Origin of the sequence: Amycolatopsis sp. MEPSY49 (assembly GCF_051337345.1) — a bacterium.
GTDB lineage: Bacteria > Actinomycetota > Actinomycetes > Mycobacteriales > Pseudonocardiaceae > Amycolatopsis.
In genome coordinates this window covers 117,304-232,646 of the sequence record NZ_JBDLYJ010000006.1, presented here as the reverse complement: position 1 = coordinate 232,646, position 115,343 = coordinate 117,304, and the positions used below count along the sequence as shown (strand labels likewise).

The 115,343-nt window shown below is 71.7% G+C and carries 99 protein-coding genes and 2 tRNA genes (2 of these 101 only partly in view); 44 read left to right on the top strand and 57 right to left on the bottom strand.

The genetic code is table 11. The features are described 5' to 3' along the window. The 7 genes in view from ABFJ78_RS27190 to ABFJ78_RS27160 are tightly spaced (at most 42 nt apart) and all read left to right on the top strand, a layout consistent with a single transcriptional unit that may run on beyond the window. On the top strand, positions 1–752 hold the 3' portion of the coding sequence (locus ABFJ78_RS27190) for an MCE family protein (protein ID WP_436389441.1). The gene continues 241 nt to the left of window position 1, outside the view; the window shows 752 of its 993 coding nt (coding positions 242–993); its start codon lies beyond the left edge, outside the window; it ends in the stop codon at positions 750–752. Beyond that, positions 749–1,753 (top strand): MCE family protein, encoded by a 1,005-nt coding sequence (locus tag ABFJ78_RS27185; RefSeq protein ID WP_436389438.1) that lies wholly within the window; start codon positions 749–751, stop codon positions 1,751–1,753. The genes ABFJ78_RS27190 and ABFJ78_RS27185 overlap by 4 nt, the downstream gene beginning before the upstream one ends. Continuing rightward, complete coding sequence (locus ABFJ78_RS27180; protein ID WP_436389435.1) at positions 1,750–2,811, top strand: MCE family protein; 1,062 nt, start codon at positions 1,750–1,752, stop codon at positions 2,809–2,811. Before ABFJ78_RS27185 ends, ABFJ78_RS27180 begins: the two co-directional genes overlap by 4 nt. Then, the gene (locus ABFJ78_RS27175) at positions 2,811–4,016 is read left to right on the top strand and encodes an MCE family protein (RefSeq protein WP_436389432.1); all 1,206 of its coding nucleotides are present in this window, start codon (positions 2,811–2,813) and stop codon (positions 4,014–4,016) included. Before ABFJ78_RS27180 ends, ABFJ78_RS27175 begins: the two co-directional genes overlap by 1 nt. Then, positions 4,001–4,516, top strand: coding sequence for a hypothetical protein (locus ABFJ78_RS27170; RefSeq protein ID WP_436389429.1), 516 nt, complete (start codon positions 4,001–4,003; stop codon positions 4,514–4,516). Before ABFJ78_RS27175 ends, ABFJ78_RS27170 begins: the two co-directional genes overlap by 16 nt. Further along, positions 4,513–5,082, top strand: a complete 570-nt coding sequence (locus ABFJ78_RS27165) for a hypothetical protein (RefSeq protein ID WP_436389426.1) — start codon at positions 4,513–4,515, stop codon at positions 5,080–5,082. The genes ABFJ78_RS27170 and ABFJ78_RS27165 overlap by 4 nt, the downstream gene beginning before the upstream one ends. A gap of 42 nt (positions 5,083–5,124) precedes the next feature. Next, positions 5,125–5,790 (top strand): hypothetical protein, encoded by a 666-nt coding sequence (locus tag ABFJ78_RS27160; RefSeq protein ID WP_436389424.1) that lies wholly within the window; start codon positions 5,125–5,127, stop codon positions 5,788–5,790. 55 nt (positions 5,791–5,845) lie between these two features. On the opposite strand, the gene ABFJ78_RS27155 is transcribed toward ABFJ78_RS27160, so the two are convergent. Then, on the bottom strand, positions 5,846–6,748 hold the full coding sequence (locus ABFJ78_RS27155; protein WP_436389701.1) for an RCC1 domain-containing protein: 903 nt from the start codon (positions 6,746–6,748) through the stop codon (positions 5,846–5,848). Between the two features lie 391 nt (positions 6,749–7,139). Between ABFJ78_RS27155 and ABFJ78_RS27150 the strand changes: the two genes are divergently transcribed. Beyond that, positions 7,140–7,760 carry a DUF6801 domain-containing protein gene (locus ABFJ78_RS27150; protein WP_436389421.1) on the top strand — a complete coding sequence of 207 codons (621 nt, stop codon included), beginning with the start codon at positions 7,140–7,142 and terminating at the stop codon, positions 7,758–7,760. 88 nt (positions 7,761–7,848) lie between these two features. Then, entirely contained in the window at positions 7,849–9,282 is a 1,434-nt protein-coding gene (locus ABFJ78_RS27145) for a DUF6801 domain-containing protein (RefSeq protein ID WP_436389419.1), read from the top strand. Between the two features lie 9 nt (positions 9,283–9,291). Here ABFJ78_RS27145 and ABFJ78_RS27140 read toward each other — a convergent pair whose 3' ends face one another. Then, a complete protein-coding gene (locus ABFJ78_RS27140) occupies positions 9,292–9,858 on the bottom strand; it encodes a hypothetical protein (RefSeq protein ID WP_436389417.1) in 567 nt (188 codons plus the stop codon). Here ABFJ78_RS27140 and ABFJ78_RS27135 point away from each other — a divergent pair. Beyond that, positions 9,839–11,020 (top strand): AbfB domain-containing protein, encoded by a 1,182-nt coding sequence (locus ABFJ78_RS27135; protein WP_436389414.1) that lies wholly within the window; start codon positions 9,839–9,841, stop codon positions 11,018–11,020. The two genes, ABFJ78_RS27140 and ABFJ78_RS27135, sit on opposite strands and share 20 nt — an antisense overlap. A 4-nt stretch (positions 11,021–11,024) precedes the next feature. Here the strand turns inward: ABFJ78_RS27135 and ABFJ78_RS27130 are convergent, their stop codons facing one another. Then, complete coding sequence (locus tag ABFJ78_RS27130) at positions 11,025–12,305, bottom strand: PucR family transcriptional regulator (RefSeq protein WP_436389412.1); 1,281 nt, start codon at positions 12,303–12,305, stop codon at positions 11,025–11,027. A gap of 309 nt (positions 12,306–12,614) precedes the next feature. Between ABFJ78_RS27130 and ABFJ78_RS27125 the strand changes: the two genes are divergently transcribed. Together ABFJ78_RS27125 and ABFJ78_RS27120 are read left to right on the top strand one after the other, a co-directional pair. Then, on the top strand, positions 12,615–13,310 hold the full coding sequence (locus tag ABFJ78_RS27125; protein WP_436389410.1) for a hypothetical protein: 696 nt from the start codon (positions 12,615–12,617) through the stop codon (positions 13,308–13,310). Continuing rightward, a complete protein-coding gene (locus tag ABFJ78_RS27120; RefSeq protein WP_436389407.1) occupies positions 13,307–13,666 on the top strand; it encodes a GntR family transcriptional regulator in 360 nt (119 codons plus the stop codon). The genes ABFJ78_RS27125 and ABFJ78_RS27120 overlap by 4 nt, the downstream gene beginning before the upstream one ends. Here the strand turns inward: ABFJ78_RS27120 and ABFJ78_RS27115 are convergent. From ABFJ78_RS27115 to ABFJ78_RS27095, 5 genes are all read right to left on the bottom strand, one after another. After that, complete coding sequence (locus ABFJ78_RS27115; protein ID WP_436389405.1) at positions 13,638–14,444, bottom strand: arginase family protein; 807 nt, start codon at positions 14,442–14,444, stop codon at positions 13,638–13,640. The two genes, ABFJ78_RS27120 and ABFJ78_RS27115, sit on opposite strands and share 29 nt — an antisense overlap. Then, a complete protein-coding gene (locus tag ABFJ78_RS27110) occupies positions 14,441–17,818 on the bottom strand; it encodes a pyruvate carboxylase (RefSeq protein WP_436389403.1) in 3,378 nt (1,125 codons plus the stop codon). The genes ABFJ78_RS27115 and ABFJ78_RS27110 overlap by 4 nt, the downstream gene beginning before the upstream one ends. Before the next feature lie 133 nt (positions 17,819–17,951). After that, a complete protein-coding gene (locus ABFJ78_RS27105; RefSeq protein ID WP_436389400.1) occupies positions 17,952–18,860 on the bottom strand; it encodes a S8 family peptidase in 909 nt (302 codons plus the stop codon). A 37-nt stretch (positions 18,861–18,897) separates the two neighbouring features. Next, positions 18,898–21,162: a caspase family protein gene (locus ABFJ78_RS27100; protein ID WP_436389397.1), complete on the bottom strand. Its 2,265-nt coding sequence runs from the start codon at positions 21,160–21,162 to the stop codon at positions 18,898–18,900. A 62-nt stretch (positions 21,163–21,224) separates the two neighbouring features. Then, complete coding sequence (locus ABFJ78_RS27095) at positions 21,225–22,343, bottom strand: erythromycin esterase family protein (protein WP_436389394.1); 1,119 nt, start codon at positions 22,341–22,343, stop codon at positions 21,225–21,227. A 31-nt stretch (positions 22,344–22,374) separates the two neighbouring features. Between ABFJ78_RS27095 and ABFJ78_RS27090 the strand changes: the two genes are divergently transcribed. Then, entirely contained in the window at positions 22,375–22,989 is a 615-nt protein-coding gene (locus tag ABFJ78_RS27090; RefSeq protein ID WP_436389392.1) for a TetR/AcrR family transcriptional regulator, read from the top strand. Here the strand turns inward: ABFJ78_RS27090 and ABFJ78_RS27085 are convergent. Genes ABFJ78_RS27085 through ABFJ78_RS27075 form a run of 3 tightly spaced genes read right to left on the bottom strand, consistent with a single transcriptional unit; the run spans position 22,970 to position 27,166 of the window. Next, positions 22,970–23,437 (bottom strand): N-acetyltransferase family protein, encoded by a 468-nt coding sequence (locus tag ABFJ78_RS27085; protein WP_436389389.1) that lies wholly within the window; start codon positions 23,435–23,437, stop codon positions 22,970–22,972. The genes ABFJ78_RS27090 and ABFJ78_RS27085 overlap by 20 nt on opposite strands. Further along, positions 23,434–25,587, bottom strand: a complete 2,154-nt coding sequence (gene recG / locus ABFJ78_RS27080; protein WP_436389387.1) for an ATP-dependent DNA helicase RecG — start codon at positions 25,585–25,587, stop codon at positions 23,434–23,436. The genes ABFJ78_RS27085 and recG overlap by 4 nt, the downstream gene beginning before the upstream one ends. A 4-nt stretch (positions 25,588–25,591) precedes the next feature. After that, a complete protein-coding gene (locus ABFJ78_RS27075; RefSeq protein WP_436389385.1) occupies positions 25,592–27,166 on the bottom strand; it encodes a DAK2 domain-containing protein in 1,575 nt (524 codons plus the stop codon). 133 nt (positions 27,167–27,299) lie between these two features. Here ABFJ78_RS27075 and rpmB point away from each other — a divergent pair, with 133 nt between their 5' ends. Next, positions 27,300–27,491: a 50S ribosomal protein L28 gene (gene rpmB, locus ABFJ78_RS27070; protein ID WP_003091970.1), complete on the top strand. Its 192-nt coding sequence runs from the start codon at positions 27,300–27,302 to the stop codon at positions 27,489–27,491. A gap of 129 nt (positions 27,492–27,620) precedes the next feature. Here the strand turns inward: rpmB and ABFJ78_RS27065 are convergent, their stop codons facing one another. From ABFJ78_RS27065 to ABFJ78_RS27055, 3 genes are read right to left on the bottom strand one after another with little or no spacing between them, the layout of a single operon-like run. Next, positions 27,621–28,391 carry an alpha/beta fold hydrolase gene (locus tag ABFJ78_RS27065; RefSeq protein ID WP_436389381.1) on the bottom strand — a complete coding sequence of 257 codons (771 nt, stop codon included), beginning with the start codon at positions 28,389–28,391 and terminating at the stop codon, positions 27,621–27,623. 59 nt (positions 28,392–28,450) lie between these two features. Further along, positions 28,451–29,128 (bottom strand): uracil-DNA glycosylase, encoded by a 678-nt coding sequence (locus ABFJ78_RS27060; protein ID WP_436389379.1) that lies wholly within the window; start codon positions 29,126–29,128, stop codon positions 28,451–28,453. 30 nt (positions 29,129–29,158) lie between these two features. Further along, entirely contained in the window at positions 29,159–29,689 is a 531-nt protein-coding gene (locus tag ABFJ78_RS27055) for a gamma carbonic anhydrase family protein (protein WP_436389377.1), read from the bottom strand. Positions 29,690–29,783: 94 nt separating this feature from the next. Here ABFJ78_RS27055 and ABFJ78_RS27050 point away from each other — a divergent pair, with 94 nt between their 5' ends. Beyond that, positions 29,784–30,938 carry a glycoside hydrolase family 27 protein gene (locus ABFJ78_RS27050; RefSeq protein WP_436389375.1) on the top strand — a complete coding sequence of 385 codons (1,155 nt, stop codon included), beginning with the start codon at positions 29,784–29,786 and terminating at the stop codon, positions 30,936–30,938. On the opposite strand, the gene ABFJ78_RS27045 is transcribed toward ABFJ78_RS27050, so the two are convergent. Continuing rightward, the gene (locus ABFJ78_RS27045; protein ID WP_436389372.1) at positions 30,925–31,404 is read right to left on the bottom strand and encodes a GNAT family N-acetyltransferase; all 480 of its coding nucleotides are present in this window, start codon (positions 31,402–31,404) and stop codon (positions 30,925–30,927) included. The genes ABFJ78_RS27050 and ABFJ78_RS27045 overlap by 14 nt on opposite strands. Before the next feature lie 16 nt (positions 31,405–31,420). Further along, complete coding sequence (locus tag ABFJ78_RS27040; protein ID WP_436389370.1) at positions 31,421–32,377, bottom strand: thiamine-phosphate kinase; 957 nt, start codon at positions 32,375–32,377, stop codon at positions 31,421–31,423. A 137-nt stretch (positions 32,378–32,514) separates the two neighbouring features. Here ABFJ78_RS27040 and ABFJ78_RS27035 point away from each other — a divergent pair, with 137 nt between their 5' ends. Then, positions 32,515–32,748: an Lrp/AsnC family transcriptional regulator gene (locus tag ABFJ78_RS27035; RefSeq protein ID WP_003091994.1), complete on the top strand. Its 234-nt coding sequence runs from the start codon at positions 32,515–32,517 to the stop codon at positions 32,746–32,748. A gap of 19 nt (positions 32,749–32,767) precedes the next feature. Further along, complete coding sequence (locus ABFJ78_RS27030) at positions 32,768–33,310, top strand: DUF3515 domain-containing protein (RefSeq protein ID WP_436389367.1); 543 nt, start codon at positions 32,768–32,770, stop codon at positions 33,308–33,310. A gap of 7 nt (positions 33,311–33,317) precedes the next feature. Here ABFJ78_RS27030 and ABFJ78_RS27025 read toward each other — a convergent pair whose 3' ends face one another. Next, on the bottom strand, positions 33,318–34,412 hold the full coding sequence (locus ABFJ78_RS27025; protein ID WP_436389364.1) for a D-alanine--D-alanine ligase family protein: 1,095 nt from the start codon (positions 34,410–34,412) through the stop codon (positions 33,318–33,320). 844 nt (positions 34,413–35,256) lie between these two features. Further along, positions 35,257–36,627 carry a PLP-dependent aminotransferase family protein gene (locus tag ABFJ78_RS27020; RefSeq protein WP_436389362.1) on the bottom strand — a complete coding sequence of 457 codons (1,371 nt, stop codon included), beginning with the start codon at positions 36,625–36,627 and terminating at the stop codon, positions 35,257–35,259. A gap of 80 nt (positions 36,628–36,707) precedes the next feature. Between ABFJ78_RS27020 and ABFJ78_RS27015 the strand changes: the two genes are divergently transcribed. Then, positions 36,708–37,358 (top strand): pyridoxamine 5'-phosphate oxidase family protein, encoded by a 651-nt coding sequence (locus tag ABFJ78_RS27015; protein ID WP_436389359.1) that lies wholly within the window; start codon positions 36,708–36,710, stop codon positions 37,356–37,358. On the opposite strand, the gene ABFJ78_RS27010 is transcribed toward ABFJ78_RS27015, so the two are convergent. After that, complete coding sequence (locus tag ABFJ78_RS27010) at positions 37,336–38,757, bottom strand: sensor histidine kinase (RefSeq protein ID WP_436389357.1); 1,422 nt, start codon at positions 38,755–38,757, stop codon at positions 37,336–37,338. The two genes, ABFJ78_RS27015 and ABFJ78_RS27010, sit on opposite strands and share 23 nt — an antisense overlap. Continuing rightward, positions 38,754–39,464 (bottom strand): response regulator transcription factor, encoded by a 711-nt coding sequence (locus ABFJ78_RS27005; RefSeq protein WP_436389354.1) that lies wholly within the window; start codon positions 39,462–39,464, stop codon positions 38,754–38,756. The genes ABFJ78_RS27010 and ABFJ78_RS27005 overlap by 4 nt, the downstream gene beginning before the upstream one ends. A gap of 147 nt (positions 39,465–39,611) precedes the next feature. On the opposite strand from ABFJ78_RS27005, the gene ABFJ78_RS27000 reads away from it, so the two are divergent. From ABFJ78_RS27000 to ABFJ78_RS26975, 6 genes are all read left to right on the top strand, one after another. Beyond that, entirely contained in the window at positions 39,612–40,958 is a 1,347-nt protein-coding gene (locus tag ABFJ78_RS27000; RefSeq protein ID WP_436389700.1) for a ferredoxin reductase family protein, read from the top strand. 12 nt (positions 40,959–40,970) lie between these two features. Further along, positions 40,971–41,444 carry an FMN-binding protein gene (locus tag ABFJ78_RS26995; protein ID WP_436389352.1) on the top strand — a complete coding sequence of 158 codons (474 nt, stop codon included), beginning with the start codon at positions 40,971–40,973 and terminating at the stop codon, positions 41,442–41,444. Beyond that, the gene (locus tag ABFJ78_RS26990; RefSeq protein ID WP_436389349.1) at positions 41,441–42,181 is read left to right on the top strand and encodes an FAD:protein FMN transferase; all 741 of its coding nucleotides are present in this window, start codon (positions 41,441–41,443) and stop codon (positions 42,179–42,181) included. Before ABFJ78_RS26995 ends, ABFJ78_RS26990 begins: the two co-directional genes overlap by 4 nt. Before the next feature lie 65 nt (positions 42,182–42,246). Further along, positions 42,247–42,627, top strand: a complete 381-nt coding sequence (locus tag ABFJ78_RS26985) for a VOC family protein (protein ID WP_436389347.1) — start codon at positions 42,247–42,249, stop codon at positions 42,625–42,627. Then, on the top strand, positions 42,624–43,448 hold the full coding sequence (locus tag ABFJ78_RS26980; protein ID WP_436389346.1) for a class I SAM-dependent methyltransferase: 825 nt from the start codon (positions 42,624–42,626) through the stop codon (positions 43,446–43,448). The genes ABFJ78_RS26985 and ABFJ78_RS26980 overlap by 4 nt, the downstream gene beginning before the upstream one ends. Positions 43,449–43,461: 13 nt before the next feature. Beyond that, a complete protein-coding gene (locus tag ABFJ78_RS26975) occupies positions 43,462–44,439 on the top strand; it encodes an asparaginase (RefSeq protein ID WP_436389344.1) in 978 nt (325 codons plus the stop codon). 91 nt (positions 44,440–44,530) lie between these two features. Here the strand turns inward: ABFJ78_RS26975 and ABFJ78_RS26970 are convergent, their stop codons facing one another. The 3 genes from ABFJ78_RS26970 to ABFJ78_RS26960 form a co-directional block, all read right to left on the bottom strand. Then, positions 44,531–45,010 carry a cysteine dioxygenase gene (locus ABFJ78_RS26970; RefSeq protein WP_436389699.1) on the bottom strand — a complete coding sequence of 160 codons (480 nt, stop codon included), beginning with the start codon at positions 45,008–45,010 and terminating at the stop codon, positions 44,531–44,533. A 185-nt stretch (positions 45,011–45,195) separates the two neighbouring features. Beyond that, entirely contained in the window at positions 45,196–46,212 is a 1,017-nt protein-coding gene (locus ABFJ78_RS26965; protein ID WP_436389343.1) for an NAD(P)H-dependent glycerol-3-phosphate dehydrogenase, read from the bottom strand. Beyond that, entirely contained in the window at positions 46,212–46,931 is a 720-nt protein-coding gene (locus tag ABFJ78_RS26960) for a lysophospholipid acyltransferase family protein (protein WP_436389341.1), read from the bottom strand. Before ABFJ78_RS26960 ends, ABFJ78_RS26965 begins: the two co-directional genes overlap by 1 nt. Positions 46,932–47,396: 465 nt before the next feature. Between ABFJ78_RS26960 and cofC the strand changes: the two genes are divergently transcribed. From cofC to ABFJ78_RS26945, 3 genes are read left to right on the top strand one after another with little or no spacing between them, the layout of a single operon-like run. Further along, on the top strand, positions 47,397–48,017 hold the full coding sequence (gene cofC, locus ABFJ78_RS26955; protein ID WP_436389339.1) for a 2-phospho-L-lactate guanylyltransferase: 621 nt from the start codon (positions 47,397–47,399) through the stop codon (positions 48,015–48,017). Between the two features lie 42 nt (positions 48,018–48,059). Then, on the top strand, positions 48,060–50,441 hold the full coding sequence (locus tag ABFJ78_RS26950) for an RNA degradosome polyphosphate kinase (RefSeq protein WP_436389336.1): 2,382 nt from the start codon (positions 48,060–48,062) through the stop codon (positions 50,439–50,441). Further along, positions 50,438–51,391: an NUDIX hydrolase gene (locus ABFJ78_RS26945; RefSeq protein ID WP_436389334.1), complete on the top strand. Its 954-nt coding sequence runs from the start codon at positions 50,438–50,440 to the stop codon at positions 51,389–51,391. Before ABFJ78_RS26950 ends, ABFJ78_RS26945 begins: the two co-directional genes overlap by 4 nt. A 386-nt stretch (positions 51,392–51,777) precedes the next feature. On the opposite strand, the gene ABFJ78_RS26940 is transcribed toward ABFJ78_RS26945, so the two are convergent. From ABFJ78_RS26940 to leuC, 4 genes are all read right to left on the bottom strand, one after another. Continuing rightward, positions 51,778–54,513: a BTAD domain-containing putative transcriptional regulator gene (locus ABFJ78_RS26940; protein WP_436389333.1), complete on the bottom strand. Its 2,736-nt coding sequence runs from the start codon at positions 54,511–54,513 to the stop codon at positions 51,778–51,780. 661 nt (positions 54,514–55,174) lie between these two features. Beyond that, on the bottom strand, positions 55,175–55,834 hold the full coding sequence (locus ABFJ78_RS26935) for an HU family DNA-binding protein (protein WP_436389331.1): 660 nt from the start codon (positions 55,832–55,834) through the stop codon (positions 55,175–55,177). 229 nt (positions 55,835–56,063) lie between these two features. Beyond that, entirely contained in the window at positions 56,064–56,666 is a 603-nt protein-coding gene (leuD, locus tag ABFJ78_RS26930) for a 3-isopropylmalate dehydratase small subunit (protein ID WP_436389329.1), read from the bottom strand. A 21-nt stretch (positions 56,667–56,687) separates the two neighbouring features. Continuing rightward, positions 56,688–58,121 (bottom strand): 3-isopropylmalate dehydratase large subunit, encoded by a 1,434-nt coding sequence (gene leuC, locus ABFJ78_RS26925; RefSeq protein WP_436389326.1) that lies wholly within the window; start codon positions 58,119–58,121, stop codon positions 56,688–56,690. A 143-nt stretch (positions 58,122–58,264) separates the two neighbouring features. On the opposite strand from leuC, the gene ABFJ78_RS26920 reads away from it, so the two are divergent. Continuing rightward, the gene (locus ABFJ78_RS26920; protein ID WP_051183801.1) at positions 58,265–58,966 is read left to right on the top strand and encodes an IclR family transcriptional regulator; all 702 of its coding nucleotides are present in this window, start codon (positions 58,265–58,267) and stop codon (positions 58,964–58,966) included. A 13-nt stretch (positions 58,967–58,979) separates the two neighbouring features. Here ABFJ78_RS26920 and ABFJ78_RS26915 read toward each other — a convergent pair whose 3' ends face one another. Then, positions 58,980–59,294: a nuclear transport factor 2 family protein gene (locus ABFJ78_RS26915; RefSeq protein WP_436389323.1), complete on the bottom strand. Its 315-nt coding sequence runs from the start codon at positions 59,292–59,294 to the stop codon at positions 58,980–58,982. 100 nt (positions 59,295–59,394) lie between these two features. Between ABFJ78_RS26915 and ABFJ78_RS26910 the strand changes: the two genes are divergently transcribed. Together ABFJ78_RS26910 and ABFJ78_RS26905 are read left to right on the top strand one after the other, a co-directional pair. Continuing rightward, positions 59,395–59,640, top strand: a complete 246-nt coding sequence (locus tag ABFJ78_RS26910; RefSeq protein WP_436389320.1) for a hypothetical protein — start codon at positions 59,395–59,397, stop codon at positions 59,638–59,640. A 52-nt stretch (positions 59,641–59,692) separates the two neighbouring features. Then, positions 59,693–60,274 (top strand): hypothetical protein, encoded by a 582-nt coding sequence (locus ABFJ78_RS26905; protein ID WP_436389318.1) that lies wholly within the window; start codon positions 59,693–59,695, stop codon positions 60,272–60,274. 326 nt (positions 60,275–60,600) lie between these two features. On the opposite strand, the gene ABFJ78_RS26900 is transcribed toward ABFJ78_RS26905, so the two are convergent. Continuing rightward, complete coding sequence (locus ABFJ78_RS26900; RefSeq protein ID WP_436389316.1) at positions 60,601–62,658, bottom strand: glycoside hydrolase family 3 C-terminal domain-containing protein; 2,058 nt, start codon at positions 62,656–62,658, stop codon at positions 60,601–60,603. A 163-nt stretch (positions 62,659–62,821) separates the two neighbouring features. On the opposite strand from ABFJ78_RS26900, the gene ABFJ78_RS26895 reads away from it, so the two are divergent. Further along, positions 62,822–63,322, top strand: coding sequence for a hypothetical protein (locus tag ABFJ78_RS26895; RefSeq protein ID WP_436389313.1), 501 nt, complete (start codon positions 62,822–62,824; stop codon positions 63,320–63,322). Positions 63,323–63,921: 599 nt separating this feature from the next. Here the strand turns inward: ABFJ78_RS26895 and ABFJ78_RS26890 are convergent. The 4 genes from ABFJ78_RS26890 to ABFJ78_RS26875 are packed head-to-tail and all read right to left on the bottom strand — an operon-like array spanning position 63,922 to position 71,245. Then, positions 63,922–64,899: a hypothetical protein gene (locus ABFJ78_RS26890; protein WP_436389312.1), complete on the bottom strand. Its 978-nt coding sequence runs from the start codon at positions 64,897–64,899 to the stop codon at positions 63,922–63,924. Then, the gene (locus tag ABFJ78_RS26885; protein WP_436389309.1) at positions 64,896–68,297 is read right to left on the bottom strand and encodes an AAA family ATPase; all 3,402 of its coding nucleotides are present in this window, start codon (positions 68,295–68,297) and stop codon (positions 64,896–64,898) included. Before ABFJ78_RS26885 ends, ABFJ78_RS26890 begins: the two co-directional genes overlap by 4 nt. 1 nt (position 68,298) lies before the next feature. Next, the gene (locus ABFJ78_RS26880; protein WP_436389306.1) at positions 68,299–69,459 is read right to left on the bottom strand and encodes an exonuclease SbcCD subunit D; all 1,161 of its coding nucleotides are present in this window, start codon (positions 69,457–69,459) and stop codon (positions 68,299–68,301) included. A 43-nt stretch (positions 69,460–69,502) separates the two neighbouring features. After that, a complete protein-coding gene (locus ABFJ78_RS26875; RefSeq protein WP_436389304.1) occupies positions 69,503–71,245 on the bottom strand; it encodes an ATP-binding protein in 1,743 nt (580 codons plus the stop codon). Positions 71,246–71,754: 509 nt separating this feature from the next. On the opposite strand from ABFJ78_RS26875, the gene ABFJ78_RS26870 reads away from it, so the two are divergent. The 6 genes from ABFJ78_RS26870 to ABFJ78_RS26845 all read left to right on the top strand — a co-directional run bounded on the left by ABFJ78_RS26870 (position 71,755) and on the right by ABFJ78_RS26845 (position 76,392). Further along, on the top strand, positions 71,755–71,982 hold the full coding sequence (locus ABFJ78_RS26870; protein WP_436389301.1) for an RNA polymerase sigma factor: 228 nt from the start codon (positions 71,755–71,757) through the stop codon (positions 71,980–71,982). 143 nt (positions 71,983–72,125) lie between these two features. Continuing rightward, positions 72,126–72,746 carry a sigma-70 family RNA polymerase sigma factor gene (locus ABFJ78_RS26865; protein WP_436389698.1) on the top strand — a complete coding sequence of 207 codons (621 nt, stop codon included), beginning with the start codon at positions 72,126–72,128 and terminating at the stop codon, positions 72,744–72,746. A 968-nt stretch (positions 72,747–73,714) separates the two neighbouring features. Further along, a complete protein-coding gene (locus ABFJ78_RS26860; RefSeq protein ID WP_436389299.1) occupies positions 73,715–74,545 on the top strand; it encodes an HU family DNA-binding protein in 831 nt (276 codons plus the stop codon). 681 nt (positions 74,546–75,226) lie between these two features. Further along, on the top strand, positions 75,227–75,418 hold the full coding sequence (locus ABFJ78_RS26855; RefSeq protein WP_436389296.1) for a hypothetical protein: 192 nt from the start codon (positions 75,227–75,229) through the stop codon (positions 75,416–75,418). Between the two features lie 154 nt (positions 75,419–75,572). Then, complete coding sequence (locus tag ABFJ78_RS26850; RefSeq protein WP_436389294.1) at positions 75,573–75,983, top strand: histone-like nucleoid-structuring protein Lsr2; 411 nt, start codon at positions 75,573–75,575, stop codon at positions 75,981–75,983. A gap of 160 nt (positions 75,984–76,143) precedes the next feature. After that, the gene (locus ABFJ78_RS26845; protein ID WP_436389292.1) at positions 76,144–76,392 is read left to right on the top strand and encodes a hypothetical protein; all 249 of its coding nucleotides are present in this window, start codon (positions 76,144–76,146) and stop codon (positions 76,390–76,392) included. A 157-nt stretch (positions 76,393–76,549) separates the two neighbouring features. Here ABFJ78_RS26845 and ABFJ78_RS26840 read toward each other — a convergent pair whose 3' ends face one another. The 8 genes from ABFJ78_RS26840 to ABFJ78_RS26805 form a co-directional block, all read right to left on the bottom strand. Continuing rightward, the gene (locus ABFJ78_RS26840; RefSeq protein ID WP_436389291.1) at positions 76,550–77,218 is read right to left on the bottom strand and encodes an HU family DNA-binding protein; all 669 of its coding nucleotides are present in this window, start codon (positions 77,216–77,218) and stop codon (positions 76,550–76,552) included. 313 nt (positions 77,219–77,531) lie between these two features. Then, on the bottom strand, positions 77,532–78,434 hold the full coding sequence (locus ABFJ78_RS26835) for a hypothetical protein (protein WP_436389289.1): 903 nt from the start codon (positions 78,432–78,434) through the stop codon (positions 77,532–77,534). A gap of 17 nt (positions 78,435–78,451) precedes the next feature. After that, positions 78,452–79,264: a DUF3592 domain-containing protein gene (locus tag ABFJ78_RS26830; protein WP_436389286.1), complete on the bottom strand. Its 813-nt coding sequence runs from the start codon at positions 79,262–79,264 to the stop codon at positions 78,452–78,454. A gap of 10 nt (positions 79,265–79,274) precedes the next feature. Then, positions 79,275–79,802: a hypothetical protein gene (locus ABFJ78_RS26825; RefSeq protein WP_436389283.1), complete on the bottom strand. Its 528-nt coding sequence runs from the start codon at positions 79,800–79,802 to the stop codon at positions 79,275–79,277. Positions 79,803–79,854: 52 nt separating this feature from the next. After that, a complete protein-coding gene (locus ABFJ78_RS26820) occupies positions 79,855–82,869 on the bottom strand; it encodes a hypothetical protein (protein ID WP_436389281.1) in 3,015 nt (1,004 codons plus the stop codon). A 1-nt stretch (position 82,870) separates the two neighbouring features. After that, positions 82,871–83,905, bottom strand: coding sequence for a hypothetical protein (locus ABFJ78_RS26815; RefSeq protein WP_436389279.1), 1,035 nt, complete (start codon positions 83,903–83,905; stop codon positions 82,871–82,873). Next, the gene (locus ABFJ78_RS26810) at positions 83,902–85,194 is read right to left on the bottom strand and encodes a hypothetical protein (protein WP_436389276.1); all 1,293 of its coding nucleotides are present in this window, start codon (positions 85,192–85,194) and stop codon (positions 83,902–83,904) included. The genes ABFJ78_RS26815 and ABFJ78_RS26810 overlap by 4 nt, the downstream gene beginning before the upstream one ends. Positions 85,195–85,224: 30 nt before the next feature. Further along, positions 85,225–86,508, bottom strand: a complete 1,284-nt coding sequence (locus ABFJ78_RS26805) for a glycosyltransferase 87 family protein (RefSeq protein WP_436389275.1) — start codon at positions 86,506–86,508, stop codon at positions 85,225–85,227. A 263-nt stretch (positions 86,509–86,771) separates the two neighbouring features. Between ABFJ78_RS26805 and ABFJ78_RS26800 the strand changes: the two genes are divergently transcribed. Then, positions 86,772–87,893 carry an acyl-CoA dehydrogenase family protein gene (locus ABFJ78_RS26800; protein ID WP_436389272.1) on the top strand — a complete coding sequence of 374 codons (1,122 nt, stop codon included), beginning with the start codon at positions 86,772–86,774 and terminating at the stop codon, positions 87,891–87,893. Positions 87,894–87,962: 69 nt separating this feature from the next. On the opposite strand, the gene ABFJ78_RS26795 is transcribed toward ABFJ78_RS26800, so the two are convergent. Beyond that, the gene (locus ABFJ78_RS26795; protein ID WP_436389269.1) at positions 87,963–89,120 is read right to left on the bottom strand and encodes an epoxide hydrolase family protein; all 1,158 of its coding nucleotides are present in this window, start codon (positions 89,118–89,120) and stop codon (positions 87,963–87,965) included. Positions 89,121–89,180: 60 nt separating this feature from the next. On the opposite strand from ABFJ78_RS26795, the gene ABFJ78_RS26790 reads away from it, so the two are divergent. From ABFJ78_RS26790 to ABFJ78_RS26780, 3 genes are read left to right on the top strand one after another with little or no spacing between them, the layout of a single operon-like run. Then, positions 89,181–90,605: an FAD-dependent oxidoreductase gene (locus ABFJ78_RS26790; RefSeq protein ID WP_436389267.1), complete on the top strand. Its 1,425-nt coding sequence runs from the start codon at positions 89,181–89,183 to the stop codon at positions 90,603–90,605. 32 nt (positions 90,606–90,637) lie between these two features. After that, positions 90,638–91,855: a DUF6271 family protein gene (locus ABFJ78_RS26785; RefSeq protein ID WP_436389264.1), complete on the top strand. Its 1,218-nt coding sequence runs from the start codon at positions 90,638–90,640 to the stop codon at positions 91,853–91,855. Further along, positions 91,848–93,494 (top strand): GNAT family N-acetyltransferase, encoded by a 1,647-nt coding sequence (locus ABFJ78_RS26780; RefSeq protein WP_436389261.1) that lies wholly within the window; start codon positions 91,848–91,850, stop codon positions 93,492–93,494. The genes ABFJ78_RS26785 and ABFJ78_RS26780 overlap by 8 nt, the downstream gene beginning before the upstream one ends. A 7-nt stretch (positions 93,495–93,501) precedes the next feature. Here the strand turns inward: ABFJ78_RS26780 and ABFJ78_RS26775 are convergent, their stop codons facing one another. The 5 genes from ABFJ78_RS26775 to ABFJ78_RS26755 are packed head-to-tail and all read right to left on the bottom strand — an operon-like array spanning position 93,502 to position 98,735. After that, the gene (locus tag ABFJ78_RS26775; protein WP_436389258.1) at positions 93,502–94,308 is read right to left on the bottom strand and encodes an NAD-dependent epimerase/dehydratase family protein; all 807 of its coding nucleotides are present in this window, start codon (positions 94,306–94,308) and stop codon (positions 93,502–93,504) included. 15 nt (positions 94,309–94,323) lie between these two features. Beyond that, entirely contained in the window at positions 94,324–95,520 is a 1,197-nt protein-coding gene (locus tag ABFJ78_RS26770) for an MFS transporter (protein WP_436389255.1), read from the bottom strand. Continuing rightward, positions 95,517–96,728, bottom strand: a complete 1,212-nt coding sequence (locus ABFJ78_RS26765) for a glycosyltransferase family 2 protein (protein ID WP_436389253.1) — start codon at positions 96,726–96,728, stop codon at positions 95,517–95,519. The genes ABFJ78_RS26770 and ABFJ78_RS26765 overlap by 4 nt, the downstream gene beginning before the upstream one ends. 32 nt (positions 96,729–96,760) lie before the next feature. Then, a complete protein-coding gene (locus tag ABFJ78_RS26760; protein ID WP_436389250.1) occupies positions 96,761–97,471 on the bottom strand; it encodes a DUF899 domain-containing protein in 711 nt (236 codons plus the stop codon). A gap of 34 nt (positions 97,472–97,505) precedes the next feature. After that, entirely contained in the window at positions 97,506–98,735 is a 1,230-nt protein-coding gene (locus ABFJ78_RS26755; protein WP_436389248.1) for a cytochrome P450 family protein, read from the bottom strand. 162 nt (positions 98,736–98,897) lie between these two features. On the opposite strand from ABFJ78_RS26755, the gene ABFJ78_RS26750 reads away from it, so the two are divergent. Further along, on the top strand, positions 98,898–100,025 hold the full coding sequence (locus tag ABFJ78_RS26750) for an epoxide hydrolase family protein (protein ID WP_436389245.1): 1,128 nt from the start codon (positions 98,898–98,900) through the stop codon (positions 100,023–100,025). 76 nt (positions 100,026–100,101) lie between these two features. On the opposite strand, the gene ABFJ78_RS26745 is transcribed toward ABFJ78_RS26750, so the two are convergent. The 4 genes from ABFJ78_RS26745 to gltX all read right to left on the bottom strand — a co-directional run bounded on the left by ABFJ78_RS26745 (position 100,102) and on the right by gltX (position 102,814). Continuing rightward, positions 100,102–100,174 (bottom strand) — tRNA-Glu (locus ABFJ78_RS26745). 102 nt (positions 100,175–100,276) lie between these two features. Then, positions 100,277–100,348, bottom strand: a tRNA-Gln gene (locus tag ABFJ78_RS26740). A gap of 50 nt (positions 100,349–100,398) precedes the next feature. Next, positions 100,399–101,223, bottom strand: a complete 825-nt coding sequence (locus ABFJ78_RS26735; protein WP_436389243.1) for an HAD family hydrolase — start codon at positions 101,221–101,223, stop codon at positions 100,399–100,401. Between the two features lie 112 nt (positions 101,224–101,335). Next, a complete protein-coding gene (gene gltX, locus ABFJ78_RS26730; protein WP_436389241.1) occupies positions 101,336–102,814 on the bottom strand; it encodes a glutamate--tRNA ligase in 1,479 nt (492 codons plus the stop codon). 95 nt (positions 102,815–102,909) lie between these two features. On the opposite strand from gltX, the gene ABFJ78_RS26725 reads away from it, so the two are divergent. Next, positions 102,910–104,160 carry an FAD-dependent oxidoreductase gene (locus tag ABFJ78_RS26725; protein WP_436389238.1) on the top strand — a complete coding sequence of 417 codons (1,251 nt, stop codon included), beginning with the start codon at positions 102,910–102,912 and terminating at the stop codon, positions 104,158–104,160. Here the strand turns inward: ABFJ78_RS26725 and ABFJ78_RS26720 are convergent. From ABFJ78_RS26720 to ABFJ78_RS26695, 6 genes are all read right to left on the bottom strand, one after another. After that, a complete protein-coding gene (locus ABFJ78_RS26720; protein WP_436389236.1) occupies positions 104,157–104,927 on the bottom strand; it encodes a fumarylacetoacetate hydrolase family protein in 771 nt (256 codons plus the stop codon). The genes ABFJ78_RS26725 and ABFJ78_RS26720 overlap by 4 nt on opposite strands. A gap of 4 nt (positions 104,928–104,931) precedes the next feature. Further along, positions 104,932–106,563, bottom strand: a complete 1,632-nt coding sequence (cimA, locus tag ABFJ78_RS26715; protein ID WP_436389234.1) for a citramalate synthase — start codon at positions 106,561–106,563, stop codon at positions 104,932–104,934. A gap of 883 nt (positions 106,564–107,446) precedes the next feature. Continuing rightward, positions 107,447–108,487: a 3-isopropylmalate dehydrogenase gene (locus ABFJ78_RS26710; protein ID WP_436389232.1), complete on the bottom strand. Its 1,041-nt coding sequence runs from the start codon at positions 108,485–108,487 to the stop codon at positions 107,447–107,449. A 229-nt stretch (positions 108,488–108,716) separates the two neighbouring features. After that, positions 108,717–112,079 (bottom strand): S8 family peptidase, encoded by a 3,363-nt coding sequence (locus ABFJ78_RS26705; RefSeq protein ID WP_436389229.1) that lies wholly within the window; start codon positions 112,077–112,079, stop codon positions 108,717–108,719. 230 nt (positions 112,080–112,309) lie between these two features. Continuing rightward, positions 112,310–113,908 (bottom strand): phosphoglycerate dehydrogenase, encoded by a 1,599-nt coding sequence (gene serA, locus ABFJ78_RS26700; protein WP_436389227.1) that lies wholly within the window; start codon positions 113,906–113,908, stop codon positions 112,310–112,312. Between the two features lie 125 nt (positions 113,909–114,033). Then, positions 114,034–114,597, bottom strand: coding sequence for a TetR/AcrR family transcriptional regulator (locus tag ABFJ78_RS26695; RefSeq protein ID WP_436389224.1), 564 nt, complete (start codon positions 114,595–114,597; stop codon positions 114,034–114,036). 87 nt (positions 114,598–114,684) lie between these two features. On the opposite strand from ABFJ78_RS26695, the gene ABFJ78_RS26690 reads away from it, so the two are divergent. Beyond that, positions 114,685–115,343: the 5' portion of a TIGR03620 family F420-dependent LLM class oxidoreductase gene (locus tag ABFJ78_RS26690; protein ID WP_436389221.1), read on the top strand. Its footprint extends 241 nt past the window's final position; the window shows 659 of its 900 coding nt (coding positions 1–659); it begins with the start codon at positions 114,685–114,687; its stop codon lies beyond the right edge, outside the window.

Below are 115,343 nucleotides of genomic sequence, written 5' to 3'. Positions count from 1 at the left end.
CCTTCCGCGTCAAGAACGCGTGGGTCGGCGACCGGACGTCGGCGGAGATCCGGATCAAGACGTTGCTGGGCCGCAAGTTCCTCGCGCTCAAGCCGACCGGGGACGCCGTGCAGGACCCGGACCAGGCGATCCCGCGCACCCGGACCGTCACGCCCTACGACGTCACCGAGGCGTTCAACGGCCTCGCGAACACCGCCGGCTCGATCGACACCACGCAGCTGGCCGACAGCTTCACCGCGATCAGCGACACCTTCCGCAACGCCCCGGCCCACGTGCGCACCGCGCTCGACGGCCTGTCCGCGCTGTCGAAGACCGTGTCCTCGCGCGACGACCAGCTCGCCGACCTGCTGGCCAACGCCCGCAAGATCACCACGACGCTGGCGAACTCCAACGAGGACTTCGAGCAGCTGCTCTCCGACGGCAACCTGCTCCTGGGCGAGCTCGACCGGCGCCGCCAGGCCATCCACGACCTGCTGACCGGCGCGCAGGCACTGGCCACCCAGCTCTCCGGCCTCGTCGCCGACAACACCGCCGCGCTGAAGCCCGCGCTGAGCCAGCTGAACACGGTCACCGACCTGCTGTCGCGCCAGAACGGCAACCTGGAGAAGAGCCTGGCCGCCGCCGGCCCGGTGTTCCGGCTGGCGAACAACGCGCTGGGCAACGGCCGGTGGCTCGACGCCTACCTCTGCGGCCTGCTGCCGGAGAACCGCGACCCGTGCACGCCGCCGAAGCAGTTCGGAGCCCCGAAGTGAACGCCACCCGCACCTACCGGTTCCTCGCCGCGGCGGTCGTCACGGCGCTCGTCGTCGTGGCCGGGCTGTGGTGGATCTTCTCCGGCACCGGCCTCGACCGCGCCACCGTGCTGTTCTCCCGCGCGGTCGGCGTCTACAGCGGGTCCGACGTCCGGCTGCTCGGCGTCCGGATCGGCCAGGTCGAGTCGGTGACCCCGCGCGGCGAGCAGGTCGAGGTGACGCTGACCTACGACGGCTCGGCGCCGATCGCCGCCGACACCGACGTCGTCGTCATCGCCCCGAGCGTCGTCGCCGACCGGTACGTCCAGTTCTCCAAGCCCGCGCGCGGCGGCCCGCGGCTGGTCGACGGCGCGACCATCGGCGTCGACCGCAGCGCGACCCCGGTCGAGCTGGACGAGCTCTACGCCAGCCTCGACACGCTGACCAAGGCGCTCGGCCCGGACGGTGCCAACAAGAACGGCGCACTGTCGGACCTGCTCACCACCGGCGCGAACAACCTGCGGGGCAACGGAACCGCGTTCAACGACTCCGTGAAGCAGCTTTCCGAGCTGGCCCGGACGCTGGCCGGCAACTCCGGCGACCTGTTCACCACCGTCCGGGAGCTGCAGCGGTTCACATCGATGCTGGCCGCCAACGACGACCAGGTGGCCAAGGTCAACCAGCAGCTCTCGTCGGTGTCCGGCACCCTCTCGGCCAACCGCGACGAGCTGGCTTCGGCCCTGCGGTCGCTCGGCACCGCGCTCGGGGACATCCAGGGGTTCCTCAAGGACAACCGGGCGCTGATCAAGTCCAATGTGGACAAGCTGGCGGTGACCACGCAGACCCTGGTCGACCAGCGCGCGTCGCTGGCCGAGTACCTCGAGACCGCGCCGCTGGCCGCCACCAACCTGGTCCAGACGATCGACCCCGCCACCGGGGCGCTGCAGAGCCGCACCGACCTGCTCGACTACCTGCCGCTGCCGGTGACCGGGTCCGTCTACACGAACGAGGGCGGGCGATGAGACCACTGCGACGCGTAACCGCCTTGGCCGCCGGGTGTTGCCTGGTGCTGACGGCTTGTTCCGGCGAGTTCAAGGGCGTCTACGACCTGCCGCTGCCCGGCGGCGCCGACGTCGGCGACCACCCGTACCACGTCACCGTCCAGTTCGCCGACGTCCTCGACCTGGTGCCGCAGGCCGCGGTCAAGGTCGGCGACGTCCCGGTCGGCCGGGTCCAGACCATCCGGCTCGGCGCGGACGGCTGGACCGCGGAGGCCGTCGTCGAGGTCAACGGCGACGTCGTGCTGCCCGCCGACGCCGTCGCGCGGCTGCGGCAGTCCAGCCTGCTCGGCGAGAAGTTCGTCGAACTGGCCGCCCCGGAAGGGGAGCCGAAGGCGAGCGCGCGGCTGGCCGACAACGCCGTGATCCCGGTGTCGCGGACCAACCGCAACCCCGAGTTCGAAGAGGTCTTCGGCGCGCTTTCCCTGCTGCTCAACGGCGGCGGCATCGGGCAGCTGCAGACCATCAACCGCGAACTGTCCAAGGTGATGACCGGCAACGAGACGCAGATCCGCTCGTTCCTCTCCGGCGTCAACACCCTCGCCACCGACCTCGACGCGCACCGCCAGGACATCACCGCCGCCCTCGAAGGCGTCAACCAGCTCGCGACGACGCTCGCCGACCGCGACAAGCAGGTGTCCGGCGCGCTCACCGACCTGACGCCGGGCCTGCGCACGCTGACCGACCAGCGCACCCAGCTCGTGGCGATGCTGCAGTCGCTCGACGACCTCTCCGGCGTCGCGACCGACGTCATCCACAAGAGCAAGGACGACCTCGTCGCCGACCTGCGGGCGCTCGCCCCGGTCCTGCACCGCCTCGCCGACGCCGGCGCGTCGCTGCCGAAGGCCCTCGAGATCCTGCCGTCCTTCCCGTACACCGACGCGGTCATCCCGGCGATCAAGGGCGACTACCTCAACGTCTACCTGTCGGTCATCCCGGCGCCGGGGATGCCGCTGCCCCCGCCGGGAGAGGGCACCCCGCCCGGCCTGCCGGTCCTGCCGCTGCCCACGGGAGGCCGGTGATGCTGACCACCCGGGTCCGGATCCAGGTCGTCGCGTTCGTGGTGATCTCGCTCGTCACGGTCGCGTTCGTCGGCGCCAACTACGCCGGGATCGACCGGCTCTTCGGCGGCAGCGGCTACACCGTGAAGCTCGAACTCGCCGAGGGCGGCGGCATCTTCACGAACGGCGAAGTGACCTACCGCGGCGTCGCCGTCGGGCGGATCGGCGAGCTGCGGCTGACGCCGTCCGGCATGGAGGCCGACCTCGTCATCGACGGCTCGGCGCCGCCGATCCCGTCGAACGCCCAAGCCGTGGTGGCCAACCGGTCCGCGGTCGGCGAGCAGTACGTCGACCTGCAGCCGCGGACGTCCGACGGCCCGTACCTGGCCGGCGGCTCGGTCATCCCGCGCGAGAAGACCACGCTGCCGATGCCGGTGCAGCACCTGCTCGGCGACCTCGACTCGCTGACCGCGTCGGTGCCGACCGGCGACCTGCGCACGGTCGTCGACGAACTGGACGACGCACTGCGCGGCACCGGCCCCGACCTGCAGGTGCTGCTGGACACCGCGACGTCGTTCACCCGGGACGCGGCGGCCAACCTGCCGCAGACGACGAAGCTCATCGACGACGGCTCGACCGTGCTGCGCACCCAGCTGGACTCCTCGGCCGAGTGGCGCTCGTTCACGAGCAACGCCAAGCTGTTCGCCGCGCAACTGTCCTCTTCGGACGGTGACCTGCGCCGGCTGATCGCCACGGCGCCGCCCGCCGCGTCCGAGCTGGGAACCCTGCTGCGGGAGACCGACCCCGGCCTGCCGATCCTGCTGGCCAACCTGCTCACCACCGCGCAGGTGGTCCAGGCCCGCACCGGCGATCTGGAGCAGTTGCTGGTCGCGACGCCGAAGATGGTCGCGGCGACGTCGACGGCCTTCAACGGCGACGACGGCAACCTCGGCATGGCGCTGACGTTCTACGATCCGGTCCCCTGCCGGGCCGGGTACGAGGGCACGCGGTTCCGGCCCAGCACCGACACCTCGCCGCTGCCGTTCAACACCGGCGCGTCGTGCACGCTCGAGAAGGGCGACGCGACGTCGGTGCGCGGCTCGCAGAACGTGCCGCACCTGCCGGTGCCCGCGCCCGCGGTGCCCGGCTCCGGCGCTCCGCTCACCGCATCGAACGGCCTGGCGGTGTCCCCGACCCTCGAGGAGATGCTGTGGCTGGGAAAGTGAAGTGGCCGGTGCGGGCCGCGGTGCTCGCCGTCGTCGTCACCGCCGCCTTCGCGGGCTGGTCGGGGTTCACCTGGTACCGCACCGCGCACAGCGCCGAGCTGACCTACGGCACCGCGCGCGACGAGGCGCTGACCGCCGGCCGCGAGCTGGTCGCGCGGCTGTGCACCCTCGACTACCACCAGCTCGACCAGGGGCTCGCGCACTGGCTCGACGCGTCGACGGGCCCGCTGCACGACCGGCTGGCCCACACCGACGAGGCCACGAAGAAAACGCTCACCCAGGACGCGACGGTGTCCACCGGCAAGGTGCTGGACGCGGCGCTGAGCGAGCTGGACGAGCACGCCGGCACCGCGAAGCTGATCGCGTCGGTGGAGATCACCGCGCAGAAGGCAGGCGTCGCGCCGGCGACCAAGCGCAACCGGTTCGCCGCGGGGCTGAGCCGGACCGAGGGCGGCTGGAAGCTCAGCGCGCTCGACGAGCTGCCCGTGGGGGCGAGATGAGCACCACCACCGACGAAGAAGTCGACGCGGCTGCCGAGGAGGTCGTCGTCGAGGAGCCGCGGCGCCGCCGGTTCCTGCTGCCGCTGCTGGTCGCCGTCTCGGTGCTGCTGGCCGGCGCCGGCGTGGCGTTCACGCTGGCGGCACGGTCGGCGGCGGACGACCCGGCCGCGGCCAACCACGCCCTGACCGACGTCGGGGCCACCGCGGAGGTCACCTCGGCGGTGACGCTCGCGCTCAACCGGATCTTCTCCTACTCCTACGACCGGACCGACGTCACCGAGCGGGCCGCGAAGGACGTCCTGCGCGGCGACGCCCGCACCACCTATGACCGGCTGTTCGCTCAGGTGAAGGAAAAAGCACCGGCCCAGAAACTGGTGCTGACGACGCGGGTGACGTCTTGCGCGGTGCAGGAGATCCGCGACGGCCGCGCCCGGCTGCTCGTGTTCCTCGACCAATCGGCGACCCGCGCCGACAACAATTCCAGCAGTTCCGCCGCGGCCCAGCTTTCGGTGGTCGCGGAACGCGAGGGCAATGCCTGGAAAATCATCGGGCTCACCCCGCGCTGACCCCGTTTTACGCACGGTTGAACAATGCGAAGGAGAGTTGGCATGCCTACTTTGTCGCGCACTCGGAAGAACGGCCGTAAATGGGCGCGCGCGGCCGCGATCACGGCCGCCGCGGGCCTCGCGATGGGCGTCGCCGCGGTGCCCGCTTCGGCCGACGTGATCGAGATCCCGGTCGGCTACACGGTCACCGGCAGCACGGTCGTCAAGAAGACCGGCAGCGCGATGGCCCTGGGCCCGGGCAACCTCGACGGCGCCCTGATCATCGACGATCAGACCGGCTCGGTCGGCCTGCGCGCCGACCTCACGCTGCCGCCGTCGCAGGCCAACATCTCGCTGGTCTCGGGCATCTTCAAGATCAAGGCGAAGGTCAAGATCACCCCGACGGGCCCGGCCACGGGCACCATCGCCGACGGCACCCTGACCACGCACGCCCAGGCGAACATGGAGATCTACGACATCTGGGCGGGCCTGCTGGTCCCGGTGATCCCGCTGCCGACGGTGCCGGGCAGCTGCAAGGCGAGCAAGCCGCTCGACCTCGACCTGAGCGCCAAGGACGTGGACATCTTCGGCCCGAAGATCACGGTGACGGGCACGTACACGATCCCGGACTTCAAGAACTGCTTCATCGCCGACCTGGCCCTGGGCGCGCTGGTGTCCGGCCCGGGCAACACGATTTCCCTGGACCTGGCGGCCAAGACCGAAGGCTGACCCGGAACGCGAAGAGGGGCTTCCCGGCCGGGAAGCCCCTCTTTCCCTTGCCCTGTCAGCAGGGCGCGGTGGGATCCGCCTTGAGCACGACGCTGTAGCGGTCGCCCGCCGACACGGCCAGCAGCGGTCCGCAGATCCCGTTGCCCAGCGGGTCGCCCTCCATCTGGTCGTTGGAGCCCCAGGCGACGACGTCACCGTTGCTCTTGAGCGCGAGGTTGAACGTCCAGCCCGCGTCGATGGCCACGACGTCGGACTGGACCGTGTCCGGAACCTCGGCCTGGTGGTTGTCGTCGCGGCCCCAGGCAATCACCCGGCCGTCCTTGAGCGCGAGACTGTGCTGGTGACCGGCGGAAATGGCGGTGACCCCCGATTTCGCGTCGGCGGGCACGTCGGCCTGACCGAAGCTGTCGCCGCCCCAAGCGATGACTCCGCCGTTCTTCAGCGCCAGGCTGTGGTCGCCACCGGCGGAAACAGCGGTGACGCCGGACATCGCGGCGGCCGGGACGTCCGTGCGCAGGCCCCAGCTGACGACGCGTCCGCCTTCCTTGAGCGCGAGGTTGTGCAGTTCACTGGTGGAGATGGCGACGACGCCCGACTTCGCGTCGGCGGGCACCTCGGCCTGGCCGTACCAGTTGTTCCCCCAGGCCAGGACGCCGCCGTTCTTGAGCGCGAGCTCGTGGGCCCAGCCGGCGGAAACCGCGCTCACGCCCGACATCGCCGCCTCGGGCACCTCCGTCTGGCCGAAGTTGTTGTCGCCCCAGACCAGGACCTGGCCCGCCTTGAGCCCGATCGCGTCCAGGCTGCCCATGGAGACCGCGCTCAGCCCTTCGGAGGCTTCCGGAGGCGGCCCCATGATGTAGTAAGTCAGCCCCCAGGCGAGGACGCCTCCGGTGTCCTCGGCCGAGGCGGACGCGGCCGGCACGAACGGGGTGACGACCAGCGCAGCGGCGGCCAGCACGGCGGCGCGCCGGAAACGGAAGACTGCGGCCACGGTATCTTCTTTCCTGAATCGGTCCCTGCGATCACGGCGCAGACGCGCACTCCGATACTAACCCGGACAATCGCCGGAGGATACCCGCGGATTCTTTGTCAAGTGCCGACCAAGGCCCGCCTCCGAATACTCCGTCGTTGACAAAAACTACCCACGGGAGGACCACTCCGGAAGCCGGTCCGGCACACGCTTGTTGCACTACCGACTGGCGAGTAACATAATTTCTCACAGCCACCTCGCGAGGGTCTGGGCTGCACCAGGGAAACACCGGGGGAATTCGCGGTACCGATCGGTCCGCGGGGCGCGTGGGCAGCGCCCGCCGAGACGTCAGCTGGATGATCAAAGGAGATTGGCAGTCATGACCCGACTCAGGAACCTGTCCCTCAAAGCAGTCACCACCGCCGCGGCCGTGAGCGCGCTCGGCATGGTCTTCACCGGCGTGGCTTCGGCCGACACGGCCTACAACGCGGGCGCCACCTACCGATGCACCTTCCCCGGCATCCCGCAGCAGGACGTGGGGATCACCGCCACCCTGACCGGGCCGGACTCGATCCCCGCCGGCACCACCGTCACGCCGACCAACGTCGGCGGCACCGCGACGATCTCCGCCGCGGTCCACTCCCTGCTGACCGCCGTCGGCTACGACGGCATCCGCGGTACGGCGACGGTCCCGGTGACCGCCGCGGGTGGCACGGTCTCCGGCCCGGCGAGCGGCCTGAACATCCCGGAGACGATCTACCCGGCCGGTGGCGCGATCACGGTGGTCATCAGCCAGGTGGCGTCGTCGTCGATCCCCACCTACACGGCTCCGGCGGCCGCGGGCAGCGACACGCTGTCGCTCGGCACACCGATCACCGCGGCCCTGCAGTTCCACAAGGCGTCCAACAACACGTGGGCGAACTGGAACATGAGCTGCACGCCGAAGACGACGAGCCCGGCGCAGAACCTGGCGTTCTCGCCGACCTTCGTCATCACGTGACAGCGCTGAACTAGCAGCACCGTAGGGATGGCCGGGGCCCCGGCCATCCCTACGGCTCGTTTCCCGGTGGCACGGACAGGAGCACGGCATGGCCCCCAGGCTGACCCGGCGGACGGCGACCCGCGGCGCGATCGCGCTTGCGTGCGTCGTGTCGGTCACCACCGGCGCGTTCACGGGTATCGGGTCGGCCGCACCGGGCGAACCCGCCGGAACCACGGCGTCCGGACGGCACGAGCTGGCCAAAACCGTGGCCGCGACGTGTCCGTTCGCCGCTCCGGTCGGACCGCTCAAGCTCGCCGTCGCCGCGACCGCGACCCTGCCCGCCTCGATGACTGTGGGCAAACCGGCGGCCATCGACGACCTGTCCGTGTCGTTCTCGCTGCCGCGGGCCGCCGCCCAGCAGCTGCTCGGCACCGGCGCCACCCTCGAAGGCGGGCTGACCTTCCAGCTGCTGCTGGAGCAGGGGAAGGTCAAGGACACCCTCGCCGTCCCGATGACCATCGCCGCGACCGCATTGCCCGCCGAAGGCGACCTCGCCCTGGTGGCCAAGGGGAAGCTGCCGTCGTTCTCCCCGTCCGCCGCCGGCGTGCTGCGAATCCGGCTGACCCCGCCGAAACTCGCCATCGGCCCGACGGGCGCGCCACCGGACCAGCCCGCCGAGCAGGTGACCTGCACCGCCGACGGCGGCCAGGACCTCTCCTTCGGCGCCGTCCCAGTACTGGCGGCCACCGCGCCACCGGCGAGCAAGCCCGCACCGGAGAAGAAGGCCGCACCCGGGCGGGCGCCGACCGTCCCGCAGAAGCACCCTTTGCTGGAGGAAGAACCGCCGCCGGACGAGACCTTCACCATGGTGCTGCCGCTGCAGTCGAACCAGGTCGACAACACGAGCACGATCGTCAAGACCGGCAGCAAGATCCACAGCAAGCCGGCCGTGCTGGCCAACGGCGTCTGGTTCCGGATCACCGACGTCGACGGGTTCCCGATCCGGAGCGAGATCACCGGCGAGCTGGCCTTCACCCCGGTGACGGTGTCGTACCTCGGCTACGGGTTCCTGCCGATCAGCGCGACCGTCGAGTTCCTGCCGGTCGACTACCGGGACAGCACCATGATCCACTCGTTCGGGACGCTGTTCGACGGCATCCTGCGCAACCACCTCGATGTGGTTTCGCGGCTGAGTGACGTCAAGGTGAACGGCGTCCCGCTGGACGCAGGCCCGGACTGCGTGTCGGCGACGCCGATGCCGATCGACATGATCGGCGAGTACGACCCGTTCGGCGCCGGCGGCCTCATCGGTACCGACCCGGCCAATCCCGACCCGAAGTACCGGGGCTTCACCCTACCGCCGTTCAAGAACTGCGGCGCGGCGGAGAAGCTGAGCTCGCTGTTCACCGGCCAGAACTCGGGACCGGGCAACCAGGCGTCGGCGCACCTGTCGCTCATCACCCTGTGCCAGGAGCCGGACCACCGCAACTGCCCGCCGGTCGCGCCGATCCCGGCGGAGGTCTTCCGCGCGAGCCGCTGAGCGGCTGGGTCACGGGACTTCCTCCACCACCGGAGCGGCCACCCAGGCGCCGACGGCGCCGAGCAGTCTCCGGGAGGCCGGGTCCGGGAGCCGGTCGCAGGCCTGCGCGAACTCCGCGAAGGCCTTTCGCGCTGCCTCGACGGCGGCAGGAAGGGCGTGCGGCGGAAGCACCTCGGCCTTGAGGCCCGGTACGGCGAGCAGCTCGGGCAGAGCCGAGATCCGGCCGTCGAGCAGATCGGTGAGCGTGGCGTCGAGCCGCGTCCGCTCGCCCCGCAGGGCCAGGACGTCCTCCGCGCGCAGGAACAGCTTGCCCAGTACCTCGCCGCAAGTCCGGAACACCTCCGCGTCGGCGCCACCGAGGGCCGCCCCGACGCGCAGCGGGAACTCGAAAAGCGACCCGAAGACCGCTTCCGCGCCGGCGCCGGTCGTCACGACGGTGGCCCGCAGCGCCGCCAGCTCGCCGAGCCAGTCCGAAAAGGACCACGACAGATCGGGCGCCGCCTCCGCGATCAGCCGGGACGCCTGGCCCAGCAGGTAGTCCCCGGCGAGCACGGTCGTGGCGGACTCCCAGTCCACACCGCGGACCTCCTTCGGCGTGCCGACCGGGCCGAGGAACGCGAGCGCGCCGAGCGTGGCGAGTTCGATCGCCGCGGCGACGGACGCGTCCCCGCGGGCCGGGCGTCCCCCGCCGGCCGTGAGGGCCGCGAAGAGCGACCGGGAGTTCGCGTTCGCGATGTGGGAGAACGCTTCCGGGCCGAAGCTGAAGGCCGCCGCGCTCGACGCCTACCAGGGCGACGCCGCCGCGCAGAAGGACTTCATCCTCACCGGGATCTTCACCGCCCGCGCGGCCGACCAGCAGGACCTGATCGACGCCGACACGGCGGCCACCGAAGAGGAGAAGAAGGCGCGCGCGGCGCGGGACGCGCGGATCCGCGCCGCCGCGGTGGTCGCCGTCGTGCCGACGGAAGGCCAGCTCGTCGAGCCGGACGTCAACTTCGTGCTCGACCTCTGGCAGGCGGCGAAGGCGGGCACCGAGGTGCGGGCGGCGGCCGAGCGTGCGCTGCGGACGATGGACGAGGCGCAGCTGAAGGCCTACATCGGCACGGGGATCCACAGCGCGAACCTGCAGGACTGGTTCACCTGGATCCGGAAGAAGGGCGAGGCGGACCGGCGGCTGCTGTTCGAGCTGCGGACGCGGGCCGAGCAGAGCCGCGTGCACCCCGCGCTGGTCGCCGGGGCGAACACCGCCATGGCGGGTACCGACGACGACGTCGACCGCTTCCTGCGGCTCGGCCAGTACGAGGACGCGGCGCTGGTCCAGTCCGTCCGCTCGCAGAGCCCCGGAACCGCAGGTTGGTACCTGCGCGGCCTGACCGACGCCGTCGTCGGCGCGGGATCCGGCCCGGACACGGCGTGGCGGATCGTGCCCGGCAAGGCGGACTCGACGTGCCACTCCTTCGAATCGGTGGCGCACCCCGAGTACTACCTGCGCCAGCAGGGGCTGCGCGTGGTGCTCGCCGCGTCCGACGGCACCGACCAGTTCCGCGCGGACGCGACCTGGTGCTCGAAAGCCGGGCTCTCCGGCACCGGCGTCACGCTGGAGTCGTTCGGCGCCCGAGGCAAGTTCGTCCGCCAGTACACCACCCAGGTGTGGGCGGCGGACTCGAGCGGCCAGCACCCCTACGACACCCCGACCGGCTACGCGGCGGACGCGTCCTGGCAGGTGGACGTGCCCTGACCGGCTACCGAGGTGTCCACTGTGGACGCGACCCGGCGCCCGACCGCGGCGAGGGCAGCAGCTCGCTCACCGGGTACCGCAACGGCAACGGCGCCGCACCGGCCCGCAACGCCAGCTCCATCTCGAACCGCGCCGCCGGGTCGCGGAGACTGTCGCCGAACGTGGCCTGCAGCTGTCTCATGCGGTAGCGGACCGTCTGGGGGTGGACCCCCAGGCGCTCCGCGATCTCCACCACGTTGCCCTGGCTGTCCAGCCACGCCCGCAGCGTCTCCAGGAGCCGCTCCTGCTGCTTGCCCGTCATGTCCGCCAGCGGCGCGAACAGGCGGTGGCGCAGCGTGCCGACCAGGCCCGTGTCGGAGTTGACCAGCAGCGTCGCCAGGTGCTCCTCCGCGCGCAACACCGGGCGGGGGGCCAGGACACCGCGCTCGGCCAGGTGCAGCGCGTTGCGGGCCCAGCGCAACGAATCCGCCACCGACGCCAGCGGGACGGACGGGCCGATCGACAGCCGGCAGTCCGGCAGCGCCACCTGCAGCGTCGCCAGGCGGGCGCCGCTCAGCTCGCCCGGGACCACCAGTTTCGGGTCCGGCGTGTCCAGCTCGGCGAGGATGTCGGCGTCGAGGCCCGCGTGGCGGCGGGCCGGGGCGACGCCGTCCGCCGGGCAGACCGCCACCGGGGTCGCGTCCGTCGGGACCGGCCAGCCGATCAGCTGGGCCAGCTCGGCGATCGCCTTCGGGGACGCCGGCGGCGTCTCCAGGATCAGGTGCAGCAGCTTGCGGCGCCACGTGTCGAGCGCGCCCGCCGTGCGCGCCTTCGCCTCCAGGTAGCCGTCGAGCGCGACGGAGGCGAGTTCGTCCATGAACGCCAGCATCGCGTCGGCCAGCTGGGACATCACCGCCGACGACAGCCCGCTTCGCCGCCCCACGCGCATGATCCGCCGCCACGACACGCGCGCGCCGACGCGGTACGCCGACTGCAGCGTGTCGAGGCTGCGACCCTCGCGCATTTCGTTCTGCCCCAGCCGGTGGTGGACCTCGTGGGACTGCTCCTTCGACACCGTCGGGTCGGCGATCTGCGCGACGAACAACGTGATCGCGTATTCGACGCCGGCGCGGATCGACTTGCCGTAGGGGCCGTCGAGCGGACGCGCGTAGGCCGGGATGGTCGCGCGGATCTCGTCGACGATCTCCGCCGCGAGGCTGGCCAGTTCGGGCCGCAGGATGTCGGCGAGCTTGCGAGGCAGTGCGGCGGGTGGCGCAGCGTGTTCGAATCCGCGCTCCACCGACATCGCAGCTCCTTCGCTCCGCCCCGCCGACCCCGGCTCACGCCCGCGTGGCCGGATACCCCGCACCTGAAGCGGGGTGACAACGGACACATCGGAAAGCTAGCGCCGAATGTGTCACCCGGATGAAGGGAAACCGATTTCTTGTCAGCTTCGTGACAAGTTCACCGGCCGCGGCTGCGGAATGCTGACAAGCAGCCCGCCGACTGCACGTTCGCCTGCATACGAACGGCCGAACCACCCAACGAGCGACCCGCGCTGCGGTTACCCGTCGTTCTTGTATCATGTGCTTGATACAAGCGAGGGAGGTCCGGCATGCCGTGGGACAACGTACTGGCGGTCGCGCTCTTCACCGGGCTGATCGGGCTGGCGATCCTGATCGCGCTCTGGCCGGGCGAGAAGCACGGAAAGCGCTTGCTCGTGCGCTGGGGCGTCCCCGACCCGGACGCGGCCGAGGTCGCGCTCGCCGTCCGCTACCTCAAGCGGCGCCGGCTCTGGTACCCGTGGCTGTTCCTGGCGCTCCCGCCGTTGCTCGGCGACGCCGGGCTGGGCTCGATCGTCGCCACCCTGCTGCTCGGCGGCTTGATCGCCGAGTTGTTCGCCCAGCGGCCGTCCCGGGGCGCACGGCGGGAGGCCGACCTCGCCCCGCGCCCGCTGGCGGTGATCACCCCGGCCTGGATGCTCGTGCTCGGCGCACTGGCGGCCGCCGGGTCGGTCGCGCACCTCGTCGTGACGGCCCAGTGGAAGCTCCTCGCGTTCGCGGCGGGCACGGTGGTGCTCTGCGCGGCGATCGCGGCGCTGGCGGTCCGCCGTCCGGCGGCCGGCGCGGCGCGCGCCGACCTGGCGCTGCGCTGCCGCAGCGCGCGGGTGGCGATCGGCCTGGGCATCGGCGCGGTGACGGCGATCGGCTGGCCGGGTGGCAACCTCGTGTCGCTGCTGCTGGTGGTCGTGGGCGTGGCCGCGTTCCTGGCCGTGACGGCCCCGGTGAAACGGCTCCCGGCCGCGGCGTGAAGATCGTCGTCGACACGGAGAACGGGCTGGCGCCGTGGCGGCAGGTGCACGACCAGGTGATCCACGCGGTCACCACGGGCGCGCTGGCGGAGGGCGCGCGCCTGCCGCCGATCCGCCAGCTGGCCCGGGACCTGGGACTGGCGTCCGGAACGGTGGCCCGCGCGTACCGCGAACTGGAGGCGGCGGGCTGGGTGACGACGGCCCGCGCCCGCGGCACGGTCGTGACGCTCCCGGAGGGTCGTCCAGCCCCCGCGGAGCTGCTCCTCGCCGCCGCGGCGACCTACGCGGCCCACGCCCAGGAGCTCGGCGCCGACCTGGACACGGCGCTCAACGCCCTCCGCGCGGCGTGGCCGTGAGCAGCCGGCCCACCGCGGCCAGGACCGGTTCCAGCACTTCGACTTCGCGCGAAGTCCCCACGCATTCGGTGATCCCCGCGCCGACGACCTCGTACCGCGCCAGGGCGTCCAGTTCGGACACCAGGCGGGCGATCGTCCAGCCGTCCGGTTCGGGGTAGTTCAGCCCCGCGAACTCCGCCGGGTCCAGCACGTCCAGATCCACGTGCACGTACAGCTTCTCCACACCGGTCAAGGCATCCAGTGACGTGACCGCGAGCCCCCGCGAAACCGCCGCCCGCTCCTCCGGGTCGAACACCCGCGTCCCGAGCAACGCCACGCGCCCCGGTTCCAGAGCCGGGTCGGCCGCGAACTCCGGGTCGCCCTCGCCGAACAGCGACCGCAGCACCATCCCGTGGAACGCCCCCGACGGCGACGTCGCAGCCGTGTTCAGGTCCGCGTGCGCGTCGAACCACGCGACGCCCAGGCCCGGCCCGTAGCGGAACCGCGCCACGCCGACCGGGACCAGCTCGACCCCGCAGTCGCCGCCGATCGTCAGGACCGGGCCGCCCGGTGCCTCCAAAGCCGCCAGCTGAGCCACGCGGTTCGCCCCCGTCAGCACCGCCCGCGACGCGATCCCACGGTCCACTTCGGACACTTCGCGGGTCTGCCGGACGTGGTGGACGGGCCGGCCGAGCACGTGCCCGGCCAGCTCCGCGAGCGCGAGGCACCCGTCCGGCAGCTCCGCCGCCCGCGGTCCCACGGCGCCTTGGCGCTGCGGGACCGCGTTGATCAGCGTCATTCCAGGACGAGGAGGAGATCGCCGCCCTCGACCTGCTGGACGGAGGTGATCGCCAGCCTGCCGACCTTGCCGCCGGCGGACGCGGTGATCGACGCCTCCATCTTCATGGCCTCGATCGTCGCGACCGTCGCGCCGGCCTCGACCGTGTCGCCCTCGGAAACCTGCAGCGTGACGACCCCGGCGAACGGCGCCGCGACCTGCTTCGGGTTGCCCTTCTCCGCCTTCTCGGTCGCCGGGATGTCCGAGGCGATCGAGCGGTCGCGAATCTGGATCGGGCGCAGCTGGCCGTTGAGCGTCGACATCACCGTGCGGACGCCGCGCTCGTCGGCCTCGCCGATCGCCTCCAGCTCGATGAGCAGCCGCACGCCCGGCTCGAGGTCGACCGAGTACTCCTCCCCCGGCCGCAGCCCGTAGAAGAAGTCCTTGCTGGGCAGCACGGACGTGTCGCCGTAGGCCTCGCGGTGCGCCTCGAACTCCTTGGTGGGCGCCGGGAACAGCAGCCGGTTGAGCGTCCGGCGCGGTTCCGAAGCGAGCGCGGCACGGTCCTCTTCGGACAGTTCCTGGATCGGCTTCGCCGCCGCGCGGCCTTCGAGGGCCTTGGTGCGGAACGGCTCCGGCCAGCCGCCGGGCGGGTCGCCCAGCTCGCCGCGCAGGAAGCCGATCACCGAGTCGGGGATGTCGAACTTGTTCGGCTCCGCCTCGAAGTCGGCCGGCGAGACGCCCGCGCCGACCAGGTGCAGCGCGAGGTCGCCGACGACCTTCGACGACGGCGTCACCTTCACCAGGTGGCCGAGGATCTTGTCGGCCGCGGCGTACATCGCCTCGATGTCCTCGAACCGGTCGCCCAGGCCGAGCGCGATGGCCTGCGTGCGCAGGTTCGACAGCTGCCCGCCGGGGATCTCGTGGTCGTACACGCGCCCGGTCGGCGAAGCCAGCCCGGCCTCGAACGGCGCGTAGATCTTGCGCACGCTCTCCCAGTACGGCTCCAGGTCCCCGATCGCCCGCAGGTCCAGCCCGGTGGTGCGCGCGGAGTGGTCGGTGGCCGCCACGATCGACGACAGCGACGGCTGCGACGTCGTGCCCGCCATCGACGAGACCGCGCCGTCGACGGCGTCCGCGCCCGCGTTGATCGCCGCGAGGTAGGTGGCCAGCTGGCCGCCCGCGGTGTCGTGGGTGTGGATGTGCACCGGCAGGTCGAACTCCTTGCGCAGCGCGGTGACCAGCTTGGTCGCCGCGGGCGCGCGCAGCAGCCCGGCCATGTCCTTGATCGCCAGGACGTGCGCCCCGGCGCCGACGATCTGCTCGGCCAGCTTGAGGTAGTAGTCGAGCGTGTAGAGCTTCTCGCCCGGGTCCGACAGGTCCGAGGTGTAGCAGAGCGCCACTTCGGCGACGGCGGAGCCGGTCTCGCGCACGGCTTCGATGGCCGGGCGCATCTGCTCGACGTCGTTGAGCGCGTCGAAGATCCGGAAGATGTCGATGCCGGTCTTCGTGGCCTCTTCGACGAAGGCGTTCGTCACCTCGGTCGGGTACGGCGTGTACCCGACGGTGTTGCGCCCGCGCAGCAGCATCTGGAGGCAGATGTTCGGCACGGCTTCGCGCAGCGCGGCCAGCCGCTCCCACGGGTCCTCGGCGAGGAACCGCAGCGCGACGTCGTAGGTCGCGCCGCCCCAGCACTCGAGCGACAGCAGTTCGGGCAGCGTGTTCGCGACGACCGGCGCCACCGCGAGCAGGTCCTTCGTGCGGACGCGGGTGGCGAGCAGCGACTGGTGCGCGTCGCGGAACGTCGTGTCGGTGACGCCGATGTGCGGCGACTCCCGCAGCCAGCGCGCGAACCCGGCCGGGCCCAGCTCGACGAGCTTCTGCTTCGACCCCGGCGCGGGCTGGGCGTCCTTCGGGAGCTTCGGCAGCTTGAGCGTGGCGTCCGGCGTCTTCGGGCGCTCGCCGTTCGGCTTGTTGACCGTCTGGTCGGCGAGGTAGGTCAGCAGCCGCGTGCCGCGGTCGGCGGACTGCCGCGCGGTGAGCAGCTGCGGCCGCTCCTCGATGAACGACGTCGTGACGCGGCCGGCGCGGAAGTCCGGGTCGTCGAGAACGGCCTGCAGGAACGGGATGTTCGTCGCGACCCCGCGGATCCGGAACTCGGCGACGGCGCGGCGCGCGCGGCCGACGGCGGTCTTGAAGTCGCGGCCGCGGCAGGTGAGCTTCACCAGCAGCGAGTCGAAGTGGGCGCTGATCTCGGTGCCGGAGAAGGCGGTGCCGCCGTCGAGCCGGATGCCCGAGCCGCCCGGCGAGCGGTAGGCGGAGATCATCCCGGTGTCCGGGCGGAAGCCGTTGGCCGGGTCCTCGGTGGTGATGCGGCACTGGAGAGCGGCGCCGCGCAGGTAGATCTTGTCCTGGGAGAGCCCCAGGTCGTCGAGGGTCTCGCCGGAGGCGATCCGCAGCTGCGACTGCACGAGGTCGACGTCGGTGACCTCTTCGGTGACCGTGTGCTCGACCTGGATGCGCGGGTTCATCTCGATGAAGACGTGGTTGCCCTGCTTGTCGAGCAGGAACTCGACGGTGCCGGCGTTGCGGTAGCCGATCTGCTTCGCGAACTTGACGGCGTCCGCGCAGATGCGATCACGCAGCTCGGGGTCGAGGTTCGGCGCCGGGGCCAGCTCGACGACCTTCTGGTGGCGCCGCTGCACCGAGCAGTCGCGCTCGTAGAGGTGGATGATGTTGCCCGCGCCGTCGGCGAGGATCTGCACCTCGATGTGCCGCGGCTCGACGACGGCCTTCTCCAGGAAGACGGTCGGGTCACCGAAGGCGGACTCGGCCTCGCGCGCGGCGGCCTCGATGGACTCGCGCAGCTGGGCGGGGTCCTCGACGCGGCGCATCCCGCGTCCACCACCACCGGCGACGGCCTTCACGAACACCGGGAAGCCCAGCTCCTCGGCCGCGGCGACCAGCGCGTCGACGTCGCTGGAGGGCTCGGACGACCCGAGCACCGGGACGCCGGCCTCGCGCGCGGCCTTGACCGCGCGGGCCTTGTTGCCGGTGAGTTCGAGGATGTCGGCGCTCGGCCCGACGAAGGTGATGCCCGCGTCTTCGCACGCGCGCGCGAGGTCGGGGTTCTCGGAGAGGAAGCCGTAACCGGGGTAGACGGCGTCGGCCCCCGCCTTCTTCGCGGCGGCGACGATCTCGTCGACCGAGAGGTAGGCGCGCACGGGGTGACCGGGTTCGCCGATCTCGTACGCCTCGTCGGCCTTCAGCCGGTGCAGGGAGTTGCGGTCTTCGTGCGGAAACACGGCGACGGTCCCCGCGCCCAGTTCGTAGCCGGCGCGGAACGCTCGGATCGCGATCTCCCCGCGGTTGGCCACCAGCACCTTGCGGAACATGCCCGGTCCTTCCCATTTGGATCGGTAAGTCAACGCACGTTACCCGGTTCTTCCCGCTCTGCGGGAGTTCTGTCCCGGGTGATGGACATCATGCGCCGCTGGAGGTTGGCCGGGTGAGCGTCTGGGCAGCTTGTCAGGATCCCGGGGGCGCGTAAAGCAGCCGGTTGGCCGTGCCGTCCGGGACGCCCCTCAGCGCGTTCTCCGTCGCGGCCTTCACCAGGGCGTCGTCCACCTGAGCAGGGGTGGCTCCGGGGTGCTGGGCGAGGTAGAGCGCCGCCACGCCGGCCGCGAAGGCCGCCGCCATCGACGTCCCCGACTCGGGCCCCGCGCCGGTGCCGCCCGCGACCGGGCCGGGGACGTCGACACCCGGGGCGTAGAGGTCGACGTCCTGGCCGAAGTTCGAAGCCTTGTCCGGCTGGTCCTGGGCGTCGATACCCCCGACGGTCAGCGCTTCGGCGACGCGGCCCGGGGAGAAGCCGCTCGCGTCGGCCGTCTCGCTGCCCGCCGGGACGGCGATCGGGACGACGGCCGCGAGGCGCTTGACGGCGGCGTCGAGCTGGTCGTTCGGCACCCCGCCGATGCCGAGGACGGCGACGGCGGGCTGCTGGGCGTTCTGCGCGACCCAGTCGATGCCGGCGATGATCTGGTCGGTGGCGCCACCGCCGTCCTTGTCCAGGACGCGCACGGGCACGATCTGCGCGCCCTTCGCGACGCCGTAGTCCTTGCCGGCGGCGATCCCGGCGAGGCGGGTGCCGTGGCCGTTGGTGTCGGAGGTGTCGGAGCCGCCGTTCAGGAAGTCCCGCCCCGGGGCGACGCGGCCCTGGAAGTCGGGGTGCCTCGGGTCGACGCCGCTGTCGATGACGTAGATGGAGACGCCTTCGGCCGCGGTGGCGTAGTGGTAGGCGTGGTCGAGCCCGGCGCGCTGGTCGATCCGGTCGAGGCCCCAGCTGGGCGGATCGGCCTGCACACCGCCATCGGCGAGGGCGGGCGCCTGCCCGGCGAGCACGACCGCCACGGCGGCTACCGCTGTCAGGGTCTTCATGATCGTCGTCGTACCCCGGCGATGCGGGGGCGACAACTCAGGACTGTCGCTCGATCGGCTGATTCCGCCGGGCCTGGAAGATCAGGACCACGGCGTCGACGGCCAGCAGGACCAAGCCGACCGCGGCTATCGACTGACCCGCATAGCTGAGCGAGGAGTGCTCCAGCACCGCGTCGAACGTCGGCGGCAGGATGCCGAGCAGCCCGGCGGTTCCGGTGGCCAGCACGGCAATGCCGACCGGACGTGGGTACAGAACCATGGCGACGACGGGAACGGACACCGCCAGCACCGCGCCGAGCACGAAGTAGGCCGCTGCACGGCCACCGTCGTCGGAGCTGTACCCCGCCAGCTCGCCGAGCTGGCTGATCCAGGCGCCCGCGACCATCACCCCGAGCACGATCGCTCCCCACGCCGCCCAGCCGCGCACCGCACCGGCGGCCAGCCCCACCGCGGGGTTCCGCCGCAGCGCGGCGAGCGCACACGCCCCTGCGACCAGCCACGCGATGTGCGCGACGAGCATGAACGTGTAGCCGACGTTCAGCTTGTCGTCCGAGTAATCGGCATAGGTGATTCCCTCGCCGAGGAAGCGCAACAGCCCGAACAGGGCGGCCAGCGCGGTGCCGAGCAGCAGCGCGGGCCCAGTGCGCGACCTGGTCCGCGGTACCAGGGTGAGCAGCCCGGCGAGCAACGCGCACCCGGCGACGATCCCGACGTACCACTCCATGCCGGGGCGGTGCTCAGTCAGGGTGTAGCTGTCGTCGCGGTAGTTCAGCGGCAGCCCGGCGACCGCGAACACCACGCCCGTGATCGCGAGGATCCCCGCGAACCCGCCGACGGGATCGATGGCGCCAGGCTGACGGGCCGGCTCGGGAGTGCGCCCCAAGGCGGCCTTGGTTGCGTCTGACGCACCCAATGTGGCCTTCGGTGCGTCTGACGCACCGAAGGCCACCTTGGGGCGCTTCGGCTCCGCTGCGGCGGCCTCCGGCTCGGGCTCGGGTTCCGAGGCCGGCGTGGGTACGGGTTCGGGTTCGGGTTCGGCGACAGCCACCGGCGCCGGCTCGGCCACCACCGGCGCCGGTTCCGTCTCGATCTCCACCGAGACCACCACGTCCCCCGTCGGCCCGGTGACCACCACCTTCCCGCGCCGCACTCCCGACTCCGCCGCCGTCACCGACAGCTCCGCTCCGCCCGGTACCTCGACCGCCCGGATCCACGCGTGCGACGGGTCGAACCGCACCTCCCGCGCCACCGGTGGCCCCGACACCCGCAACGAAGCCGTCGCCTGCCCACCCGCCGGTGCCGACAACCGCACCGCCGGCACGTCCACCCGGACCACCGCGAACGACAACGCGTCCGCGGCCGCCGCCGCCACGTGCTCGATGTCCGTCGAGGCCATCGTCCGAAGCGCCTCGAACGCCCCCACCGCCACCGGCAGGTTGTCGCTCGCCAGCCGCCGGCGCAGCTCGGCCACCGCGCCCAGCCGCGTGAACGGGTTCTCCGCCGCGATCGCCCCCGCCAGGTCCGGCGGGACCGGCGACGGCTTGATGCGCCGGCGCCGGCTCTTCGCCAGGTACAGCTCGCCCTGCATCTCGATGTCCCGGCTGGGCGTCTGCTTCGGGTTGCGCTCGCGGACGCGGTCGAACAGGTACTCGTACAGCTCGCCCAGCGCGATCCAGCCGTCCTCGTCGCGGTCGGCCTCGCCCGTCCGCAGCCCCTCCACCAGTGCCGCCGTGAACACCGACGGCCGGGCCGGCTCGTCCGAAGCCAGCGTCGCCCCCTCGAACGCGTACTCGATCGAGTTGGACGCCGTGATCACCGCTCGCCCGCGGCCGCCGCGGAAGCTGTCCAGGACGTTCGCGTCGCCCGACGCCCGGACCGCCACGCCCTGCCCGAACGCCCCGCCGTAGCAGCAGTCCAGCAGCAGCACCACACTGCGCGAGCGGGTCTGCCGGATGCACTGCTGGACGAACTGGGCGGGCACGGCCGTCGACCGCAACCGGTCCGGACGCGTGTTGCGGGCCGCGAAGTACAGGCCGCCCGCGTCGTCCTTCAAGCCGTGGCAGGAAAAGTGCAGCAGCAGGACGTCGTCGGGACGGCCCTCCGCGCAGAGGTCTTCGATCTCCGCCTGGACCACGTGCGCGGTCTCGTTGCGGACCACCCGCACGTCGAAGTCGCTGATCGCCCGGTCGGCCAGCACCCCGGCGAGGGCGTCGGCGTCCGCCGCGGGCGAGCCCAGCCGCTGCAGCCCCGCGTTGTCGTACTCGCCGTTGGCGACGATCAACGCCCGCCTCCGCCCGGCCATACCGGTAGGAAACGCCCACGAACCCGCTGCGGCAATCAGCCGAACGGGCACACCTGTCCGGTTCAGGCCCGGAAAATCGTTTCCTGCCCTTTCAGGCAGACCACCGCGTCGAACGCCGATGCGACGTCGACCGAAACAGTCATGTGCGCGTGCCGGATGCCCGACGCCGCCGGACGCGCGACCACGCACGGCGCCTCGGCGGCCAGCGCCGCCTCGACACTGCCTTCGGCGGGTGGGTCGAGGGCCTGCTCGAACATCCGGAACCCGAGCGGGAAAGCGTCGTCGGGAGCGAGCCCGGTCGTCGTCCCCGAAACCGCGGTCAACGCGAGCGCGAAATAGCGATCCCCCAGCTCCGCGGCCAGGTGGGTACCCGCGGACGGCGCCGTCATGCCGGGCATCGGCGAGAACGGCACGCGCTGGAGGTGTCCGTTGTGGATCATCAGCACGATCTTCTCGCCGGGGAACTGCCGGCGCAGCAACCGGACGGTCGCCGCCATGTACGTGTCCCGCGACGAACTCTGCGGCTCCGGCGCCTGCCCGGCCATCAGCGCGGCCAGCTCCCGCAGGTACAGGTCGACGCGCAGCGCGCCCTCCGCGTCGTGCACGGCTTCGGCCGCCAGGGACTCGACATGTCCTTTGAGGACGGTCAGCGCCGCGGTGGCCGCGTCCCGCGCCGCGACGCTCATCTCCTGGTACCGCCCCGGCGCGACCGCGCTGCTCACCGAGGCGTACGGCTCGACGGCCGCCACCGCCGTGTCCACAAGGGACACATTGGCGGGGTCCACTCGCGACAGGACTTCGCGGACCGCCCGCAGCGCGGGCACCGGCGAACCGGCCGAACTCGGCACGTCCAGCCCGAAGAACCGGACGTCACGACCGCGCAGCCAGGTCAGCATCGAGTGCACCTCGGCCGAGTCGCCGAGACCGAACGTGAAGCCGTCGCGGGCGATGTCGGCGACCTCGCCGGGACCACCCCGCAGCCACGTGTCGACCAGGCGCCCTTCGGGAAACCCGCCCTCGAACCCGAGGACCGTGAACCCGCGCTCGGTGACGAGGTGCCGCAGGAGCTGCTCGCGCAGCACGCCGAACTCGCGGATGTGATGGTTGTTCTCGCCGATGGCGACGACTTCGGCGGCGCCGATCAGCTCGGCGATCTCGGTGACGGCGACGGTTCCTGGCATACTGGGCACACTAACGCAACAGGAGTAGCAGTTGGCAACCGAGATTTCCGGGACCAAGCGCCCGGGCGGCCGCACCGAGCGGACCCGCCTCGCCGCGCTGAACGCCACCCTCGAGCTGCTCGGCGAACGCGGGTACGCCGAGCTGACCGTCGAGGCGGTCGCCGAGCGCTCCGGCGTCCACAAGACGACGCTGTACCGCCGCTGGGAGTCCGCCGAAGGTCTGGTCGCCGCCGCCCTGCTGATGGGCGCCGAGCAGGAGTGGGCCGTGCCGGACACCGGGTCGCTCGAAGGCGACCTGCGCGCGATCAACCTGGAGCTGGTGCGCTACTTCACCACCCCGGGCGAGCGCGAGCTGCCGATGGCGTCGATCTCGGCGGCGTTCCTCTCCCCGCGCGCGGCCGAGGCCCTGCGCGAGTTCTACGTCGACCGCCACGCCCGTTCGGCGGCCGCGGTGGAGCGCGCGATCGAGCGCGGCGAAGTCCCGCCCGGCACCGACCCGGTGGAGGTGGTCCGGGTGGCCTGTGGTCCGGTCTTCTACCGGTTGCTCATTTCCCGGGAGGGCGTCACCCCGGCGGACGCGGACATCGCCGCGAAGGCCGCCGCGGTGGCCGCGACGGCGGGCGTGTTCACGGCAACCGGCGGCTGAACCGCTTCTCCTCCAGCGTGACCCGGCCGTCGTCGATCGCCTCGGTCTGGGTGACGTCGTCGTCCACCCAGCCCTGCCGCAGGTAGAAGGCCTTCGCGCGTTCGTTCGTCGACAGCACCCACAGGACGGCGCTGTCCCCGGGTAGCTCTTCGACGACCCGGTCGTGCAGCGCCCGGCCGAGGCCGCGCCCCCAGTACTCCGGCAGCAGGTACAGCGCGTACAGCCGGCCGTCCCCGAACGCGGCGAACCCGGCGATGACGCCGTCTTCCTCGGCGACCAGCACCCGGCCGCCGTCCCCGATGAGCCGGGCCCACGACGCCGCCCGCGACTCGGCCGAGAGCCGCGACAGGAAGTCGTCCGGGATCAAGCCCGCGTACGCCGCTTGCCACGACCGCACGTGGACCTCGCCGATCGCGGGCGCGTCGGCCACCGTGGCGTCGCGGATCACGTCTTCTCCAGGTACTCCGCGCGCTCGACGTCGACGACGTCGGCGACCATCTGCGCCAGGCCGTGGTACTTCTTCAGGTCCGGGTCCTTCTCGACGATCTCCTGCGCACTGGCCCGCGACGCGGCGATCACGTCTTCGTCGCGCAGCAGCGAAAGCAGCTTCAGCGTCGACCGCTTGCCGGACTGCGCGGCGCCGAGGATGTCGCCTTCGCGCCGCAGTTCGAGGTCGAGGCGCGACAGTTCGAAGCCGTCGGTGGTCGACTCGACCGCCGCCAGCCGTTCGCGCGTCGCCGTGCCGTCGAGGGCCTCGGTGACCAGCAGGCACAGCCCCGGCACGCTGCCCCGGCCGACGCGGCCGCGCAGCTGGTGCAGCTGGCTGACGCCGAACCGGTCGGCGTCCATGATCACCATCGCGGTCGCGTTCGGCACGTTCACGCCGACCTCGATCACCGTCGTGGCCACGAGAACGTCCAACTGACCCGCCGAGAACGCGCGCATCACGGCGTCCTTCTCGTCGGGCGGCATCCGGCCGTGCAGCACGCCGATCTTCAAGCCCTGCAACGCGCCGTGCGCCAGGTCGGGCGCGACGTCGAGGACCGCGAGCGGCGGGCGCTTGTCGCTCTTGTCCGACGGCGGCTCGTCGCCGATCCGCGGGCACACGACGTACCCCTGGTGCCCCTTGCCGACCTCCTCGCGCACGCGCTGCCAGATCCGCTCGAACCACGCGGGCTTCTCGGCGACCGGCACGACCGTGGTCGAGATCGGCGACCGCCCGACCGGCATCTCGCGCAGCGCGGAGACCTCCAGGTCGCCGTACACGGTCATCGCGACCGTGCGCGGGATCGGCGTCGCGGTCATGACGAGCACGTGCGGGCTCGTGTCGCCCGACCCGCGCGTGCGCAGCGCGTCCCGCTGCTCGACGCCGAAGCGGTGCTGCTCGTCGACGACGGCGAGGCCGAGGTCGGCGAACTCGACGTGGTCCTGGATCAGCGCGTGCGTGCCGACGACGATGCCGGCCTCCCCGCTGACGATCTCCAGCAGCGACTTCTTGCGTTCCTTCGCGCCCATCGACCCGGTCAGCAGCGTGACCTTCGTGGCGTTCTCCGCCGCGCCCAGCTCGCCCGCCTGGCCGAGGTCGCCGAGCATCTCCCGCAGCGACCGCGCGTGCTGGGCGGCGAGGACCTCGGTCGGCGCGAGCATCGCGGCCTGCCGCCCGTTGTCGACGACCTGCAGCATCGCCCGCAGCGCGACGATCGTCTTGCCCGAGCCGACCTCGCCCTGCAGCAGCCGGTTCATCGGGTGCTCGGACGCCAGGTCCGCGGCGATCTCGTCGCCGATCCCGCGCTGGCCCGCGGTCAGATCGAAGGGCAGCCGCTTGTCGAAGGCGTCCATGAGCCCGCCGCTGACGTGCGGGTTCGCCTTCGCCGGCCGCGAAATGGCCGAGTGCCGCCGCTGCGCGAAGATCAGCTGGACGGCCATGGCTTCGTCCCACTTCAGCCGCTTCTTCGACGCCTCGAGGTGCGCCCAGTTGCTCGGCCGGTGGATGCCGTGCAGCGCGGTGTCGAGGTCGGACAGCTTGTGCAGCCGCCGCAGCTCGGCCGGCATCGGGTCCTCGTCGACCTCCAGGACGTCGAGGACCTGCCGGACGCACTTCGCGATCGACCACGTCGGCATGCCCTGCGCCGCCGGGTAGACCGGGATGATCGCGGCGAGGAAGTCGTCCATGGCCTCGTCGGCGCGGTCGGCTTCGAAGAGCTCGTACTCGGGGTTGGTCAGCTGCAGGGTGTCGCGGAAGGCGGACACCTTGCCGGCGAACAGGCCCGTCTTGCCGGGGACCAGGTCCTTCTCCCGCCACGCCTGGTTGAAGAAGGCGCAGGTGAGCCGGCGCTTCCCGTCGGTGATCACCATGTCGAGGATCGTCCCGTTGCGGGACTTCATCCGCCGCTTGCTCACCTTTTCGATACGCGCCAGCACGGTCGCGTGCTCGCCCAGCTCGAGGCCGGCGATGTCGGTGAGCTCGCCACGCTCGGCGTAGCGGCGCGGGTAGTGGCGCAGGAGGTCGCTGACGGTCTCGATGCCCAGCGACGTGGCGAGCGCCTTCGCCGTCTTGGCGCCCAGCAGCAGCGGCAGCTTGTCGCGCAGTCCGGCCATCTCGCTATTCGACTCCCATCAGCAGCACGGCGTCCGCCTGGCCGCTGGCGTAGCCGGCCAGCTCCACCTCCGGGTGCTCCAGCCGCAGCTGCTCGGCGAGCTCCTCGGCGACCCCGGGCGGGGCGGCGGCCCCGCTCAGCACCGTCACCAGCTCACCGCCGAGCGCCAGCATCCGGTTGAGCACCTTCATCGCCGCGGCGACCAGGTTCGTCTCGGAAGCGGGCGCCGGCTCGATCAGCACCACCTCGTCGTCGACCAGGCCGACCACGTCACCGGACTGGGCCCGGCCCACCCAGGTTAGCGACTCCTCCTGCGCGATCCGCAGTTCGCCACGCCTGGTCGCGGCGGCCGCTTCGGCCATCGCGACGACGTCGTCGTTGGTGCGGCGCCCGGCGTCGTGCACGGCGAGGGCGGCCAGCACCTGCACCGGCGACGCGCACGGGATGACCACGACGTCGCGGTCGGCCGCCATCGCGTGCCCGGCGGCGATGTCCGCGGCGGCGGTGAGCTCGACGCTGCCCGGCAGCACCGTGACGTGCCGCCCGGCGGCTTCGTTGAGCAGGCCGATCACGTCCTCGACGCTCGGCGACCGCCCCTCGGGGACGGCCAGCACCGGGATGCTTTCGGCGCGCAGCAGCTCGGCCAGCGCGCCGCCGTGCACGACGGCGACGACCGTGCGGTCGATCCCGCCGCCCGGCTCGATCGGCGTCGGCGTGAGCAGGGGTTCGACGCGGATCCGGCGCGGCCGCCCGAGCGCGAGCCCGGCTTCGATGGCGGCGCCGATGTCGGCGCAGTGGACGTGCACGGCGTGGCTGCCCGAGCCGTCGCCGGCGACCGTGACGCTGTCGCCGAGGCCGCTCAGCTCCTTGCGCAGGGTCGGCAGGCTCTGCTCGTCGACGCCGTCGAGGAGGTACATGACCTCCCAGGCGTAGGCCTGCTCCGCCGCGGTGGGCACTTCCAGCGCGTGGTCCCGCTCGAGCGCGGTGCCGGTGAGGACGCCGACCAGGGCGTCGAGCACCGCGACGAGCCCGCGCGCGCCGGCGTCGACCACCCCGGCCTTGGCCAGGGCGGGCAGCTGCAGGGGCGTCTTCTCGAGGGCGTGCGCGGCTTCCTTCGCGGCCTCTCGGGCGACCTCGGTCAGGGACCGGGTGTCGCCGCGCACGGCGGTCGCCACGGCGTGCAGGACGGTCAGGATGGTCCCGGCGACCGGGCGGCTCACGGCACCGGTGGCGACCTGGTCGGCGTGGCCCAGCGCCTTGGCCAGCCACGCGCCGTCCAGCTCCCCTTCGGCGCGGTCCGCGAGCCCGCGCACGACCTGGGAGAGGATGACGCCGGAGTTGCCCTTGGCGGCGGCGACCGCGCCCTGGGCGAGGATCTTCAGCGCGTCGGCGGCGTCCTTCGGTTGCGCGGCTTCGAGTTCCTTCGCCGCGCCGGACATCGTGAAGAGCATGTTGGAGCCGGTGTCGGAGTCGGCGACGGGGTAGACGTTGATCTCGTCGATGGCCGGCCGCAGGCTCGCCAGGCTGTGCACACAACCCGCAGCCCAGGCCGACACCGCCGCCGCGTCCAGCACCCGCACCCCGTAACCTCCTGACCGGTCCGAGGCAGCGTATCGACCCGGTGGGGGGCCTCGCGAAAGCAGTAGTTACTATGGTCGAGTTGCCCAGTGCATCTGGGCTCATCTCTATGACCCAGATCCAAAGGAGTTCGACGTGGCTGCCGTGTGCGACGTCTGTGGCAAGGGACCCGGCTTCGGCAAGTCGGTCTCGCACTCCCACCGCCGTACCAACCGCCGGTGGAACCCGAACATCCAGACCGTCCACGCCAAGGTGGGTGTGTCCCAGCGCAAGCGCCTGAACGTGTGCACCTCGTGCATCAAGGCGGGCAAGGTCGTTCGCGGCTGAGGCGAGAAGTTTGGGGTGGCGGGTGCTCTCCGGGGCACCCGCCATTTTCATGCCCGGGCACCAGACGACGTGAATGACTCATTCATGTCGCCTGGCGACATGAATGAGTCATTCACTACATGCGGCCACCTACTTCAGGAAGCCGACCAGCAGGTCCTTGAGCGCCTCCGGGAACTGCAGCACCCCGTGGTCCTGTCCCTCGAGGGTCTCGTGCCGCGCCCCCGGCACCGCCGCGGCTGCCGCGCGAGCGCCCGACTGGAGCGCTTCGTCGCTCGCGCCGCCGCCGATGACCAGCGTCGGGACCGAGATCTTCGCCAAGTGGTCCTCGCGCGGCCGCGCACCCGGGCCGCAGATCGTCAGGTCGTACGGCAACGTGTGCGCCAGCGCCGTGAACCAGCCCCACACCGGCGCCTGCTTCATCCCCTCGACCATCTCCGCCGGGGTGCCCGCGACCTGCAGGAACGTCGCCACCGCGCCGTCGCGGTCGCCCGCCGCGAGCTGCCCGCACACCTCGTCCAGGACGTCGCCGCGCGGGTGCTCCGAAGTCGCGTACGGCGGCTCATACGCCACCAGCTTGTCGATCGGGAGCCCCGCGGCCGCCGCCTCCAGGGCCAGGATCGCGCCCGACGAGTGGCCGAACACCGACGCCGTCCCGCCGGCCTCGGCGATCAGCGCCGCGATGTCCTCGATCTCCCGTTCCACCGCGTAGTCCGGTTCATCCCCGCTGTCACCACGCCCGCGACGGTCGTAGGCGATCGTCGTGAAATCGTCGGCCAGCACCGAAGCCAGGCCCGCGACCGTCGTCCGGTCGTTGAACGCGCCGCCGACCAGGAGCACCGGCGCGCCCGATCCGCGCCGCTCGAAGAAGATGGCCGTGCCGTCGGCCGAAGTGACGTTCATGCTTCCTCCCAAGGTTCACCCCGTGGTCGGAGCCGTGACGCCGGTCCGGACACCGGTCCTCAGGGAAGTTTCCAGTCGACGGGCGCCGCGCCCTGCTGCTCCAGCAGCTGGTTGGCCCGGCTGAACGGCCGGGACCCGAAGAAGCCGTTGTGCGCCGAAAGCGGGCTCGGGTGCGCCGACTCGATGCACGGGACGTCGCCCAGCATCGGCCGCAGGTTCCGCGCGTTGCGGCCCCACAGGATCGCCACCATCGGCTCCGACCGGGCCGCCAAGGCCTTGATCGCCTGCTCGGTGACCGCTTCCCAACCCTTGCCCTGGTGCGAGTTCGACTTCCCGGGCTGCACGGTCAGCGACCGGTTGAGCAGCAGGACGCCCTGCTCGGCCCACGGCGTCAGATCGCCGTTGGACGGCAGCGGGTGGCCGAGGTCGTCGCAGTACTCCTTGTAGATGTTGACCAGGCTCTTCGGGATCGGCCGGACGTCCGGCGCCACCGAGAAGCTGAGCCCCACCGCGTGCCCGGGCGTCGGGTACGGGTCCTGCCCGACGATCAGCACGCGCACGTCGTGGAACGGCTGCTTGAACGCGCGGAGGACGTGCTCACCCGCCGGCAGGTAGGTCCGGCCCGCGGCGATCTCCGCGCGGAGGAACTCCCCCATCGCGGCGACCTGCGGCGCCACCGGTTCGAGGGCTTGCGCCCAGCCTGCCTCGACGATGTCCTGCAGCGGTCGTGCGGTCACGGCGCGCAAGCCTACCGGGCGTGGCCGGCATCACCCGAGCGGGTCGAGCCGCCTCAGCTCCGCCTTGAACCGGCGGCCGCGCTGGACGTAGGACTCCACCACCATCGCGATGTTCTCCGCGCTGAACGACTTGTTCTCCCGCGTCTTGCCGGGCACGCCCAGCGCGATCTCGCCGGTCTTGACGTGCGAGCCGTACGACAGCACCGCACCCGCGCCGACCATGCCGCCGTCTTCGATCACCGAGCCGTTGAGCACCACCGAGCCGGACGCGATCAGGCAGCCGGTGCCGATCCGCGCGCCCTCGACGTGCACGGCGTGCCCGATCGCCGATGACGGCCCGAGGATCGTCGGGTGCCGCTCGGTGCAGTGCAGGACGCAGCCGTCCTGGACATTCGAGCGTTCGCCGATCTCGATGTAGCCGTGGTCGCCGCGCAGCACGGTCTGCGGCCACACCGACGCGTGCGCGCCGATCCGGACGTCACCGATGACCGTGGCGTCCGGGTGGACGTAGGCGTCGGGGTGGATCGTCGGCTCGAGCGAACCGAGTGCGTAGATCGGCATGCCGCCTCCGTGGGTGACCGCGGTTTCACGTGCCGTGCGATTGGATCACGGCATCGCCGCGAACCGGAACGCCAGTACCGGGAGCACGGGCCTCGTGCTCCTCCTCGTCGTGCTGACCTGGCTGCTCAGCCTGCCGGTCGCCTCGCCCGCGCTGGCGAACGGCCTGGCCGGGACGCCGCCGATGGGCTGGAACAGCTGGAACCAGGTCCGCTGCCACGACCTCACCGAGGACGTCGTGCGCCGAGCCGCCGACGCCCTCGCCGACACGGGCCTGCGTGACGCGGGTTACCAGTACGTCGTGGTCGACGACTGCTGGCAAGCGTCCGCGCGCGCCGCCGACGGCTCGCTCCAGGCGGATCCGGCGCGGTTCCCGCACGGCATCGCCGACCTCGCCGACTACGTGCATTCGCGCGGCCTGCTGTTCGGCATCTACGCGGTGCCCGGCAGCCGGACCTGCGCGATGGCCAACGACGCCTACCCGGCGGCCGGCATCGGCTCGCTCGGCCACGAACGCCAGGACGCCGAGACGTTCGGCCGCTGGGGCGTCGACTACCTCAAGTACGACTGGTGCAACGCCGACACCGTCGACGGCCTCGACCGCAAGGCCGCGTTCGAGAAGATGCGCGACGAGCTCGCCGCGCTGCCCCGCCCGATCGTCTACGCGATCTCCGAATACGGCGTCTCGAGCCCGTGGACCTGGGCGCGGCCGGTGGCGAACCTGTGGCGGACCACCTACGACCTGACCGCGACCTGGGACTCGGTGCTCGCGACGATCGACCAGCAGGCCACCGTCGCCGTCCAAAGCGGCGGTCCGGGCGGCTGGAACGACCCGGACATGCTGCAGGTCGGCAACGGCACGCTCACCGCCGACGAGGCCCGCGCGCACTTCAGCGTCTGGGCCGTGCTGAACGCGCCGCTGTTCGCCGGCACCGACCCGGCGAAGCTGAGCGGCACCGACCTCGCGACGCTCGCCAACCCCGAGGCGATCGCCGTCGACCAGGACTTCGCGGGCGGCCAAGGCCGCCGGCTCGACGCCGGCCCGGGCTACCAGGTGTGGGGGAAACCGCTTACCGGCGGCGGGTTCGCGGTGGTGCTGCTCAACACCGGCAGCACCACCGCGACCGTCTCCGCGTCGATCCCCGGCTCGTGGAACGTCCGGGACCTCTGGGCCCGCCAGGACATCGGCACCGGCGTCTCGGCGACGCTGCGGCCGCATCAGGCGGCTCTGCTGAAGCTCACGCCGAGGTGAGGTCCTTGCCGAAGCACCGGCTCTCGGGCTCGTCCTTGTACACGCCGAAGTTCGGGATCTCGACGTACCCCGACGACGTGTAGAGCGCGATGGCCTCGGGCTGCTTGGTGCCGGTTTCCAGGACCGCGCGCTTGCGGCCGCACAACGCCGCCGTGCGTTCCAGCTCGGACAGGATCATCCGCGCGAACCCGCGGCCCCGGGCGGAATCGGCGACGTACATCCGCTTGAACTCGGCGTCGCCGTCCCGGAAGTCGGGCGCCGGGCCGTCGTGGGCGCGCCACGCCCCGCAGGCGACTGCTTCCTCGCCCTGGTAACCGACGAGGAAAACCCCCTGTGGGGGGTCGAAGTCCGCCGGGCTCATCGGGGTCACGTCCTCGTCGCCGTAGCGCTCGACGTAGACCTGCTGCACCGCGGCCATCAGCTTGGCCGCGTCGGGGTGGTCGTAGGGGACCGGAACGATTCTCACGCTTCCCGAGCCTAGATCAGCGCCAGTGGGTCCAGCCGCCTTCTCGCGAAAAAGGCTTGCCGTCCACGGTGATCCCGGAGTCGGCCATCGTGACGACGCCGATCGTGCGCCAGCCGTCGGGGAGTTCGGTGAACGGCGGGAAGGTCGCCGCGAGGGCGTGGTCTTCGCCACCGGTGAGGACCCAGTCGAGCGGGTCGGCGCCCAGCGCGGCGCCGACTTCGGTGAGCCGGGCCGGCACGTCGAGGTCGGCGGTGCGGACGTCGATGCCGACGCCGGAGGCCTCACCGATGTGCCCGAGGTCGGCGAGCAGGCCGTCGGAGACGTCGATCATGGCCGTGGCCCCGGCGAGAGCGGCGCGGGGACCGGCTTCGTAGGGCGGTTCCGGGCAGCGCTGGGCGTTGACGACGCCGACCGGGGAGCGGAACCCGCGCCCGAGCACGGCCAGGCCGGCGGCGGCCCAGCCGAGGCGCCCGTTGACGGCGAGGAGATCGCCGGGCCGGGCACCCGAGCGCGTCACGGGCTCGCGGTCGCCGAGGTCACCGAGGGCGGTGACGCTGATCACGAGCTGGTCGGCGCGCACCATGTCGCCGCCGGAGACGCCGACGCCGGCGCGTTCGGCCTCGGCCCACATGCCGTCGGCGAGGCCGGTGACGACCTCGCGCGGGGTGTCGGGCGGGCAGGCGAGCCCGACCAGGACGGTGGTCGGGGTGGCGCCCATGGCGGCGATGTCGGCCAGGTTGACCGCGACGGCCTTGCGCCCGACGTACTCGGGCGGCGACCAGTCGAGCCGGAAGTGGACGCCCTGGACGAGGACGTCGGTGCTGGCGACGACGCGGCCGTCGGGCGCGGCGACGACGGCGGCGTCGTCGCCCGGGCCGAGCAGGGTGCCCGGAGGCTGGCGCCGTCCTTCGGTGACGGCGCGGATGAGCGCGAACTCGCCGGTCTCGGCGACCGTTCCGTCGTTCGGTGACACCGGTCACCTCTGCTTTCTCTACCGGGACAAAGATCGATCACCGATAGTCGGATGCCCTATGTTTTTCGATGAGCTGGCGATACGTTGCTGATGACGTTCCTACCTTGAGCCGATCGATCCCGACGAAAGGGCGCGCCGTGGTCCACGCATACATCCTCATCCAGACCGAGGTCGGCAAGGCGGCCGCGGTGGCTGCCGAGATCTCCAGCATCCCGGGTGTGACCAGCTCGGAGGATGTCACCGGACCGTACGACGTGATCGTCCGCGCGGCCGCCGACAACGTGGACCAGCTCGGCCAGCTCGTGGTCGCGAAGGTGCAGAACGTGGAGGGCATCACGCGGACGCTGACCTGCCCGGTCGTCCATCTCTGAGCAGTGGTGTAGTGGTCGGGTGCCTGACTCCGACACCGGTGCCCCGCCTCGGGTGGTCCTCGTCACCGCGGCCGCGCTCGCCGTGGCCTTGGCGGTCGCCGTCGCCGTCTTCGCGTTGACCCAGCGCTCCTCGGACACTGCCCCCGACGCCGGTCCCCTGCCGCTCGTGCCCGTGCCGGCGCCTTTCTCGGGCTCGCCGGGCTGCACCACGCTGCTGGGCGCCGTGCCCACGGAGCTGACGTCCAACGGGACTTCCCTCAAGGTGCGCGAGCTGGCCGCTCCGGCACCGCCCGCGACGGTGGCCTGGGGCACGGACGATCCGCTGGTGCTGCGGTGCGGCCTCGACCGCCCGCCGGAGCTGACGCCGACGGCGGCGTTGCGCCTGGTGAACGGCGTCCAGTGGCTGCAGGTGCCGGGTGAAGGCGCGTCGACGTGGTACGTCGTCGATCGCGAGGTCTACGCGGCGCTGACCGTGCCGGACAGCGCCGGGACGGGTCCGTTGCAGACGATCTCGGACACGGTGGCGGCGAAGCTGCCCGCTCGTCCGTTGCGGTTTTCCTGAGCTTCGGTCAGCGCAGGCCCGTGCCGCGCGCGATCGCCGTGTCGATGAGCGTGGTCAGCAGCGTGGCGTAGTCCACGCCGGTGACCTCCCACATCTTCGGGTAGGCGGACTTCGTCGTGAAGCCGGGCATGGTGTTGACCTCGTTGATGGTCAGCTCGCCGTCGGCGCCGACGAAGAAGTCGACGCGGGCGAGGCCCTGGCAGTCGAGCGCGTGGAAGGCCTGCACCGCCATGGCGCGGAGCTTTTCGGTGAGCGAGTCGTCGAGCTTGGCCGGGATGTCGAGCTCGGCGTCGTCGCCGAGGTACTTGGTTTCGAAGTCGTACCAAGCGTTTTCGTCTTCGGACAGGACGCGGATCTCGGCGGGCAGCGAGGCTTCGACGTGCCCATCGGGGAACTCGAGGACCCCGCATTCGACCTCCCGCCCGACGACGGCGGCCTCGACGAGGACCTTCGGGTCGGTTTCGCGGGCGAACGCGATGGCGGCGTCGAGGTCGTCCCAGGTCGTCACCCGGCTGATCCCGACGGACGACCCGGCCCGCGACGGCTTGACGAAGACGGGCAGGCCGAGCTTTTCGCGCTCCGCTTCGTCCAAAGTGGACTGTCCGCGCTTGAGGGCGGTGAAGGTGCCGACCGGAAGTCCTTCGGCGGCAAGGAGTTTCTTCGCGGTTTCCTTGTCCATGGCGGCGGCGCTGGCGAGCACACCGGGGCCGACGTACGGGATGCCGGCGAGCTCGAGCAGGCCTTGGATGGTGCCGTCCTCGCCGAAAGCGCCGTGCAGCACCGGGAAGACGACGTCCACCTGCGAGAGGAGTTCGCTCTCACGCCCGGGTTCGACGGCGACGAGCCCCCGGCTGGAGGGATCCCCGGCGAGGACGAGGCCCTTGCCGTCGTCGACGGAGGGCAGTTCGCGGCCGCGGATGGCGAGCTGGGCGGAGTCGCCGGTACCGAGCACCCACCGGCCTTCCCGGGTGATCCCGACCGGCACGGCTTCGAAGCGCGCGGGGTCGAGGTTCCCCAGGACGCTGCCCGCGGAGAGGCACGAGATGGTGTGCTCGCTGCTGCGCCCGCCGAACACGACCGCCACCCGGATCTTCTCGCTCATGGTGAGCCACCGTACCCGGTGACCTCGCGGAACAGCCGAGCCCGGTGCGACGGGCGGACTGTGGTGGGCGGTGAACGCAACCGGTGAGGGGGGTGGGACGTCCGGTAGGTCGAGGCACCGGTGGGTCCGGGTCCTGGGGTGGGGTTTCGCGGTTCCGGCTGGGGTGCTCGGCGCTGTCGGGTCCCTGCGCTTCCGGCTTCCGGCCTGCTGCCCGCTGTGTGCCTCTGGCACCCGCACTCCCGGCATTCCGGCTCCCGGCTTTCCGGCTCCCGCCCCGCGGGCTTCCTGGTCTCGCGCCTCCCGCCCACGGCTGCAATGCCCCGGCTCCCGGCTCCCGGCTCCCGGCTCCCGATGGCATGAAAGAGTCGTTCAGGCCATCCGGCGCCAGGGCTCCGGCAAAGTCGTGGCCGCGCGGTCTGCCCGGCGTCGCGGCGATGTCATGAAAGGGTCGTTCATGTCGTCTGACGAGGTGAACGACCCGTTCATGACGTGGGGGCGACCGGATCGGCCGCGCTGACCTGACTTTGCCGGGACCCTGCCATCCGGCGCGATGAACGGGTCTTTCATCACAAGTCGACCACCTCGCCCCGCCAACACCGCCCCGCCCCGCCACGCCGAGACGGACCCCGCCCTCCCAGGGGGAACCTCCACCGGATTGAGCGTATCGGCGCCGCCCCACACAAAGCCGCGAAAAGGCACCGCGGAGACCACCGTTGTCCACATCACGGCGAGGCTGTGGACAACCGCCAGACCTGCGGCCGGGAACGTCATGAACGACTCTTTCATGTCGTCCGGCGCGGTGAACGAGTCGTTCAGGACGGCGCGAACGCCAGACCGCGAACCCTCACCGCAGCAAGGACACCAACGTGGGCAAAGCAGCCACCAAAGCCTCCCGCGAACACCCCGCATACCCGATCGCCACCCCGTGCGCGGAAGGCGCACCGGCGAAATGCCGAGCCAACCCGTCCAACCGAATCCCCCGCCGCTCAGCCGAAGCGATCACCGACGCCTCCACCGAAGCCGAAGAAAACGGCACCACCAGATGCGCCCCGGCGTCATCCCCCCGCACCGGAATCCCCGCCGACGACAACGACCCAGCCAACAGAGTCCGCCGCTCCGCCATCTCACGGCGCAACTTCCGCAGGTGCCGGCCCAAATCCCCGTTCCGCGCGAACTCGTACAACACCCGCTGCCCAGCCGGCGAAGGACGCGTCCCGGTCAAATCCCGGTACGCCAAAACCGCCGAAGTGATCGCCTCCGGCGCCACCATCCACCCCGCCCCCAACGTCGGCGTGAGGATCTTCGACGTCGTCCCCAGGTGCACCACCACGTCCGGGGCCAACGAAGCCAGCATTGGCAACGGCGCCACGTCGAACCGCAGCTCGCCGTCGTAGTCGTCCTCGATGACCAACATCGACGACGACCGCGCCAGCTCCACCAGCGACACCCGCCGCGCCGCCGAGAGCCGGCTGCCCATCGGGTACTGGTGCGCCGGTGAGCAGTACACCGCCCGCGTGCCCGCCGGGATCGCGGAAGGCCGCAACCCCTCGTCGTCCACCGGCACGCCCACCACCCGCATGCCCGCCCGGCGGAACGCCTGCACCGCGCGCTGGTACCCCGGCTCCTCGACCGCGACGACGTCGCCGCGCTCCAGCACCGCCGCGGCCAGCTCGACCACCGCCGCCGTCGTGCCGCCCGTCGCCAGCACCGAGCCCGCCGCCAGCCCGCGGTGGCGCAGCAGGTGCTCCGACACCGCCGCGCGGTACTCCGGCAGCCCCGCCCGGTGCGCCCGGACCAGCGGATCCGGGTCGGCCGCCGCCCGCCAGGCGCGGCGCCAGGCCGCGCGGTCCAGCCCGGCCGCCCACGGCGTCCCGGGCCCCAGGTCGAGCAGCGACGGCGCGGAAGCCTCGGGCGCCGGGACGGCCGGCGCCGGCACCTCCGAAGCCGAAAAGGACGGCGGCATCGTCACGTACGTGCCGGAGCCGTGGCGCCCGGCGATCCAGCCCTCGGCGTGCAGCTGCTCGTACGCCGCCGATGTCACCGTGCGGCTGACGCCGAGGCGGCCGGCCAGCGCCCGCGTCGACGGCAGCCGGTCGCCGCCCCGGAGGTGGCCCGAAGCGGCCGCTTCGCGCAGCGCGTCCGCGAGCTGGACGGCCAGCGGGGTCACGGCCGAACGGTCGAGGCTGACCGGGAGCGCGGTGTCGGCGTGGGTCACGGGACCTCCTCGAGTGGACTTCCCAAGTGTACGAGAAGTGGCCGTTTTCCGATGCCACTGCGCTGGGAGACGCTGGTCGCATGCTTTCCACCACGCCCCGCACCACGCTCGGCCGCAAGAAGCACCGCGCCGTGACCGACCGCTCGGCGCTGTACGCCGTCCTCGACGAGGGCCTGATCTGCCACCTCGGCATCGTCCGCGACGGCGCACCGCTGGTCCTGCCGACCGGCTACGGCCGCGACGGCGACACGCTCTACCTGCACGGCTCGACCGGCGCGTCGAGCCTCCGCACGGCGGCGCGGGACCTCGACGTCTGCGTCACCGTGACACTCCTCGACGGCATCGTCTACTCGCGCTCGGTGAACAACCACTCGATGAACTACCGCAGCGCGGTGATCTTCGGGAAGGCGACGCCGGTGCTCGACGCCGACGCGAAGATGCACGGCCTCAAGGTGCTCACCGACCACCTCGCGCCCGGCTCGTGGGAGCACGCGCGCGAAGTGAACGCGAAGGAGTTCGCCGCGGTCAGCGTGCTCGCGCTGGACCTCGCCGAAGCGTCGGTGAAGATGCGCGCCGAGGGCCCTGACGACGAGCCGGAGGACCTCGACGCGGACAACGCCTGGGCCGGCGTCCTCCCGGTCCGGACGGTCTTCGGCGCGCCCGAGCCGTCCGAAGACCTCTCCCCCGGCTGGCAGGTCCCGCCGCACGTCACCGGTCGAGCGGCAACCTGACCGTGAAGGTGGTCCGGCCCGGCTCCGACGCCACCGTGACCGTCCCGCCGTGCGCCGTCACCAGGGACTGGACCACCGACAGCCCGAGCCCGGTGCCGCCGTTGCCGCGGGTGCGCGAGTCGTCGACGCGGAAGAACCGGTCGAAGATCCGCTCCTGGTCCCCCGGAGCGATCCCCGGTCCCGCGTCGCTGACCTCGACGACCGCCTCGGCGCCGGCAGCCGCCACCGAGACGTGCACCGCGGTCCCGGGCGGGGTGTGCACGGCGGCGTTGGCCAGCAGGTTGTCGAGCACCTGCCGCAGCCGCAGCGGGTCCGCGGAAACGAACGCCGGCGCGAGCGAAGAGGAAACCGGGTGGTCCGGCCGGCCGGCGGCGAACGCGTCCACCGCGTCGCCGGCCAGCTCCGCCAGGTCGACGCGCTCGGGCCGCAACGGCGTCTCGGCGGCCCGAGCGTCGAGCCGGGCCAGCAGCAGGAGGTCGTCGACCAGGACGCTCATCCGCGCGGTCTCCTCGCGGATCTTCGCCAGGTGCGCCTCCCGCTCGGCCGGCTCGTTCGCCGCCGCGTAGCGGAAGAGGTCGGCGTAGCCCCGGATCGACGTCAGCGGCGTGCGCAGCTCGTGGGACGCGTCCGCGACGAACCGGCGCAGCCGCTCGTTCGCCTCGGTCTTCGCCGCCAGTGACGTGTCGATGTGGGCCAGCATCACGTTGAACGCCGTCCGCAGCTCCTCGACTTCGGCGCCGCCGCCGGTGCCCGACGCGCGCACCGGCAGGTCGGCGTTCGCCGTCAGGTCGTGGGACGCGATGTCGTGCGCGGTGCCCGCCATGTCGGCCAGCGGGCGCAGGCCGCGGCGCAGCACCAGCCGTCCGACGACGACCAGCACGGCCAGCGCGAGCGTGAACGCGCCGACCTCGACCCAGATCAGCTGCCGGACGGTCCCGTCGAGGTCCTTCTGCGGGGCGGCCGACAGCAGCACCGACCCGTTGTCGACCGGGCACGCGCGCACCCGGTACGGCCCGTCGTCGTGCAGGTAGATGGTCCGCGTGACGTCGCCGTCCACCGCGTCGGCGGCGATCTTCGCCAGCGGCTTGGCGTCGCCGGGCAGCTGGCCGCCCGGCTCGGGCGTCGCGACGCCGTCGCGCACCTTGTACAGCGCCGAGTACCACGAGTAGACCGACTGCGGCGAGCCGTGCGTCTCGCGCAGCTGCGGCAGCTGGGTGTTCTGGCTCTTGGACAGCTGCTCGTCGAGCCGCCGGTCGAGGTAGCCGTGCATGATCCCGACCATCGTGACGCCGACCGCCGCGAACACGACCAGCGCGAGCGCGCCGAGGCCGAGCGTGATCCGGGTGCCCAGCCGCGTGCGCTGCCAGGCCCCGTACCACCGGCGGAAGAAGCGCTTCACCGGTGGGCCTGGCGCACGACGTACCCGACGCCGCGCACGGTGTGGATCAGCGGTTCGCCGTCGCCCGCGTCGACCTTGCGCCGCAGGTGCGAAATGACCAGTTCGACCACATTGGACCGCCCGCCGAAGTCGTACTCCCAGACGTGGTCGAGGATCTGCGCCTTCGTCAGCACCGACGGCGACCGGCGCATCAGGTAGCGCAGCAGCTCGTACTCGGTCGGGGTCAGCTCGGCGAGGACGTCGCCGCGCCGGACCTCGCGGGTGTCCTCGTCCAGCGTCAGGTCCCCGACGCGCAGCACCGCGCCGCGCGCCGCCGCCTGCACCCCGCCGTGGCTGCGCCGCAGCACCGCCCGCAGCCGGGCCATCAGCTCCTCGACGGAAAACGGTTTCACGAGGTAGTCGTCACCCCCGCGGGTGAGCCCGGCGACCCGGTCGGCCGTCGCGTCCTTGGCCGTGAGGAAGACCACCGGGACCGCGCTGCCGTTTTCCCTGAGGCGGTCGAGCACGGTGAAGCCGTCGAGGTCGGGCAGCATCAGGTCGAGCACGACGATGTCCGGCCCGAACTCGGCGGCCTGGCTGAGCGCGGCCTTGCCGGACCCGGCCGTGACCGCGTGCCAGCCCTCGTACCGGGCGACGGTGGCGACGAGGTCGGCGATGTGCGGCTCGTCGTCGACGACGAGCAGGCGCACGGGTTCGGAGGGCTGCACCCCGTCATCTTCTCCCGGCGCGCGGGCGCTCGGCGACCGCGGGCACGGGCCGACAGGAATCCGACAGCCGGCACCCAGACTCGCCACAGGGTCCGTGGCGAGGCTGGCCTTCGTGAACCGAAACCGAAGGGGATCCGTGTGACCACCATGACGCAGACCGCCGAGGCCACGCGCCCGGCGATCCGCCCCCGGATCGCCGCGAAATCCGGCCTCTTCCTCTTCCTGGGCGCCAACGTGGCGGCCGTCACCGCGCTGTTCGCGGAGGCCGGCCTGTCGCAGAACGTGCTGATCAGCATCGGCCGGCTCGCCGGCATGTACGGCGCGCTGGCCATGGCGGTCCAGCTGCTGCTCGTCGCACGGCTGCCCTGGCTGGACCGGCGGATCGGCATGGACCGGCTCACGACGTGGCACCGCTGGACCGGCTTCACGATCCTCTGGACCCTGCTGGCGCACCTGGTGTTCATCACGTTCGGCTACGCGGAGGTGTCGAGCAAGGGCGTCGTCGACGAGCTGGTCGAGATGGCCAACACCCTCGAAGGCATCCTTCGCGCGCTGGTCGCGTTCGCGGTGATCCTGATCGTCGGCGCGGCTTCGGCGAAGTTCGCGCGCAAGCGGCTCGCCTACGAGACGTGGCACTTCATCCACCTGTACACCTACGCCGCGGTGCTGCTGGCGTTCACCCACCAGATCGCGCTGGGCCAGTCGTTCGCCGGCTCGGAAATCGCGAAGACCTACTGGTGGTCGCTCTGGCTCGGCGCCGGCGCCGCCGTGCTCGCCGGGCGCGTCCTGCTCCCGCTGTGGCGGAACCTGCGCCACCGGCTGCGCGTCACCGCGGTCGTTTCCGAGGCCCCGGACGTGGTTTCGGTGTACATGACCGGCAAGAACCTCGACAAGATGCCGGCCCGGGCGGGCCAGTTCTTCCTGTGGCGGTTCCTGACGAAGGACCGCTGGTGGCAGGCCAACCCCTTCTCGCTGTCGGCCGCACCCGACGGCCGCACGCTGCGGCTGACCGCGAAGGCGCTCGGCGACGCCAGCGCGTCGCTTCGCAACCTGCGCGTCGGGACCCGGGTGTTCGCCGAAGGCCCGTACGGCGCGTTCACGACGATCCACCAGCAGCGGCCCAACGCGCTGCTCGTGGCGGGCGGTGTCGGCATCACGCCGATCCGCGCGCTGCTGGAGGACATCGACGGCCACGTCGTCGTGCTGTACCGGGTGCGCACGCAGGCCGACGCGGTGCTGCTGCCCGAGCTGAACGGGCTGGCCAAGGCCCGCGGCGCCGTCGTCAGCGTCCTCACCGGACCGGACCAGGCGGTCGGCCCGCGCGGCACGATGCTCGGCCCGGCGAACCTGCACATGATGGTGCCGGACGTGCACGAGCGGGACGTGTTCGTCTGCGGCCCGCCGGGGATGACGTCGGCCGTGCTGCGCAGCCTGCGCGAGCTGAAGGTGCCGAAGACCCAGGTCCACGCCGAACGCTTCAGCCTCGCGGCCTAGGGGGATCCTGCTGTGAAGAAGACCATTTTCGTCGTCGCGCTGTCGGTCGCGGGGTTCATCGCGGTCTGGCGGTTCGAGCCGGGGCCGGTGCACAACACCGCTTCCGTCGCGCAGGCGCCGCCCAGCACCAGCGCACCGTCCACATCGGTCGCTCCACCGGCTCCGACGTCGGCCAATCCGGCCGACCCGACCACTTCGTCCACTCCGGACAGTGCGAACGCGACGGTGACCACCCAGGGCACGGCGGAGTCCAGTCGCTACGGGACCGTCCAGGTCCAGGTGACGTTCACCGGGTCGCGGATGGTCGCGGTCACCCTGCTGCAGGCTCCCGACGACGGCCGCGCGCTCACCGCGTTGCCGCGTCTGCAGGAAGAAGCGATGAAGGCCCAGAACGCCGACATCGACACGATCACCGGGGCGACCGAGACGAGCGAGTCCTACAAGACGTCGCTGCAGGCGGCCATCGACGCGCGGGGCAGCAGATGACCACGCGCGTGGAGCAGGTGATGGGCCTGCCGATCTCCCTCGACCTACGAGACGGAGGAGACTTCGCCGAGATCGTCGACGACGTGTTCGCGTGGTTCCGCGACGTCGACGCGAAGTTCAGCCCCTTCAAGGAGGACAGCGAGGTCAGCCGCTACGACCGCGGCGAGCTGACGGCCGCCGAGCTGAGCGACGACCTCCTGGAAGTGCTGGAGCTCTGCGCGTACTACGAGCAGCTCTCCGGCGGCGCGTTCCGCGCGCGGCTGCCCGGCCGCGGCCTGGACCCGTGCGCGGTGGTGAAGGGCTGGGCGGTGCAGCGCGCGGCCGACATGCTCAAGGCCGAGGGCGCGACGACGTTCTGCCTCAACGCCGGCGGCGACGTCGTCACCGCGGGCGAGCCGCGACCGGGGCGGCCGTGGCGGGTCGGCGTCCGCCACCCCGAGCAGCCCCTGGCCGTGTGCGCGGTCCTGGAGTCGCGCAACGGCGCCATCGCGACGTCGGCGGCCTACGAGCGCGGCTCGCACATCCTCGACGGCCGGTCGGGCGCACCGGCGACCGGGCTGCTGAGCGTCACCGTCATGGCTCGCGACCTGGTCACCGCGGACGCGCTGGCGACGGCGGCGTTCGCGATGGGCGCCGAGGGCATCACGTGGGCGGCCGACCGGCCGGACTGCGAGATCCTCATCGTCGACGACAGCCGCCGCGTGCACCGGACGGCGGGCCTGGCGCTGGCGTCCTGAAATCCGGTCGCCCTCGATCGGGGTGCTCCTCCACACTGGGACCTTCCGACTGCCGAGGAGCGCCCATGCCGTCCGCTGTGCTGAACGTGTCCGTCGACTGCGCCGAGCCGTACTCCCTCTGCCAGTTCTGGAGCGAGGTCACCGGAAAGCCGATCCCCGACGAGGACCAGCCCGGCGACGACGAGGTCGGGTTCGAGCTGAACGACGGCACGAACCTGCTCTTCCTGCGCGTCCCCGAACCGAAGACGGTGAAGAACCGCCTGCATCTGTGCCTGCAGCCGGACATCCCGCGCGACGAGGAGATCCAGCGGCTGCTCGGGCTGGGCGCCACGCTGGTGAACGACCTCCGCAACCCCGACGGCACCGGCTGGGCCGTGCTCGCCGACCCCGAGGGCAACGAGTTCTGCGTGCTGCGCAGCGCGGCCGAACGGGCGGCGACGCCGTGACGGACTCCTTCGCCGTCAACAAGGCGAACTGGGACGAACGCGCGGTGCTGCACGCGGCGTCGCCGGACTACGCCTTCGACCGGTTCGCCACGGATCCGGCGCACCTGAGCGGCGTCGTGCGATTCGACCGGCCACGGCTGGGCGACCTCACCGGCCTGCGCGCGGTCCACCTGCAGTGCCACATCGGCTCGGACACGGTCTCGCTGTCCCGGCTGGGCGCTTCCGTGACGGGCTTGGACTTCTCGGGCCCGGCGCTGGTGGAAGCACGCCGGCTCGCGTCCGCCGCGGGCGCCGAGATCGACTTCCACGAGGCGAACGTCCACGACGCCGTCGAGGTGCTCGGCGCCGGGCGGTTCGACCTGGTCTACACCGGGATCGGCGCGTTGTGCTGGCTGCCGTCGGCCGCGCGCTGGGCGTCGGTGGTCGCGGGACTGCTGCGGCCCGGCGGCCGGCTGTTCGTCCGCGAGGGGCACCCGATGCTGTGGTCGCTCGACGAGACGACGAACCCGGCGGTGCCGCGGTACCCGTACTTCGAGCACGCCGAACCGCTGGTGTTCGACGAGCCCGAGACGTACGTCAAGGTGGACCGGAAGCTGGAGAACAGCGTCAGCCACTCCTGGAACCACTCGCTCGGCGAGATCATCACGGCACTGCTGGACAACGGGCTCACGCTGACCGGGTTCACCGAGCACGACAGCGTCCCGTGGAACGCGATCCCCGGGCAGATGACGCACGACGAGGCCGCGGACGAGTGGCGGCTGACGGACTCGCCGTCGCGGCTCGCGGCGAGCTACACGCTCCAGGCGGTCAAAGGCGGCTGAATAGGGTGGGCGCATGCCCTTGATCGCCCTCGCCACCCTCGGCGGCACCATCTCCATGGCCCCGGTCGCCGGTTCCGGCGGTGCGGTGCCCCGGCTCGGCGCGGCCGACCTGCTCGGCGGGCTCGGCGACCTGCCGATGGACGTCCTGGCCGAGACGCTGGCCGGCATCGGCAGCGCGTCGATGGACTTCGCGACGCTGCTGCGGTGCCGCGAGTGGGGGCTACGGCAGGACGCCGACGGGTTCGTGGTCGTCCAGGGCACGGACACCCTGGAAGAGACGGCGTACTTCCTGGAGCTGACCTGGCCGTCGGACGTCCCGGTGGTGGTCACCGGGGCGATGCGCAACGCGGGGCTGCTCAGCCCGGACGGCCCGGCCAACCTGCGCAACGCGCTGACCGTGGCGGCCGACCCGCGCAGCCGCGGCCGCGGTGTCCTCGTGACATTGAACGACGACGTCCACGCGGCGCGCTGGGTGCGGAAAGCGCATTCGAGCCACCTGGAGGCGTTCACGTCGGCGCCGGCGGGCCCGCTCGGCATGGTCGTCGAGCACGCGGTGCACTGGTTCCACCCGTCGCCGCCGCGGCTGCCCGCGTTGAGGGGGACGGACTTTTCGGGGCTGGTCCCGGTGGTCGAAGCCGGGTTGGACGACTCGGGGGCGATGCTCGCGCACGCGGCCACGCAGCCGGACGTGCGCGGGATCGTGATCGCGGCGACCGGCGTGGGCCACGTGTCTTCCGGCACGGCCGACGTCATCTCGCGGCTGGTTGCCGAGGTGCCGGTGGTGGTGGCGTCGCGGACGGGCGCGGGCCCGACGCTGCGGTCGACGTACGGCTTCCACGGTTCGGAGTCGAGCCTGATCGCGATGGGCGCGACGATGGCCGGCTGGCTGGACGCGCGCAAGTCCCGGATCCTGCTGCACGCGCTGCTGGCGTCCGGCGCCGACCGGGCGGCGATCGAGCGCGAGTTCCGCGCCCGCGGCGACCTGGACTGAAGCGCCCCAATGTGGCCTTCGGTGCGTCTGATGCACCCAAGGCGGCCTTCGGTGCGTCAGACGCAACCAATGTGGCCTTGGGGCGCTGGGGTCAGTCCAGGACCGGGCCGCCCAGCGCATCCAGGTGGTACGGGCGCATCGCGCGGCCCGCGTCGCGGTAGACGTGGACCGAGATCGCCGGGTCCGGGCCGTCGTTGCGCACCTCGTGCACGTACCCCGGGCCGAACACCCGCGACTGCCCCGCCGACAGCGCGTGCAGCTCGGTGACCGCGCGGCCGCCGGGCGCGCGGCGGGCCACCGCCTCCGTCAACCGGCCGCTGACCAGCGTGAACGCGCCGCTGGCGAAAGCATGGTCGTGCAGGTCGGTGCGCTGGCCGGGCAGCCAGCTCATCAGCCAGACCTCCTGCTGCTCGTCCTTCTCGACGAGCGTCGCGAAGCGCTCTTCGGGGTCGTAGCGGAGCAGGTGCTTCCAGCGGTCGCGGTCGGCGGCGACCTCCAGCGCGACGCGCACCGGGTGGCGCAGCGCGGGGTTTTCGGGACGCAGCAGGGTGTTGTCCGGAACGGCGAACATGAGGGTCCTCACGGGAGAAAAGGGTGTCGAGCTGGGCCGGGGCGGGGTTCACCGACAACAGCGACACGCGCACATGACGGCGCGAAGGCCCGTGAGGCCTCGCAGCTCAGTCATCTCGCGCGCGAACATGCGACCAGAGTCCCGTACCGGCCGCGCCCGGTCAAGCCGTCCCAGCTGCCGGGAGATCAGGACCACTCGTGCTTCTGCGACCGGCCCAGCAGCTCGGCGCCCGCCTGGCGCGGGTCGACGCCTTCGTGGCAGACGCGGTGCATCGCGTCGGTGATCGGCATGTCGACCCCGACGCTCCGGGCCAGCGCCCGGATCGACGAGCACGACATGACGCCCTCGGCGACCTGCCCGCCGGCCGCCGCCTGCGCCTGTTCGAGCGTCTCGCCGCGGCCGAGGCGCTCGCCGAAGGTCCGGTTGCGCGAAAGCGGCGACGAGCAGGTCGCGACCAGGTCGCCGACGCCGGCGAGCCCGGCGAACGTCAGCGGGTCGGCGCCCAGTTTCGCGCCGAGCCGGGCCATCTCGGCCAGGCCGCGGGTGATGAGCGTCGCCATCGTGTTGGTGCCCAGGCCCAGGCCCGCGGCCATGCCGGTGCTGAGCGCGATGACGTTCTTGCACGCGCCGCCCAGCTCGCAGCCGACGACGTCGGTGTTGGTGTACGGGCGGAAGTAGGAGTTGGCGCAGGCACGCTGGATCGCGACGGCGCGTTCGTGGTCGGCGCAGGCGAGCACCGCCGCGGCCGGCTGCCCGGCGGCGATCTCCTTGGAGAGGTTGGGCCCGGTGACGACGACGACGTCGCCGGCGTCGATCCCGACGATCTCCCCGATGACCTCGCTCATCCGCTTGAGCGTGCCGAGTTCGACGCCCTTGGCGAGGCTGACGAGGATCGCGTCGGGCGGCAGCAGGGGGCGCCACTTCGAGAGGTTCTCCCGCAGGCTCTGGCTGGGGACGCCCAGCACGACGGCCTGGGCTCGGGCCAGCGCTTTCCCGGGGTCGCTGGTAGCGGTGACGTTCGCGGGCAGTTCGATGCCCGGGAGGTACGCGCTGTTGACGTGCCGCTCGCGGATGTCCTCGGCGACCTGTTCGCGGCGCGCCCACATCGTGACGTCGCGGCCGGCGTCGCCGAGCACCTTCGCGAAGGCGGTGCCCCAGGAGCCGGCCCCGAGGACGGTGACCCGCTGGACGTCGGCGCGCATCAGGCGGGGTCCCCCGGCTTCGCCGACGGCGGTTCTTCGTGGCGGATCTCGCCGAGCAGGCGGGTCACCTCGTCCATCATGACCTGGGTGACCTCGCGCAGCTTCGACGCGCTGCGCGTGTTGCCGCCGCGGTAGGCGGAGAGGTCGATCGGGTCGCCGACGGAGTGGGTGATCGTCTTGCGCGGGAAGGGCGTGAACTTCTTGGTGTAGCCGTTGAAGATCTGGTTGGTGCCCCAGCGCGCGATCGGGATGACGGGGACGTCGTTCTGCAGCGCGAGCCGGGCGGCGCCGGTGAAGGACTCCTTCGGCCAGCCGGCGGGGTCCTTGGTGATGGTGCCTTCGGGGTAGATGACGACGATCTTGCCGTCTTCGAGGGCTTGGTGGGCGGCTTTGAGACTGTCCCCGGCGGCGGCCGACCCCCGCGAGACGGGGATCTGCCCCGACCCGGAGACGATCGGCCCGAGGATCGGCGCGCGCGTCAGGCTCTCCTTGAAGAGGAACCGCGGGACACGCTTCTGCCGGTGCACGAAGACGGCGTCGACGGCGGGGTCCATGTGCGAGATGTGGTTCATGACGAGCAGCGCGGGCCCCTGCCTGGGGATCTTCTCGGCCCCGACGTAAACCCGCCGGGCGATGCCGGTGAGCGGGTAGAACAGTACGGCGGCCAGCCCCACCCAGAAGCCGCCCTTCTCACGCCGGGCCACGATCTCCTCCTCCACGTCAGCTCCCCCAGATCCTGCCGCGCCGGGGTGAGGGCAGTCCAGGGAGGGTCTCCTTGGCCGGTGATCAGCGGTGGCCAGCGGTGATCACGGCGGGCCCGAGCGGCTGATCGGGCGGGCCGGGCCCGGTGCCGGAGCCTCGAACCCCTAGCCGTACGTCTTGAATGAGTCATTCAGGTCTTCGGAGGTCCTGAATGACTCATTCAAGACGTCTGCGACTGGGCGACCGGCGGCGGAGCGGCCTGGCAGCCCGCCACAGCCCAGCCCGCCACAGCCCGGCCCCGCCACGCCACGCCGCAGCCCACCCTCCCTGGGGGCCACCCCGTCTCGAGCGTATCGGCCCCCACCGACCGAAAAACCCCGTCGACCATCCCCGCAGCCCGACTTGTCCACAACACCCGTCACCTGTGGACAACCCGCCCCACCCGCCGACACCCGGCCGCCGTTTCGGGTAAAGATGGACACGTGGACGTGGACCTGGTCGTGCCGATGAAACACCCCCGCGAGGGCAAGTCGCGGCTGCGTGGTGCCGTCGCGCCCGATCGGCACCCCGCCCTCGTACTCGCGCTGGCCGCCGACACCCTCGCCGCCGTCACCTCGACCGCGCGGGTCCGGCGCGTATTGCTCGTCGCCGCCGACCCCGCCGCCGTCGCCGAACTGGCCGAGCTCGCCGAACTCGGGATCGAGATCGTCGCCGAGCCCCCCGAAAAAACCCTCAACGCCGCCTTCCGGCACGCCGCCGACCTGCTCAGGCGAGACGACCCGCACGCCGTCGTCGGAGCGCTCCAAGCCGACCTCCCGGCCCTGCGCGCCATCGACCTGACCGGCGCCATAGCCGAAAGCGACAACCGAAGGGCCTTCGTAGCCGACCGCCAAGGCACCGGCACCACCCTCCTGCTGTCCGCCCCCGGCGCACCCCTCGACCCGCGCTTCGGCCCCGGCTCGGCCCGCCTCCACGAAGCTTCGGGAGCCGTCCCGCTCCGGGCGGAACTCCCCACCCTGCGCAGCGACGTCGACACCCCCGAAGACCTCGCCCACGTCAAAACCCTGGGTGTCGGGAAACACACAGCCGAGCTGTTCACCTGACCTTCACCGCGGCCTGCGCAATTCCGCGTGGCTTGGTGAAGAATGGGGTCCGTGAGCACAGACGACGGCGGCACGCCCGCACCGCGGAGGCGACGGAACCCGGCGAACGGATCTTCGGAGACGGCGAAGAAGGCCACTCCCGCCAAACCCGCCCCGGCGAAGAAGGTCCCGTCGAAGTCCACCGCACGCGACACCGCGGCCCGTGCCACCGCCGGCAAGGCCAGGACCCGCAAGACCACCGCCGCGGCGGCCACCCCGGCCGCGACCCGGCGCCGCAGCTCCGCGCACGGCAACCCGCGCGGCGCCGAGGAGTTCCGCGCCGTCCCGTCGGCGCCGCCCGCGGTCACCGCCGCGCCGACCGCCGTCGAGACGCTGCCGGACGACCGGTACTTCAACCGCGAGCTCTCCTGGCAGGACTTCAACGCCCGCGTGCTCGCGCTGGCCGAGGACGAGTCGCAGCCGCTGCTCGAACGGACGAAGTTCCTCGCCATCTTCGCGTCCAATCTGGACGAGTTCTACATGGTCCGCGTCGCCGGCCTGAAGCGCCGCGACGAGACCGGCCTGCTGGTGCGCAGCGCGGACGGCCTCACCCCGCGCGAGCAGCTCGACTACATCTCCAAGCGCAACCAGGACCTCGTCGAACGCCAGACCGGCGCCTTCGAGAAGCACCTGCGCCCGCAGCTGGCCGAGCACGACATCCGGATCGTCGGCTGGGCCGACCTCTCCGGCGCCGACCAGCTGCGCCTGTCCAGCTACTTCTCCGAACAGATCTTCCCGGTGCTGACACCACTGGCCGTCGACCCGGCGCACCCGTTCCCCTACATTTCGGGCCTTTCGCTGAACCTCGCGGTGACGGTCCGCGACCCGGAGGGCGGCACCGAGCGCTTCGCGCGCGTGAAGGTGCCGAGCAACGTGCCGCGCCTGATGCGCGTCGAGACCGAGCGCACCAGCCGGACGGCGACGTTCCTGCCCCTCGAAGAGCTCATCGCCGCGCACCTCGGCGAGCTGTTCACCGGCATGGACGTCACCGAGCACCACGTCTTCCGCGTCACCCGCAACGCCGACTTCGAGGTCGACGAAGACCGTGACGAAGACCTCCTCCAGGCCCTCGAGCGCGAGCTGGCGCAGCGCCGGTTCGGCCCGCCGGTGCGCCTCGAGGTCGCGCAGGACATGAGCGAGCACATGCTCGAGCTGCTGCTGCGCGAGCTGGACGTCGACCCGGCCGACGTCGTCGAGGTGCCCGGCCTGCTCGACCTGACCTGCCTGCACCAGCTGTCCGGAGTGGACCGCAAGGAGCTGAAGGACCGGCCGTTCGTCCCGGCGACGCACCCGGCGTTCGGCGAGCGCGAGACGCCGAAGAGCGTTTTCGCGACGCTGCGCGAGGGCGACGTGCTGGTGCACCACCCGTACGACTCGTTCTCCACCAGCGTGCAGCGCTTCATCGAGCAGGCGGCGGCCGACTCGAAGGTCCTCGCGATCAAGCAGACGCTGTACCGGACGTCGGGTGATTCGCCGATCGTCGACGCGCTGATCGACGCCGCCGAGGCGGGCAAGCAGGTCGTCGCGCTGGTCGAGATCAAGGCGCGGTTCGACGAGCAGGCCAACATCACCTGGGCGCGCACGCTGGAGCGCGCCGGCGTGCACGTCGTCTACGGCCTGGTCGGGCTGAAGACGCACTGCAAGGTGTCGATGATCGTGCGCCAGGAGGGCTCGACCATCCGCCGCTACTGCCACATCGGTACCGGCAACTACAACCCGAAGACCGCGCGGCTCTACGAGGACATCGGCCTGTTCACCGCCGACCCGAGCATCGGCGCGGACGTCACCGACCTGTTCAACGTGCTCACCGGCTACTCGCGCCAGGACACCTACCGGACGATCCTGACGTCGCCGCACGGCATCCGCCGCGGCATCGTGCGCGCGATCGGCGAAGAGATCGAGCTGGCCCGGGCCGGGCAGGACGCCGGCATCCGGATCAAGTGCAACTCCTTGGTCGACGAGCAGGTGATCGACGCGCTCTACCACGCGTCGCAGGCCGGGGTGCCGGTCGACATCGTGGTGCGCGGGATCTGCACGCTGAAGCCCGGCGTCGAAGGGCTGTCGGAGAACATCCACGTCCGGTCGATCCTGGGCCGGTTCCTGGAGCACTCGCGGGTCTTCCACTTCCGCGCCGGCGGGACGCACTGGATCGGCAGCGCGGACATGATGCACCGGAACCTGGACCGGCGGATCGAGGCGCTGGTGCGCGTCAAGGACCCGAAGCTGACCCGGCAGCTCGACGACATCTTCGACTCGGCGCTCGACCCGGCGACGCGGTGCTGGGTGCTGACCGCGAGCGGCGAGTGGTCGCCGTTCCCGGCGGACGGCTCGCGGGTGCGCGACCACCAGCTGGAGCTGGCGAAGCTGCACGGGGCCGCCGGATGACCCACGAGGTACGGGCGGCCGGCGCGGTGCTGTGGCGCGTCGCCGGAGGGGTGACGGAAGTCGCCCTGGTCCACCGCCCGCGGTACGACGACTGGTCGCTGCCGAAGGGAAAGCTCGATCCGGGCGAGACGATCGCCGAGGCCGCCGTCCGCGAAGTGCGCGAGGAGACGGGGTTCGACGCCGTCTTGGGCCGCTACCTGGCCCGGACGGCGTACCCGGTGCCCGCGCGCACCGGCACCGGCACGGTCCCGAAGACGGTCGACTACTTCAGCGCCGAAGCCGTGTCGGGGAAGTTCGCGGCGAACGACGAGGTCGACGAGCTGCGCTGGCTCGGCCCGACGGCGGCGGAGAAGCTGCTGACGCGCCCGGAAGACGTGCGGGTGCTGCGCGCTTTCTGCGAGCTCCCGGTGGGCCTGACGACGCTGCTGCTGGTGCGCCACGCGAAGGCGGGCAAGCGCGACGAGTGGACCGGCGACGACGACCTCCGGCCGTTGTCGGAGGCGGGGCTGCGGCAGGCGTCGGCGCTGCGGCGGGTGCTGGGCCTGTTCGGTCCGGACCGGGTGCTTTCGGCGCCGCGCCTGCGGTGCGTGCAGACGGTGCACGGGGTCGCCGAGGACGTCGGCGCCGAGGTCCGCCACGAACCGCTGCTGTCGGAAGAGGGGTACTGGCCGGACCCGGTGCTCGGTGTCGCGCGGCTGCTGGCGCTGGCGGGCGACGGCGGCACCCCGGTGGTGTGCAGCCAGGGCGGCGTGATCCCGGACCTGGTCAGCGCCCTGGCCGACCGCGACGGCGTGGAGCTGCCCGCCGCGCGAGGCGGCGTGGTGCCGAGCAAGAAGGGCTCGTTCTGGGTCCTGTCGTTCCGCGCGCCGACGGCGGAGGAGGGCCCGATCCTCCTGGCGGCCGACTACCACCCGAGCGCATTGCCGACGCCGTCCCCCAGCCACCGCTGAGCCGGTTGTCCACACGCGGGTCGTGATGTGGACAAAGGGCCCTCGGCAGCGGAGTTCCCGGACTTTTCGTCGGTCGCCGCCGATAGGCTGGACAAGGGCACGCCCCCCAGGGAGGGCGGGGGTTCCGGCAAAGTCGGGTCAGCGCGGCCGATCCGGTCGCCCGCACGTCATGAACGGGTCGTTCACCTCGTCAGACGACATGAACGACCCTTTCATGACATCGCCGCGACGCCGGACAGACCGCGCGGCCACGACTTTGCCGGAGCCCTGCCAGGGAGGGTGGGGGCCTGGGGTGGTCTCGGGCCTGAGCGGCGCTCTCCGCCGCGACAGCGTCGTGACAGTCGATCTTGGTGTACTGGTGCCGGGCCCCGCTGGGCTGCGCCGGGCTAGGGGTACGGCGCATCCCGGGACGGGGGCCCGACTGCGGGCACCGTCGCCAGCAGGGCCTGGATCTCCGGGATGCGGGGGTCGCCGAGGCGCTGGCAGACGCTCAGCGCCTCGGCCCAATGCCGCCGCGCCTCCTCGCCCCGGCCCGTGCGGAGCTTGAGCCGGCCGAGGGTGATCCGGACGTCGATGGTGCCGTAGTCGGCGTTCAGCTCCTTCAGCTCGGCGAGCGCTTCCAGGCCCGCCTTCTCCGCTTCGTCGTGCCGCCCGGCGCCTTCGAGCGCTTCGGCGACGTTGCCCAGCGCCAGCGCCGCGTGGTAGCGGTCGCCCAGCCCCTCGAAGGCTTCGTGCGCGGACTGGGCCGCTTCGGCGGCGTTGTCGTAGTTGCGCAGGCCGATGCGGCTGGCGCTGACGTTCAGCAGCGCGTGCGGCACGAACGTCCGCTGGCCGTGGTCGCGGGCGAGCCGGACCGCCTGCAGCGCGTGGCGCTCGGCCTCGGCGTACTCGGCCCGGACGTAGTACGCGCCGGCCAGGTTGGACAGGATCGCCACGGCCAGCGCGGTCCCGTCGCCCGTCTCCGACGCCGCGCGCGCCTCCTCCAGGGCTTCGAGCGCCTTGTCGGGCTGCAGGGTGCGCAGGTAGGCCGAGCCGAGGTTGTTGGCGCTGTACTGCAGGCCCGTGTTGTCGTCCGCGGCGCGGGTGGCGGTGACGGCCGTGCGGGCCGTCGTGATCCAGTCGTCGCGGTCGTGGCGTTCGGCGAAGAACCCGCGCAGCAGCCAGGCGAGCTTCCACGCGTGGGCGGTGAAGCCGTTTTCGGCCGCGATGCCGACGAGCGCGGTGAGCGCCGCGCGTTCGGTCGTGTACCAGGCGATCGTCTGCTCGTGCTGGGCGAACGGGACGGCGGGCAGCGGCGGGGCGTCGAGCGCGATGTCATCGGTGAGCAGGTCGGGGCGGACGAGCTTGGTCGCTTCGGCGACGCTCGCGAGGTACCAGTCGAGGAGCCGGCGCAGCGCCGCCGTGCGTTCGGCCGCGCTGGACTCGGTTTCGACGAGCTCGGCGGCGTAGACGCGCAGGAGGTCGTGGAACTGGTAGCGGTCGGTGCTGGGCTGGTTGAGCAGGTGCGCGGCGGCGAGCTGGTCGGCCAGCTCGCGGGCCTCCCGCAGGTTCGCGCCGGCGAGCGCGGCGGCCGAAGACAGGCTGAAGCCGTGACCGGGGTGCAGGCCGAGCAGCCGGAAGAAGCGCGCGGCGGCCGGGCGCAACGCCTTGTACGACCACGAGAACGCGGCCCGCAGGTCCGTGCCGGCGTCCTGCGGGTCGCGCAGGGTGTCGAGCCGCAGCCGCTGGTCGCGCAGCTCTTCGACGATCCCCGCGAGCGAAACGCCGGAGAACCGCGACGCGCGTTCCCCGGCCAGCGCCAGCGCGAGCGGGAGCCGGCCGCACAGCTGGACGAGCTCGGCGACGGCGTCCGGTTCGGCGGCGAGGCGCTGCGGCCCGACGCTGCCGGCGAGCAGGGCGGTGGCGTCGACGTCGTCGAAGGAGCGCAACGCGATCCGGCGGGCGCCGTCGCGGGCGACGAGGCCGCGCAGCTGGTTGCGGCTGGTCACGACGACGAGGTTGTCCGGCCCGGGCAGCAGCGGCCGGACCTGGTCGGCGTCGCGGGCGTTGTCGAGCAGCATGAGCGTGCGGCTGCCGGCGAGGCGGCTGCGCAGGAGCGCGGAGCGTTCCTCCACTGTGGAAGGCAGGGTTTCGGGCGGGACGCCGAGGGCGCGCAGGAACCCGGCCAGCGCGGCGCCGGGCGTGACGGGCGTGTCCGCGGAGTGCCCGCGCAGGTCGAGGAACAGCTGGCCGCCGGCGAAGCGGTCGCGGACGCGGTGCGACCAGTGCACGGCCAGCGACGTCTTCCCGACCCCGGCCGTCCCTTCGATGACGACGATGCCGGACGCGCCGCCGGGCGGGAGCCGGTCGAGTTCGGCGAGTTCCGGGCCGCGGCCGGTGAAGCCGGCGACGTCGAAGGGCAGCTGGCGCGGCACGGTGTGGACGGCGGGTCCGGCGTCGGCGGCGAGCAGTTCGGCGTGCAGGCGGCGCAGGTCCTCGCCGGGCTCGACGCCCAGTTCGTCGGCCAGCAGGGCACGCAGGCCGGCGTAGCGGGACAGCGCTTCGGCGCGGCGGCCGGACCGGGCGAGGACGCGCACCAGCCGTTCCCACAAGGATTCCCGCAGCGGGTGCTGGGCGACGAGGTCGGTGAGCTCGGCGACGAGCCGGGCGTCGGGGACGAGGCCGGTGTCGAGGTCGATGCGCTGCTCGACGGCGAAGAGGTACCGCTCGGTCAGCAGCGGCCCCCATTCGGCGGCGAGCACGGGCGAGCCGACGCCTTCGAGGGGCGCGCCGCCCCAGGCGGCGAGGGCGGCGGTGAGCAGGGCCCGGCGTCGGGTGGGTTCGCCGGCGGCGGCGGCCTGGTCGAGGGTGCGGAGGAAGCGCAGCGCGTCCACCCGGGACGGGTCGACGACCAGCCGGTACCCGTCCGGTTCGGTGACGACGGTGTCTTCGCCGCACAGCCGGCGCAGGCGCATGACGTAGGTCTGGAGGCTGCCGCGGATGTGGGCGGGCGGGGCTTCGCCCCAGACACCGCGCGCGAGGGCGTCGATCGTCACCAGGCGGCCGGCGGAGAGGGCGAGGGTGGCGAGCAGGGCGCGCTGCCGCGAGCTGGTCAGCACGACCGGCGAGCCGCCGACGAGCACCTGGAACGGGCCGAGCAGCCGGATGTCGATGGTGGTCGCCCCCAGGTTCGCGCGCGCCGCGGGACACCGCCGGACGCGGACCCCGAGGAAGGCAGCGTGGCATCACTCGGCCGGGCGCTCAAGCAACTTTGCGAAATTGGGCGGAACCGGTTGCGGGGCGGGTGGGTGCTCCGAGTGGGTGGTGCACGGGTCCCGTTCGGACGGCCGATCTTGGCAGTCGGTAACGCCGGGTTCGGGGGTCGGCAGGGCGGCTCAGCTGCCGTGGCTGCGGGGGTCGGCCCGATCTTGGCAGCGGGTAACGCCGGTTCACCCGCACGAAAGGCAGCTCGGTTGCCGTGACTGCGAACTCACGCCGGGCGCGGCCAGCGCGCACGTTCGAAAGGGCGGCTTGCGAACCCGCCCTCCGCACCCGAGCCGATTCGGTGGTCGCGGGCGGGCCGAGCCGGATCGCTTCTCCCCCACCGGCTCCGTCCGGACACCCGAGCCGATTCCGTGGTCGCGAGTCGACCGCGCCCGATTGCTTCTCCCCCACCAGGTCCGCGAAACACGGCAGGGCCCCGCGCACGGATGCGCGGGGCCCTGCCGTGAAAGCCCAGCGGGGGTCACCCCCTGGGGGACCCCCGATTTCACGTTACCGCAGGGGTCCGACAGTTTTGGCCGGTCAGCTCTTCTTCGCCGCCGTGGTGCGCCGGGCCGGAGCCTTGGCGGCCGTGGTCTTCCGGGCTGTCGTGGACTTCGCCGCCGTCGTCCTCGCCGCCGCGGGCTTCGCCGCCGTCGTCTTCGCCGCCGTCGTCTTCGCGGCAGTTGTCTTGGCAGCCGTCGTCTTGGCAGCCGCCGCCTTCGGAGCCGCCTTCGCGCGAGACGTGGTCGCCCGCGTTGTCGTGGCCGCCTTCGGGGCCGCCGTCGCGCGGGTTCGCGTCGTCGTCGAGCGCGTCGTCGCCGGCTTGGCCGCCGCCGCTCGCGTGGACGTGGTCGTCGTCGCGCGGGAAGACGTGGTGGTACGGGAAGACGCGCGCTTCACCGGCGTTGCCTTCGGCAGCTTCTTCGCGCCGGAAATGACCTCCTTGAAGGTCGTCCCGGCGCGGAACGCGGGCACGTTGGTCTTCTTGACCTTCACGGCCTCACCGGTCCGCGGGTTGCGCGCGGTACGAGCGGCACGAGCGCGCTTCTCGAACACCCCGAAGCCGGTGATGTTGACCTTTTCGCCCTTGTTGACCGTCCGGATGATGATGTCGACCAGACCGTCGACCGCCTCGGAAGCGGCCTTCTTGTCGCCCAGGCGCTCCGTCAGCGCCTCGATCAGCTGGGCCTTGTTGGCCATTCCAGTCCTCCAAGAAGGAAGTACTCGTCCACGGCCGCGTCGGGCCGACTAGCGACACGGTATTACCAAGGCAGCACAAATTCCAACCGGTACGCGGAATCTTTCCCTTGCCCCGGGGCGGGTTCCGCCTCGCGGGAGATCCCCGCGAGGGCCGTTTGGTGTGGTGTCGCAGCCGACCGCGCAAGGGGCGGAATCCCCAGCAGCACAAGGGATTCCGCCCCCGAAAGCGCTACGGAACGGTGATCGGCGTGGTGGTCGGCTTCCAGGACGGGCGGGCCGACTCGAACGCGTCGATCTCACCGGCATGGCGCAACGTGAGAGCGATGTCGTCGAGGCCTTCCAGCAACCGCCAGCGGACGTAGTCGTCGATCTGGAAGGGCGCGGTGAAGTCCTTGGCCCGCACGGTCTTGGTCTCGAGGTCGACCGTGACCTCGGTGCCGGGCTCGTTCTCCAGCAGCTTCCAGAGCAGCTCGACGTCGTGCTGCTCGCACTGGGCGGCCACCAGGCCCCCCTTGCCGGAGTTGCCCCGGAAGATGTCGGCGAACCGGGCGGAGATGACGACCCGGAAGCCGTAGTCCAGCAGCGCCCAGACGGCGTGCTCGCGGGAGGACCCGGTGCCGAAGTCCGGCCCCGCGACCAGCACGCTGCCGTTCTTGAACGGCTCGGTGTTGAGGATGAAGTCCTGGTCACCGCGCCAGGCGGCGAACAGGCCGTCCTCGAACCCGGTCCGGGTCACCCGCTTGAGGTAGACCGCCGGGATGATCTGGTCGGTGTCCACGTTGGACCGGCGCAGCGGGACGCCGATGCCGGTGTGCTGGGTGAACGGTTCCATATCGGTAGCTCCTCGGGTGGGTCAGCGGGCGGCGGTCAGCAGGTCTTCCGGCGACGACAGCGTGCCCCGCACGGCCGTGGCGGCGGCCACGAGCGGCGAGACCAGGTGCGTCCGGCCGCCCTTGCCCTGCCGGCCCTCGAAGTTGCGGTTCGACGTCGACGCGCTGCGCTCGCCCGGCTTCAGCTGGTCCGGGTTCATGCCCAGGCACATCGAGCAGCCGGCCTGGCGCCACTCCGCGCCCGCCTCGGTGAAGACCTGGTCGAGCCCCTCGGCCTCGGCGGCCTTGCGGACCCGCATGGAGCCGGGAACCACCAGCATCCGGACCGAGTCCGCCACTTTCCGACCCCGCAGCACCTCGGCCGCGGCCCGCAGGTCCTCGATCCGGCCGTTGGTGCAGGAGCCGAGGAAGACGGTGTCGACGGCGATCTCGCGCAGCGGCGTCCCGGGCTTCAGGTCCATATAGGACAGGGCCTTTTCAGCGGCGATGCGGTCGTTCTCGTCCGGGATGCGCTCCGGGTCGGGCACCTCGGCGCCCAGCGGGAGCCCCTGGCCGGGGTTGGTGCCCCAGGTCACGAACGGCGTCAGCTCGCTCGCGTTCAGGTGCACCTCGGCGTCGAACTCGGCACCGTCGTCGGTGCGCAGCTGCCGCCAGTTTTCCACCGCCGCGTCCCAGTCGGCGCCCCGCGGCGCGTGCGGACGGCCCTTCAGGTACTCGAACGTCGTTTCGTCCGGCGCGATCATCCCGGCGCGGGCGCCGGCCTCGATCGACATGTTGCAGACGGTCATCCGCGCCTCCATCGAGAGTGCCTCGATGGCCTGGCCGCGGTACTCCAGGATGTAGCCCTGGCCGCCGCCGGTCCCGATCTTCGCGATCACCGCGAGGATGATGTCCTTCGCCGTGACGCCGGGCCGCAGCTCGCCGTCGACGGTGATCGCCATCGTCTTGAAGGGACGCAGCGGCAGCGTCTGCGTGGCGAGCACGTGCTCGACCTCGGACGTGCCGATGCCGAACGCGATGGCGCCGAACGCGCCGTGCGTGGAGGTGTGGCTGTCGCCGCAGACCACGGTCATGCCGGGCTGCGTCAGGCCGAGCTGCGGGCCGATGACGTGCACGATGCCCTGCTCGGCGTCACCCATCGGGTGCAGCCGGACCCCGAACTCCTTGCAGTTGCGGCGAAGGGTGTCGACCTGGGTGCGCGAGACCGGATCGGCGATGGGGAGCTCGATGTCGACGGTCGGGACGTTGTGGTCCTCGGTCGCGATGGTCAGGTCGGGGCGGCGCACCGGCCGCCCGGCCAGCCGGAGGCCGTCGAAGGCCTGGGGGCTGGTCACTTCGTGCAGCAGGTGGAGGTCGATGTAGAGCAGGTCCGGCTCGGCGCCTTCACCTCGGCGCACGAGGTGGCTTTCCCACACCTTCTCCGCCAGCGTGCGGGCCTTGCCGGTCGGGCTGGTCATCTCCGGCTCCTTCCACGGTTCGACGTCGGAACTCGGGCGCGCACCTGCGGAACGGATGCGAGCCGCGAAGGAAGGGCGCAGCTCGAGTTCAGGGTTTTCCCAGATGCTGGACTTCCCAAAGTGCGGGACGCTAGTATCGGGTCGTGGGACAGCATAGCGGTATCGGAGTACTGGACAAAGCAGTGGCCGTCCTGCAGGCGGTCGCGGACGACCCCTGCGGCCTCGCGGAACTGTGCACGCGGACGGGCCTGCCCCGGGCCACCGCGCACCGGCTCGCGGTCGGGCTCGAGGTGCACCGGCTGCTGCGCCGCGGTCCGGACGGCCGCTGGCGTCCCGGTACGGCGCTGGCCGAACTGGCCGGCGGTTCGACCGACCCGCTGCTCGACGCGGCGGGCGTGGTGCTGCCGAAGCTGCGGGACGTCACGGGCGAAAGCGTGCAGCTCTACCGCCGCGACGGCGTCCAGCGCGTGTGCGTCGCGACAGCGGAACCGCCATCCGGCCTGCGCGACACGGTCCCGGTGGGTTCGCGGCTGCCGATGACGGCCGGCTCGGGCGCGAAGGTCCTCGCCGCGTGGGCGGATCCGCACACGCAGCGCACGATCCTGGCCGACGCGGTCTTCGGCGAGCGGACGCTCCTGGAGGTGCGGCGCCGCGGGTGGGCGCAGTCCGTCGCCGAGCGCGAGCCCGGGGTGGCGAGCATCTCGGCGCCGGTGCGCGATTCCGCGGGCACGGTCGTGGCCGCGGTGTCGGTGTCCGGCCCGATCGAGCGCATCGGCCGCAAGCCGGGGGCGCGCTGGGCCGCGGACCTGCTCGCCGCGGCGGACGCGTTGCAGGAACGGCTCTGAAGCCGGTCAGGGTTCAGGCTTGACCGGTTTCGAAGCGCGCCACCTTGCCGTCGCGAACGGTGAACGCCCACCGCGTCCGCATGGCGCCCCACGTCGAGTTCGAGTAGTTCGCGACGAACTGCCGCCCCTCCTCCTGGGCGGTTTCCACCTCGAGGTGGCCTTGGCTGGAGAAGATCTCCTTTTCGGTCCACTGCGCGAGGTCGCGGTCGGTGCCGTCGTCGGACATCGTCGCGTCGGGCGTCAGCGAGGCCCGGAACGCCGCGCGGTCGCCCGCGTTCAGCGCGTCGACGAACGCGCGCACGGCCGGGTCTTCGATCAGGTTCGTCATGACGTCATGGTGCACCGTTCGGGGGAACCTCGCGAAAACGGCGTATTCGGTGACGGCGGCCACGTCTCCTCCAGGACAGCACCACGGAGGGGGAACGACCATGTTGAACAGAAGGGCATTGGCGATGCTGCGGGCGGTCGGCGCCGGGCGGGCCGAGCTGACCTGCAGCTGCGAACCGGACCTGCGGGTCGACGGGCTGCCGTGCTGCGACCAGGCGACGGCGCACGAGCTGGCGCGGGCGGGCCTGATCCGGCCGGTCCGCGTGGTGGCCGTCGGGCAGTGGACGCGGGCGGAGCTGACCGACGACGGCCGGTCGGCGCTGGGCGGGACGCTCGCCGCGGCGTGACGCAACCGGCGGGGCCCCTCGCGCGTGTACTCGCAAAGCGGGAGGGGAAGCCATGAAGGTGGTCGTGCCGGGTTTGCTGGGGGCGTGCCTGCTGCTGACCGCGTGTTCCGGTGCGGACCCGGTGGCGCCGCCGACGGTGACGGTGACGGCGCCACCGACGCTCGCGACACCCCCGTCCGCCGACCCGGCGACGCTCGATTGGCTGGACGGTTTCTGCTCGGCGATCCACGACTACCGGAAGCGCACCAACGCGGAGGCGGTCCCGGGAACGTCCGAGCCTGGCTCGGTCGAGGAGGCGCAGCGGGCGCTGAGCCAGGAACTGGGCGGCATCGCGGACCGGGCGGGCGAGGTCGTCGACCGGCTGCAGGCTCTCCCGCCGGCGCCGGTACCGCTGGCCGAGACGGTCCGCAAGGCGTTCGTCACGAAGTACACGACGGCCCGCGACCGGGCACGCGACGCGAAGAAGGCACTGGACGGCGCGAAGCCGGGCGACGCGGCTTCGCAGGATCCGGCGTGGAAGGCGCTGGAGCAGGCTCAGCAGGACGTCGACGGGACTTACGACCCGGTGGCCCCGCTGGCGGAGTCCCCGGAACTGCTGACCGCCGCGGCGAGCGCGCCGGGCTGCAAGGCCTGAAGCCGATCTCCGGCCCCCACAGCGACCCCCGCCCTTCCCTGGCAGGGTTCCGGCAAAGTCGTGGCCGCGCGGTCTGCCCGGCGTCGCGGCGATGCCATGAACGGGTCGTTCACCTCGTCAGACGACATGAACGACCCGTTCATGACGTGCGGGCGACCGGATCGGCCGCGCTGACCCGACTTTGCCGGAACCCCCGCCCTCCCTGGGGGGCGTGCCCTTGTCCAGCGTATCGGACCCCTCCGACGACAAGCCGGGCAAAGTCACTGCCCAGCCGTGCTGATCCACATCACGCCCGGGCTGTGGACAACTTCGCGAGACCGTGAACGTCAGCGCACGAGCGAGGCCCGCAGCGGCAGGGACCGCGACGAGTCACCCACCTGAACCGTGAACCCGCCCTTCACCGGCGCCCACGCGTGGCTCGCCGCGTCCCACACCGAAAAGTCGCGCGCGTCCAGGTGGATCGTCACCCGGCGGGACTGTCCCGGCGCCAGCTCCACCCGCGAAAACCCCTTCAGCTGCCGCGGCGGTTCGCCCGCGGCCGCCGGGAAACCGAGGTACAGCTGGGCCACCTCCGCGCCCGCGCGGTGACCCGTGTTCCGGACCGTGAACGTCGCCGTCGCGCCGTCGCCCGCCGGACGCACCGACAAACCCGAGAACGCGAACGTCGTGTACGACAGGCCGTACCCGAACGGGAACAGCGGCGCGCGGCCCTGCGCGTCGAACCAGCGGTAGCCGACCTGCAGCCCCTCCGAGTACTCCGCGACCCCGTTCACTCCGGGGAACTGCGCCGCCGTGTTCGCCGGCGTGTCCGCGTCCGCCGCGGGGAACGTGATCGGCAGCTTCGCCGACGGGTTGACGTCGCCGAACAGCACGCTCGCGACCGCCGCGCCGTCCTGCTGGCCCGGGTACCACGCCTGCAGGATCGCCGGCACCGACGACGCCCACGGCATCAGCACCGGGCCGCCGCTCTTCACCACGACCACCGTGTGCGGGTTCGCCGCCGCGACCGCCGCCACCAGCGCGTCCTGGTTGCCGTCCAGGGCCAGGCTCGGCCGGTCCTTGCCCTCGGTTTCGTTGTCGCCGACCATCACGACCGCGACGTCGGACCCGGCCGCCAGGGCGGCTGCCCGGGCGGGGTCGCTGCCGTCGTCCAACGTCACCGCGGCGCCCGGCACCCGGGCCGTCAGCCCCGGCAATGGGTCCACTGTGGACGTCGGGATGACGGCGGAGCTGCCGCCGCCACCGGTCTTGGCCTTGGTGGCGAACAGCCCGATCAGCGCGATCGACTTCACCGCGGAGCCGAGCGGCAGCTGGGCGTGGTCGTTGCGCAGCAGCACCATGCCGCGTTCGGCGAACTGCTTCGCGGCGGCGTCGTGCTCAGCGGTCGGCAGCGGGGTGAGCACCGGCGGGTGGTCGAACTGCCCGAACGCGAACATCGTCCGGAACCGCGGCACCAGCAGCTCGTCGACGCGCTGTTCGCTCACCTGCCCGGCGAGCACGGCCTGCTTCATCTTCTCGCCGTACCAGGTGCCGTCGATCATCTCGAGGTTCATGCCCGCGTTCGCCGAGCCGACGGTGCTGTGCGCGGCGCCCCAGTCCGACTGGACGAATCCCTTGAAGCCCCAGTCGTCGCGCAGCTTGTCCTGCAGCAGTGCCGGGTTCTCGCACGTGAACACGCCGTTGATCTTCGGGTAGGCGCACATCACCGAGCCCGCGCGGCCTTCGGTGACGGCCTGCTCGAAGTGCGGCAGGTACAGCTCGTTGAGGGTGCGCTCGTCGATGTGCTCGTCGATGCTCTGGCGCTGGGTCTCCTGGTTGTTCGCCGCGTAGTGCTTGACCTCGGCGATGGTGCCGTTCTCCTGGATGCCGCGGATGTCGGCGGCGCCCATGGCCCCGACGAGCACCGGGTCCTCACCCATGCCCTCGAACGTCCGGCCGTTGCGCGGGACGCGGGCGATGTTGATGTCGGGCCCTTCGGACACGTTGTGCGCGAGGGCGCGGGTTTCGTCGCCGATCAGGCGGCCGTAGCGGCGCGCGAGGCCGGTGTCGAACGTCGCCGCGAGCGCCATCGTGGCCGGCAGCGCGGTCGCCGGTTTCTGCGGTTTGTCGTCGGCCGGGCCCATTCCGGCGGGGCCGTTGGCGATCCGGAAGCCGGGGACGCCGAGGCGCGGGATGGGCGGGACGAACCGCTGGTGCTCGGCGTCGGGCTGCAGGTGCAGCTGGGAGATCTTCTCGTCGAGGGTCATCGCGGCGACGAGCTCCGCGGCGCGGCGGTCGGGCGACTGGCGGGCGTCGCGCCACGGCTGCGCGTCCGCGAGCGCCGTGGCCGGTGCCGCGAGCGACAACCCCAGTACCGCGGCAAGAACGAGCCGGCCGGTGCGCATCGCGGTCTCCCTCGTCGTCGAACGGGATCAACGGCGGACAAGTTAACGCATACGTGACCGGGAAACATAGACTCGATAGTCGTTCACGTACTTGAACATTGCTGTGGCTCAACCATTTCCCCGGCTCAAGCGTGGAGGGACCACGCAGGAGAGGGGACTGACCATGCTGAAGAAAACACTGATCGGACTAATGACCGCGGGGGCGGCGACGCTGGCACTGGCGGCGCCGGCCGACGCCGCCGAGGTCAGCTGGGGACTGACCCAGCAGGCCGAGCCGGGCGGCCGGATCGACGCGGAGACGTACGCGGCGGGCGGCGGCTGCACCCCGGCCACGCCGGTCACGTCGAAGGGGTTCGCCGCGCCGCTGGTGTGGTCGGAAGGCGGCAACTTCGGCCGCATCGGCGGGCACACGACGGCGATCAGGACGCCGGGCAAGTACACCGCGACGTTCACCTGCACAGACGGCCGCAGGGCGACCCAGACGTTCACGATCGTCGGCACCCCGCCGCCGAGCACCACGACGAAGCCGAAGCCACCGGCCACGACGAAGCCGAGGCCGCCGGAGCCGACAAAGCCGTCGAACCCGGCGAAACCGGCGAAGCCGCAGGTCGCGGTCAAGCCGGCGGGCGCACCGCAGACGGGCGACGGCTCGGCGGCCGGCTGACCATCCACATAGGACACCCCGGGGCGGGCGCGTGCCCCCAGGCAGCCGCCCCGGGGGCCCGCCCACCCCAGAGGGCGGGCCCGGCCCGGCGGGAGCGGATCGCCCCGCCGGGCCGGTCTCAGGGCGGCGGAGCCGAGTTGTCCACACCGTCGGACAGTTGTGGATGGATGGCTTCCCCGGACGCCGCGATCGCACGGATCGTCGGCGGGCGCCGATAGACTGGCCAAGGGCACGCCCCCCAGGGAAGGGCGGGGGCCCGGATGCCGGTTGTGGGTCGGCGGGCCGCAGCACCCGCTCGGTGGGACGAACTGCTGGCGCCCCAGCTGGTAGCGCAGAGAAGCCGGAGCGCCCTGAATGACCCGTACAAGACCTCCCAAGACCTGAATGAGTCATTCAAGACACCGGCGAGCCGCGGCCGGGCTCACCGCGCCGCAGCCACCCGCAGGGCCCGGTGGGACGAATTACTGGCCCCAGCCGGCACCGCAGAGAAGTCCGAGCGCCCTGAATGACCCATACAGGACCTCCCAAGACCTGAATGAGTCATTCAAGACACCGGCGGAGCCGCCGCCGACTACGCCACCGGCGAGCCGCGGCCGGGCTCACCGTGCCGCGGCCACCCGCAGCGCCCGGTAAACGAACTGCTGATCCCCCAGCCGGTGCCGCAGATCCCGCTCCAGCCCCGCGATCGGATACAGGTTCTGCGGCGCCCGCGAGTCCTTGTACTCCACCGACGCGAACCGCCCCAGGACCGACTGCGTCAAGTTCGCCAGCGCGGCCACCTCCGCGCGCCCAAGATGGGGCGCCGCCTCCACGCGGACCACCCCCGACCACGGCGGCCCGCCCACCGATGGCAGCCGCAGGTACCACGAATGCCGGACCCACGTCGTGCCCATCAAAAACACCGGCGTGCGCTGGTGGGGGGCCAGCCGGCCGACCATCGCGTTGAGCTCGCCCGGCAAGTACGTCGTCTGGTGGCTCTTGATGAACCCGACCGCCCGGGGCAGGTGCGTGCGGCCGCTCAACGGCCCGTCCACCACCAGCAGGTCGCTCGCGACGTGGCCCGCGATCGCCTCGCGGGCGTCCATCGCCGTCTTCAGCTCGGTCTCGGCCAGTCGCTCCTGCAGCAACGACGACAGCACCACCGCCAGCGGCTTGTCGTCCTTGGCCGTCGTGGAAAAGGCCTCGTACACGCCCGCCGACGTCGGGATGTCGGCGGCTTCGGGCGCCACCGTGAACACCCCGCGCCGGACGTCCGTCCCGACGACGTGCGCCCGCCCGTCGCAGCAGCACACCACCCCCGCCGCGTAGGACGCGCACAGCCCGATCGACGCCGAGTTCGTCCCCGCCGGGTCGTCGATCCAGACGCGGGCGTCGATGCGGCGGACGCCGTCGACGAACAACACCGCGTCCGGCGGCGAAACCGGCGAAGGGTCGATCGGGGCCCATTCCTCCGTCGGCACCTCGACTTCGAGCTCGACTTCGGCTCCGGACCGCGCCAGTTCCTCGGCCTCCATCGAGCTGCCGTAGCCAGGGTCCCACGAGTCGACGCTGAAGTGCGTCCCGGCCACCGCCGTCATACGCCCTCCCTGCTGATGTGCGAGCCGGAGCCGTCGCGGGTGACCAGGAACCGCACCGGCACGCGCTCGGCGAGCGCCGGCACGTGCGTGATCACCCCGACCATCCGCGACCCGGTCGCGGACAGGTTCTCCAGTGTGGACGCCACGACGTCGAGGGTGGCCTCGTCCAGGGTGCCGAAGCCCTCGTCGAGGAAGATCGACTCCAGCTTGGTCGCCCCTTCGGCGGCCATCGCGCCCAGCTGTGAAGACAGCGCGAGGGCCAGCGAGAGCGACGCCTGGAACGTCTCGCCGCCGGACAGCGTCTTCACCGGCCGGCGGGCGTCGGCCTCGTTGTGGTCCACCACCAGGAAGTCGCCCTTGTCGTGGGTCAGCTCGAACTGGCCGCCGGACAGCTCCAGCAGCGACGCCGACGCCTCCGCGACGAGCGTGTCCAGCGCCCCGGCGATCAGCCAGCGCGGGAACTTGTCCGAGCGCAGCAGATCCGCGAGCAGCCGCGCGACCTGCGCTTCGGACTCCGCGGCGGCGATGTCGCCGTGCAGACCCGCCACGTGCGCCACGCGCCGCTTCATCTCCGTGTGGTCGGCTTCCGCGCGCGCCCGCGCGGTGGCCAGCGCGACCGGCACGCGGTCGCGCACCGGCCCCTCCGGCAGGGCGACGCCCAGCGCGGTGACGTCGTCGACGACCGCGCGTTCGGCCGCCCGCAACGCTTCGGCCGTTTCGCCCTCGGCCGTCGTCGCCACGGCCAGGCGGTCGCGGTGCTCGTTCGCCTGCCCGGCCGCCCAGTCCGTCAACGCGGTCCACGCGCCGAGCAGGCTGTCGCCGTCGATCGGCGGGGCGCCGAGGCTCACGAGGGGGTCGCGGGCGCGGGACAGCCGCTGCCGTTCGGCGTCGACCTGCTCGGCAATGCGCGTCTGCGCTTCAACCGCCTGTTTCGCGGCCGCGCGGGCGATCCGCAGGTCCGCGTCCGCTTTCTTCGCGGCCTGCTCGAGTTCGGCGACCTTCGTGAGCTGCTCGGCGACGACCTCGGCGGCGGGCGCGTCCGCCAGGCTCTCGCCCAGTTCGCCGTGCCGGCGCCGGGTGGTCGTGAGCGCCGTGCTCGCCGACTGCTCGGCCAGGGCTGCCTCTTGCGCCCGCTTCCGCCGCTGCTCGGCGGTCCGCTCCGCCGACGCGAGGTCGTCCGCCGCGACGACGGCTTCCTTGCCCGCGGCCTCGGCGGCCGCTTCACGCGCGGCCAGCGCCGTCCGGCGGTCGTCCAGGGTGGCCGCCGCCCACGCGGTCAGCCGCTGCCAGCCCGCCGGGACGTCGCCGTCGTCGACCGCGGGCGCGCCCAGCTCCACCAGGGGGTCGCGCGCCGCTCGCAGCGCTTCCCTGGCCGCCGCGAACGACTTCTCGACGACGTCGGCCTCGTGCTGCGCCGCCGCGCGGTCGGTGCGGGCCGCCGCCAGTTCCTTGTCGGCGGCGTGCGCGGCCTCGGCGACGCGGGTACGGCCCTCGATCGTCGCCGAGAGCCACTCGCCGCGCTCGCGTACCGCCGTGACGAGGTCCGCGTAGTCCTGTTCGGAAAAACCCGCTTCGACCGGCCGAAGCAGCACCGGTGACTTCGGCGGGCCGTCGACCTCGGCGAGCACCGCACGCAGTTCTTCCGCCTGCGCGGCCGCCGACGCGGCCGAGTCGGCGTCGCGGTCCACGGCCCGCTCCAGCTTGCGCAGCGCGGACTCGGCGGCGGCGCGCTCGCGTTCGGCGCGCTCGAGACGTTCCGCCGCTTCGGCCAGGTGGGCGTGGCCGCCGGCGTCGGGCAGCGTCGCGACCTCCTGCTCGCAGACCGGGCACGGGTGCCCGACGGTGAGCCCGGCCCGCAGCGTCAGCGCCTGCCCGGCCCGTTCGGCGTCGGTCACCGCGGTCTTCGCCGCGGCCACTTCGGCGTCGGCGCGGGCGAAGACACTTCGCGCCGCTTCGAGTTCTGCCCGACGCGCAGCCTGCTCGGGCGCGGCTTTCCGTTGCGCGTCGCACACCGTGTAGAGCGTCCGGGCGTCGGAACGCGCCGCGGCGAGCGGCGCGACGTCCGGCTGGGCGGCCAGCGCCGCGCGCGCTTCGGCGTCGGCTGCCTCGGCGGCGCGCAGGCGGGCGTCGGCGTCCGCCGTGCGCTTCGTCACCCGCGACGCTTCCTTCGCCAGGTCCCCGAGATCCGCCGGCGGCTTCAGCCCGGCCAGCCGGTCGCGGTCCTGACGGGCGCGCGCCGCTTCGGCCGCCGCGTCCTCGGCCGCTCGCGCGGTCGTGTCCCGCGTCCGGCGGGCGACGTCCACCGCGGCCACGGCTTCGGTGACCGCCTCGGCGGCGGCCGTCTTCGCCTCCGACGCCGCTTTCGCCGCCTCTTCCAGGCCCGGGAGGGCATTCTCGGCCTCGGCGAGCTCCGTGCGGGCGGCGCGGATCCGTTCCAGCTCGCCGCGCGCGGGAGCGGCCGCGAGTGCGGCCCGGGCCGCCTCGTCCGCCGTTTCGGCCGTCTCCAGCCCGGTTCGTGCGGTGGTCGCCGCGTCCGCCGCCGCCTGACGCCGGGCTTCGAGGTCTTCGACGCCTTCGGGGCGTTCCAGCGCGTCGAGGACACTCAGCTCTTTCGTCAGCGTCGCGACGCTTTGCCGGGCTTCGTCATGCGCGCGAGTCGCGTCGGTGAGCCCCGGCAGGGCCGCGGTCACCCGCGCGTCCAAGTCCGCCAGCGCGGTCATCCGCGCGGCCAGCTCTTCGACGGCTTCCTCCGTGGCATCGGCGTAACTGCCGAGCTGCTCGGTGAGGACGGCGGCGCGTTGCTTCTGCTGCTCCGCGGTGACGCCGGCGCGGCGGCCGATCCGCTCGTAGACCTCCAGGCCCAGCAGCTTGATGAGGATCTTCTGCCGGTCGGCGGCCTTGGCGTGCAGGAACTCGGCGAAGTCGCCCTGGGGCAGCGCCACGCAGGTGCAGAAGTGCTTGAACGTCAACCCGAGCAGGCGCTCGACGGCCGGGGTGACCTCGGAGTCCGCGGCGACCGGGTCGGCGTCGTCCTCCGGGCCGCCGAGCGCCGTGGGGTCGACGAGCCGTTCCAGGCGCACGTTCTTGACGCTGACCGTGGGTTTCTTCCCGCCGCTGCGCCGGACTTCGCGCACGACGTGGTAGCGCGCGCCGCCGGCGTCGAACACCAGCCGCACGGTCGCGCGGTTCGCCGTCGGGGCGAGCGCGGGCGCGACGAGCCCTTCGTGGTCCCAGCGGGCGACGGAGCCGTAGAGGGCGAAGGTGAGCGCGTCGATGACCGTGCTCTTGCCGGCGCCGGTCGGCCCGACGAGCGCGAAGTAGTCCGTGTCCTCGAAGCTGACTTCGGTCTTGTCGCGGAACGACGCGAAGCCGGTCATCTCCAGCAGCACAGGCCGCATGTCACACCCCGCTCGTCTCTTCGTCGTGCAGCCGCGCGAAGAGCGACTGGACGCGCTTGTCCTCGACCGTCCGCTCTTCGCAGTAGCTCGCGAACAGCTCGCCCGGCGAACGGTCCGCGACCGCGCGCTCGCCGCCCGAAGTCGTCACCGGGGCGGCGAACTCCGGGTCGATGCGGATTTCCAGGGCACCGGGCAGGGCTTCCTGGATCTCTTCGCGCAGCCCGGCCCTGGTCGCTTCGCGGACGTAGACGCGGAGGTAGTCCTCGCCGAACTCCTCCTTGCGGCCGACGAGTTCCGCCACCGTGCCGTGGACGGTCCGCAGCCGGCGCCCCTTGGTCATCGGGATTTCGGTGATCTTCGCGGGCGTCGTCGGCGTGACCTCGACCGCCAGGACCACGCTCTTGTTGTCCTGCTCACCGAAGTCGACCGCGAACGGCGAACCGCTGTAGTGCACCGGGCACGCGGCGGGCAGCGACTGGCGCCGGTGCAGGTGGCCCAGCGCCACGTAGTGCGGGTCGGCGCCGAACGCCGTGGCCGGCACGTGGTACTCGAAGATGGACTGCGCCGCGCGCTCGCCGCCGCCCATCGTCCCGCCGGTCACCGTCAGGTGCGCCATGACGAGGTTCACCGCGCCGGCGGAGAACCCGGTCTTGAGGTGCTCCAGGATGTCGCGCACGCGCTGGTCGTACTCGCCGACGTTGTCCGCCGGGGTCCCGGTCAGCAGTTCGGCCGCGCGGACCGCGTAGCGCTGGGAAAGGAAGGGCAGCACGGCGATGTTGACGCGCTCGCCCGTCGACCGCGCGTCGAACGAGTGGACACCGCCGTCGTGGACCGGGCGCGGGTCGCCGGTGAGCTGGATGCCCGCAGCCTTCAGCAGCGGGCGGTAGGCCTCGAAGGTCGCGGCGTGGTCGTGGTTCCCGGCGATGGCGACGACCTCGGCACCGGTGTCGCGCAGCGCCATCAGGGCCCGCACCACGAGCTCCTGCGCGGCCGCGGACGGCGCCGACGTCTCGTAGAGGTCACCCGCGACGAGGATCGCGTCGAACTGCTCGTCCCGCGCGATCCGGACGATTTCGCCGAGCACCGCACGCTGCTCGTCCAGGCGGTTGCGGCCCTTGAGCGTCTTGCCGACGTGCCAGTCGGAGGTGTGCAGGAACTTCACGCTTCGTCCTTCCGTTCTTCCGTGCGGGCGGCGGTCGGCGGGCTCAGAACGGCGGCGGGTCGTCGCCGAACGGGTCGCTGCCGCGCGCCGGCAGGCCGGCGAAAGGATCGGACTTCTTCGACGTCGCAGTCGTCTCGGGGATCTTCCCGGCCTCGGAAAGCCGCGTGGCCCAGGCCGGGAACGGGAAGCCGACGGCGATCGGCACCGGGATCTCCGGCTGGCTCACGAACATCGTGCCGGGTGTGGCGAGCGTCGCGCGGACCCGCTGGCTCGCCGGGAGGAAGCCGTATTCGGGACGCGAGGCCTCGGCGGCGTCGAGGCGGCCGACGATCCGCACCGAGCTGTTGCTGACGATCCGGCGCTCGACCTCGGAAGCGGTCTGCTGCGCGCCGATCAGGATGACGCCGAGGGAACGGCCGCGCTCGGCGATGTCGAGCAGCACCTCCTTGATGGGGCTGCTGCCTTCGCGCGGCGCGTACTTGTTCAGCTCGTCCAGCATGGTGAACAGCAGCCCGCCCGGGCCCGCGGCTTCCTTGCGCGCGGTCTCCGCGGCGAGCGTGACACCGACGACGAACCGCTGCGCGCGCTCGACGAGGTTGTGGATGTCCACGACGGTCACCTGCTGGTTCTCCGTGGACAGCTTGCGCGCGGCGTGGTCGGTGAGGTCGCCGCGGATGAGGCCGGACAGGGCGCGCTGGCTGGAGCGCAGGCGGCGGATGAAGGCGTTGACCGTGCCGGCGCCGGTGACCGCGCCCGCCCAGCTCGCGCGGGTTTCCTCGTCGGTGACGCGCTCGCAGATGACGTCGACGAGTTCGGCGTAGGTGCGGCACAGGACGCCGTCGACGTTCGCGGCGCCGTCCTTGCCCGCCGGCGTGCTGTCCAGCCGCAGGCGGTTCGCGACCTGGTGGATGACCATCGTGTACTGGTTGCGCTCGTCCTCGGCGTCGGCGAAGACGTAGGGCAGCAGGTCGCCGGCGCAGAACTCCGCGATGGTCCACCAGAAGGCGCCGACGCCGGAGGTCCGCCCGGTGACGTAAGGCTTCCCCGTGGTGTCCGACGGCGTGGGCGGCGCGTAGAAGCCGACGGAGGCGAAGGGCTCCGCGGGCAGGCCGAGCTTGGCGTACTCGGCCTTGAGGTTCTCGTCGAGGGCGCGGTTCGGGGTGTCGAGGAACAGCAGGTCCTCGCCCTTGACGGAGAAGACGAGGGCCTTGGCGTTGTGGGCGTTCGGCAGGGCACCGCCGCGGAAGATCGAGTGCAGCAGGAACAACGCGAACGACGTCTTGGTGGCGACGCCGGAGACGCCGCTGATGCTGACGTGCGCGCCGCGGGTGCCGTCGAGGAAGTCCATGTTGAGGTAGACGGGTTCGCCGTCCCGCCCCAGGCCGACCGCCACCTGGCGGGTCATGTTGTCGAAGTACAGCGCCTGCGCGCGATCCTCCCCCACGGCGCGCTCGACCTGGCTGCCCGGCTTGGGCGGCACGTAGCACTCGGGCTCGACGCGGGTGGTGGCGATCTCGGCGATCTCCTGCACCTGCGCGGGCAGGACGCCGTCGGAGATCAGGAAGACGTCGCTGCCGAAGCTGGCCCCCTCGTGCCGCGCGCTCACCTGCGTGACGACGCCGTAGGAGGTGACTTCGCCGAGGCCGGGCAGTTGCCTGCGGGTGACGACGACGTCGTCGAGCTGCAGATAGGCTTCCGGATCGATGGCCACGTGGAACTGCAGCGGCGTCGAGTCCTCGGTCCCGGCCACCCGGCCGACCACGGTGGTGAGCGTCTCCTGGTCCACGGTTCTCCCTGTCGCACCCGGGTCTTCCTCCCGCGGCAGACTAGCCCGCCGGACCGACAGTCCCGCGCCCAACACGGCGTTGTGCGTGCTGGGTGCCCGAGACGTCACGCTGGGCCGAACGAGTGAGTTCACCCTGTGGGGAAGATCCTCGGTCACCGCAGGCCTTCTTCCGTCACTTACCGGTGTGAGCGCGACGAAGGAGTCCACGGTGAGCAGACCGGCCGAACAGATGTCCGACACCGCATGGTGCACCAAGTTTTCCCACGGAGCCCTGCCTGCGCCCGAACATCCGGATCCGGCGTGACGGACGGCACCGGTGAACCAGACCGTGCGTTGGCCGAGCGGGCGATGGACCTTCGCAAGCTCTACTACGTCGACCTGGCCAAGTTCGCCGTGAAGCTGGGCACCTCCGTCGTCGACGCGCGGGCATTCGCGGACGACGCGGTCGCCGAACTGGTCGTGCGCCCCCTGAAACACCCCGGCCAGGATCCGGGCAGCTCGGTGACCGTTTGTGTCAGACGACCTGGGGTGCACCGGACCTGCACCTCGAGGCGGTGGAGACGCTCCGCGCGATCGACGCGCTGCCCGAAGACCAAGCCCACGCCGTGACGCTGAGCGTGGCCGGCCACTCGATGGACACCATCGCCGAGATCCTGGACATCTCCGTTTCCGCGGCCAAGAAGCGGGTCTCGCGGGGCCGCAGACGGTTGCTGGCGAATCTCGAAGGGAGGGACTGATGATCAGCCGACGACACGAAGACGAGCTCGACCGGCGCCTGCTCGTCGCGGACGGCTACCTCGACAGTGTTTTCACCCCCGACCTGGACAACGAGGTCCGTACGAAAGCCTTCCGGCGGAACGTCGTCCGGCAGGTCGCCGCCCTGCGCACCGTCGCGGTACCGGTCGCCGTCTCGCGTGGTCCAGCCGGAACCGTCGCCGTCAGCGACGGGCTGGACGAGCCGGTCGCCGCCGCTGTCGAGGGAGATCCCCAGGCAGTGGAGCGGCTGCTCGCGGCCATCCGCCCGTTGGTGGTGCGGTATTGCCGCGCTCGGGTTGGCAGGCAGGAGCAGTCGTTCGCTTCGGCGGACGACGTTGCGCAGGAGGTGTGTCTCGCGGTGCTGACGGCATTGCCCTCGTACCGCGATCAAGGACGCCCGTTCCTGGCGTTCGTCTACGGGATCGCCCAGCACAAGGTGGCCGACGCGCACCGCGCGGCGGCGCGCAACCGAGCCGAGCCGGTGGCCGAGATCCCCGACGAGGTCGACGGCGGGGTGGGCCCCGAGCAGCGGGCGCTGCAAGGTGAGCTGAACGAGCGGATGTCCCAGTTGTTGCAGGTGCTGCCGGACAGGCAGCGGGAGATCGTGGTGTTGCGCGTGGTCGTCGGCCTGTCGGCGGAGGAGACCGCGGACGCGGTCGGCTCCACGCCCGGCGCCGTCCGCGTCGCCCAGCACCGCGCCCTCACGCGGCTGAGAAAGGCCCTGACCGCACAGGAGGTGATCTGAGTGGGCAGGCGAGAACCCGGCCCCCGCCAGGCGGTTCACCGGACGATCGTGGTGGTCGACGTCTCGGGGTACGGGGACGCTCGCCGGACCAGCGAGCATCGGCTGGTCGTCCGGCAGGCGCTGTATCAGGCCCTGCGCCGGGCTTTCGGTGACTCAGGCTGCCGTGGAAGGACTGCTTGCCCATCGACTGCGGCGACGGCGTGCTGATCCTGGTGCCGGCCGAAATCCCCAAAGGGCCCATCGCGGCTTCCCTGCCGCGCGCACTGGCGCGCAGGCTGCAGCGCCACAACGCCCGGCACCGGACGGAGGAACGACTGCGGCTGCGGATGGCCCTGCACGCCGGAGAGGTCGTCCACGACGAGTTCGGCGTTACGGCCCCTTCGGTCAACCATGCCTTCCGCCTGTTGGAAGCGGCCCAGGTGAAGGCTGCTTTGCGGTCGTCCGCGGGGCCTCTCGCCGTGATCACTTCCGCTTGGTTCCACGACGAAGTCGTCCGGCAGACCCCGTCGATCGACACGGCCGCGTCCCTCCCCGTCGAGGTCGCGGTGAAGGAGACCTACGCGATCGGCTGGCTGTCCCTCCCGGGCTCCGCGGCGAGATCCCCGGGGGTCGCCGGCGGGTCCGGGAACCCCCGCCGCTGCGCGGGATCGGGCCCGGCGTGGGCCCGGCCACACGCCGGGTGGCCTCTCGTCGGCGTGTCGCGCAAAAAGTCGCCCAACCGGCCTCGGGTCCTATATGGACGACCACAGTGGACGGCGCCGACACCGGGTTTTGCCTGCTCAGGGCCATGGTCGATGTCCGCGTTCCATTCCGGGCCGTGTCTCACGGACGTCCCTCGGGAGGCGGAACCAGCGCCCTCGCAAGGAAATATTTCGACCCCCGGTTGGATTTTGTGCGGTATTGGTAATACCGTGTGCAGTGTCGGCCGAGATGGGCCGTGACTAGTAGTTCCACTATGGAGGACTGGAATGACGAACAAGGCCCAGCTGATCGAGGCGCTGTCGGAGCGTCTGGGCGACAAGAAGGTGGCTTCGCAGGCCGTTGACGGTCTGGTGGACATCATCATCCGGACGGTCAACAAGGGCGAAAAGGTCAACATCACCGGCTTCGGGGTGTTCGAGAAGCGTGCCCGCGCGGCCCGCACCGCCCGGAACCCGCGTACCGGTGAGGCCGTGCGCGTCAAGAAGACCAACGTGCCCGCCTTCCGCGCCGGCACCACCTTCAAGGACGTCATCTCCGGCAGCAAGAAGCTGCCCAAGGCGACCCCGGTCAAGCGCGCCACCGCGGCGACGACGACCCGCGCGACCGCCACCAAGGCCGCCGCCGCTCCGGCGAAGGCCACCACGACCCGCACCACGCGCGCCGCGGCCGCCAAGCCGGCCACCACGCGTTCGACGACCACGCGGACCCGCGCCACCGCGGCGAAGCCGGCCGCCAAGGCCACCGCCACCAAGGCGGCCCCGAAGACCGCGGCGGCGAAGACCACCGCGGCCAAGGCCACCACGGCGAAGGCGACCACCACGCGGGCGAAGGCCGCCGCCAAGCCGGCCACCACGCGTTCGACGACCACGCGGACCCGCGCCACCGCGGCGAAGCCGGCCGCCAAGGCCACCGCCACCCAGGCGGCCCCGAAGACCGCGGCGGCGAAGACCACCGCGGCCAAGGCCACCACGGCGAAGGCGACCACCACGCGGGCGAAGGCCGCCGCCAAGCCGGCCGCGACCAAGACCGCCGCCGCGAAGAAGACCACGGCTGCCAAGGCCCCGGCCAAGCGCACGTCGGCGGCCAAGAAGAAGTAACTCCCGCTTCACCCCGGAAGGGCCCTGCACCGGCTGGTGCGGGGCCCTTCGGCGTTTCCGGGGAACGGCGTTCAAGGCGTTGAGCGAAGGCGGAACCGGTCCCGGCCATCCGCTCACCGGACTGCGGGTGGAGAGCGGGAGAATTCACGGCCGGGCTCTGCCGCAAGGAACGCGAAGGTGACCGAGCCGGACTCCCGCGGAACCCGGCGCAGCTGACCCAAGCCGGACTCCGGCCACCCCACTCCTGCGCGCTGGTGGAACCAGCCATACTCCGGCAGAACTCCGGCGCAGCCCTGCGCCCTGGGGGAACCGGCCGCACACCGCTGGCACTCCGGCACCGCCGTCCCCATTCCGCTCCTGCGCCCTGGGGGAACCAGCCATACTCCGGCGCAGCCCTGCGCGCCGATGGAACCAGCCGCACACCGCCGGAACTCCCCCACAGCGACCCCACACCCCGCTCTCGCCGCCCAGGTGGACCACAGCGCCGATTGGACTGCATCAAGCCCACAGCGCCCCCAAGCCGCCCGAATGGCCCGTGCGGCCGAACCCCGGCCCCAGGACCGCCATTCCCCACCCCCGTTTCCGCAAATCCTCCCGAAAGAATCGCCCCGCCCCCGACGGTTGCCGTCCCGCCAGGCGGGTAACCACCCACCACGGAATTGCCCCCGGCAAGGAGTTGTGATGGCGGCGAACGACAAGCACGACGACACCCCGGCGGACCTCGCCCGCTCCCGGCAGCACATCAAGGAAGCCAAAGAGGCGGCCCAGGAAGCCGAGCTCGCGGACCCCGTCGAAGAAAGGGCCGACGAGGCGCTCGAGACGGATCCGCCCTACCACCACGGCGAGCAGGGCTCGACGCCGTCCGGGACCTAGCGAGTCCAATCAGGACCACCGAATCGCGGGAAGTCCCCGGGAAATTGCCGTACCGATCCTCGGGTGGATACACTCCACCGGAGAACGTCGGTCATTGTGCAACTTGTCACACGTCACGTTCCCCGGACGCACATCCAGCTTGAGGAGCATTCCCGTGGCCCAGAAAGTCCTCGTCGAGATCCTGGACGACATCGACGGCAGCACCGCTGCCCAGACCGTTCAGTTCGGCCTCGACGGCGTCACCTACGAAATCGACCTTTCGGACGACAACGCCGCCGCTCTGCGCGACGAGCTCGCCCGCTACATCGCGGCCGGCCGGCGCGTCGGCGGTCGCAAGGTGCGCGTCGCCACCGGGCAGTCGACCACGACGAGCACCACCGACCGCGAGCGCAACCAGCAGATCCGCGCCTGGGCGAACGCGAACGGCTACGAGGTCTCCGAGCGCGGTCGCCTGTCTTCCGAGGTGATCGCGGCCTACGAGCAGGCCCAGGTGGCCGAGGCCGAGGCCCCGGCGGCGCCGCGCAAGCGCGCCCCGCGCAAGAAGGTCGCCGCCGCCAAGAAGTAACGGCGGTGGCCGGGAGATCACTGGGGAGAGATCGAGCCGCGCGGCCCGTTGGCGGCAAGGACCACCCGTCCTCGCCGCCAACGGAGGCCATTCCCGCCCGATCACGCGGGCGCGGGCCCCGTTTTGTCACGCGAACCCGACCAGCCATTTCTGAGCGTCGGTGTTGTCGCACTGGAACAGCTGCACGGCCAGCCGCCGCGTCGCCGCGTTGCCCGGCACGCCGACGCAGAAGCCGGTGTCCCGGAACCCGGCTCTGGCCATCAGCGTCACGACGTCCGGCAGCGATCTGCTGCTCCTGAACTGGTCGTTGCCGATCGGCGCGCACTGGTTCTGCAGGAGACGCTCCCCCGAAGCCCTTGACCGGATGCGGCTCGGCGGCGTGCGCGACGCCCGCGCCCAGCACAGCTGAAGGCGGCGGCCTCGCCCGCCGGCCTCCGGGCGCATCCTCCGTCGGCCCGTCGACAGGTCCTCGACAATCCGTCGACAGCCGCCCGAGCGCCGTGACGCGGACACGAAGAAGGGCCCCGCACCAGCCGGTGCGGGGCCCTTCCGGGATGAAGCGGGAGTTACTTCTTCTTGGCAGCGGCCGACGTGCGCTTGGCCGGGGCCTTGGCGGCGGCCGGCTTCTTCGCGGCGGCCGGCTTGGCGGCGGCCTTCGCCCGCGTGGTGGTCGCCTTCGCCGTGGTGGCCTTGGCCGCGGTGGTCTTCGCCGCCGCGGTCTTCGGGGCCGCCTTGGCGGCGGTGGCCTTGGTGGCGGTGGCCTTCGCGGCCGGCTTCGCCGCGGTGGCGCGGGTCCGCGTGGTCGTCGCCCGCGTGGTGGCCGGCTTCGCAGCGGCGGCCCGCGTGGTGCGGGTCGTCGTCGCCTTGGCCGGAGCCGCGGCCGCGGTCTTCGTCGCCGTCGCCCGGGTCGCGGTCGCGGTGGCGCGCTTGACCGGGGTGGCCTTCGGGAGCTTCTTGCTGCCGGAGATGACGTCCTTGAACGTCGTACCGGCGCGGAAGGCGGGAACGTTGGTCTTCTTGACCTTCACGGCCTCACCGGTCCGCGGGTTGCGCGCGGTGCGAGCGGCGCGAGCGCGCTTCTCGAACACGCCGAAGCCGGTGATGTTGACCTTCTCGCCCTTGTTGACCGTCCGGATGATGATGTCCACCAGACCGTCAACGGCCTGCGCAGCCACCTTCTTGTCGTCGCCCAGACGCTCCGACAGCGCCTCGATCAGCTGGGCCTTGTTCGTCATTCCAGTCCTCCATAGTGGAACTAGCCGTCAGGCCCATCGGCCGACATCACACAGAGTATTACCAGGAGGGCACAAAATCCAAACAGGGTGACCCCGAACTCCGTTGTGTCGCCGAGAAAGTCTTCCCGCGTCGCCGGCGACTCCGCTGCCGGCGCGGTGATCCCCGTTCAAGAAGCCCGCTCTGACCTGCGGATTCGCGGCACGCAGCCGGATCGAGTCCATATAGGACGAGTCGGCGATCGATCAGTTGTTCGACCCACGTCATGGAAAACCCAGCCAGCGCAACGAGTGCCCGTGCCCGGGCTCCCGCCGGTCAGCGCGGCGGCACCACGACGGACGCACTGCCACCGGGCCCGGTCGCGGTGATCCGGACGGTCACGGCGTCCGGCCCCCGCACGACGGTGATCTGCCAGGTTCGCGGCCACCCGACGTCGAGCGTGCTCGTGGCCTGGCGGACGAGGTCGGGAACGCGGTCGGCCGGGATTTCCGCCCGGCCGGCCAAGGACTCGATGATCGCGCGCAGCTCCTCCGCGTCCGGGGCGGACTCCCGCGGGCCGACGGTGACCGTGCTGGAACTGGAAGACGGCGGCGGCTCCGGCTCCGGGCCGAACAGCTCCACGCGGAACAGGCCGAGCACGACGGCCGCGCCGACCACCAGCCCGAGGAAGGCGGCGGACGCGAACCCCCATCCCTCGGGCGGCTCCTGGACCAAAGTGGACTCGGGCGCCGGCTCCACGACCGCGCCGGCCGCGCGACGCTCCCACTCCGCCGTCGGGTGCGGGACGACCTCGGCCCGCCACGGCCGGTCCGGCGGGTACTCCACCACGAGGATGTCTCCCGGGCGGTAGCGCGGGAGGTCGACCAGGTTGACGTGGTGGGTGATCCCGGTGCGGAACGACGGCGCGTCGCCCGGTGCGATCGTGAGGACCAAGTCGACCGGGACGTCGCCCGTCTCGGTGCCGCCGGCGCGCAGGCTTTCGATTCTGGCGAGCGCGACCCGCGGCACGATCGCCGCCTCGCGAGCGCGTCGCGGCATACCCGCGATGAAGAGCAGGACGCCGTAGCCGAGCGGAAGTCCCAGGCCGAAGAGGATCAGCGGGACCTTCTCGAGCACGATTCCGGTGACGAACGCGCTCAGCGTCGCCCCGGTGACGACACCGCCGAGCAACCCGCGCACGAGGGCGGCCGGACGGACGGGATCGGGCACAGCGGACATGGACAGCACTCCCGGCGCTAGAAGAGCGACCCCGCCGGATCCGGTTCGACCAGCACGGCTTCCGGGTCTCGGGGGTCGTAGCGGACCCGCACCGCCGAACCGCGGCACGGAGCTTGGAACAAGGGGGTGACCATCGTCGTCACGACCGTGCGTTCCCCGGTCTCCGCCGGGAACCGGACGTGGACGACGAACTTCGGGTGCCCCATGACCCACACGTCGGTGAAGTCCACGTGCGTCACGAAGCCGGTCACCTGACGGCCGTGGTGGCGCAGCGCCTGCTCGCGGTCGTCCGCCTCCGCCTCGCTGAGGAACGCTTGCAGCAGCAGGACGATCATGACCAGTGCCACGAGCGCGGACACCGCCGGCACCACGTACGGCTCGTAGTAGACGACCCAGTCCACGCCGGACCACGGCTCGGCCTTCCCGTCGAGGAACGGCAGCCGCTGCCCCACCGACTCCGGCGGCGTCCACGAGGGGATCGCCACGCCGCTGCCCAGCGCCACGCCCAGGGCCGCGGTCAGCGAGCTCGCCCGGAAGCCGGTGCCCATGCGGTGCAGCGAAGGGCCGGCGGCCCACAGCATCGCGAAGCCGAGCGACGACGCCACTGTGATCGCGGCGGTGAAGAACAGCACGAGCGAAACCGCCGGGCCCGCGTCGGCCCCCCACGCGTCGACGCGGTTCAGCGACATCAGCCGGAAGCCGTCCAGCAGCCCGAGCGCCCCGGACCAGCCCGCGGCGGCCCAGGCGAGCGTCGTCGGCACGCCGAGCAGCCACAGCCGCCACCCGGCCCGGCGTTCCGGCCGGCGGAACCCGGCGGCGAATCCGAACACGGCGGGCCGCCTAGTCGATCGGGCCGAACACGGCGACCTTCGCCGGGTCGGCCGGGTCGACGCGGGCCTCGTGCCGGGTGCCGGGCGCGTACTGCTGGATCGTCGCGAGCGGGGTGATCAGCGGGGTGACGGTCCGGTAGGTGGTTCCGTCGGCGCGGGTGACCTCCAGCGTCGCGGTGTACCGCGCCTGCCCGGCGACGGTCCGGTCGGTCGGCTCGAGCGCGCGGACCACCAGCGTGGCCGGCTCGCCGGTGTCGTACAGGCGCCGCAGCTGCGTGCCGTAGGCCTGCAGTTCCTGTTGCTGGCGCAGCTGCTCCTCCGGCGGCAGCGCCAGGAACTCCGCCATCGCGGGGTCGGCGTGCATGCTGCGGAACGCCTGCGCGGCCAGCTGCGGCGTCGGCAGCTGCGGGGTGATGTCGTACCCCTCGGCCGCCGCCGCCCGCCGGAACTGCTCCGCGTGCTGCTGGAACTGCTGCGCGCCCCGGGCCGCGCCCTGCTGCGTCGCCTCGTTGACCTTGTCGCGGATCTTCTTGAACATCGGTCCTGCCTTTCGCTGTGCGGTACGCACACAGCTTCGGCGGGACGCGCTGCTACCGAACCCGGGTTTGCCCGTCGTCGGAGGCGTCGAGGCAGGTCAGGGCCGCCCAGAACACCGGCGAGCGGGCCGGTTCGGGCCGTTCGCGCCACCGGGCGAGCCGGCCGCGCTGCCACGCGCACAGCTCGGTGACCGGGTCGTCGCCGGCGAGCGCCGTGTCGACGGCGATCACCAGTTCGGCCATCGGATCCGCGCCGGGCACCGCGGCCGACGTCGGCAGCGCCCACACCGTCGCGGCCACCAGCCGCGCTCCCGCCGCGACGGCGGCGAGCAGCACGCCGAACGGCTCGGCCAACCCGAAGTCGCCCGCACTGGCGCAGCCGATCAGCGCCACCCGCGCCGGCATCGCGGCCACTTCGGACAGGGCGAGGTCGGCGGCGGTGAACGGCCGGTGCGCGCCGATCGGCTCGGCCGTCCCGGGCAGCTCCGCCGGGCACGAGAGGTGCAACGCGGTCTGCGCGCCGTGCTCGTCGCGGACGCGGCTGACGTGCCCGACGAAGACCAGCCGGGAACACGGCTCGGCCAGCAACCGGACGAGGAGCCGCCGGTCGGTGTCGGTGCGGCGGACCAGGTCGAGCCCCCGCGTGGCGGACGGCCGGACCGGCCCGGTGGCGAGCTGCGCGTCGAGGTGGCGGATCAGCGGCGACGCCGGATTCTGCTTGCCCAGCACGGAACCCAGGTCGCCGAAGGCGCTCTGCCCGGGGATCCGCGGGTCGAGCAGGTACACCGGCGGCCCCGCGTCGGACGGCGGGCGGCGCGGGATTCCGGCGGGCGCCAGCAGGGAAACGTCGGCGACGTCGAGGACGCGGTCGTCGCCGTCGAAGCAGGCGCCCTCTTCACCGGGTTCCAGCACGTGGTCCGGCCGCCGGTCGGGCAGGGCGAGCAGCCCCCACGGCACCGCGGCCAGGCTCGGCGACGGCTGCACGCGCAGGAGCGGGCGCCGTCCGCTCGCGGCGGCGTCCCGCAGCCGCGCGACGAGGTCGGCGGGCAGGAGGTTGAGCGCGAGGATCCGGGCCAGCCGTTGTTCACCGGCGAAGCCACCTAAGGCGTCGAGTGCGCGCCGGACGGCGTCGCCGACGCTTTCCCCTTCGCGCGGTGTCGGCGAAGCGCCGGCGAGGAGTTCGCGAGCCGTCGCGATCAGGGCGGCGTCGACCGGATGGGTGTGGACGGTGTCGAGGTCGTCCGCGGTCCGCCAGCTGAGGTAGGTGTGCCCGGCGTCGGCGTAGCGCAGGACGAACGTCTCGCGGCCGGCCTCGGCGGCGGGCCACGTCGCCACGGTTTCGGTTTCCGGCCGGGGCAAGCCGTACCGCTCGGCGGCGATCCGGAGCCAGCGGTCGAGCCGCATCGGCGACCCGGGAGACCACCGCAGGGCCGGCGGCGGAGCGAGGCGGAGCGGGAGCGACGCCGTGACGGCGCCCAGTGCGGCCAGCGGCAGCCCGGCAGCGGGCGGCTCCGGGGTGGGCAGCGTGCCGGTCAGATCGAGCGCCGGTGCGTCGGCCCCGGTGTAGGCCCCGACCGCGCAGGTGCGCTCGATCAGCTCCGCCGCCAGCCTCGGCTCCTTCAGCCGGGCCAGCAACGCCATCAGCAGTTCGGTCGCCGGGCCGGCGACATCGCGGGCCCAGGCCGTGCGCGCCCGCGGCGACGCGAACTCGAACCGGTAGTCCGCCGCCGCCAGCGCCACCGGGAGCAGGAGATCCAGCACCGCCGGCAGGTCTTCGCCCCGGGCGAAGCCGATCTCGGCCGCCGCGAAGTCCGTGTGCAGGCGCTGCTGCCGGATCCCGGACGCCCGCGCCGATTCCCGCGCGCGCGTCACGTGCTCCTCGGCCGCTGCCCAGTCGCCCTCCGCGGCGGCGCAGCGGGCCAGCGCGACGTCCAGCCGGCGCAGGCCCGGCGCGTCCCCGTTGGCCTTCCAGAGCGCGCCCGCGTGCTCGAACTGGGCGCGGGCCTGCCGGGCGTCGCCGGCGAGCAGCAGCAGCGAGCCCAGCGCGTGGCTCGCCTCCGCGACGTCGCCGGTCGCGCCGGCCGCGGTGAGTTCGTCGCGGGCGGCGACGATCGCGGCCACCGCGCCCGGGAAGTCACCGGCGAGCGCCCGGTCCGCCGCCAGGTCGACGGCGAACTTCGCGGCCGCCGGCCGGCCGTCGTGCTGGGCGTCGAGCCGGACCAGGTCGGCCCGCGCGGCGGCGTCCTCGCCACCGGCCTGACGGAGGCCGGCGCGTTCGGCGCGCGCCATCGCCTGCAGCGACGCGACCTGCTCCCGGACCTCCTCGACACCCGCGATGGCTTCCAGCGACGTGAGGATGTCCTCGAGCGCGGCCAGCGCGCCGGCCGGATCCCCGGCGGCGACCCGCACCCGCGCTTCGAGGATGCGCAGGGTCAGCTCGTCGGCGCCGTGCGGGTCGAGCAGCTCGCGCGGGTACTGCCCCGGCTCGGCCGCCTTCCGCAGCGCCGCCCGGTGACGCTGCCCGGCGATCAGCTCGCGGGCCCGCGTGACGTCACCCTCCTCTGTGGACAGAGAGATGAGCACGCGCTCGGCGACTTCGCGGGAGCCTTCCATCATCCTGATCTCGGCGTACTGTCCGAAGTGGACAACAGCGGCCACGCCGACGCGGAACGCGGTCAGCACCGTCTCGGCGCACCGGCGCGCATTGCGCAGGTCGCCCGCGGAATAGCAGACGGTGGCCAGGTCGCTGACGGCGGCGAGCTCGAGATCGGTCCGGTCGAGCCGGTGCGCGAGCTGCCGCATCCGGCCGTACTCCCGGTGCGCGCCCGCGATGTCCCGGGCCGCGGCGAGCTGCTTGGCCGTGCGCTGGATTTCGAGGGCTTCCGCCAGCAATCCCTGATACTCGGCTTCGGTGAACGAGCACGCGGGCAGCACGCCGTAAGGTGCCGGGTCCAGGCCGAAGTGGACGGCGACGCACCGGCAGTTGTACCCGTGCGAACTCGCTCCGGCCAGTTCGCCCGGCAGTGGCCGGTCCGGCGGGCTCAGCGGCGGCGGCATCCCGGCGAGCACGTCAGAACTCCTCGTCGCCCGCCGCGGCGGCCGCGCGCTCGGCCAGCGTCCGGGCCGCCGGCGGCAGCGCGGCGCGCGCCCGGACGAGCGACACCACCCGGGCCCGGTCCGCCGGCGTCGTCCCGGCGACGTCCTCGGCCGGCACGCCCACGACGAGTCCGATGTGGACGGAGGTCGCCCGGCGGGCCGTGGCGTCGTCCAGGTCGACCGCGCCGGCGAACCACCCCGGCCCCAGGAGCAAGGGGACTTCCGCGAACACTTCGCCGTCGTGGGTCGCGAAGGCCGTAAGGGTCGCGTCGGCGAGCGCACCGGCGACCTCGACCTCGAGCCGGGTGGCCGCCGGAGCGGCGACGATCCGCCAGGTCACCGTGTCCTCCGCGGCGTCGAGGACACCCGGGGGCACCCGCGCCCAGTCGACGCTGGCCCGGCCCTCGGCCACCACGCCGTCCTCGGCCGGCCCGGAGCCGGTGCCCGCGGCCAAGGCGTACGCGCGCTGCCCCGGCGCCACGGCGGCGGCGAGCGCGGCCGCGGCTTCGGCCCGCACGACGTCGTCCCGGTCGTCGAACCACGCCGACAACCTCAGGCACAGGTCGCGAACCTCGTCCGCGACCGCCGTCGCGACGACTCTGCCCGCGGCGGCGTCGAACAGCTCGGCCGGGGTGGCTTCGAAGCCGTCGAGCATGCCTTCCGCGACGTTCTCGACCGCGGCGGTGGCGACGGCCGTTTCGAGGTCCAGCAGCGCCGGGTCCAGTGGCGGCACGCCGAGCGCCGGGCTCGCGGGCCACCACCGGCGGGCCCACAGCAGCAGCGCGAGGGTGGCCAGTTCGGGACGGCCGGGGACGTCGACGTGGCCGGCCGTGATCGCCTCCACAGCAAGTTCCTCACCGACGAGCCGCGTCAGCCACGGCTCCGCGGCGGCCGCGTCGGCGAGCTCGATCCGCATCGACCCGGGCGCTCCGGCGAGCAGGTCGGCCAGGGCGAAACGCACGAGGCCGCCGTCCACCGCGACGACGGGCGTGTGCACCGGGTGCGTCACGACACGGCCTCCAGATCCGGCAGCCGGGCCATGAGCGCGCGGCGCACTTTCGTCCGCAGGTCCAGCGAGGTCGAGCGAACGACGCCGGTGACGAGGTCCCGGACGTCCGCGGCGTCCGCCGGGCGGTCGCCGCGGACGTCGAAGCCGTGCAGCCGGATCCACAACCGGCCGAGGAACTGCTTGGCGAACTCCCGCAGGTCGCGCACGAGCTCGGCGTCGGGCCGCGGGGTGAGCGGAGTGGCGCCCGCCAGTGCGCGGCGGGCGTGCAGCACATAGCCCTCGCGCGCGACCTGGGCGTTGAGCTGCCGCGCGAATCCGGGCCCGCTCGCGGCCGCGACGCCGTCGAGTGGCCGGAGCGCGGGGGCGAGGACGACGCCGAGCGCGAAACAGGTGGCCAGTGCGGGCATCCCGAGCCCGAAGCCGGCGGCGACCCGGGTGAGCTCGTCGTCGACGAGACTTTCGACCGGACCCCGCTCGTCGGCCGGGAGCCGGCGCAGCGTGGCCCGCACCCGACGTTCGACGCTGCGTTCCAGCAGTTCGGGCCCGGTTTCGTCGCGCCGGAGCAACGGCGGGACGGCGGTGCGGTCCCCCCGCTGCAGGCCGAGCTCCGGCCGGCGCGGGAGCACGTCGGCGCCGCCGGGCCGGCGCAGGGCGAGCCCGAGAGCATGCCCGGCGGCGGATTTCGCCAGCACTTGCCACGTCGCGTCGGTGAGGTGGTCGACGAACTCGCCGAGCAGCGCCACGGCGTCTTCCGGCGCCAGGCCGGGATCGGCCTCGGCGTGCCAGCGGCGGTTCAGCTCCGCCGTGAGGTCCGCGGCCACCCGGGGATCGGCCAGGTACGCGGTCAGCCGGGCCACCCCGGCTTCGTCGCCGTGGCCGTGCAGCTCGCGCAACGCCGACGCCGCCGTCTCCGGCGCGTCCGGGCCGGGCATGCCGACGCCCGTCGCGAGCTCGTACGCCAAGGGGAAGCAGACGTCCTGGACGTCGCCCGCGGTGATGCGCAGGGCGCGGCGCTGCCGCTTCAGGTGCGTGAACCACGCGGCCGCCGCCCGCAGCCGGGGCGCGTCGGCCAGCAGGAGCTCGGTGATTTCCGCCGCGGCGGCCGGTTCCAGCAGCGGGCGGCCCAGCCGCGGTCGCGCCGCCGTGCGGAGCACCAGCGGATCGACGATCTTCTTGACGGTCCGGGTCAGCGGACCGCCGTCACCCGACGACAGCACCTCCACCCCGGGGATCCGCGCCCACACCGCCGCGAGGACCGCCGAACGCAGAAGGGGCTCGCTCGATCCCATGACCACCTTCCGCCGACTCTCGACCGCACCCTACCGGCGGTCGGCGATCCGGTCGGTGGGCTCGGGGGCCCGGCTCAGCCGGGGCAGCCACACCGGCAGCAGAGCCAGCGCCACCGCGGTGATCGTCAGGTAGCCGCCCAGGGTGGCGATGATCTCACCGGCCGTCGTCCATTGGACCGGTTCGCCGTTGCCGTCGGCCTGCTGGAGCGGTGGGTAGATCGGGTTGAGGAAGAACGCGCCCGCGGTGGCGATGACGACCGCCGGCAGCACCCTCTTGGCCCGCCAGGCCGCGAAACCCAGCCAGACCAGCGCCGGGACGATCCACACGAAGTGGTGCGGCCAGGACACCGGTGACACCAGCAGCGCGGTGAAGGCCGCGACCAGCAGGCCGATCCGGTCCTGCCCGCGTCGGTACGCCCACACCGCCCCGGTGAGCCCCAGTACCGCGACGGCGACACTGATCGCGAGCACCCACGTCGGTGCGAGCGGCGAGTGGGACAGGCGGGCGAACAGCCCCGACAACGAGTGGTTGATCACCACGTCGCTCACCGAAACGATCCGCTTCGAGTCCATGAACAGCCCGCCGAACCAGTAGGAGGCGGAGTCCCCGGGCAGGACGGCGAAGCCGAGGGCGACCGAACCGGCGAACGCCAAGCAGGCCCGCCCCGCCTCACGGCCGCGCTTGGTGAAGAGCAGGTACACGACGAAGATCAGCGGGGTCAGCTTGAGCCCCGCCGCCAGGCCGATCGCCAAGCCGCGCCACCGCTTCGGCAGCACCGGCGAGAAGTCCAGGAGCACCAGCAGCATCACCAGGACGTTGATCTGCCCGTTCTGGTTGTTGGACCAGACCGGGTCCAGCCGGCTCGCGATCGCCATCCCCACCACGGTCAGCAGCAGCATTTGCCGACGCGTCAGCGAATCCACACTGCGCAGCGCCAGCCAGATCACCGCACCCAGCGCCAGGAAATTCAGGAACAGCCACAGCGTCCCCGAAGCACCCGTACCGAACAATGACAAGGGGACGAACAACAACGCGGCGAACGGGGTGTACGTGAACTGCATGGTGGGAAACGCCGGCGTGTGCACGACCATGTCGTAGAGCGGAACGCCGTGCACGACAGCGTCGCCGCCCGCCCGGTACACCAGGTAGTCGACCTGCCAGTAGATCGTCGAACTCGTCGAAAGCACAGCGAATACGGTGAGCGCCGCCGCGACCACCGTCACGGCCGCAACCGGCAGCAGCGCGCGGACTCCCCTGGCGTTGGCGCGCGAGTCCGCGATGCGGCTCGACGGCGCGAAATCGGTGGCCGACATCAGCAATCTTCTCCCTTGTGACCGCAGTGCAAGCGCTTACTTTCAGTAAAGCAGCGACCGGCTGAACAGCGTGGAAACCGAGCACTGCGGAAGATGTGGGCCTCCGCCGGTCGCTGCGACAGTCGAAAGCGCGCGAATAGCAGATCTCGCCGCGAAATTCGCGCCAATCCTGCGGAAACCGCACAAGAACCGGTCGAACGGGGAGAAAAATGGGAGCTGTCCAGCCATCCGGAGCGGAACTAGCCGGGCGGGCCGCGGAATTGGTGCCATTGCTGCGAGCGAACGCCCTCGGCCACGAACAGAACGGGCGCCTGCACGATCAGACCGTCGACGCGCTGGCCGAGGCCGGGATCTTCCGGATGCGGGTGCCCGCCCGCTACGGCGGCTACGAGTGCGACACGTCCACCCTGGTCGACGTCGGCGTGCACCTCGGCTCCGGCGACGGAGCCACGTCGTTCACCGTCGCCCTGTGGTGGATCACCTCCTGGCTGGTGGGACTGTTCCCGGACGCGGTCCAGGAGGAGGTCTTCGCCACGCCCGATGTGCGCGTGTGCGGCACGCTCGGGCCGACCGGCACCGCGCAACCGTGTGACGGCGGCGTGGTGGTCTCGGGGCGGTGGGCGTTCAACAGCGGTGCCGCGCACAGCCAGTGGAAGCTGCTCGCCGCGATCTCGATGACCGCCGAAGGTCCGGCGCCGATCATGGCCCTCGTGCCGATCGACCAGGTCGAGCTGCTCGACGACTGGCACACCTCGGCGCTGCAGGGCACCGGCAGCGTCACCGCGGTCGCCGAAGACGTCTTCGTGCCGCACGAGCGCGTGCTGGCGATGGGTCCCGTTCTCCAGCAGCAGTACGCGTCCGTGCACAACCGGGACCTGCCGATGTTCCAGGTGCCGCTGATCGCCGCGGTCACGGCTTCCTCGGTCGGCAAGGTGGTCGGCCTGGCGAAAGCCGCCCACGAGGACTTCTGCAGGCGGTCGTCGGAGCGCGGCATCACCTACACCGGCTACACCAGCCAGCGGGAAGCACCCCTGACGCACCTGCAGGTCGCCGAATCGGCGCTGCGCATCGACGAGGCGGAGTTCCACGCCCGCCGCCTGGCGTCCACAGTGGACGAAAAGGGCCTGCTGAACGCGCCGTGGAAGCTCGAAGAACGGGCCCGGGTCCGCGTCACCATGGGCCGGGTGTGCCAGCTCGCGACCGGTGCCGTCGACACGCTCAGCCTGGCCAGCGGCGGTTCGTCCATCCACCGGGCCGTGCCGATCCAGCGAATCCAGCGGGACCTGCACGCCATCGGGGTGCACGCGCTCAACAACCCCCAGGTCAACCTGGAGCTCTACGGCCGGGTCCTCTGCGGGCTCGAACCCAACTCGCCGTACGTCTGATCCGCCCCGGCATCGCACACACGTCAGGGAGCCGGCCCCGGGAAGGGGCCGGCTCCCTGACGTCGTCGTTCAGCCGAGGGCGCGCTTGAAGGCGCGCAAGTCACCGACGAACAGCTCCGGTTGCTCGAGGGCCGCGAAGTGGCCGCCCCGGTCGAACTCGCTCCAGTGGACGATGTTCGGGAAGAACGGTTCCGCGAAACGCCGGATGGCCTGGCCGGGGTCGTGCGGGAACACCGCGACGCCGAGGGGTACCGGCAGCGGAGGCGGCGGTGCGGGCTGCGTCGGCGCGGTCGGCAGCATGGCCGCGTTCTCGAAGTAGAACTGGGCGGCCGATCCCGCGGTCGCGGTGAACCAGTAGATCGCGACGTTGGTCAGCAGCGTGTCCCGGCTGATCGCGTCCTCGGGCACCTTCTCCGAGTCGCTCCACTCCTGGAACTTCTCGATGATCCAGGCCAGCTGCAGGACCGGCGAGTCCGTCAGCCCGTAGGCGATCGTCTGCGGCCGGGTCGACTGGAGCTTCATGTAGGCGGACTGGTCCTCGACGAACTGGGCCAGCTTGCCGAGCCGCCCGAACTCCTGCTCCGTCAGCCCGGCCAGCGCGGCCGGATCCGGCGGCGGGGGCGTCGGCAGGAAGTTCAGGTGCACCCCGGCCACGTGCCCGAAGTCCACGCCGGCGAGCCCGACGCTGATCCAGGACCCGAGGTCCCCGCCTTGGGCGACGTAGCGGTCGTAGCCGAGCCCGCTCATGAGCTCCGCCCACGCCTTGGCGATCCGGGCAAGATCCCAGCCGGGCTCGCCCGTCGGCCCGGAAAAGGCGAAGCCGGGGATGCTCGGAATGACGACGTGGAAGGCGTCCTCCGGTTTCCCGCCGTGCGCACGCGGATTGGTCAGCGGTTCGATGATATCGATGAATTCGACGAACGAACCGGGCCAGCCGTGGGTCAGAATGAGTGGTGTCGCGTCCGGCTCGGGCGACTTCACGTGCACGAAGTGGATATTCGCGCCGTCGATCGTGGTGGTGAACTGGGGGAACGAGTTGATCTTTTCCTCGGCCGCCCGCCAGTCGAAGCTCGTCCGCCAGTACTCGACGAGTTCCTTCAGATAGCCCAGCGGAACACCCCTGGTCCACCCGCTGTCCGGGATCTCGCCGGGCCAGCGCGTCTCGGCCAGCCGGCGATCCAGGTCAATCAGATCTGCATCGGGAATTGCGATGCGGAATGGCTTCATCAACAGCTCCTTCGACAACTGAAAGCGCACGTCTTCCGCAAGCCAGGCTAGCACCGCGGCGTGCCGCTCCAGGATTTTCTCGCACTACTGAAGAACAGGCACGAGCACCCATTAGTAACGTTGAACTCTCATTCTGACGATCCCAGGGGGCAGCTCGTGCGAAATCCGGCTCGCAACCATGCCATCGTGCTCGGCGGAAGCATCGCGGGAACACTGGCCGCCCGCATGCTGTCCGAAACCTTTCGGGAAGTGACAGTCCTGGATCGAGACCATTTCCCGGCGGGCGCCGCTCCCCGGCGCGCGGTTCCCCAGGGGCGGCACATCCACGCGCTTTTGGCCAGGGGGCAACAGATCCTCGACGAACTGTTCCCCGGGCTGACCGACGAGCTCGCCGCCCTCGGCGCGCCGACCGGTGATTTCGGCACCACCCTGAGCTGGTACTTCAACGGACGCATGCTCGAACCGGCCGAAACCGGTTTGATCTGCGCGGCTTCCGGACGGCCGCTGCTGGAAGACCGGATTCGCGCGCGGGTCCGGGCGCTGCCCAATGTGACCTTCCGGGACCGGACGGATATCGTGGGATTGGTCGCTTCGCCGCGAGGAATCCGGATTACCGGCGTACGCGTGCGCGCGCAATTCGAGGGAAGTGCCGAAGAGGTGATCGACGGCGATCTGGTCGTCGACGCCACCGGCCGCGGCACGAGGACGCCGAGGTGGCTGGTGGAACTGGGCTACCCGGCGGTCGAAGAAGAACTGGTCTCCATGGACCTCACCTACACGACGTGCGATTTCGCCGCGCCGCTGCCCTTCGACCCGATCGGCGGGAACATCGCGATCATCCCGGTCGCGACACCGGAGATGCCGAGGGGCGCCATCTTCGCCCGGCTGCCCGACCGCTACGCGGTGTCCCTGACCGGCATCCTCGGCGACCGTCCGCCGGCCGACCTGGACGGCTTCCTGTCCTACGCGCGCTCCCTGCCGGTTCCCGAGGTGTACAAGGCGATCCGGGACGCGGAACCGCTCGGCGATCCGGTCTCGTTCCGGTTCCCGGCGTCCATCCGCCGCCACTACGAGCGGTTGCGCCGGTTCCCGGACGGTCTGCTCGTGCTCGGCGACGCGGCCTGCGTGTTCAACCCGGTCTACGGCCAGGGGATGACGGTGGCGGCGATCGAAGCCACCGTGCTCGGCCGGCACCTCGCGCAGGGCGCTCCGGAGCCCCGGCGTTACCTCCGGGACCTCGCGCGGGCGATCGACGCGCCCTGGGACATGTCCGCCGGCGCCGATCTCGGCTTCCCCGGTGTCGGCGGCCGCCGGACCCTCAAGGTGCGGGCGGCAAACGCTTACATCCCGCGGTTGCAGGCCGCCGCCGTCACCGACGGCCGGCTCAGCCGCGCGTTCCTGCGCGCGGCGGGACTCGTCGACCCGCCCCAGGCACTGCTGCGGCCGAACATCGCCGCCCGCGTACTCGGCCGGGGCAAGCGGTGAGCAGCCGAGCCGCGCGGACGCGACGTGTCTGCTTGACCGTGCCGACCAACCGGGAGTGCGCCGCGACGCTCGCGGAGGTGGTCGAGGAAGCCGCCTACGCCGCGAAGAACTTCGCGGTCGAGGTGCACCTGCTCGTCCTCGACTCGTCGGCGGAGTACGCGGCGCACGCCCGCGTGCTGAGCGAAGCGGACAACGTCTGGCACTTGGACGAAGCCGACCAGCGCGAGTTCCTGTCGCGGGTGATCAAGCGCTCCGCCGTCGCCGAACCCGGTCTGCTGGCCGAGTTGATGCTCCCGCGACGCCTTTCGTACGGCGCCTGCACCAATCGGGCTTTCCTGATCGCGGCCGCGCTGGGGTGCGAGTCGGTGCACCGCCGCGACTCGGACAGTTCCTTCCAGGTGTGGAACGGGAAGAAGATCTTCCCGATCCAAGCGGAGCTGCGCTACCTCGGCAAACGCGCGCGCCTGGTCCGGACCACCGAGAACCGGCTGGACCCGTCGTTGCGCGACGGCACGGTCGCCATGGTCGGCGCGTCGTTCGTCGGCGAGATGTCCGTGGACCTCGGCGAGGTCCGCGACCACGCGGCGTACTACGACCTGGTCCGGCTGTGGGCCGCCGACGGCAGCTCCGAAGCGGAAACGCGCGCTCTGGTCGAGGAGTCGTTCACCGGATCGGACCCCTTCACCGGCGACTGGTCGGAGCTCGCCGTCGTCGATCCGATGAAGGTGGACATGCACAACATCAGCTTCCACGGGCTCCACGAGCGGGTTCCGCTGCCGCCCGCCACGGACACCATCGGCAGCGACTACTTCCTCATCCACGTGGCGGACAAGGCCCGGCTGCCGGGCGTCCGGCACAACCGGCACATCGTCAATTTCCACACCGCCGAACGCAAGACCGACGCCGGGTTCCTCGCCTACCAGCTGCGGTTCGCGAAGTTCATCCTGTCCATGTACTACTTCCACTTCGTCTACGGGCGGATGACCGGCGACGATCCGGCCGCGATCGCGGCGATCGTCCGGGAAAGCGCTCGCCAGGACCGAAAACCCAATGAAGCCAAGAGCTTCCGGCTGGAACGCGCGTACCGGGCACTCGGCGGCCGCTTCACGCCCGTCGCGGACGAGATCCGGGACAACCGGGACCGGCTGCTCGCCGAAGCCCGGCAGGACATCGAGGACCACGCGACGCTGATCGACGCGTGGGCACGGCTGGTCGAGGCCGCGCGCACCACGAGCGTGCGCCATGGCTGAGCGGCGGCACGTGCGTTCCGCCCTCTCCCGGCTCGACCAGGACCGGATCGTCTTCGACCTGACCGGTATCGAAAGCCAGTACGACGCCTTGCGCCGCGAGCTGCCGGACGTCGCGGTGCGGTTCGCGATGAAGGCCTGCCCGGTGGACGAGGTGCTCGCCTGCCTCGCCGACCGGGGTGCCGGCTTCGACGCGGCCAGCCCCGGCGAGATCCGGCAGGCACTGCGGACCGGCGTGTCCCCGCGGGACGTGCACTACGGCAACACCGTCAAGTCCGACGCCGAGATCGCCGCCGCCCACCGGCTGGGCATCACCACGTTCGCCACCGACTGCGTCGAGGACGTGCGGGCGGTCGCTCGCCACGCCCCGGGAGCCCGGGTGTTCTGCCGCGTGGCCACGACCGGCGAGGGAGCGCTGTGGGGACTCGTCGACAAGCACGGCAGCCACGACCCCGTCGGCGTCCTGGACGAGGCCCGGCGACGCGGGCTCGTCCCGGCCGGGCTGGCTTTCCACGTCGGCTCGCAGCAGATGACGGTACGCGCCTGGCAGCGGGCCCTGGACGACGTCGCCGCCGTCCTGCCGCGACTCGAGTCGCGGGGCATCCGCCTCGACCACGTCAACCTCGGTGGCGGCCTGCCCGCTCGCGGCTACTTCGCCCGCAAAGGCAGCCGGCTGGCTCCGCCGTCCGCGGAGATCTTCGCCGCGATCCGGGCCGGTGTGCGGCGGCTCCGGGACGCGTCGGGCCACGATCTCGCGTTCATCGCCGAACCGGGCCGCCACCTCGTCGCCGACCACGGCACGATCCGCGCCCACGTCGCCCGGCTGACCGTGCGCCACGAAAGGTGGCTCTACCTCAGCTGCGGCAAGTTCAACGGGCTGTACGAGACCGACCAGCTCCGCTACCGCCTGACTTTTCCCACGCGTACGGGCAGCCGCGCCGTACCGGCTGTCGTCGCCGGCCCGACCTGCGACAGCGACGACCGGTTCGGCGGCGGACCGGTCTCCGTGCCCGTCGACCTCGTCTCGGGGGATCCGGTGTGGATCCATTCCGCCGGGGCGTACTCGACCAGTTACACGACCCGAGGCTTCAACGGCTACGCGCCGCTGCCCTGCGTGGCCGTCCGCGCGGAGCGGGTCCGGCCGATCAGTTCCGGCGACTGGGCCGCCATCGCGGCACTGGAGGCGCACGCGTACCGCAGCCGCGGGCTTTCCGAGAGCCGCGCCGTGCTCGAGTCACGGGGCCACAGCTCGCCGGTGACGTCGTTCGTGCTGGACGTCGGCGAACGCGTCGGCGGCTACCTGCTCGCCCTCCCCTACCCGCGGTTCCGGTTCCCCGATCCGGCCCGCGCCGAGGAGACCGTCTTCAGCTCGCCGAACCTGCACCTGCACGACATCGTCATCGGCGACGAGCTGCGCGGCCGCGGCTGGGCGAAGCGCCTGTTGCGGCACCTCACCGAGACGGCCCGGTCGTTCCGGTACGAGCGGATCTCGCTGATCGCCGTCGGCGGAACCACCGGTTTCTGGGTGGCCCAGGGGTACCGCGCCCACCCCGAGGTCGCGGTGCCCGCCGGATACGGACCGGACGCCGTCTACATGTCCCGCGAGATCGCCGGCGCGGCCGAGAACGCCCGGGCCGCCTGACGAACGCTCAGCGAGCCAGGTACTCGATGAGCGACGTGTGCACCGGGCGCCAGCCCAGCTTCTGGCGCGTCTTCTCCGCGGACACGTCCTGGTCGTACCGGAACAGCCCGGCGATCACGGCGATCTCGGCGGGCGGCTCGTCGTCCTCCGGCCACGAAACCGCGGTGCCGTTGCCCACCGCCGTGGCGATCGCGTCGACCGTGACGGTTTCGGTGACCGCGTGCCACACGGACGCGGGCGGAGCCAGCTCGGCGACGAGGAGGAACAGCTCGGCGAGATCCGCCACGTGCACCGCTGCCCAGCGGACGCCGGGCTCGCCGATGTACACCCCGGCGCCGACCCGCGCGGCGAGCGGCTCCAGCATGTCGACGACGACGCCGCCACCCTCGCCGTAGATGAGCCCGGGCCGGATCATCCGGCCGCCGGCCGCGAGCACCCGCCGTTCGACGACGTCTCGCCAGCCGACGACCGGGTGCGGGTCGGGAAGGCTGTCCTCGGTGACGAAACCGGGCCCGAGGGTGTCCACGCTCGAGGTGTAGATGAGCGGTACGCCGCCGGCCAGCAGAGCGTCGACCGCGGGCACGTCGATCTCTTCGCTGAGGATCGCACCGACGTGCAGCACCAGGTCGAACCCGGCGACCGCGGCGGTCAGCGACGCCGGATCGGCCAGATCGCCGGGAACCGCGCGGTAGGCGGCGGGGACCGGCCGGCCGCCCGGCCGTTGCAGCGCGGCGACCTCGTGGCCCGCGCGGGCGAACGCCGCGGCGACGACCGAACCGGTGAAGCCGGTGGCGCCGATGACCAGAACCTTCATGGTGCGCTTCCCCTCCTACTGGTGGCTGAGCTCTGCGAGCGGCCGGTCGGCGACCGCGGTCGCCTTCGCGCTCCAAGCCACGGCGAGCAGCAGCGGGATCAGGAGACCCAGCGTCAGCGTCAGCCCGAAGCCCTGGGCCAGCCAGCCGATGAACACCGGGCCGATCAGCGTGCCGGAATACGTCAAGGTGGTGAACCGGGCGACGAACACGGCCGCGCCGGCTCCGCTCGCCCCGATGTGCCCGACCGTGCTGAAGATCAGCGGCAACGGGGTCGACATGCCGATCCCCATCACCGCGAACCCGGCGACCGCCACCCAGGGATCCGGGCTCAGCACCACGACGGCCAATCCGGCGACGGCGATGATGCCGCCCGTCCGGATGAGCGCCGGAACGCCGAACCGCTGCCGGAGCCGATCGCCGACCAGCCGTCCCGCCGTCTCGCACGTCGTGAACGCGATGTAGCCGAAGGACGCCACGCCCAGCGCCGCACCGAGGTGGTCGTGCAGGAAGACGCCGGCCCAGTTGAAGACCGCGCCTTCGCAGGTGAGCACCGTCGCACCCATCGCGCCGAAGAGCAGGACGCGGCGGCTCCAGCCGGCGCGCAGGGCACCCCGCGTCCGCCGGCCGCGCTCCGGGCGCGGCGACCGGTCGACCGACGCGGGCAGCAGGTGCAGGCCGATCACCACGGCGAGGGCCACCAGGACGCCGGCCAGCCAAAAGTAGTGCGTGGCCACGGAAACCCCGGCCTGGGTGAGCCCGCCGCCGAGCACCGAACCGCTGAGCGCGCCGATGGCCCAGGCCGCGTGGCACCCGTTCATGATCGGCCGGCCGCGCTCGCGCTCCACGGCGACCGCGTGCGAGTTCATGGCGACGTCCAGCATGCCGTGCACCCCGCCCAGCAGCACCACGGCGGCGACGAGCTCGGTGACCGTGCCCGCCAGCCCGACGCCGAGCAGCGTCAGCGGGAGCAGCACCGTGGCCAGCCGGATGACCGGCGCGCTGCCGAGCCGCGTCGCGAGGGAGCCGATGAGCTGCATGGCCACCATCGCGGCGACGCCGAACGCGGCGAGCACCAGGCCCAGCTGCGCCTCGGTCATCGCGTGCCCGATCTTCAGCGAGGGAACGCGGATCTGGAGGCTGGCGATGGTCATGCCGTTGCACAGGAACACCGCGGTCACGGCCCACCGGGCCCGCACGGCCAGCTCGCTCATGCCGCCTCCCCGAGCTCGCCGCAGATGCGCACGTCGTGGCCGAGCCGCCGGGCTTCCGCGAGCAGCTGCGGGGACCAGCGCTCCCACAGCCCGGCCAGCCGCGAGGTGAGCACCACCGTGTCGGCCGACTCGCCGGGCAACGTCGTCCGCAGCCCGATGGCGTGCAGTCCGCCCTCGGGCAGCAGCGCCCGGTCGAAGTCGACCAGCACCGCGCCCGGTACCGCCTCCGGCCGGAGGCCGCCGCCGCCGACGACCGCGATCCGGGCGCCGGCCGGGACGTCCGAGACCGCGGCGACGACCTCGGCGGTGACATCCCGGTCGCCGGCCCGCGCGGTCCAGTCCAGCAGCCGCCGGTATTCGTCCTCCCATTCCCAGATCAGCCCGGAATTGAGCAGCCCCCAGCCGATCTCCACGACGGGTTCCGGGTGCCGCGCCAGGAAGATCCGGATGTTGCGCTGCATCCATTCCCAGTTGCGCGCTTCGTCGCGCTCGTGCGGTGACTCGACGGCCCAGGCGTCGCGCGAAATCTCGAACGAGACGCCCCGCTGCCAGAGGCGCAGGCCGAACTCCATGTCTTCGAGGCCCCACACGACGTAGTCCTCGTCGAACCCGCCGACCGCGTGGAAGTCCGCCGCACGGAGGGAGCAGTTGATCGGCCAGAACAACGTCCACGGCAGCAGCCTGCGGTCCATCTCGAAGCCGCACAGCGCCATCTGCTCGTGCCGGATGTCCAGGAAGGCCGGGTCGTCCCGGTACCGCTCGACGACCTCTTCCGGCAACATCTCGGCGAGGGCCTCGCCGATGCCGGGCATCGGGTTCGGCGGGTTGTAGCCGAAGGCGTAGCCGGTGACGGCGATCGGCTCGGTCCGGGCGCCGTGCGCCGCCAGGTGCAGGGTCAGCCAGTCGGGCCCGACCTGGACGCCGGAGTCGAGGAACGCCAGGATCGGCGCCTCGGCCAGCCGCGCGCCGGCGTTGCGGGCCGCCGACACGCGGTAGCCCAGATCCGCCTGGTAGCAGTACTTGATCGTCAGCCGGTCGCGGTAGGACTCCACCATCTCCTTGGTGTCGTCCGACGAGCCGTCGTCGGCGACGACCACCTCGAACTCGCCGGCCGGCAGCCGCTGCCTCGTGAGGTGGTACAGCGAGCGGCGCAACAGCTCCCTGCGGTTGTAGGTCGGGATGATCACCGACACCTTGGGCGTGGCCACGGGTTTGTCCACCTCCGGGGTGAAGCGACGTCCTAGTTCGCGTACTTGTCGTGGTGGCGCAGCCACGGCCGCCCCGGGCCGTCCTGCCGGCCCAGCGGGGTGAGATCGAGGTAGTTGTAGGTGCCGTGCAGCAGGTCGGTGCCGTCCCCGTAGACGGAATAGGTGTGGAACACCGTGTCGCCGTCGCGGAAGAACACGCTCACGCCACCCTGCTCGCCTTCGGTGAACCAGAACTCGCCGTCCGCTTCGAGGGCGGCCTTGTCCTTGTAGTTGTATTCGACCGGCGTGACGGCTTCGTCCAAAGTGGTGTGGAAGTCGTAGTTGAACTCGGTGCCGAACGACGAGTACCACGGCACCGACCAGCCCATCCGGTCCTTGAACGCCTGGATCTTCGCCAGCGGCGCCCGCGAGATCACCGCGAAGGTCGTGTTCAAGGCGTGCAGGTGCGAGAGGTGACCGACGTTGTCGATCATGAACGAGCAGTGCTTGCAGCCCTCGTCCCAGGCGGGGTCGAACATGAAGTGGTAGACGATCAGTTGCCGCCTGCCCTCGAAGAGGTCGAGCAGGCGCACCTTGCCGTCCGGCCCGTCGTACACGTAGTCCTTTTCCACCTCGACCATCGGCAGGTCGCGCCGGGCGGCGCTGACGGCCTCGCGTGCCGCGGCGAACTCTTCCTCCTTGGCGAGCAGCTCCTTGCGCGCGCTCAGCCACTCTGCCGCGGATACGACGTGCGGGCGGGTCATCAGCTGTTCTCCTTGTTCCGTGGGTGAATCCGGCTTACGCCGTCAGCCGGACGGGCAGGGTCCGGTTGCCGTTCATGATGAAAGTGCCCTGCGGTTCCAGCTCGTCGGGCGCGACCGCCAGCCGCAGGCCGGGGAAGCGGTCGAACAGGGCCGGCAGCGCGATCGACGCCTCCATCCGGGCGAGCGGCGCCCCGAGGCAGAAGTGCACGCCGTGCCCGAACGACAGGTGCGTCTTGGCCGGCCGGGTGATGTCGAACCGGTCGGCGGTGTCGCCGTGGACGTCCCGGTCCCGGCCGATGGCGGCGAAGCCGATCAGCACGGGATCGCCCTTGGCGATCGTCACCCCGCCCAGTTCGGTGTCCGCCCGGGCGAACCGGAACGGCAGCTGCGCCACCGGCGACTCGACGCGCAGCGCTTCCTCGACGACCTCGCTCCAGCCGATCCCGCCGCTGGTGACGAGCTCGAGCTGATCGGGGTGGGTGAGCAGCGAGAGCACCGCCTTGCTCAGGAGGTTCATCAGTGTTTCGGAACCGGCGCCCAGCATCAGGTGCAGGGTGCCGACCAGCTCCTTGTCGGTCAGCTGCGAGCCGTCCTCGTCCCTGGCCGCGATCAGCGCGCTGGTCAGGTCGTCGCCCGGCTTCCGGCGCTTGGCGGCGACCAGTTCGTGCATCGCCTCGTGCCACTGCTCGACGTTGGCGACCGCTTCCTCGGGGGTGATCCTCGTGTCGATGTTGACCTCGCCGCCGCGCAGCACGTCGGCCCGCAGCTCGTCGGGCACACCGAAGAGGTCGCAGATCACCCTCGCCGGCAGCCGGTAGGCGTAGCGGGCCTTGAGGTCGACGACCTCGCCGTGGTCCACGCACGCCAGTTCGTCCAGCAGCTCGTGGGCGATCTTCTCGATCGACGGCCGGATCGACTCGATCCGGCGCGCGGTGAACCCGCGGGAGATGAGCCCGCGCAGCCGGACGTGGTCGGCGCCGTCGTGAGTGGTCATGTTGTCCATCGCGACCCAGCCGATCAGCGGCCACGCCTGCGGGATCTCGCCGTTGATCAAGGCGGGCCAGTGCCGGTGGGCGTCCTTGGCGAACCGCTCCTCGTCGCCGAGCACCCGCTTCGCCAGTTCGAGGCTGGTGACGGACCAGGCGAGGACACCGCCGGGCAGTTCCACCCTGGTGACCGGACCCCTCGCGCGAATCCGGGCACTCTCCGCGTGAACGTCCGTGCCGGCTCTATCGAGCACGATCGGGCACTTGTGCTCATCCATCGGACACCTCCGGCGTTTTTCGGCAATGGCAGGCCTGCCATTCACTTTAAGGAATCCGCCCGCAATTCTCTTCTTCGAGGTTGCTCCACCGGTTCAACTCCGAGATTGCGCTCTCGGCCGCCGGAAACCCCCTCGGCGGAAACGCCGGTACGCTGACTTTCCATGGAGCGGTTCCGCGTCGACATTCCCCGGGAAGACCTGGACGATCTGCACCGCAGGCTCGCCGCCACCCGGTGGCCCGCCGAGATTCCGGGCTGTGGCTGGAGTCGCGGCGTCCCCCTGGCCTACCTCAAGGATCTCGCCGAGTATTGGCGAACGACCTTCGATTGGCGCAGCGCGGAGCGGCGGCTGAACTCTTTTCCGCAGTTCACCACCGAGATCGACGGAACCTCAATACACTTCCTGCACGTGCGCTCGAAACACGCGGGCGCGGTTCCGCTCGTCCTCACCCACGGCTGGCCTGGTTCCTTCGTGGAATTCGTCGAAATCATCGATTCGCTCACCAGCCCGGCGGACCACCGGGATGCCTTTCACGTCGTGGTCCCGTCGATTCCGGGGTTCGGGTTCTCCGGCCGGCCCGCCGAGCCGGGCTGGGACCTCGCCCGGACCGCCAGGGCGTGGGCCGAGCTCATGCGACGGCTCGGCTACGACCGCTACGCGGTCCAGGGCGGCGACTTCGGCGCGCTGATCTCGCTCGACCTGTGCCGGGCCGAGCCGGCCCACGTGCTGGGCGCGCACGTGAACTTCCTGATCACCCGGCCGCACGCGGAGCCGGTCGAGCTCGGCGAATCCGACCGGGACCGGCTGCGGGACGCGGTGCGCTTCGACACCGATCCCCCCGCGTACATCAGGGTCCAGGCGACCCGGCCGCAGACCGTCTCCTACGGGCTGACGGATTCACCGGTCGGGCTGCTCGCCTGGATCGTCGAGAAGTTCCAGGCGTGGACGGACTCGGCGGAGTTCCCCGAAGAGGCCGTCGACCGCGACCAGCTCCTCACCAACGTGGCGCTCTACTGGCTGACCGCGAGCGGCGCGTCGTCCGCGCAGCTCTACTACGAGGTGGCCGCGCAGTTCCGGCACCCGCAGGCCGCGGAACCGCCGTGGCGGGCGCCGGTCGGGGTAGCGGTCTTCCCGCGCGACTTCGTCCTGCCGGTGCGCTCGCTGGCCGAGCGGGCCATCCCCACGATCACCCGCTGGACGGAATTCGACCGCGGTGGCCACTTCGCCGCGATGGAGCAGCCGCGGCTGTTCGTCGAGGACGTCCGCGCGTTCTTCCGCTCGTGCCGCTGACCTTTCGGTCCGTTGTGGACCAGGACAGCGAGCACGAAAAAGCCCGCCTGACCTGGGTCAGACGGGCTTTCGGAAGTACCCCCGATGGGATTCGAACCCACGCTACCGGCGTGAGAGGCCGGCGTCCTAGGCCGCTAGACGACGGGGGCTTAGGATCTTTCCCTGGTCTCCCAGGGGCTTTTCTGTTTTTCTTGCTGGAGAGAACTTACCAGAGGCGATTTCTCGCTCCGCAGGGGGGTCACTCTCCGCAGCTGGGGTACCAGGACTCGAACCTAGACTAACTGGACCAGAACCAGTCGTGCTGCCAATTACACCATACCCCAGTGAGGTACTGATCCGGTCTGGCCGGTTCAGCTCCGCACGAGGAGAAATACTAGAGCACGCCGTTCCGCACCGTGAAAGCGGGGGTCCCACTGACCCGCTGGGCGGGGACACCGATCGTCGCGTACTCCGAAACCAGCAGCTCAGGCAGCTCGGCCAGCCCCGCCACGCGGTGGACGCCCTCCGGTACCCGTTCGCCGATGCTGTCGCGGTCGAGCCAGACCGCCCCGAGACCCGCGTCGCGGGCGCCGATCGCGTCCGTGTCCAGTTTGTCCCCGACGTGGACCGCCTGGGCCGGTGCGCAGTCCAGGCCGAGGCAGACCGTGTGGAACATCACCGGATCGGGTTTCGCCACGCCCAGCTCGCCGGCGATGGCGACGTGGTCGAAGAACGGCGCCAGCCCCAGGTCGGCGATCTTCTTGCGCTGGTGGCCGCCTGAGGCGTTCGTCACGGCGGCGAGCATCAGGCCGGCCGCGCGCAGCCACTCCAGGCAGTCGAGGACGTCACCGAACAGCTGCCACGAGTGGTCGAGCAGCTCTCTTCGACGCCGCTCGAACGAGCTCACCTGCTCGGCGTCGGCGGAGATGCCGATCTCGGCGAGGAAGCAGTCGGTGCGCCGCTGGTGCATCGTCGCGTAGTCGAGCTCGCCGGCGACGACGAGGGCGACGTGCTCTTCGGTGATCAAGTCCCACAACGGCCACAGGTCGCCCCGGCCGGTCAGGATGTGGAGGCTGCGGCGGATCGCGGCCGTGCAGTCGATCAGGGTGTCGTCGATGTCCAGGCACACCAAGCGCAGCCGAGGCGGCGCCCAGGGCTCGGGCGCCGCCTCGGTGGGGGCGGTTCGCGACGGGGTCCGGGGTGCCAGGGCGAAATCCACCCAGTGAGGCTAGGGCAACCGCCGCGTTCGCGACGCTGCCAAAGAGGTGATTGCCGATCCCCTGTTCCGGCGCACCGGCTCTACTCCCAGTTGGCGAACCGTCTTCTATCGGTTATCCGATCAATGCGCGGCGAAGACGTCCCAGTGAGACGTCGCGGCCGAGCAGTTCCATCGATTCGTACAGCGGGGGCGAAACCGTCCGGCCGGTCACGGCGACGCGAACCGGCGCGAAAGCCTTGCGGGGCTTGAGACCCAGACCGTCCACAAGGGCGTCTTTGAGCGCCTGCTCGATGGCCGCGGTCTCCCACGACGGCAGCGCTTCGAGGGCCTCCACCGCCGCGGTGAGCACCGGCTGCGCGGCTTCGCCGAGGTTCTTCGCCGCGGCGTCTTCTTCCGGCGCGAAAGCGTCCTCGTCGGTGAACAGGAAACGCACCATGGGCGCCGCGTCCGAAAGCACCGTGACGCGTTCCTGCACCAGCGGCGCGATCGCGTCCAGCCGGGCCCGCTGCTGCTCGCTCGGCGATTCCGGGAGGACACCCGCGGTGACGAGGTACGGCGTGACGCGCGAAACGAACTCGGCCGCCGGCAACGCCCGCACGTGGGTGCCGTTGATCGCTTCGGCCTTCTTGAGGTCGAAGCGCGCCGGGTTGGCGCTGACCTTGGTGACGTCGAAGGCGGCGATCATCTCCTCGACGCTGAAGACGTCGCGGTCGTCGGCGATCGACCAGCCGAGCAGGGCCAGGTAGTTGAGCAGGCCCTCGCGGATGAAACCGCGGTCGCGGTAGTTGAAGAGGTTCGACGAAGGGTCGCGTTTGGACAGTTTCTTGTTGCCCTCGCCCATGACGTAGGGCAGGTGGCCGAACTGCGGCGTGAACTCCGCGACGCCGACGCGCTCGAGCGCCGCGTAGAGCGCCAGCTGGCGGGGTGTCGACGGCAGGAGGTCCTCGCCGCGCAGGACGTGCGTGATCTTCATCAGCGCGTCGTCGACCGGGTTGGTCAGCGTGTACAGCGGCTCGCCGTTGGCGCGCACCAGCACCGGGTCCGGGATCGTGTTCGCCGGGAAGGTGATGTCGCCGCGGACCAGGTCGGTCCAGCCGAGGTCGGTGTCGGGCATGCGCAGCCGCAGCACCGGCGCGCGGCCCTCGGCGCGGTACGCGGCGATCTGCTCGCCGGTGAGGTCGCGGTCGAAGTTGTCGTAGCCCAGTTTCGGGTCCAGGCCGGCCGCCTTGCGCCGGGCCTCGACCTCCTCGTTGGTCGAGAACGCCTCGTACAGCTCCCCCGCCTCGAGGAGCTTCGCGGCGACGTCGGCGTAGATCGCGCGCCGCTCGCTCTGGCGGTACGGCCCGTACTCGCCGCCGACCTCGGGGCCCTCGTCCCAGTCGATGCCGAGCCAGCGCAGGCCGTCGAGGAGCTGCTCGTAGGACTCCTGCGAGTCGCGCGCGGCGTCGGTGTCTTCGATCCGGAACACCAGTTGCCCCTGGTTGTGCCGGGCGAAGGCCCAGTTGAACAGCGCCGTGCGGATCAGCCCGACGTGCGGGGTGCCGGTCGGCGAAGGACAGAAGCGCGCGCGAACCACCGATGTCTCACTCATAGCCCGATCAGCGTATCCGTCGCCACAACGCTTGACGCCGGGGACCGGTCCGGGGCATCCTCGGTTTATTCAACAAGCGATGAATAGATGGGGAGATGGTCGAGATGACCGAACGCACGGGCTGCGTCGTCATCGGTGGCGGGCCGGCCGGGATGGTCGCGGGGCTCCTGCTGGCCCGGGCCGGCGTCGAGGTGACGGTGCTGGAGAAGCACGCGGACTTCCTGCGCGACTTCCGCGGGGACACGGTCCACCCGTCGACGCTCACGCTGCTCGACGAGCTGGGCCTCGGCGAGAAGTTCCACGCGCTGCCGCACAGCGAGCTGCGCTCGGCGGGGTTCCCGAAGGAGGACGGCGAGCTGATGAAGCTGGCCGACTTCACCCGGCTGAAGGTCCCCCACCCGTACATCGCGATGGTGCCGCAGTGGGACTTCCTCGACCTGCTCGCCGAAAGCGCCCGCAAGGAGCCGACGTTCGTCCAGCGGATGGAGACCGAGTGCACCGGCCTGGTCCGCGAGCACGGCCGGGTCGCCGGCGTCACCTACCGCACAGCGACAGGCGAGACCGGCGAAATCCGTGCCGACCTGGTGATCGCGGCCGACGGGCGCTGGTCGCTGGCCCGCCGTGAAGCCGGCCTGGTGCCGCACGAGTACGACTGCCCGTTCGACGTCTGGTGGTTCCGGCTCTCGCGCGGCGAGGGCGAGGAAGGCGGCATGCTGCTGCCGAAGATGCGTGACCGCCGGTTCGCGGTGCCGCTCCCCCGGCCGGACTTCTACCAGGTCGCCTACCTCGCGCCGAAGGGCGAGGACCTCCGCAAGCAGGGCATCGACGCGTTCCGCGAGAACGTGACGCAGATCTGCCCCGAGTTCCACGACCGCGTGCACGAACTCGAGACGATGGACGACGTCAAGTTCCTCGACGTGCGGCTCAACCTGCTGCGCAAGTGGCACGTCGAGGGGTTGCTGTGCATCGGCGACGCGGCGCACGCGATGTCGCCGATCGGCGGCGTGGGCATCAACCTGGCGGTGCAGGACGCGGTCGCGGCGGCGACGCTGCTGGCCGAGCCGCTGCGCCGGGGCCGGCCCACGCAGGCCGAACTGGCGAAGGTGCGTTCGCGGCGGCTCGCGCCGACGCTGATGGTGCAGGGGTTGCAGCGCCTGATGCACCGGACCGTCGTGCGCGGCGTGATGAGCGGCAAGCGCAACGGCCCGCCGCTGCCGATGATCAAGGCGTTCGCGCGGTTCCCGCGGCTGTCGTACTTCCCGGCCCGGCTCCTCGGCCTGGGGCTGCGGCCGGAGCACGCTCCGGCGTTCGCCCGGCGGCCGATGGAGCCGGTGGCCAGGGGTTAGACGTTCTCGACCGGGTTGGTCAGGGTGCCGATGCCTTCGATGGTGATCGAGACGCTCTGGCCGCCCTCGATCGGGCCGACGCCCTCGGGGGTGCCGGTGAGGATGACGTCGCCGGGCAGCAGCGTCATCACGCCGGAGACGAACTCGACCAGCTCGGGGATCTTGTGGACGAGGTCGGACGTGCGGCCGTCCTGCTTCAGCTCGCCGTCGACCTCGGCCTTCAGCGCCAGGTCGGAGGCGTCGAGCGACGTCTCGATCCACGGGCCGAGCGGGCAGAACGTGTCGAAGCCCTTGGCGCGGCCCCACTGGCCGTCGGACTTCTGCAGGTCGCGCGCGCTGACGTCGTTGGCGATCGTGTAGCCGAGGATCGCGCTCGCGGCGCGCGCGGCCGGCACGTTCTTCACCGGCTGGCCGATGACGATGGCCAGCTCGCCCTCGAAGTCGACCCGGCCGACGTTCGCCGGACGCCGGATCGGCGCGTTGGGGCCGACGACCGTGGTGGACGGCTTGAGGAACAGCATCGGGGCGCTGGGCACCTCGTTGCCGAACTCGGCCGCGTGCTTGGCGTAGTTGCGGCCGACGGCGATCACCTTCGACGGCAGGATCGGCGCGAGCAGCCGGACGTCGGCCAAGGGCCACCGCTTGCCGGTGAAGTTGGGGGTGCCGAACGGGTGCTCGGCGATTTCCAGGACCTGGGCGTCGTCACCGTCCCCTTCGACCGAAGCGAACGCGACACCACCGGGATGAGCAATACGGGCTAGGCGCACTTGGTCAGTCTACGTCCGCTGTTTCCGTGACCGGGGCCACGGTGGTGCTCTTGTGGACGAGCGCGTCGCACAGGGCCAGCCAGCTGGCCTCGACGATGTTGCCGTGCACGCCGACGGTGGTCCACTCGCGCTCGCCGTCGGTGCTCTCGACCAGCACGCGCGTCACGGCGTCGGTGCCCGGGTGGCCCTGGAGGATGCGGACCTTGTAGTCGGCGAGCTCCACACTGTCCAACCAGGACAGGTGGGGGCTCAGCGCTTTCCGGAGGGCGGCGTCGAGGGCGTGCACCGGGCCGATCCCCTCGGCGGTGGCGATGACGCGCTGGCCGCCGACGTGCACCTTGACCGTCGCTTCGGACACGACCTCGGCGTCGGCGCGGTGGTCGAGGACCACGCGGTAGGACTCGAGCTCGAACGGCGCCTCGGCGGGCACGTCGGCCTCCTGGCGCAGCAGGAGCTCGAGGGAGGCGTCGGCGGCTTCGAAGGACCAGCCTTCGGATTCGAGGCGCTTGACCTTGGTGATGGCGCTCGTCAGCGCGTCGGGCCGGCCGGCAAGGTCGACCCCGAGCTCACGTCCCTTGAGCTCGAGGCTGGCCCTGCCGGCCATCTCGGTGACCAGTACCCGCATGTCGTTGCCGACGGAAGACGGATCGATGTGGTTGTACAGCAACGGATCCACCTTGATCGCGCTCGCGTGCAGTCCCGCCTTGTGGGCGAAAGCCGACGCCCCCACGTAAGCCTGGTGGGTGTAGGGGGCGAGGTTGGCGATTTCGGCAAGGGCATGGGAGACCCGGGTGAGCTCGGCGGCGCCTCCGGTCGGGAGGACGTCCATGCCGAGCTTGGTCACGAGGTTCCCTGTCACGGCGAAGAGGTCGGCGTTGCCGGCCCGTTCGCCGTAACCGTTGGCGGTGCACTGGACGTGCGTCGCGCCGGCCTGCACCGCGGCGACGGAGTTCGCCACGGCGCAGGAAGTGTCGTCCTGACAGTGGATCCCGAGGCGGAATCCGGTTTTTTCCTTGACGGCCCGGACGGTTTCGGCGAGGCCCAGCGGGAGCTGGCCGCCGTTGGTGTCGCACAGGACGAGAACGTCGGCGCCCGCGTGGGCGGCGGCGTCGAGGACCTTGAGCGAGGTCTCGGGCGAGAAGGCGTAGCCGTCGAAGAAGTGCTCGGCGTCGAGGAAGACGCGCCGGCCTTCCTTGACGAGGAATTCGACGGTGTCCTTGACCATGGCGCAGGCCTCGTCGACGTCGACGCGGAGGGCGCGTTCGATGTGCCGCAGATCGGACTTCGCGACGAGCGTGACAACGGGGGCTTCGCTGGCGAGCAGGGCCCGGACCTGCGGATCGGCGTCGGCGGTGGTGCCGGCCTTGCGCGTGGCCCCGAAGGCGACGAGGGCCGCGTGGTTGAGCTTCAGTTCCCCTTTCGCGGCGCGGGCGAAGAACTCCGTGTCCTTGGGCAGCGCCCCGGGCCAGCCGCCTTCGATGAACCCGACGCCGAGCTCGTCCAGCAGCCGCGCGACGGCGAGCTTGTCCTGGACGGAGTAGGAGATGCCCTCCCGCTGCGCACCGTCGCGCAGGGTCGTGTCGTAGAGGTGGAAGGCATCGCCGAGCGGCGTATCGGCGGGCTCCTGGCGGGTCACGGTCTTCTCCCAATCGTTTCGTGGCAACAAAAAAACCTCCCGCATGGGTGCGAGAGGTTGCGCGCCGGGGGCTCTTGTGGAGCTATCGTCCGGCGCGCTCGTCGATAATGATCGCGAAGCTGGTCATGGTCGCATCATGCCACAGGGGTTCGGGAGAAGTCCACAAGCTGGGTCAAGCTCCCACCATCCGGGAACGCGGGAGGTCATGAACGACTCTTTCATGGCGTCGGACGACAGAGTCGCGTCTCCGCTCCGGGCGGGCTGAAGAGGAGAGGTCCCCTTCAGCCCGGCGGTCTCGCCGGGGGTGGCCTTGAATGAGTCATTCAAGGCGCACGAGGTCCTGGATGACCCAGTCAAGGCAGTTGGCCGCGGCGCCGGGGCAGTTGAGCCGGGCGACTTTGCCGGAGCCCTGTCGCCTGACGACATGAAAGAGTCGTTCATGTCGTCCGGTGACATGAACGAGTCGTTCATGACCTCCATGCCGGCGCTCCGAGCGCTGCCACCGATGCTCCGGCTTCGCCGGAATTCGCCCGCCCCCGCCCAGACAAGCAAGCCCCACCCGTCCCTGGGGGCTGACCCCGGTCCAGTCTATCGCCGACGGCCGACAAAACCGGCCGGAAAGCCTCCCGCGGCAGAGCTGTCCACAAAGCGGTGAGGCTGTGGACAACCCAGCCACGGCAGCGAGTGCCCGGTCCGAGATAGGTGAGGTCACGAACGAGTCCGCGCAACCGGAACCAAAGGCACCGGCAGCCTGCGGTCACCGAAGCCGACCTCTTGAGTGAGTCATTCAAGACCTCCGAAGACCTGAATGACTCGTCCATGACACCGCGCAGGACACGAAAAAGCCCCGCACCCGCCAGGGCGCGGGGCCTTTCGAAAGACCTCAGCCGGCCGTCCGCACGTTGGACGAAACCAAAGCCGCCAACCGATCCCCGATGGCCGTGGTGGCCCCCGGCGAAGACTGGTCCCGCGTAGCCAGATCGAAAGCCACCGAAGCCTCGATCCGCCGAGCCGCCTCCTTCTGACCCAAGTGGTCCAGCAGCAGCGAAACCGACAACACCGCGGCGGTCGGGTCCGCAAGCCCCTGCCCGGCGATGTCCGGAGCCGACCCGTGCACCGGCTCGAACATGCTCGGGTTCCGACGCGTGATGTCCAGGTTCCCGCTCGCCGCCAGCCCGATGCCGCCGGTCACCGCGGCCGCCAGGTCCGTGATGATGTCGCCGAACAGGTTGTCCGTCACGATCACGTCGAACCGGGACGGGTCCGTCACCAGGTGGATCGTCGCCGCGTCCACGTGGGAGTACGCGACCGTCACCTCCGGGTGCTCCAGCGAAACCTCTTCGACGATCCGCGACCACAGCGAACCCGCGTACTCGAGCACGTTCGTCTTGTGCACCAGCGTCAGGTGCTTGCGCGGACGGGCCTCGGCGCGGTTGAACGCGTCCGCGACCACGCGGCGGATGCCGAACGCCGTGTTGACGCTGACCTCCGTCGCGATCTCGTGCTCGGTGTCCTTGCGCAGCAGGCCACCAGTACCCGCGTACGGGCCTTCGGTCCCTTCGCGCACGACGACCATGTCGACGTCGCCGGCGTCGGCCAGCGGGCCCCGGACACCCGGGTACAGCCGCGCCGGGCGCAGGTTGACGTGGTGGTCCATCTCGAACCGCAGGCGCAGCAGCAGGCCGCGCTCGAGGATGCCGCTCGGCACCGTCGGGTCGCCGACCGCGCCCAGCAGGATCGCGTCGTGCTGACGGAGTTCGCCGAGCACCGACTCCGGGAGCAGCTCACCGGTCGCGTGCCACCGCGCGGCGCCGAGATCGTAGTTCGTGGTCTCCGCCGTCGGTACTACTTCGCCGAGCACCTTCAGCGCCTCGGAGACCACCTCGGGCCCGATCCCGTCTCCTGGGATCACCGCGAGCCGCATCCACACACCTCCGTCGACGAGGCCACCGGATGCACCGATGGCCCACCGCAACAAAACGCCAGCAGCCGGAAGGTTACCGGCCGTAGACAAACGGCCGTAGCCGCACCACCCTTATGCCGCATCCTCCCGCAGGGTGAGACACCCAATCGGGTGAATACGAGCAGGGGCGCCCCCGGTGGATACCCATCGGAGACGCCCCTGACGCGGCATGAATCGATCTTGACCAGGCCTAGCGCTGACCAGCCCCGATCGGCTGACGCTCGGTCCCCGGCCGGGCGCCCTGGGCGGCGTCCACCTTGACCACGTTCGCCCGGTTCCCCGCGGCGTTGTGGTGCTCGATGGCCAGCAGCCCGAGGGCCTTGTCGGCCGCGGCCGAGGCCGCGTTCCGGTTGACGACCAGCGCCGTGCCCGGCTTCGCGACGTAGCCCAGCGCGGCGTCGCCGCCACCCTGCACCGAATAGCCCGGCGCCAGCGCGTCGAACGAAAGCGGCGTGCCGACGTAGTCGATCAGCCCGTTCGTCGTGCCCGGCGCGACGTAGAAACCGCTCACGCCCACCGTGTAGGAGATGCGGTGGGACTCGGCGTTCGCGTCGATGCCCAGCGCGGCCAGTGAAACCGGCAGCGTGACCACGTTCGTGTCGAACACGTTGGTGTCCACGTCGCCGAGCTGCCCGTTGACGGCCTGGACGTCCACCTGCGGGAAGCCCGGGGTCAGCGCGACCGTGACGGCCAGCAGCACGTCCGTGGACGTCGCCTTGGTCACGTAGGTCTCGAAGTCCGGCGTCCCGTCCCCGGTGGTGTCGATGTCGACGAACGGCGAGGTGTTGCTGCCGATGTTCGCCCAGTCGCCCCACGTGGACAGGCCGAACGCGAGGATCGCGTTCTCCGGCTCGCCCTGCTCCTTCGCCAGCGGCGCCGTGGACGCCGCGCCGATGTAGCGGAGGTCGCCGCCCTTGGCCGTCTTGTTCACCGTGCAGTCGGTGACCACGTCCGCGTCGCACTCGGGCAGCTGCGGGGACTCCGCCTGCAGCTCGAGCACGCTGATCAGCGAGCGGTACCGCTGCGCGCCGGTGCCCTGGTCGACGCCCTTGCCGGTCAGGTTGAGCACGGCCTGGGTGGCGTCCGGCGCGAACTTCACCGACTGCGGCGTCGAAATCGTCGACACCGGCTTGGGCGCGGCGTAGACCGAAACCCGCAGCGGCACCTTGGCGCCGCTCTTCGGCGTGAAGGCGACGCGCCCGGAGGCGTCGGCGACGAACTGCCGCGCCAGGCCGGCCTGGGTGGCCTGCATGGTCGGGTCCATGACCTTGCGCAGCGCCTTGGGGTCGGTGATCTTCAGCGTCACCTTGACCTTGGCGGTGCCGCGCGGGGTCAGCTTCACCGTCGGCTTGTCCACTGTGTACTCGACGCCCGGCAGCGCGTTGACCGCCTGGTACGCCACGGAGTACTCGGCCGCCGTGACGCCCTTGTTGACGAGCTTGATCGTCTTCGACAGCGTCACCGGCCCGGAGGCCTCGACCGTGCCGAAGCTGACGCTCACCGCGCCCGGGTCGTCGACGACGTAGGCGAGCACCTGGTTGTCCAGCGCCGCCTTGGCGTCGATCCGGCCGCTGCCGACGCGCTGCGGCGCGTAGGTGTGGCCGGCGCCGTCGGAGACGTCGTGGCCGGCGGTGCCGACGACCGACGCCTTGACCTCCTCGACCGACCAGTCCGGGTGGGACTGGCGGACCAGCGCCGTGATGCCCGCGGTGTGCGGGGCGGCCATCGACGTGCCGCTCAGGACGGTCCGGCCGTTGCCGCTGCCGCGGAACGCCGAGGTGATCGTGTCACCGGGCGCGGCGACGTCCGGCTTGACGGCCGGCCCGCGGGTGCCGCGCGAGGTGAACGAGCTCGGGGTGTCCACGATCGTCTTGTCGTAGGTCTGGATCGAGGCGCGCCCGGCGCCGTAGAGCCGGACCTGCAGCGTGCCCGCGGTCAGCGCCGCGCGCAGCGTCTTGGTCGCCGAGCCGGTGAACTGGAACATCGGGATCGCCGCGTTGCCCGCGATGCCCGCGCTGAAGTGCTCCAAAGTGGACGAAAGCAGCGCGCCCTTCGCCCCGGCGGCCTGCGCGTTGTTGGCGCGCGCGGCCGAACCGCAGGCGCGGGTCGAGTCGTTGTCGTCCCACTCCAGGAAGACGAACTTGCCCGCTGCCTTCGCCTTGTCCTCGGCGGAGTACGGCGCGCAGCCCGCGGCGTTCGACGCGGACAGCGCGACGACCGGCGCGGTCAGGTCGAGCGTGTCGTAACCGGTGTAGTTCTGGCTGTACTGCCCGGTCTTCTGACCCGCCGCGGTCGTCGGCGCCTTGACCTCGGCGGCGTCGCGCAGGATGCCCGCGTCACGCGTCGAGGCGACAGTCAGCGCTTCCGGCGTGTTGCCCGGGGAGCCGGCGACGTCGTTGATGTCGCCGCCGTTGCCCGCGGAGATCACCGGCAGCACGTTGTTCGCGGCGAGCTTGCGCACGAACAGCGAGTCCGGGTCGTCCGGCGCGCCGAAGTCCGAGCCCAGCGAGAGGTTGACGATGTCGAGGTGGTCGGTGAAGTCGCCGTCGCCGTCCGGGTCGAGGGCCCAGTCGAGCGCCTGCGAGGTGACGTTCGTCGAGCCCGCGCAGCCGAACACCTTGATGGCGTAGAGGAGCGACTTCGGCGCCGTGCCCGGGCCGATCTGCATCGCGTCGACCTTCTTGGCGTCCAGCTTCTTGTAGTCGCCCTTGAAGGTCTTGCCGTCCGCCGTGACACCGAAGCCGCCGATGGTGCCGGCGACGTGCGTGCCGTGCTCACCGCAGGCGAGCGGGTTCGGGTCCGGCGCCGGGGTGGTCTTGCCGGGCGTCGCGGCGTCGTAGTCGTCGCCGACGAGGTCGGTGCCGCCGACGACCTTGGCGCTCGGGAAGAGCGGGGTCGGCTTGGTGCGGTCGACGCCGTTGTACGCGGCCTTGGTGCCCGGGCCGCCGAAGTCGGCGTGGGTGTAGTCGATGCCGTCGTCGATGACGCCGACGCGGACGCCGTCGCCGAACCTGCCGGTCTGCTGCCACGCGGCGAGCGTGTTGGTCAGCTGCTCGGCGCTGGCGTTGGTGCGGGTCTTCGGCACGACCGTCCGGACCGAGACGACGTCCGCGCGCTTGGCGACCTCGCGCAGCTTCGCGGCGTCCGCCGTGACGACCACGCCGGGGACGGCGTTGGCGGTCTGGGTGACGACCTGCGGCTTGGCGTCGGCCGAGCGCAGCTGGCCCAGCACCGAGTTCACCGCCGCCGCGGTGTCGTCCTTCGCGACCCGGGCGGCGCGCTTGGCGGCCTCCTTGCCCTGGGGCTGCGCGGACGTGAACGCGTCGACGGCGGGCTTCTTGGCCAGCTCGACGAACGCGGTGACGCGGCCCTGCGCGGCGCCGAGCCGGGGCGAAACCTTGCCCTGCAGCTTGGCGTCGTCGATCTTCGCCGGCGCCACTGGATCGGCGAGCGGGGCATCTGCCGCGCTCGCGACCGGCGCCCCGAGCGCGGCGGCGAGCACCACGGCGAAGGCCGCCGTGGTCGCGCGCGCGGGTAGGCGGGATCTGCTCATCAGTCGGCCCCTTACCCGAGGTCTGGACCCGAACCTGCCTGCCGCTCCGGACACCCCCGACGGTGAAGCGCGGCACAGCGCCGTGCCCTCGACGACGCGTGGTTCAACCTCGCGGGGAGAACTTAATGCCCCAAAACACCTACTTACGTAGGCAAAGGACTCCGTTACGTGAATGTGATTGCGCACGAAGGCCCCCCGTCGGGTGACGAGGGGCCTTCGAAAGTGTTACGTCAGTTGAAGTCGACGGCGCGGATCGTGTGCGCCCCGACCGAGGCGCCGATCGGCTCCAGCAGGTGCGCGTCGATGTGGCGGTCGACGCGCAGCAGCATCACGGCGTCCGACCCGTCGGTCGTCTGGCTGATCTGCGCGGCCTCGATGTTGATGCCGGCCTCGCCGAGCAGCGTGCCGACGCGGCCCATCACGCCCGGGCGGTCGCCGTACTCGACCAGCAGGACCGTGCCCTCGGCGCGCAGGTCGAAGCCGCGGCCGTTGACCTCGACCAGCTTCTCGGTCTCGTCCTTGCCGGTGACCGAACCGGACACCGTCAGCACCTGGCCGTCCGCGTGCACCGCGCGCACCGTGACCAGGCTGCGGAACTTGGGGCTCTCCGACTCGGTCTCCAGCTCGACCTGCACGCCCAGCTTCTCCGCCAGCTGCGGCGCGTTGACGAACGTGACCTGGTCCTCGACCACGCCGGTGAAGACCCCGCGCAGCGCCGCCAGCTGCAGCACGCCGGTGTCCTCGCTGGTCAGCTCACCCTTGACCTGGACGGTCACCGACGTCGGCGCCTTCGGGTTGAGGGCGGTGACCAGCTGGCCGAGCTTCTGCGTCAGCTGCAGGTACGGGCGCACGTGCTCGCCCACCGCGCCGCCGCCGGACACGTTCACCGCGTCCGGGACGAAGTCGCCGCGCAGGGCCAGCAGCACCGACCGCGCGACGTCCGTGCCCGCGCGGTCCTGCGCCTCGGCCGTCGACGCGCCCAGGTGCGGGGTGACGACGACGTTGTCCAGCTCGAACAGCGGGCTGGACGTGGTCGGCTCGGTGACGAAGACGTCGATGCCGGCACCGCCGACGTGACCCGAGCGCAGCGCGTCGGCGAGGTCCTCCTCGACGATCAGCCCGCCGCGGGCGGCGTTCACGATGATGACGCCCGGCTTGGTCTTCTTCAGCGCCTCGGCGTCGATGAGGCCCTTGGTCTCCGGCGTCTTCGGCAGGTGGATGGAGATGGCGTCGGCCCGCGAAAGCAGCTCGTCGAGGGTGACGAGCTCGATGCCGAGCTGGCCCGCGCGCGCGGCCGAGACGTAGGGGTCGTAGGCGATGATCTTCGTGTCGAAGGCGGCGAGGCGCTGGGCGAACAGCTGGCCGATCTTGCCGAGGCCGACCACGCCGATCGTCTTGCCCTGCAGCTCCACGCCGGAGAACGAGCTGCGCTTCCACTCGCCGCCCCGGAGGCTCTGGCTGGCGGCCGGGACGCGGCGCGCGACCGCCAGCAGCAGCGCGACGGCGTGCTCGGCGGCGGAGACGATGTTCGACGTCGGCGCGTTGACGACCAGGACCCCGCGCTCGGTGGCGGCGGGCACCTCGACGTTGTCCAGGCCGACGCCGGCGCGGGCGACGACCTTCAGCTGCGTCGTGGCGCCGAGGACCTCGGCGTCGACCTGGGTGGCGGAGCGGACCAGGAGCGCGTCGGCGCTCTTCACCGCCTCGAGCAGCGCGGACCGGTCCGTGCCGTCGACGTGCCGGACCTCCACCTCGTCACCGAAGACGCTCAGCACGGAGGGGGCGAGCTTCTCCGCGATGAGGACGACGGGCTTATTGGGCTTGCTCACGATGCGGCTCCCACTATCTGGTCATTTCCAGGACGCTCTGTGTCGACAAAGGGTCTCAGCACGCCGTTGTGCCCCGGTCGAGGCGGAGTTTAACGCGCAGGACCGCCCGCTGGCTTCTCCCGGTGTTAACTCACCCGTAATCCCTCGAAAACAAGAGCCAGGAGGCGGTGCATGCCCCCGGGGCCGGGCAGGTGCCCACCCGCCCAGGATGCCGCGTGCAGCAACAGAAGGAGCTCGTGCGTGGTGACGTCGGGGCGGAGCTCGCCTTCGCGCTTCGCACGTTCCACCAGATGGGAACCGGCCTCCCGCATCGCGTGACACGATTCGTACAACCGGGACGTTTCGTCGCTGAGCGCGTCGGCGGTGAGCTCCACCAAGCCGCGGAACGTGCCGGTGGTGTCGCCGAGCCCGGCCAGCCAGGTCTGCAGCGCGGTCAGCGGCTCCGGGTGGGCCAGCAGTTCGCGCGCCCGCTCGGCCTGGCCGTCGAACCGCGCCCGCAACAGCGTCTCGAGCAAGGCGTCCCGCGTCGGGAAGTGCCGGTAGAGCGTGCCGATGCCGACCCCGGCGCGGCGCGCGATGTCTTCCAGCGACGCCTCGACGCCGTGCTCGGCGAAGGCGCGCTGCGCCTCTTCGAGGAGGCGCTCGTAGTTGCGGCGGGCGTCCGCGCGCATCGGCTTGACTTCGGTCATCGCCCTCCCGACCTTACCGGGTAGCCAATCGGAGGCTACCTCCGTATATTAACCGGAGGCAGCCTCACATTACTGGAGGGAACGAGGATGACCCTGATCGAAGACACGCGGGCGCGGCTCGGCGCATTCGGCGCCTGGCTGCCCAGCGCGCCCCTGGCACCACCCCCGGACATCGAGCGCGCGGCCACCCGGCGGCTCGCCGAAGCCGGCTACGGCTCGGTGTGGAGCGGCGAAGGACCCGGCACCCGCGAGGTGTTCGCCCACTTCGGCGACCTCCTGGCCACGGTGCCGGACGTCGTGCTCGGCACCGGCATCGCGAACGTCTGGGCCCGGCGCGGGACGACCGCGTACAAGGGCGGGGCGACGCTCGCCCAGGCCCGCCCGGGCCGGTTCGTGCTCGGCATCGGCGTCGGGCACGCGTTCCAGGCGGCGAAGCTCGGCGAGGACTACCGCCCGATCGACCGGATGCGGGACTACCTGTCCGAAATGGACACCACCGCGGCCGAAAGCCCTTCGCCGGTCGCGTTTCCGCGCGTGCTGGCCGCCGTCGGACCGCGGATGCTGGAGCTGGCGCGCGACCACGCCGACGGCGCGCACCCGTTCGCCCAGCCCGTCTCGCACACGCCGTACGCACGGGAAATCCTCGGACCGGACAAGCTGCTGATCCCGCAACAGACCGTGCTGCTCGGCAACCGCGAGGACGCCCGCGAGAGCGTGCGGCGCCGGGTCGCGCAGTCGCGGGAGTA

Coding starts and splice junctions, on each gene's coding strand:
- ABFJ78_RS27180 (WP_436389435.1), top strand. CDS start 1,750: ATGAGACCACTGCGACGCGTAACCGCCTTGGCCGCCGGGTGTTGCCTG.
- ABFJ78_RS27175 (WP_436389432.1), top strand. CDS start 2,811: ATGCTGACCACCCGGGTCCGGATCCAGGTCGTCGCGTTCGTGGTGATC.
- ABFJ78_RS27165 (WP_436389426.1), top strand. CDS start 4,513: ATGAGCACCACCACCGACGAAGAAGTCGACGCGGCTGCCGAGGAGGTC.
- ABFJ78_RS27160 (WP_436389424.1), top strand. CDS start 5,125: ATGCCTACTTTGTCGCGCACTCGGAAGAACGGCCGTAAATGGGCGCGC.
- ABFJ78_RS27150 (WP_436389421.1), top strand. CDS start 7,140: ATGACCCGACTCAGGAACCTGTCCCTCAAAGCAGTCACCACCGCCGCG.
- ABFJ78_RS27145 (WP_436389419.1), top strand. CDS start 7,849: ATGGCCCCCAGGCTGACCCGGCGGACGGCGACCCGCGGCGCGATCGCG.
- ABFJ78_RS27130 (WP_436389412.1), bottom strand. CDS start 12,305: ATGTCGGTGGAGCGCGGATTCGAACACGCTGCGCCACCCGCCGCACTG.
- ABFJ78_RS27125 (WP_436389410.1), top strand. CDS start 12,615: ATGCCGTGGGACAACGTACTGGCGGTCGCGCTCTTCACCGGGCTGATC.
- ABFJ78_RS27115 (WP_436389405.1), bottom strand. CDS start 14,444: ATGACGCTGATCAACGCGGTCCCGCAGCGCCAAGGCGCCGTGGGACCG.
- ABFJ78_RS27110 (WP_436389403.1), bottom strand. CDS start 17,818: ATGTTCCGCAAGGTGCTGGTGGCCAACCGCGGGGAGATCGCGATCCGA.
- ABFJ78_RS27105 (WP_436389400.1), bottom strand. CDS start 18,860: ATGAAGACCCTGACAGCGGTAGCCGCCGTGGCGGTCGTGCTCGCCGGG.
- ABFJ78_RS27100 (WP_436389397.1), bottom strand. CDS start 21,162: ATGGCCGGGCGGAGGCGGGCGTTGATCGTCGCCAACGGCGAGTACGAC.
- ABFJ78_RS27095 (WP_436389394.1), bottom strand. CDS start 22,343: ATGCCAGGAACCGTCGCCGTCACCGAGATCGCCGAGCTGATCGGCGCC.
- recG (WP_436389387.1), bottom strand. CDS start 25,587: ATGGCCGGACTGCGCGACAAGCTGCCGCTGCTGCTGGGCGCCAAGACG.
- ABFJ78_RS27065 (WP_436389381.1), bottom strand. CDS start 28,391: ATGAACGTCACTTCGGCCGACGGCACGGCCATCTTCTTCGAGCGGCGC.
- ABFJ78_RS27055 (WP_436389377.1), bottom strand. CDS start 29,689: ATGCCGATCTACGCACTCGGTTCGCTCGAGCCGACGATCCACCCCGAC.
- ABFJ78_RS27025 (WP_436389364.1), bottom strand. CDS start 34,412: ATGAGCGAGAAGATCCGGGTGGCGGTCGTGTTCGGCGGGCGCAGCAGC.
- ABFJ78_RS27015 (WP_436389359.1), top strand. CDS start 36,708: ATGCTTTCCACCACGCCCCGCACCACGCTCGGCCGCAAGAAGCACCGC.
- ABFJ78_RS27000 (WP_436389700.1), top strand. CDS start 39,612: ATGACGCAGACCGCCGAGGCCACGCGCCCGGCGATCCGCCCCCGGATC.
- ABFJ78_RS26990 (WP_436389349.1), top strand. CDS start 41,441: ATGACCACGCGCGTGGAGCAGGTGATGGGCCTGCCGATCTCCCTCGAC.
- ABFJ78_RS26985 (WP_436389347.1), top strand. CDS start 42,247: ATGCCGTCCGCTGTGCTGAACGTGTCCGTCGACTGCGCCGAGCCGTAC.
- ABFJ78_RS26975 (WP_436389344.1), top strand. CDS start 43,462: ATGCCCTTGATCGCCCTCGCCACCCTCGGCGGCACCATCTCCATGGCC.
- ABFJ78_RS26970 (WP_436389699.1), bottom strand. CDS start 45,010: ATGTTCGCCGTTCCGGACAACACCCTGCTGCGTCCCGAAAACCCCGCG.
- ABFJ78_RS26965 (WP_436389343.1), bottom strand. CDS start 46,212: ATGCGCGCCGACGTCCAGCGGGTCACCGTCCTCGGGGCCGGCTCCTGG.
- ABFJ78_RS26950 (WP_436389336.1), top strand. CDS start 48,060: ATGGGGTCCGTGAGCACAGACGACGGCGGCACGCCCGCACCGCGGAGG.
- ABFJ78_RS26945 (WP_436389334.1), top strand. CDS start 50,438: ATGACCCACGAGGTACGGGCGGCCGGCGCGGTGCTGTGGCGCGTCGCC.
- ABFJ78_RS26935 (WP_436389331.1), bottom strand. CDS start 55,834: ATGGCCAACAAGGCCCAGCTGATCGAGGCGCTGACGGAGCGCCTGGGC.
- leuD (WP_436389329.1), bottom strand. CDS start 56,666: ATGGAACCGTTCACCCAGCACACCGGCATCGGCGTCCCGCTGCGCCGG.
- leuC (WP_436389326.1), bottom strand. CDS start 58,121: ATGACCAGCCCGACCGGCAAGGCCCGCACGCTGGCGGAGAAGGTGTGG.
- ABFJ78_RS26915 (WP_436389323.1), bottom strand. CDS start 59,294: ATGACGAACCTGATCGAAGACCCGGCCGTGCGCGCGTTCGTCGACGCG.
- ABFJ78_RS26910 (WP_436389320.1), top strand. CDS start 59,395: ATGTTGAACAGAAGGGCATTGGCGATGCTGCGGGCGGTCGGCGCCGGG.
- ABFJ78_RS26905 (WP_436389318.1), top strand. CDS start 59,693: ATGAAGGTGGTCGTGCCGGGTTTGCTGGGGGCGTGCCTGCTGCTGACC.
- ABFJ78_RS26900 (WP_436389316.1), bottom strand. CDS start 62,658: ATGCGCACCGGCCGGCTCGTTCTTGCCGCGGTACTGGGGTTGTCGCTC.
- ABFJ78_RS26895 (WP_436389313.1), top strand. CDS start 62,822: ATGCTGAAGAAAACACTGATCGGACTAATGACCGCGGGGGCGGCGACG.
- ABFJ78_RS26890 (WP_436389312.1), bottom strand. CDS start 64,899: ATGACGGCGGTGGCCGGGACGCACTTCAGCGTCGACTCGTGGGACCCT.
- ABFJ78_RS26885 (WP_436389309.1), bottom strand. CDS start 68,297: ATGCGGCCTGTGCTGCTGGAGATGACCGGCTTCGCGTCGTTCCGCGAC.
- ABFJ78_RS26860 (WP_436389299.1), top strand. CDS start 73,715: ATGACGAACAAGGCCCAGCTGATCGAGGCGCTGTCGGAGCGTCTGGGC.
- ABFJ78_RS26855 (WP_436389296.1), top strand. CDS start 75,227: ATGGCGGCGAACGACAAGCACGACGACACCCCGGCGGACCTCGCCCGC.
- ABFJ78_RS26840 (WP_436389291.1), bottom strand. CDS start 77,218: ATGACGAACAAGGCCCAGCTGATCGAGGCGCTGTCGGAGCGTCTGGGC.
- ABFJ78_RS26835 (WP_436389289.1), bottom strand. CDS start 78,434: ATGTCCGCTGTGCCCGATCCCGTCCGTCCGGCCGCCCTCGTGCGCGGG.
- ABFJ78_RS26825 (WP_436389283.1), bottom strand. CDS start 79,802: ATGTTCAAGAAGATCCGCGACAAGGTCAACGAGGCGACGCAGCAGGGC.
- ABFJ78_RS26810 (WP_436389276.1), bottom strand. CDS start 85,194: ATGGGATCGAGCGAGCCCCTTCTGCGTTCGGCGGTCCTCGCGGCGGTG.
- ABFJ78_RS26805 (WP_436389275.1), bottom strand. CDS start 86,508: ATGTCGGCCACCGATTTCGCGCCGTCGAGCCGCATCGCGGACTCGCGC.
- ABFJ78_RS26795 (WP_436389269.1), bottom strand. CDS start 89,120: ATGAAGCCATTCCGCATCGCAATTCCCGATGCAGATCTGATTGACCTG.
- ABFJ78_RS26780 (WP_436389261.1), top strand. CDS start 91,848: ATGGCTGAGCGGCGGCACGTGCGTTCCGCCCTCTCCCGGCTCGACCAG.
- ABFJ78_RS26775 (WP_436389258.1), bottom strand. CDS start 94,308: ATGAAGGTTCTGGTCATCGGCGCCACCGGCTTCACCGGTTCGGTCGTC.
- ABFJ78_RS26770 (WP_436389255.1), bottom strand. CDS start 95,520: ATGAGCGAGCTGGCCGTGCGGGCCCGGTGGGCCGTGACCGCGGTGTTC.
- ABFJ78_RS26760 (WP_436389250.1), bottom strand. CDS start 97,471: ATGACCCGCCCGCACGTCGTATCCGCGGCAGAGTGGCTGAGCGCGCGC.
- ABFJ78_RS26755 (WP_436389248.1), bottom strand. CDS start 98,735: ATGGATGAGCACAAGTGCCCGATCGTGCTCGATAGAGCCGGCACGGAC.
- ABFJ78_RS26750 (WP_436389245.1), top strand. CDS start 98,898: ATGGAGCGGTTCCGCGTCGACATTCCCCGGGAAGACCTGGACGATCTG.
- gltX (WP_436389241.1), bottom strand. CDS start 102,814: ATGAGTGAGACATCGGTGGTTCGCGCGCGCTTCTGTCCTTCGCCGACC.
- ABFJ78_RS26725 (WP_436389238.1), top strand. CDS start 102,910: ATGGTCGAGATGACCGAACGCACGGGCTGCGTCGTCATCGGTGGCGGG.
- ABFJ78_RS26710 (WP_436389232.1), bottom strand. CDS start 108,487: ATGCGGCTCGCGGTGATCCCAGGAGACGGGATCGGGCCCGAGGTGGTC.
- ABFJ78_RS26705 (WP_436389229.1), bottom strand. CDS start 112,079: ATGAGCAGATCCCGCCTACCCGCGCGCGCGACCACGGCGGCCTTCGCC.
- ABFJ78_RS26695 (WP_436389224.1), bottom strand. CDS start 114,597: ATGACCGAAGTCAAGCCGATGCGCGCGGACGCCCGCCGCAACTACGAG.